This window comes from Flavobacterium degerlachei (assembly GCF_900106645.1).
GTDB classification, from domain to species: Bacteria; Bacteroidota; Bacteroidia; order Flavobacteriales; family Flavobacteriaceae; genus Flavobacterium; species Flavobacterium degerlachei.
Window position 1 is genome coordinate 1 of sequence record NZ_FNMV01000001.1, and the last position, 115,343, is coordinate 115,343.

The 115,343-nt window shown below is 34.8% G+C and carries 92 protein-coding genes and 3 tRNA genes (1 of these 95 running past the window's edge); 48 read left to right on the top strand and 47 right to left on the bottom strand.

The genetic code is table 11. From position 1 onward, the window contains the following. A partial coding sequence (locus tag BLV91_RS00005; RefSeq protein WP_139262240.1) for a transposase occupies positions 1 to 405 on the top strand: 405 nt, incomplete at its 5' end. Positions 406 to 660: 255 nt separating this feature from the next. Here BLV91_RS00005 and BLV91_RS00010 read toward each other — a convergent pair. The 6 genes from BLV91_RS00010 to dnaE all read right to left on the bottom strand — a co-directional run bounded on the left by BLV91_RS00010 (position 661) and on the right by dnaE (position 10,761). After that, positions 661 to 734: transfer RNA gene (locus tag BLV91_RS00010), tRNA-Asp, on the bottom strand. A gap of 86 nt (positions 735 to 820) precedes the next feature. Continuing rightward, positions 821 to 1,747 (bottom strand): DUF58 domain-containing protein, encoded by a 927-nt coding sequence (locus BLV91_RS00015; protein ID WP_091428296.1) that lies wholly within the window; start codon positions 1,745 to 1,747, stop codon positions 821 to 823. Next, a complete protein-coding gene (locus BLV91_RS00020) occupies positions 1,747 to 4,308 on the bottom strand; it encodes a M1 family metallopeptidase (protein WP_091428298.1) in 2,562 nt (853 codons plus the stop codon). The genes BLV91_RS00015 and BLV91_RS00020 overlap by 1 nt, the downstream gene beginning before the upstream one ends. Positions 4,309 to 4,414: 106 nt before the next feature. Continuing rightward, positions 4,415 to 4,732, bottom strand: coding sequence for a thioredoxin (gene trxA / locus BLV91_RS00025; protein ID WP_007137141.1), 318 nt, complete (start codon positions 4,730 to 4,732; stop codon positions 4,415 to 4,417). A 320-nt stretch (positions 4,733 to 5,052) separates the two neighbouring features. Continuing rightward, positions 5,053 to 5,976 (bottom strand): outer membrane beta-barrel protein, encoded by a 924-nt coding sequence (locus BLV91_RS00030; RefSeq protein WP_091428301.1) that lies wholly within the window; start codon positions 5,974 to 5,976, stop codon positions 5,053 to 5,055. Between the two features lie 249 nt (positions 5,977 to 6,225). Beyond that, a complete protein-coding gene (gene dnaE / locus BLV91_RS00035) occupies positions 6,226 to 10,761 on the bottom strand; it encodes a DNA polymerase III subunit alpha (RefSeq protein WP_091428303.1) in 4,536 nt (1,511 codons plus the stop codon). A 301-nt stretch (positions 10,762 to 11,062) separates the two neighbouring features. Here dnaE and BLV91_RS00040 point away from each other — a divergent pair, with 301 nt between their 5' ends. Together BLV91_RS00040 and BLV91_RS00045 are read left to right on the top strand one after the other, a co-directional pair. Continuing rightward, positions 11,063 to 11,848: a GLPGLI family protein gene (locus tag BLV91_RS00040; protein ID WP_091429077.1), complete on the top strand. Its 786-nt coding sequence runs from the start codon at positions 11,063 to 11,065 to the stop codon at positions 11,846 to 11,848. Between the two features lies 1 nt (position 11,849). Then, positions 11,850 to 14,471 carry a carboxypeptidase-like regulatory domain-containing protein gene (locus BLV91_RS00045; protein WP_091428305.1) on the top strand — a complete coding sequence of 874 codons (2,622 nt, stop codon included), beginning with the start codon at positions 11,850 to 11,852 and terminating at the stop codon, positions 14,469 to 14,471. A gap of 328 nt (positions 14,472 to 14,799) precedes the next feature. Here the strand turns inward: BLV91_RS00045 and BLV91_RS00050 are convergent, their stop codons facing one another. The 4 genes from BLV91_RS00050 to BLV91_RS00065 form a co-directional block, all read right to left on the bottom strand. Beyond that, positions 14,800 to 15,633 carry an outer membrane beta-barrel protein gene (locus BLV91_RS00050; RefSeq protein ID WP_175513918.1) on the bottom strand — a complete coding sequence of 278 codons (834 nt, stop codon included), beginning with the start codon at positions 15,631 to 15,633 and terminating at the stop codon, positions 14,800 to 14,802. Positions 15,634 to 15,709: 76 nt separating this feature from the next. Beyond that, on the bottom strand, positions 15,710 to 21,763 hold the full coding sequence (locus BLV91_RS00055) for an MBG domain-containing protein (RefSeq protein WP_091428310.1): 6,054 nt from the start codon (positions 21,761 to 21,763) through the stop codon (positions 15,710 to 15,712). 4 nt (positions 21,764 to 21,767) lie between these two features. Further along, entirely contained in the window at positions 21,768 to 22,199 is a 432-nt protein-coding gene (locus BLV91_RS00060) for a hypothetical protein (RefSeq protein WP_091428312.1), read from the bottom strand. An 887-nt stretch (positions 22,200 to 23,086) separates the two neighbouring features. Further along, positions 23,087 to 24,163, bottom strand: coding sequence for a helix-turn-helix domain-containing protein (locus BLV91_RS00065; RefSeq protein WP_091428315.1), 1,077 nt, complete (start codon positions 24,161 to 24,163; stop codon positions 23,087 to 23,089). An 817-nt stretch (positions 24,164 to 24,980) separates the two neighbouring features. Between BLV91_RS00065 and leuC the strand changes: the two genes are divergently transcribed. The 4 genes from leuC to leuB all read left to right on the top strand — a co-directional run bounded on the left by leuC (position 24,981) and on the right by leuB (position 29,857). Further along, positions 24,981 to 26,375: a 3-isopropylmalate dehydratase large subunit gene (gene leuC / locus BLV91_RS00070; RefSeq protein ID WP_091428317.1), complete on the top strand. Its 1,395-nt coding sequence runs from the start codon at positions 24,981 to 24,983 to the stop codon at positions 26,373 to 26,375. A 48-nt stretch (positions 26,376 to 26,423) separates the two neighbouring features. Next, positions 26,424 to 27,020, top strand: a complete 597-nt coding sequence (leuD, locus tag BLV91_RS00075) for a 3-isopropylmalate dehydratase small subunit (protein WP_091428320.1) — start codon at positions 26,424 to 26,426, stop codon at positions 27,018 to 27,020. A gap of 138 nt (positions 27,021 to 27,158) precedes the next feature. Further along, a complete protein-coding gene (locus BLV91_RS00080) occupies positions 27,159 to 28,676 on the top strand; it encodes an alpha-isopropylmalate synthase regulatory domain-containing protein (protein WP_091428322.1) in 1,518 nt (505 codons plus the stop codon). 119 nt (positions 28,677 to 28,795) lie between these two features. Next, positions 28,796 to 29,857, top strand: a complete 1,062-nt coding sequence (leuB, locus tag BLV91_RS00085; protein ID WP_091428324.1) for a 3-isopropylmalate dehydrogenase — start codon at positions 28,796 to 28,798, stop codon at positions 29,855 to 29,857. A gap of 269 nt (positions 29,858 to 30,126) precedes the next feature. On the opposite strand, the gene BLV91_RS00090 is transcribed toward leuB, so the two are convergent. Together BLV91_RS00090 and BLV91_RS00095 are read right to left on the bottom strand one after the other, a co-directional pair. After that, the gene (locus tag BLV91_RS00090) at positions 30,127 to 30,489 is read right to left on the bottom strand and encodes an RNA recognition motif domain-containing protein (protein WP_007137132.1); all 363 of its coding nucleotides are present in this window, start codon (positions 30,487 to 30,489) and stop codon (positions 30,127 to 30,129) included. A gap of 152 nt (positions 30,490 to 30,641) precedes the next feature. Further along, positions 30,642 to 31,127: a DUF6252 domain-containing protein gene (locus tag BLV91_RS00095; RefSeq protein WP_091428327.1), complete on the bottom strand. Its 486-nt coding sequence runs from the start codon at positions 31,125 to 31,127 to the stop codon at positions 30,642 to 30,644. A 199-nt stretch (positions 31,128 to 31,326) separates the two neighbouring features. Between BLV91_RS00095 and BLV91_RS00100 the strand changes: the two genes are divergently transcribed. The 6 genes from BLV91_RS00100 to BLV91_RS00125 all read left to right on the top strand — a co-directional run bounded on the left by BLV91_RS00100 (position 31,327) and on the right by BLV91_RS00125 (position 36,359). Continuing rightward, a complete protein-coding gene (locus BLV91_RS00100) occupies positions 31,327 to 31,887 on the top strand; it encodes a 30S ribosomal protein S16 (protein WP_091428329.1) in 561 nt (186 codons plus the stop codon). Positions 31,888 to 31,901: 14 nt separating this feature from the next. Next, complete coding sequence (rimM, locus tag BLV91_RS00105) at positions 31,902 to 32,426, top strand: ribosome maturation factor RimM (protein ID WP_091428332.1); 525 nt, start codon at positions 31,902 to 31,904, stop codon at positions 32,424 to 32,426. Positions 32,427 to 32,491: 65 nt separating this feature from the next. After that, positions 32,492 to 33,205: a tRNA1(Val) (adenine(37)-N6)-methyltransferase gene (locus BLV91_RS00110; RefSeq protein ID WP_091428333.1), complete on the top strand. Its 714-nt coding sequence runs from the start codon at positions 32,492 to 32,494 to the stop codon at positions 33,203 to 33,205. A gap of 276 nt (positions 33,206 to 33,481) precedes the next feature. Next, positions 33,482 to 34,660, top strand: coding sequence for an acyl-CoA dehydrogenase family protein (locus BLV91_RS00115; RefSeq protein ID WP_091428336.1), 1,179 nt, complete (start codon positions 33,482 to 33,484; stop codon positions 34,658 to 34,660). 89 nt (positions 34,661 to 34,749) lie between these two features. Further along, positions 34,750 to 35,532, top strand: a complete 783-nt coding sequence (locus BLV91_RS00120; RefSeq protein WP_091428338.1) for a DUF3050 domain-containing protein — start codon at positions 34,750 to 34,752, stop codon at positions 35,530 to 35,532. A gap of 62 nt (positions 35,533 to 35,594) precedes the next feature. Then, positions 35,595 to 36,359, top strand: a complete 765-nt coding sequence (locus tag BLV91_RS00125; protein ID WP_091428340.1) for an SGNH/GDSL hydrolase family protein — start codon at positions 35,595 to 35,597, stop codon at positions 36,357 to 36,359. Positions 36,360 to 36,386: 27 nt separating this feature from the next. On the opposite strand, the gene BLV91_RS00130 is transcribed toward BLV91_RS00125, so the two are convergent. From BLV91_RS00130 to BLV91_RS00165, 8 genes are all read right to left on the bottom strand, one after another. Then, complete coding sequence (locus BLV91_RS00130) at positions 36,387 to 36,704, bottom strand: 2Fe-2S iron-sulfur cluster-binding family protein (RefSeq protein ID WP_007137124.1); 318 nt, start codon at positions 36,702 to 36,704, stop codon at positions 36,387 to 36,389. Between the two features lie 169 nt (positions 36,705 to 36,873). Continuing rightward, positions 36,874 to 37,113 carry a NifU family protein gene (locus BLV91_RS00135; protein WP_091428341.1) on the bottom strand — a complete coding sequence of 80 codons (240 nt, stop codon included), beginning with the start codon at positions 37,111 to 37,113 and terminating at the stop codon, positions 36,874 to 36,876. A 55-nt stretch (positions 37,114 to 37,168) separates the two neighbouring features. Next, on the bottom strand, positions 37,169 to 38,296 hold the full coding sequence (locus tag BLV91_RS00140) for an Mrp/NBP35 family ATP-binding protein (protein WP_175513919.1): 1,128 nt from the start codon (positions 38,294 to 38,296) through the stop codon (positions 37,169 to 37,171). A gap of 227 nt (positions 38,297 to 38,523) precedes the next feature. After that, on the bottom strand, positions 38,524 to 38,853 hold the full coding sequence (locus BLV91_RS00145) for an MGMT family protein (RefSeq protein WP_091428344.1): 330 nt from the start codon (positions 38,851 to 38,853) through the stop codon (positions 38,524 to 38,526). A 40-nt stretch (positions 38,854 to 38,893) separates the two neighbouring features. Further along, positions 38,894 to 39,532, bottom strand: a complete 639-nt coding sequence (locus BLV91_RS00150) for a LysE family transporter (protein WP_091428346.1) — start codon at positions 39,530 to 39,532, stop codon at positions 38,894 to 38,896. 55 nt (positions 39,533 to 39,587) lie between these two features. Beyond that, complete coding sequence (gene trmB, locus BLV91_RS00155) at positions 39,588 to 40,265, bottom strand: tRNA (guanosine(46)-N7)-methyltransferase TrmB (protein ID WP_091428347.1); 678 nt, start codon at positions 40,263 to 40,265, stop codon at positions 39,588 to 39,590. Between the two features lie 293 nt (positions 40,266 to 40,558). Next, positions 40,559 to 41,923 carry an ammonium transporter gene (locus BLV91_RS00160; RefSeq protein ID WP_091428349.1) on the bottom strand — a complete coding sequence of 455 codons (1,365 nt, stop codon included), beginning with the start codon at positions 41,921 to 41,923 and terminating at the stop codon, positions 40,559 to 40,561. Positions 41,924 to 42,140: 217 nt separating this feature from the next. Then, positions 42,141 to 42,656 (bottom strand): nuclear transport factor 2 family protein, encoded by a 516-nt coding sequence (locus BLV91_RS00165; RefSeq protein WP_091428351.1) that lies wholly within the window; start codon positions 42,654 to 42,656, stop codon positions 42,141 to 42,143. A 269-nt stretch (positions 42,657 to 42,925) separates the two neighbouring features. Here BLV91_RS00165 and BLV91_RS00170 point away from each other — a divergent pair, with 269 nt between their 5' ends. Then, the gene (locus BLV91_RS00170; RefSeq protein ID WP_091428353.1) at positions 42,926 to 44,491 is read left to right on the top strand and encodes a L,D-transpeptidase family protein; all 1,566 of its coding nucleotides are present in this window, start codon (positions 42,926 to 42,928) and stop codon (positions 44,489 to 44,491) included. 121 nt (positions 44,492 to 44,612) lie between these two features. Here BLV91_RS00170 and BLV91_RS00175 read toward each other — a convergent pair whose 3' ends face one another. After that, on the bottom strand, positions 44,613 to 44,927 hold the full coding sequence (locus tag BLV91_RS00175; protein WP_091428354.1) for an HPF/RaiA family ribosome-associated protein: 315 nt from the start codon (positions 44,925 to 44,927) through the stop codon (positions 44,613 to 44,615). Between the two features lie 338 nt (positions 44,928 to 45,265). On the opposite strand from BLV91_RS00175, the gene BLV91_RS00180 reads away from it, so the two are divergent. Further along, the gene (locus tag BLV91_RS00180; RefSeq protein ID WP_245709570.1) at positions 45,266 to 46,879 is read left to right on the top strand and encodes a L,D-transpeptidase family protein; all 1,614 of its coding nucleotides are present in this window, start codon (positions 45,266 to 45,268) and stop codon (positions 46,877 to 46,879) included. Positions 46,880 to 47,147: 268 nt separating this feature from the next. After that, positions 47,148 to 48,662 (top strand): L,D-transpeptidase family protein, encoded by a 1,515-nt coding sequence (locus tag BLV91_RS00185; RefSeq protein WP_245709571.1) that lies wholly within the window; start codon positions 47,148 to 47,150, stop codon positions 48,660 to 48,662. 158 nt (positions 48,663 to 48,820) lie between these two features. On the opposite strand, the gene BLV91_RS00190 is transcribed toward BLV91_RS00185, so the two are convergent. The 12 genes from BLV91_RS00190 to BLV91_RS00245 form a co-directional block, all read right to left on the bottom strand. Then, complete coding sequence (locus BLV91_RS00190; RefSeq protein ID WP_091428358.1) at positions 48,821 to 51,286, bottom strand: AsmA-like C-terminal region-containing protein; 2,466 nt, start codon at positions 51,284 to 51,286, stop codon at positions 48,821 to 48,823. 334 nt (positions 51,287 to 51,620) lie between these two features. Further along, a complete protein-coding gene (locus BLV91_RS00195) occupies positions 51,621 to 53,711 on the bottom strand; it encodes a prolyl oligopeptidase family serine peptidase (RefSeq protein WP_245709588.1) in 2,091 nt (696 codons plus the stop codon). A 498-nt stretch (positions 53,712 to 54,209) separates the two neighbouring features. Then, entirely contained in the window at positions 54,210 to 55,499 is a 1,290-nt protein-coding gene (locus tag BLV91_RS00200) for a DASH family cryptochrome (protein ID WP_175513920.1), read from the bottom strand. Continuing rightward, positions 55,499 to 57,034, bottom strand: coding sequence for a cryptochrome/photolyase family protein (locus BLV91_RS00205; RefSeq protein ID WP_091428364.1), 1,536 nt, complete (start codon positions 57,032 to 57,034; stop codon positions 55,499 to 55,501). The genes BLV91_RS00200 and BLV91_RS00205 overlap by 1 nt, the downstream gene beginning before the upstream one ends. Position 57,035: 1 nt before the next feature. Further along, the gene (locus BLV91_RS00210; RefSeq protein ID WP_091428366.1) at positions 57,036 to 57,173 is read right to left on the bottom strand and encodes a DUF2256 domain-containing protein; all 138 of its coding nucleotides are present in this window, start codon (positions 57,171 to 57,173) and stop codon (positions 57,036 to 57,038) included. Then, entirely contained in the window at positions 57,160 to 57,894 is a 735-nt protein-coding gene (locus tag BLV91_RS00215; protein WP_091428367.1) for a YqjF family protein, read from the bottom strand. The genes BLV91_RS00210 and BLV91_RS00215 overlap by 14 nt, the downstream gene beginning before the upstream one ends. Beyond that, complete coding sequence (locus BLV91_RS00220) at positions 57,894 to 59,384, bottom strand: cryptochrome/deoxyribodipyrimidine photo-lyase family protein (protein ID WP_091428369.1); 1,491 nt, start codon at positions 59,382 to 59,384, stop codon at positions 57,894 to 57,896. Before BLV91_RS00220 ends, BLV91_RS00215 begins: the two co-directional genes overlap by 1 nt. Positions 59,385 to 59,611: 227 nt before the next feature. Further along, on the bottom strand, positions 59,612 to 61,822 hold the full coding sequence (locus BLV91_RS00225; RefSeq protein ID WP_091428371.1) for a TonB-dependent receptor: 2,211 nt from the start codon (positions 61,820 to 61,822) through the stop codon (positions 59,612 to 59,614). Between the two features lie 100 nt (positions 61,823 to 61,922). Further along, positions 61,923 to 62,276: a hypothetical protein gene (locus BLV91_RS00230; RefSeq protein WP_091428373.1), complete on the bottom strand. Its 354-nt coding sequence runs from the start codon at positions 62,274 to 62,276 to the stop codon at positions 61,923 to 61,925. 91 nt (positions 62,277 to 62,367) lie between these two features. Continuing rightward, positions 62,368 to 63,357 (bottom strand): aspartate-semialdehyde dehydrogenase, encoded by a 990-nt coding sequence (locus tag BLV91_RS00235; protein ID WP_091428375.1) that lies wholly within the window; start codon positions 63,355 to 63,357, stop codon positions 62,368 to 62,370. Positions 63,358 to 63,600: 243 nt separating this feature from the next. Next, positions 63,601 to 64,017 carry a large conductance mechanosensitive channel protein MscL gene (gene mscL, locus BLV91_RS00240; protein ID WP_091428377.1) on the bottom strand — a complete coding sequence of 139 codons (417 nt, stop codon included), beginning with the start codon at positions 64,015 to 64,017 and terminating at the stop codon, positions 63,601 to 63,603. A 95-nt stretch (positions 64,018 to 64,112) separates the two neighbouring features. Then, a complete protein-coding gene (locus tag BLV91_RS00245) occupies positions 64,113 to 66,557 on the bottom strand; it encodes a bifunctional UDP-N-acetylmuramoyl-tripeptide:D-alanyl-D-alanine ligase/alanine racemase (RefSeq protein WP_091428379.1) in 2,445 nt (814 codons plus the stop codon). 539 nt (positions 66,558 to 67,096) lie between these two features. Here BLV91_RS00245 and BLV91_RS17155 point away from each other — a divergent pair. Then, on the top strand, positions 67,097 to 67,444 hold the full coding sequence (locus BLV91_RS17155) for a hypothetical protein (RefSeq protein ID WP_245709572.1): 348 nt from the start codon (positions 67,097 to 67,099) through the stop codon (positions 67,442 to 67,444). On the opposite strand, the gene BLV91_RS00255 is transcribed toward BLV91_RS17155, so the two are convergent. From BLV91_RS00255 to BLV91_RS00275, 5 genes are all read right to left on the bottom strand, one after another. Continuing rightward, positions 67,439 to 68,170, bottom strand: a complete 732-nt coding sequence (locus BLV91_RS00255) for a porin family protein (RefSeq protein ID WP_091428382.1) — start codon at positions 68,168 to 68,170, stop codon at positions 67,439 to 67,441. The two genes, BLV91_RS17155 and BLV91_RS00255, sit on opposite strands and share 6 nt — an antisense overlap. 185 nt (positions 68,171 to 68,355) lie before the next feature. After that, a tRNA-Ser gene (locus tag BLV91_RS00260) sits at positions 68,356 to 68,440 on the bottom strand. A gap of 55 nt (positions 68,441 to 68,495) precedes the next feature. Continuing rightward, positions 68,496 to 69,524, bottom strand: coding sequence for an asparaginase (locus BLV91_RS00265; RefSeq protein ID WP_091428384.1), 1,029 nt, complete (start codon positions 69,522 to 69,524; stop codon positions 68,496 to 68,498). Then, complete coding sequence (locus BLV91_RS00270; RefSeq protein WP_091428386.1) at positions 69,508 to 70,650, bottom strand: 1-acyl-sn-glycerol-3-phosphate acyltransferase; 1,143 nt, start codon at positions 70,648 to 70,650, stop codon at positions 69,508 to 69,510. The genes BLV91_RS00265 and BLV91_RS00270 overlap by 17 nt, the downstream gene beginning before the upstream one ends. 61 nt (positions 70,651 to 70,711) lie before the next feature. Then, on the bottom strand, positions 70,712 to 71,479 hold the full coding sequence (locus BLV91_RS00275; protein WP_175513932.1) for a TatD family hydrolase: 768 nt from the start codon (positions 71,477 to 71,479) through the stop codon (positions 70,712 to 70,714). 93 nt (positions 71,480 to 71,572) lie between these two features. Between BLV91_RS00275 and BLV91_RS00280 the strand changes: the two genes are divergently transcribed. Continuing rightward, a complete protein-coding gene (locus tag BLV91_RS00280; protein ID WP_091428389.1) occupies positions 71,573 to 72,010 on the top strand; it encodes a retropepsin-like aspartic protease in 438 nt (145 codons plus the stop codon). A gap of 26 nt (positions 72,011 to 72,036) precedes the next feature. After that, positions 72,037 to 72,777 (top strand): hypothetical protein, encoded by a 741-nt coding sequence (locus BLV91_RS00285; RefSeq protein WP_245709573.1) that lies wholly within the window; start codon positions 72,037 to 72,039, stop codon positions 72,775 to 72,777. Positions 72,778 to 72,830: 53 nt separating this feature from the next. On the opposite strand, the gene odhB is transcribed toward BLV91_RS00285, so the two are convergent. Continuing rightward, the gene (gene odhB, locus BLV91_RS00290; protein WP_091428391.1) at positions 72,831 to 74,042 is read right to left on the bottom strand and encodes a 2-oxoglutarate dehydrogenase complex dihydrolipoyllysine-residue succinyltransferase; all 1,212 of its coding nucleotides are present in this window, start codon (positions 74,040 to 74,042) and stop codon (positions 72,831 to 72,833) included. Positions 74,043 to 74,204: 162 nt separating this feature from the next. Beyond that, positions 74,205 to 76,982, bottom strand: a complete 2,778-nt coding sequence (locus BLV91_RS00295; RefSeq protein WP_091428392.1) for a 2-oxoglutarate dehydrogenase E1 component — start codon at positions 76,980 to 76,982, stop codon at positions 74,205 to 74,207. Between the two features lie 110 nt (positions 76,983 to 77,092). On the opposite strand from BLV91_RS00295, the gene BLV91_RS00300 reads away from it, so the two are divergent. Continuing rightward, positions 77,093 to 77,644, top strand: a complete 552-nt coding sequence (locus tag BLV91_RS00300) for a hypothetical protein (RefSeq protein WP_091429084.1) — start codon at positions 77,093 to 77,095, stop codon at positions 77,642 to 77,644. 8 nt (positions 77,645 to 77,652) lie between these two features. Here BLV91_RS00300 and BLV91_RS00305 read toward each other — a convergent pair whose 3' ends face one another. Continuing rightward, positions 77,653 to 78,006: a hypothetical protein gene (locus BLV91_RS00305; RefSeq protein ID WP_091428393.1), complete on the bottom strand. Its 354-nt coding sequence runs from the start codon at positions 78,004 to 78,006 to the stop codon at positions 77,653 to 77,655. Positions 78,007 to 78,050: 44 nt separating this feature from the next. Then, positions 78,051 to 79,025 (bottom strand): polyprenyl synthetase family protein, encoded by a 975-nt coding sequence (locus tag BLV91_RS00310; RefSeq protein WP_091428394.1) that lies wholly within the window; start codon positions 79,023 to 79,025, stop codon positions 78,051 to 78,053. A gap of 158 nt (positions 79,026 to 79,183) precedes the next feature. Between BLV91_RS00310 and BLV91_RS00315 the strand changes: the two genes are divergently transcribed. The 5 genes from BLV91_RS00315 to BLV91_RS00335 are packed head-to-tail and all read left to right on the top strand — an operon-like array spanning position 79,184 to position 85,980. Continuing rightward, positions 79,184 to 79,726 (top strand): YceI family protein, encoded by a 543-nt coding sequence (locus BLV91_RS00315; protein ID WP_091428396.1) that lies wholly within the window; start codon positions 79,184 to 79,186, stop codon positions 79,724 to 79,726. A gap of 13 nt (positions 79,727 to 79,739) precedes the next feature. After that, complete coding sequence (locus BLV91_RS00320) at positions 79,740 to 80,339, top strand: TetR/AcrR family transcriptional regulator (protein WP_091428397.1); 600 nt, start codon at positions 79,740 to 79,742, stop codon at positions 80,337 to 80,339. Next, entirely contained in the window at positions 80,339 to 81,682 is a 1,344-nt protein-coding gene (locus tag BLV91_RS00325) for a TolC family protein (RefSeq protein WP_091428399.1), read from the top strand. Before BLV91_RS00320 ends, BLV91_RS00325 begins: the two co-directional genes overlap by 1 nt. A gap of 4 nt (positions 81,683 to 81,686) precedes the next feature. Further along, the gene (locus BLV91_RS00330) at positions 81,687 to 82,751 is read left to right on the top strand and encodes an efflux RND transporter periplasmic adaptor subunit (RefSeq protein WP_091428400.1); all 1,065 of its coding nucleotides are present in this window, start codon (positions 81,687 to 81,689) and stop codon (positions 82,749 to 82,751) included. A 55-nt stretch (positions 82,752 to 82,806) separates the two neighbouring features. Beyond that, positions 82,807 to 85,980 carry an efflux RND transporter permease subunit gene (locus BLV91_RS00335; protein WP_091428402.1) on the top strand — a complete coding sequence of 1,058 codons (3,174 nt, stop codon included), beginning with the start codon at positions 82,807 to 82,809 and terminating at the stop codon, positions 85,978 to 85,980. A gap of 148 nt (positions 85,981 to 86,128) precedes the next feature. Here the strand turns inward: BLV91_RS00335 and BLV91_RS00340 are convergent, their stop codons facing one another. Then, positions 86,129 to 86,482 carry a toxin-antitoxin system YwqK family antitoxin gene (locus tag BLV91_RS00340; protein ID WP_091428403.1) on the bottom strand — a complete coding sequence of 118 codons (354 nt, stop codon included), beginning with the start codon at positions 86,480 to 86,482 and terminating at the stop codon, positions 86,129 to 86,131. A gap of 353 nt (positions 86,483 to 86,835) precedes the next feature. After that, a complete protein-coding gene (locus tag BLV91_RS00345; protein ID WP_091428405.1) occupies positions 86,836 to 87,840 on the bottom strand; it encodes a TlpA family protein disulfide reductase in 1,005 nt (334 codons plus the stop codon). A gap of 250 nt (positions 87,841 to 88,090) precedes the next feature. Here BLV91_RS00345 and aspS point away from each other — a divergent pair, with 250 nt between their 5' ends. The 17 genes from aspS (at position 88,091) to BLV91_RS00430 (ending at position 104,720) form a co-directional block, all read left to right on the top strand. Further along, positions 88,091 to 89,836, top strand: coding sequence for an aspartate--tRNA ligase (gene aspS, locus BLV91_RS00350; RefSeq protein WP_091428406.1), 1,746 nt, complete (start codon positions 88,091 to 88,093; stop codon positions 89,834 to 89,836). 130 nt (positions 89,837 to 89,966) lie between these two features. Continuing rightward, positions 89,967 to 90,161, top strand: coding sequence for a cold-shock protein (locus BLV91_RS00355; protein WP_007137066.1), 195 nt, complete (start codon positions 89,967 to 89,969; stop codon positions 90,159 to 90,161). Positions 90,162 to 90,400: 239 nt separating this feature from the next. After that, the gene (locus tag BLV91_RS00360) at positions 90,401 to 90,766 is read left to right on the top strand and encodes an NADH-quinone oxidoreductase subunit A (RefSeq protein ID WP_091429086.1); all 366 of its coding nucleotides are present in this window, start codon (positions 90,401 to 90,403) and stop codon (positions 90,764 to 90,766) included. Between the two features lie 78 nt (positions 90,767 to 90,844). Continuing rightward, positions 90,845 to 91,393, top strand: a complete 549-nt coding sequence (locus tag BLV91_RS00365) for an NADH-quinone oxidoreductase subunit B (RefSeq protein WP_007137064.1) — start codon at positions 90,845 to 90,847, stop codon at positions 91,391 to 91,393. A gap of 4 nt (positions 91,394 to 91,397) precedes the next feature. Continuing rightward, positions 91,398 to 91,919 (top strand): NADH-quinone oxidoreductase subunit C, encoded by a 522-nt coding sequence (locus tag BLV91_RS00370; RefSeq protein WP_091428408.1) that lies wholly within the window; start codon positions 91,398 to 91,400, stop codon positions 91,917 to 91,919. A 32-nt stretch (positions 91,920 to 91,951) separates the two neighbouring features. Further along, a complete protein-coding gene (locus tag BLV91_RS00375) occupies positions 91,952 to 93,190 on the top strand; it encodes an NADH-quinone oxidoreductase subunit D (RefSeq protein WP_091428409.1) in 1,239 nt (412 codons plus the stop codon). 83 nt (positions 93,191 to 93,273) lie between these two features. Next, positions 93,274 to 93,804, top strand: a complete 531-nt coding sequence (locus tag BLV91_RS00380) for an NADH-quinone oxidoreductase subunit NuoE family protein (protein WP_091428411.1) — start codon at positions 93,274 to 93,276, stop codon at positions 93,802 to 93,804. A 1-nt stretch (position 93,805) separates the two neighbouring features. Next, positions 93,806 to 95,173: an NADH-quinone oxidoreductase subunit NuoF gene (gene nuoF / locus BLV91_RS00385; protein ID WP_091428413.1), complete on the top strand. Its 1,368-nt coding sequence runs from the start codon at positions 93,806 to 93,808 to the stop codon at positions 95,171 to 95,173. Between the two features lie 92 nt (positions 95,174 to 95,265). Beyond that, the gene (locus BLV91_RS00390) at positions 95,266 to 96,315 is read left to right on the top strand and encodes an NADH-quinone oxidoreductase subunit G (protein WP_091428414.1); all 1,050 of its coding nucleotides are present in this window, start codon (positions 95,266 to 95,268) and stop codon (positions 96,313 to 96,315) included. Between the two features lie 3 nt (positions 96,316 to 96,318). After that, positions 96,319 to 97,371 (top strand): NADH-quinone oxidoreductase subunit NuoH, encoded by a 1,053-nt coding sequence (gene nuoH / locus BLV91_RS00395; RefSeq protein WP_091428416.1) that lies wholly within the window; start codon positions 96,319 to 96,321, stop codon positions 97,369 to 97,371. Between the two features lie 155 nt (positions 97,372 to 97,526). Next, positions 97,527 to 98,072: a NuoI/complex I 23 kDa subunit family protein gene (locus BLV91_RS00400; RefSeq protein WP_091428417.1), complete on the top strand. Its 546-nt coding sequence runs from the start codon at positions 97,527 to 97,529 to the stop codon at positions 98,070 to 98,072. Beyond that, complete coding sequence (locus BLV91_RS00405; protein WP_091428419.1) at positions 98,072 to 98,584, top strand: NADH-quinone oxidoreductase subunit J family protein; 513 nt, start codon at positions 98,072 to 98,074, stop codon at positions 98,582 to 98,584. The genes BLV91_RS00400 and BLV91_RS00405 overlap by 1 nt, the downstream gene beginning before the upstream one ends. 1 nt (position 98,585) lies before the next feature. Continuing rightward, the gene (gene nuoK, locus BLV91_RS00410) at positions 98,586 to 98,906 is read left to right on the top strand and encodes an NADH-quinone oxidoreductase subunit NuoK (protein ID WP_091428421.1); all 321 of its coding nucleotides are present in this window, start codon (positions 98,586 to 98,588) and stop codon (positions 98,904 to 98,906) included. A gap of 6 nt (positions 98,907 to 98,912) precedes the next feature. Further along, positions 98,913 to 100,796 (top strand): NADH-quinone oxidoreductase subunit L, encoded by a 1,884-nt coding sequence (gene nuoL / locus BLV91_RS00415; RefSeq protein WP_091428424.1) that lies wholly within the window; start codon positions 98,913 to 98,915, stop codon positions 100,794 to 100,796. Positions 100,797 to 100,805: 9 nt separating this feature from the next. Beyond that, positions 100,806 to 102,245 carry a complex I subunit 4 family protein gene (locus BLV91_RS00420; RefSeq protein WP_091428426.1) on the top strand — a complete coding sequence of 480 codons (1,440 nt, stop codon included), beginning with the start codon at positions 100,806 to 100,808 and terminating at the stop codon, positions 102,243 to 102,245. Positions 102,246 to 102,447: 202 nt separating this feature from the next. Next, complete coding sequence (locus BLV91_RS00425; protein WP_091428429.1) at positions 102,448 to 103,818, top strand: NADH-quinone oxidoreductase subunit N; 1,371 nt, start codon at positions 102,448 to 102,450, stop codon at positions 103,816 to 103,818. Positions 103,819 to 104,003: 185 nt separating this feature from the next. Beyond that, positions 104,004 to 104,720 carry a DsbA family oxidoreductase gene (locus BLV91_RS00430; protein ID WP_091428431.1) on the top strand — a complete coding sequence of 239 codons (717 nt, stop codon included), beginning with the start codon at positions 104,004 to 104,006 and terminating at the stop codon, positions 104,718 to 104,720. 70 nt (positions 104,721 to 104,790) lie between these two features. Here the strand turns inward: BLV91_RS00430 and BLV91_RS00435 are convergent, their stop codons facing one another. After that, positions 104,791 to 105,438: a hypothetical protein gene (locus tag BLV91_RS00435; protein WP_139262244.1), complete on the bottom strand. Its 648-nt coding sequence runs from the start codon at positions 105,436 to 105,438 to the stop codon at positions 104,791 to 104,793. 741 nt (positions 105,439 to 106,179) lie between these two features. Here BLV91_RS00435 and BLV91_RS16925 point away from each other — a divergent pair. The 3 genes from BLV91_RS16925 to BLV91_RS00450 all read left to right on the top strand — a co-directional run bounded on the left by BLV91_RS16925 (position 106,180) and on the right by BLV91_RS00450 (position 110,180). After that, a complete protein-coding gene (locus tag BLV91_RS16925) occupies positions 106,180 to 106,434 on the top strand; it encodes a hypothetical protein (protein WP_175513921.1) in 255 nt (84 codons plus the stop codon). A 266-nt stretch (positions 106,435 to 106,700) separates the two neighbouring features. Next, positions 106,701 to 107,720: a virulence RhuM family protein gene (locus BLV91_RS00445; protein ID WP_245709574.1), complete on the top strand. Its 1,020-nt coding sequence runs from the start codon at positions 106,701 to 106,703 to the stop codon at positions 107,718 to 107,720. Positions 107,721 to 107,879: 159 nt separating this feature from the next. Beyond that, positions 107,880 to 110,180 (top strand): AAA family ATPase, encoded by a 2,301-nt coding sequence (locus BLV91_RS00450; RefSeq protein WP_091428435.1) that lies wholly within the window; start codon positions 107,880 to 107,882, stop codon positions 110,178 to 110,180. Between the two features lie 69 nt (positions 110,181 to 110,249). On the opposite strand, the gene BLV91_RS00455 is transcribed toward BLV91_RS00450, so the two are convergent. Continuing rightward, positions 110,250 to 110,329, bottom strand: a tRNA-Leu gene (locus BLV91_RS00455). A gap of 287 nt (positions 110,330 to 110,616) precedes the next feature. On the opposite strand from BLV91_RS00455, the gene BLV91_RS00460 reads away from it, so the two are divergent. From BLV91_RS00460 to pth, 3 genes are all read left to right on the top strand, one after another. Continuing rightward, the gene (locus BLV91_RS00460) at positions 110,617 to 111,558 is read left to right on the top strand and encodes a ribose-phosphate pyrophosphokinase (RefSeq protein ID WP_091428438.1); all 942 of its coding nucleotides are present in this window, start codon (positions 110,617 to 110,619) and stop codon (positions 111,556 to 111,558) included. Positions 111,559 to 111,634: 76 nt separating this feature from the next. Beyond that, a complete protein-coding gene (locus BLV91_RS00465) occupies positions 111,635 to 112,249 on the top strand; it encodes a 50S ribosomal protein L25/general stress protein Ctc (RefSeq protein WP_091428441.1) in 615 nt (204 codons plus the stop codon). Positions 112,250 to 112,527: 278 nt separating this feature from the next. Further along, positions 112,528 to 113,202 (top strand): aminoacyl-tRNA hydrolase, encoded by a 675-nt coding sequence (pth, locus tag BLV91_RS00470; RefSeq protein WP_091428444.1) that lies wholly within the window; start codon positions 112,528 to 112,530, stop codon positions 113,200 to 113,202. A gap of 52 nt (positions 113,203 to 113,254) precedes the next feature. On the opposite strand, the gene BLV91_RS00475 is transcribed toward pth, so the two are convergent. After that, positions 113,255 to 115,343, bottom strand: partial view of a zinc-dependent metalloprotease gene (locus BLV91_RS00475; protein WP_091428447.1) — the 3' portion only. 569 nt of this gene lie beyond the right edge of the window; 2,089 of the gene's 2,658 nt are visible here — the last part of the coding sequence; the start codon falls outside the window, past its right edge — the gene reads right to left on this strand; it ends in the stop codon at positions 113,255 to 113,257.

Here is a 115,343-nt window from a genome sequence, read left to right on the forward strand (position 1 = left end):
CTCGCCAGAAGTCGCTATTTCCTATACAAAAACAAATCAAAGTGGTCTAAAAACCAAACAGAACGAGCCGTAGTATTATTTGAATTGTATCCTGACATTCAAAAAGCCTATGATTTAGCGCAGGATTTGAGAAACATCTTTGAAAAAACAACCGATAAAATTATAGCACTTGGAAGATTGGCTAGATGGCATGAAAAAGTAAATCAATCAGGATTTAAGTCTTTCAATACAATCTCAAGATCGATAATGAATCATTATCAAACCATATTAAACTATTTTGACAATAGGAGCACAAACGCTTCAGCTGAATCTTTCAATGCTAAAATAAAAGCATTTAGATCTCAGTTTAGAGGCGTTAGAAATGTGGAATTCTTTCTTTTTAGACTAACTAATATTTATGCGTGATTTTTATCGCTCCACAGGTTTTGGACATGATCCATTTTAACTTCAACTCAGACATCACAAAAGATTGGCGATAGCCTAAAATCAAAAAAGCCATCCAAATCCTGAATAAATTCAGAAAAAATGGAAAGCTTTTCATTGGTCTAACTACTAAACCCGGTCTCATTGCTACCAACTCGACCAAACAACACAACTAACTTTAGATACTTTATGGGGGCAAAAAAGCCTTTCCGTTAAGAAAGGCTCTCCCCAATATTGCGGTCTGGACGGGACTCGAACCCGCGACCCCCTGCGTGACAGGCAGGTATTCTAACCAACTGAACTACCAGACCCACTCATTATTGCGGTTGCAAAGATACAATAGATTTCGAGTTACACAAACGTTTTTACTTAAAATAATTACTTTTTTTTACAACTATTATACAAAGTTTTGTTTCTCAGCTAAATATGTCAACAATATTTTTTCAAAATTTTCACCCACATCAACCGGAACATACTTAATTCTATTTTGAACACAGCTTAATGCCAACTTTTTGAAATATAATTGGGCGTTCTTTTCATATTCCTGCTTTACATTATCAGCAAAAACAGAAACTTCCTCACCCGTTTCCACGTCAATGAATTTTCTTGGCGTGTTATCGAAATCAAAATTCAACTCCGTTTTAGTATCAACCACATGAAACAAAACCACCTTATGCTTATTATGCTTCAAGTGTTGCAGCGCATTCAGAAGCGCCTCTTCTTCTCCTGACTGAAACATATCCGTAAAAAGGATAATCATCGAGCGGCGATGTATCTTTTCTGCTATTTGGTGCAAAAAGGTAACGGTATCCGTACTTTTCTTGGTAACTGACCCTTGCAATAATCCTTCAAGTGCATTCAACACCATTCTATGATGGCGATCACTACCTTTTTCGGGAGCATAAAACTCATAACTGTCCGAAAACACACTCAAACCCACTGCATCCCTTTGTTTTTTTAACAAGTTCATCAAAACTGCTGAAGCCAAAACGGAAAAGCCAATTTTATTCTCATAAAAGAGCTGATCACCCTTTAATTTAGGATAATGCATCGATGACGAGTTATCAATAATGATATGACAACGTAGATTAGTCTCTTCCTCGAAGCGTTTAGTGTACAATCGATCCGTCTTAGCAAATAGCTTCCAGTCAATATGCTTAGTACTTTCCCCAACATTATATACCTTATGCTCGGCAAATTCAGCCGAGAATCCATGAAAAGGACTTTTGTGCATCCCTGAGATAAATCCTTCCACCACCTGATTAGCCAGCAACTCAAGATGCTGAAACCTGGAAATTTTCTCTATTTGCGATTCAATCTTCATTAATTATCCTTCTTTATTAATTGAGCTCTTGATAAATCATCTGTAGCCTGCAGTAGCTTCCTCTTCAAGATAGGACTAAATTCCGGATTCTCCTTTAAAAATTTATTGACTATATCTAATGCTTCAGCAGAAGAGTACTTTTCAATACTATTACTAAGCCAGCCTTTCGGAAAAAAGATGTCTCCTGTGAGCTGAATCTCTTCTGTCAACTCTAAACATTGTTTTAAATACTTCTTTGCACTTTCTTGACGCAGCGGATGATTAATATTTGCTAAAGCAGACTGAACCCAAGACTCTTTCTCTCTATTTTCATCTTCTTTCAACGATTCCATAAAACCATCTCTTACCATCTCATCATTAGACAATGAAGGTAGTAAAAAATCAAATCTTTTTAGTTTATCAGGATTACTAATTGACACCCTTGCCTTTACAAGTATTTCATCTGAATTATGTTGATTAAAAAGCACTAAACTCATCGCCATACTCGTGAAATCCTCCTCATTAAGTTTTAAACTAGCAATCACAACTTCTTTATTCCACACTTTAAAAAGTTTTTCACTAGCTATTTCTGAATAAGCCATGTTTTGAAACAAGACAAATAAAGTTTTTTTGATATTCGAAGGTAAATCCTCTTGCATTCTATTGTAAACTACAGCCTCTAAGCGACTTTGACTAAGTAATTGTTGCTTCTTAGTAAGAAAATTCCAAAATAATGAATTCAATTGCTCTGTCAACAACTTAGCGATTAATTCATTTTTTTCGACATTAATCCCTTTTAAACAAACATCAAAAGCCAATTGCGGAGCAATAGTCCCTGTTAGCGTATTCTCATAAAGATTGATATAACTATAAGCACGCGCAACATCATCTTTAACTAATGCTATCGAATCTAATAAACTGCGATCAATAGGAAATACACCATAGCCGTAACCATTATAATTATAAATCACCGCAAGTGGTTTTCCTAAACCTACCACTTCTTTCAAGTCTGTTGTTTGCCCTACTACTGCTACATTAAATACTTTAGTTGTATCTGGATAAACAAATCCAACTTCAAATAGCTGTGGCCAGACATTAGACGATCCGTCTTCTGCCTGTTGTTGAATTTCAAATTTCTTTATTTTCCCATTCTCATCATAAATGATTTTATCTTTAAATAGCGCTCTACCGGATTGATTCACCCATACAGCACTCCATTTTTTAAGATCCATAGACGTCTCTGCATCCAGAATTTCAACAAGGTTTTCCCAAGTTGCATTATCATTAGCATATTTACGAATATACTTTTGAATGCCTTTTTGAAATGCTTCTTTACCCATTGTAGTCTCTAACTGTCGCATCATAATAGGCGCTTTATAATAAATAATACCTCCATAAAGAGAGCCTGCGTTTTTAAGATTGGCTAACTCTTGACGAATTGGATGCGTTCCTTTAGTGCGATCTTCACTATAAGCAGCTGGGTAATGAGCTGTAAGAAATTGCAAATTATGATTGGTATTTGGAAACGCTGGATTCATTATTTTATCCGCCATGAAATTAGCAAACACCTCTTTCATCCATACATCATCAAACCATTTCATAGTTACTAAATCGCCAAACCACATATGAGAAGTCTCATGAGCTATTAATTTTCCTCTAGTTAATTTCTCACTATCTGTAGCACTATTGTCTAAAAATAACGAGCTTTCTTTATATTGTATCGCCCCAACATGTTCCATTCCTCCATATTGAAAAACAGGAATCGCAGCAAAATCCATTTTCTTGAATGGAAACGGAAAATTAGTGTATTGCTCTAAATATGAAATTGCTTGACGGTGTAAATCAAAAATAGTAGCAGTACTTGCTTTGACTTTTTCGTCATTATTTTCTCTAAACAACATTTTCATAGGAAAACCTGCTGCTTGTGAACTACTTTTAAATTCACCCGCTACAAAAGAAAACAAATAAGTACTCATCTTATCTGATTGCTCAAATTGATATCTTATAAAGTCACCCTCTTGAGTTTCTTTACTTACGGCACTTGACGTTAAAACAGCCCAATCTTTTGGTGCTTTAATCTCTAGTGTGTAATTCGCTTTAATGTCAGGCTGATCAAAACAAGGAAACAAAGTACTCGCTCTGTCTGGAACTAATAAAGTGTATAAAAAATCATCATTCCTATTAAGTGATAAGTTTCCGGCAATAAAATTTACTTCAATTTTATTCGCACCTAGTAAAAGGTTTTCTTTAGGAATAATCAAATGTTGCTTTTCATGTAAAACAATAATCTCCTTGCCGTTAACAACAACCTTTTTTAGATTTTCTTTCTTTTCATTAAAATCCAAATACAAAGGTTCTTTGTTATTATTGATTTTAAGATCTACTTTAAGAGTAGACACAATTGGCTCTTCTTTCTTTTTAGGTATATCAAATGAAAGCGTATAAAAAACATCTGATATTTGACTTTTACGGAAAATAGCTAACTCCTTAGAAATTCCAGTTTCTAGCAAAACTGGTTTCTTAACAGATTGACAAGACAACACTAAAGAAAAAACACACAACAATAAGACACTTTTTTTCATCCAACAATTGGTTTTATTTTGGATAAAAATAAAAAAAAGGTTTGACTTACGTCAAACCTTTTCAACCTGAATTTCTTCAGATTTTATATAAATTGCAATCTACTGATTACAACAACGCGTCTAAACTGTCTGCGTAAGTTTGCTTAGGAGCTACTCCTACTTGCTTCCCTACTACTTCACCGTTATGAAACACCAAAACTGTAGGGATGTTTCTCACTCCGTATTTCGCAGCAAATTCTTGGTTTGCATCTACATCCACTTTCCCAATTACCACTTTTCCGTCGTATTCAGTACTCAATTCGTCAATGATTGGACCTACCATTCTACAAGGTCCGCACCATGCTGCCCAAAAATCTACCATTACTGGTTTTGTTGATTTCAAAACTACTTCTTCAAAAGTAGCGTCTGTTATTGCTAATGCCATAATATGTTTGTTTAAAGTTTAAAGTTTTAATCTTATTTAAAACTAGAATACAAATTTATAAATTTAAAACCGATGAAGCACCATTCTCAAATTAGTTTTGGTTATGAAAGCATTGACAATTGCTATTTATCTGATTTTGCTTGTATTTTATATTTATTAGGAGCCATTTCCTGCTGTTCGCTGTATCTTTAATTGCCTAAAGGAGGCAATCAAAGGATGCCGCTTTCATCAGGGCTATGATAGTTGGCAATCCCAAGAAAATTATTCCAAAAAAAAGACCCGCTTTTCAGCAGGTCTCCTTTGAATATATTGTATTTGAATTACAGACTGTATTTTAACCCTAAAGTCAAACCTAAACCACTAATTCCAACATAAGAACTTAATTCATCCATTGGTTTTGTTGAATCAACTCCATTTGGATTAGTCATAGAATTGTTAGAATTTACATCTAAACGATCTACATAGTTTGTATTGATTTGAGCATTCGACCTTGTTGACAAAGCATCTTGACCATTTTGAGTAAACTCAGTAGTCTCTTTTGTTTTACCGTGTACAGTAAAATTACGATACTCTAATTCAGCAAATGCTGAAATATTTTTCCCTAATTTATATGAAGTACCTAAAGTTGCCATAAAACCTAATGTAGGGTTTGGCTTAACTTGATCCACACTACGAACAGCTACTGTGGCAGGACTTGCAACTCCCGTAGGAGCAATTGCATCAGTTGTAATCTCTAAATCTCCATGAACAGGAACAATAACTCCTACTTTTGAATATGGTTCAAAACCATTATGCTCGCCTAAAAATAAAACCAAAGCTGGCGCCACATCAAATGCTGTTATTTTCCCAACTGATTTAAAGTTATAAACTGGCTTACCATTAGAAACAAAAATTTGATCAGTAGTAGTTTGGGCCATAGTTTTGTCACTACTTGAATAATAATTAACCCCCATTTCAACACCTACGCGTGTATTAAATCTATAACCAGCGGTTACTCCTGTTCTAAAACCTTCACCAAAAGATCCAGTAACACTTTCTTCCGAAACTAATTTCCCTCCAACATATGTTCTACTTAAAGGCAAATTCCCACCAACAGTAGGAAACTCAGTCGCTGCAGTTTGACCAAAATACGACCCTCCAAGTTTGAAATACCAGCTTTCTTGTTTCTTTTCATTTTTATCAATTTGTCCTAACATAGTCATTGAACAAGCCATAAGCCCTATCATAAACAGCTTCTTTTTCATAATTATCTTTTTTGTTTACAACAAAAATAAAAAATTTAAATTGACGCCTTTCCCAATTTTCTAAAGATATTTGGCTACAAAAAGACAATTATATGCACGCATATAGAAACCAGCCGTTTAGGCCAAAAACATTAACATTTTAAAATTTAAATACATTCTCAAACTATGTCAAAAGCCATAAAAAAAGCAGATAAATCGTCATACTATAACGATTTATCTGCTTTACTTTTATACAAAAATGCGTCTAAACTAATTCAATTTAAAATTAATCTGCATTTTTTCTAGCTCCACTAATAATTCATTGGATATTTTGATCTTTAATCTTCTGCTTGGCATGGTCAACTTGGTCACTACTTTAATTTCTTCTATTTCAGTAACCTCAGCAGCTTCCTTTTCTTCAGATTCAGAAGCTTCAACATCATCATTCGCTTCCACAAAATCATCGCTATCATTTTCTAACTGAAGCGGTGCAGTTTCAATTATTTTCTTGATCTTTTCCAATTCCATAATTTCAAATGACACCTGATTATCTCCTTTGTTTTCTTGAAAAAGATGACTTAATTTATGAATGAATTCGGCCTGTAGATCGGTAATATTCAAGAGTACAATTAATTTTTTGGCAAAGGTATCCAACACATCCTGTAAGTACTGAACTAACGTAAACTGAATCCTAGGATCACTTTTCTTCCCAGTATCCTGATTTGTCCAGCCCTCTTTGACCAACACTTTCATATAAGTAAAGTTATTCTGAATCAAGAAATGACGAAACTTCAAATATTCTTCACCAAAGATCTTAAACTCATAACTTTCATCATATCCCTCTAATGTAAATATCGCCCAACCTTTTCCGTTTTTGGCTACTCTGTGTTGCACATCATTTATGATCCCACCAAAAGTCAAACTTTTCCCCACGTGGAGCTCCATACTTCTGAGCGCTTCCAGCTTGGCGTTACAAAAATATTTCATCTCAAACTTATAATCATCCAGTGGGTGTCCCGAGATATAAATCCCAACCACTTCTTTTTCTTTGGCTAGCTTTTCCATTGTACTCCAGTCCTCACAAGGTGGCACAATAGGTTCTGCGATTTGCACATCACTACTTTCTCCAAACAAACTTACCTGTGATGAATTCTCATTCTCTTGGAATTTTGCACCATAACGAATCGCTTTTTCGTAAAAGGTGATTCCGTCTCCATCATCATGAAAATATTGCGCGCGAGTCGTTCCTAAAAAGGAGTCAAAGCCACCAGCCAATGCTAAATTTTCCAATGCTTTTTTATTGGCAGCACGCAAATCAATTCGTTTGGTCAAGTCAAAAATCGACTTGTATTTTCCATCTTTTCTTTTTTCAACTAGAGTTGCAACAGCACCGGCACCCACACCTTTAACAGCTCCCATTCCAAAACGAACCGCATAATTATCATTTACCGTAAATTTATAAAACGATTCATTAACGTCTGGACCCAAAACTTCCAGTCCCATTCGCTTGCATTCCTCCATAAAAAAAGATACTTGCTTGATGTCACTCATATTATTAGATAACACCGCTGCCATATATTCGGCAGGGTAATTGGCTTTTAAATAGGCTGTTTGATACGCAATCCAAGCATAACAGGTAGAGTGCGATTTATTAAAGGCGTACTCTGCAAATGCTTCCCAGTCTTTCCAAATCTTTTCTAATTTATCAACAGCATGCCCTTTGGCTGCAGCCTGATTGATAAATTTAGGCTTCATTTTATCTAGAACATCTTTTTGTTTTTTTCCCATTGCTTTACGCAAAACATCGGCATCACCTTTTGAGAAATCAGCTAGTTTTTGGGACAAAAGCATTACCTGCTCTTGGTAAACGGTAATTCCGTAAGTATCTTTCAACAATTCTTCACAAGCATCAAGATCATAAATAATCTCTTCTTCCCCATTTTTTCTTTTTACGAAACTTGGAATATAGGCAATTGGACCTGGACGATACAAAGCATTCATGGCAATTAAATCAGGAAAAACCGTTGGCTTCAATTCCTTCATATATTTTTGCATCCCAGGAGATTCATATTGAAATATCCCTACCGTTTCTCCTCGCTGGAAAAGCTCGTATGTTTTTAAATCATCAATTGGAAATTCATCCGGATTTAGATCTATATTACTTCTATATTTTACAAGTTTAACTGTGTCTTTTATTAAGGTTAGGGTTTTCAAACCCAAGAAGTCCATCTTTAACAAACCAGCTGTTTCTACAACGGAGTTATCAAATTGGGTTACATACAAATCAGAATCTTTGGCCGTAGCCACGGGAACAAAATCAGTAATATCACTTGGAGTAATAATCACCCCACAGGCATGAATTCCTGTATTTCTAAGATTCCCTTCTAAAATTGTCGCTTGTTGAATGGTTTCCCCACTCAAATCATCCTCACCCGCAAGACCTATTAACTCCTTTATTTTATCCCATTCTTCAGGGCGAACCACTTTTTTAATAACAGCTTCCTCTTCATTCAGGAATCGAGATAAATTCCACTTAGACGGCATCATCCCAGGAATCAATTTGGCTATTTTATCAGCCTCAAACAAAGGTAAATCTAGTACACGAGCTGTATCACGAATAGCGGATTTCGTCGCCATTTTACCATAAGTAATAATCTGAGCCACTTGCTTTGAACCATATTTGCGTATCACATAATCCATGACACTGCTTCGTCCTTCATCATCAAAATCGATATCAATATCGGGCAGGGACACACGATCGGGATTCAGGAAACGCTCAAAAAGCAAATTGTACATCAACGGATCAATGTTCGTAATCTTCAAACAGTAGGCTACAACTGATCCAGCTGCAGATCCACGTCCTGGACCTACCGAAACACCCATTCTTCTTGCTTCGGCAATTAAATCTTGTACAATCAAGAAATATCCCGGATAACCAGAATTAGAAATAGTCAATAATTCAAAATCAAGACGTTCACGCACCTCATCAGTGATTTCAGCATATCTTCTATTTGCACCTTCATAAGTAAGATGTCTCAAATAAGCATTTTCCCCACGTACTCCACCGTCAACTGCATCTTCAGGAACATTGAACTCCTCTGGGATTTCAAATTTAGGTAACAAAACTTCACGTGCCAGATTGTAGATTTCAATTTTATCCACAATTTCACTTAGATTCGAAATCGATTCTGGCAAATCAGTGAAAAGTTTTTTCATTTCCTCCCCTGTCTTGAAATAATATTCTTGGTTGGGTAGACCAAAACGATAGCCACGACCACGACCTATAGGCGTTGTCTGCTTTTCTCCATCACGCACACAAAGTAAAATATCGTGCGCATTGGCATTCTCTTTATCTATATAAAAGGTATTGTTAGTAGCAACAATTTTAACGTCATGTTTTCTAGCCAAAGAAATCAAAGTGGTATTTACCCTATTTTCATCTTCTTGATTGTGACGCATCACCTCAATATAAAAATCTTCTTTGAATTCTTCTTTCCACCAGATTAAAGCTTCTTCGGCTTGGTTTTCACCAAGGTTTAAAACCTTGCTTGGAATCTCACCATAGAGATTTCCTGATAAGACAATAATGTCTTCCTTGTATTTTTGGATAACCTTTCGGTCAATTCTAGGCACATAATAAAAACCTTCCGTGTACGCAATCGAAGACATTTTAGCCAGATTATGGTATCCTTTTTTGGTCTTCGCCAAAAGCACTATTTGGTATCCATTGTCCTTACGGGATTTGTCCTTGTGGTCTTCACAGACAAAAAATTCACAACCCACGATTGGTTTCATCGGAACCTCGGTAGGCTCCTCGCCATTTTCAACGGAGGCTTTATTCTTGGCTTCAGCAGCTTTATTATGATTTAAAACATCTCTAACAAAGTGAAAAGCCCCCATTAAGTTGGCGTGATCCGTCATAGCAACGGCAGGCATCTTTTGTTGTGAAGCTGCTTTTACCAATGCCGGAATACTAATCGTAGACTGTAAAACCGAAAATTGAGTATGATTATGCAAATGCACAAAATCAGTATCAACAAGGACTTTTTTATTCTCTGTAAGTTCTTGTTTAGAAATTGTTGCACCCTGTTTTTCTCCAAACTGCTGGCGAATTTTATCAGAAGCTTGCTTTAAATTGATATGCTTTAAGCCAATGAGTTTAATCTCAGTCGGGTTTTTACTTTGAAAATCCCTAAAATAGCTAGCAGGAACATCTAGCTTTTCTGCAGTATAATTCTCTCTACGTATTAATTCAAGGAAACAACGCGTGGTTGCCTCCACATCGGCAGTGGCATTATGCGCTTCTGAGAATGGTTTATTAAATAAATACTGATGTAATTCAGTAAGTGTTGGTAACTTGAATCGACCTCCACGACCTCCAGGCAATTCCAATAACTTAGCAGTCACTTCTGTACAGGTATCCAAAACAGGCATGGAAGCCATTGGACTTTCAACAGCTAACCTATGAAACTCACAGCCCATAATATTGACGTCAAACCCTAGATTTTGACCCACAATAAATTTGGCTTTACTTAAGGCAATATTAAATTTCTCTAATACTTCTGCCAAAGAAACCCCTTCGGCTTCAGCCAATTCAGTAGAAATACCGTGAATTCGTTCCGCATCATACGGAATATTAAAGCCTTCTGGTTTTACCAAATAATCCTGATGCTCGATGAGCTTCCCCATATCGTCATGCAGCTGCCAGGCAATTTGTATACAGCGCGGCCAGTTAGCCGTATCGGTTATGGGCGCATCCCAACGCTTTGGTAATCCTGTGGTTTCAGTATCGAATATTAAATACATATCTGTAAATGAGGTGATTACATTTTATGTAAATTACAAAAAATGAATTTCAAAATTAGGTTTTTTTCAAGTAAGAACGAAGCCAAGTTATCAACAAATAGCAATGCTTATTTTAATCTTAAAAAAAGTACTATTGGTTTCTACTAATTATAAATAAAAAGAATTAATAGCAAAACAAACCGACAAGTAATCTCTTTTAAATATCACTAAAAGTGGGTATTGTATAGTGCAGTTATTTTTACAAAATTTACGAGGCTATACAATGATTAAAATACAATCATCATTTAACCATCAAAAAAAAATGAAATCCAAATTTTTAGTTTTTACACTCCTTTTTAATCTGTTTATCTATGCACAACAAAAAGGAATTATATATTACGGCCAAATAAATGCTTTAGATATCGGAAATGCAAAAGGCCCAGACAGTAATGCTTATATGGTTTTTAACAAAGAGCAATCATACTATGTTACCGCAAAGGATAGTTTAGAAAAAGTTGAAAAATTAAACCAAGAATCAACATTCGAAAACGAAGAAGGAAATACTAGAAGTATTCACTTAGGAATAAAAGTCAGTAAACAAGGAGACCAGGTAGTTTATAATATTGCAAAGAAAACGATGTGGTCTAACTTATTATACCGCACACAAGTATACATAAAAGAAGTAGTACCTGAAATGAATTGGAAAATTGAAAAAGTAACTAAAAAAATAGGACAATTTAATTGCCAGAAAGCTACCACTTTTTTTAGAGGAAGAAATTATACCGCTTGGTTTTGTCCGGAAATTTCTGTCCCTTTCGGACCATGGAAACTACATGGCTTACCTGGATTAATTTTAGAAGCTTACGATACTAATAAATTTATAAGCTGGTATTTTAAAAGCGTAGAGTATCCTACTAAAAATTTAGAAAATGTGAAATACATGTCTATTCCACATGGCATAAGTATTAAAAATTACAATGAATTTCTGAATTTTCAAAAAGAACAACAAATTAAAACAATTGAGAAGAATAGAATGGCACAGAAGCAATTTCCCAATGCTACTTTTAATGACCCAATAGCAGCAAATATGTTTTTAGAATTTCAGTAGTATGTTAAAAACCATATATATCTTACTCCTCTTACCTATTACAATTCTTTCACAAGAAATCAAATTGTCAGGAACAGCCAAAGACATAACTAACAGAAGCATCGAAAGTGCTTCTGTTATGGTTTTAGATAATACTTCAAGCACATTATCCTATACATATACTGATCAAAACGGGAATTACAATTTACTCTTTGAGAAACCTATCAATAATGCAATAACGATTACAATTTCTTGTTTAGGGTATTCAAAAAAAGAGGTACAACTGGATTTAAACTCAGAAAAAAATATTTCCCAATCTTTTATTTTAGAAGAAAAATTAGAACACTTAAAAGAAGTAGTAATTGCATCCAATCAGAAAATAAAAATAGATCGAGATACCACAACAATAAAAGTAGCATCCTTTGGAAACAAAACGGAACAAACGGTTGAGGATATTCTTAAAAAACTACCCGGAATTGAGGTTCTTAAAGACGGCTCAATTAAAGCCCATGGAAAATATATTGACAAGTTATTAATACAAGGAAAGGATTTATTTGATAAAAACTACAAATTATTATCAAAAAATCTGGATGCCAAATTACTAGATGCTGTACAAATTATAGATGGTTTTGAAGACAATCCCATTCTTAAAAAAATGAACAATTCAGATAAAACTGCTCTGAATTTGAAGTTAAAAAAAGACAAACAAAATGTTTGGTTTGGGAACATATTGATTGGAGCTGGAATTGTTTCAGAAAACCGCTGGAAAGAAAGCCTTAATTTAGGATTACTTAAAAAGAAAATTAAACTGTTTTATCTGGCAGATTATAATAATTCAGGAGACAAAGCAACTGATCAAGTAAGTAATGCAGTTATAGAAAACAGCATCTTCGGTCAAGACAGACTGGAGAAAACAGCACACAATCATTACAACATTAGCAGTAACGAAAACAATTCCTTCAGTAAATCACAAAGTGTTTTTAATAAAGCTTTGTTCAATTCCCTGAGTTTTACAAAAAAATTAAAACCAAATATCACTTTACGCGGTGTTGGCTATTTTGCTAATGACAATCAAACTCAAAACTCATTTTCTGAGACAATTTATAATATTGGTGCAAATCCAATTTCAAATACGGAAACAAATTTATATCAAAGTAAAAAAACATTATCAGCGGGAGAGCTAGAACTGAAATATTTCGCGAATCAAGATAACTATATTACAAATTTATTGATTTATAAAAACAATCCAAACCGTATTAATGCAGATTTAATTTTCAATACTAGTCAGATTGAGCAAGCATCAATAGGCAAAAATCAAACTTTTTACAACCATCTAAATCATACTTATAGAATCTCTGACACCAAAATATTAAACAATTATATTTATTTTGGAAATGATCTCATTAATCAAGAAAGTAAAATAACTTCTCCATTTTTAAATCAGTTTTTAAATGCTAGTTCCGATGCTTCAGCTTCACAAATTGCTGATAATTCTATTTTATATTTTGGCATAAAAAGCAAACTAATTTCCCAGTATAGAAAACTCGAACATACTATTGCTTTGCAATATGAGAATAGCAACGAAATCCTGAACAATAACTTCATTATAGAAAACAACCGAAATACTGATTATGAAAATCATTCCAAATTAAAACAGAACCTTTTTTCTGTTGAAAATGCAATCAGATACAACTTTTCTAGAAAAATTGATTTTACAGCAAGTTTAAACTACACCCAAAATCATTTTGACACTAATTCCATGATAAACAACGTTTCTCTATTTAATTCAAAAGCTTTTTTGAACATTAAAAAAACTAGTCTTGGAAATTTCACTTTTAGTTATTCCGAAAACAACAATTTACCGGAAATAAATTATTTAACAACTAACCCTCAATTAATTGATTATAGAAGTTTTAGAAAAGGCACAAGCTATGACGGACTGATTAGAAATAAAGCATTCTCCTTTTTTCACACTTTATTTAATGATGAAAAAAGATTCTCAATAAGCTCGAGCTTTTTCTATTTACAATCTAAAAGAATAGTAAACAGTGAAAGTACCATTACAAATAATTTTAATTTTGAAAATTACATTCTCAGTAAAGGAGGTGATAGTTACAATGGGAATTTCAATATTGTAAATTATTTTAGATCCATAAAATTAGCGACAAAACTTGAAACTTCTCAAAATTGGAGTTCAAACCCAACAAAAGCAAATAGTACAGAATATAACGCTCTAAAAAGTTACAATAGCACGTATAAATTTTCTGGCACTACCTACCTTAAACTTCCTATAAATTTTGACTTTGGTGTAAATTACAATTATTTTCAATCGAAATTCAATGGAATTACCACGAAAAACGAAACTGCCGATTTTTTTATAAATAGTAATTATAAAATATCAAAAACCTGGCTAGCAGAAGTTAATAGTACTTTTTATAAAATGAATAGTAATAATTATTCATTTGTTAATGCTGTGATTAACTACAATCCTATGGAAAGCAGGTTTTCTTACCGATTTATGCTGAATAATTTGACTAATGAACAGGAATTTACTTTAGTTTCTTTAGATAATTACACTTCCTATACATCAACAATTAACTTAGTCCCACGATATTTATTAGTAACTGCAAAATATAGATTTTAACTTCCTGAGACTTGATTCAAAAATAAATCCTAAAAATTATTTTATCTTCTTGCATAAGTAATTGCTCTAATGATTCCTCTTTAAAAAGGAAAATAAGCTTGCTATGTGTTTTTTGGATGTCGTACTATTTTATCAAAAAAATAGTGGCCCAGTTTCCGCCAAAAAGTAGTTTTATGAAGTAAAGCGGAGAACAAATAACTTCGTTTTTTACGCGCTATTAACGCCAATTAAGAAACAGTGAAAAACCACAAAGCCTACATGTCAGAAAAAAGGCAACAAAAAAGGCCTTGATTTTTCATCAAGACCTTTTATAAAAAAATAAATGAATCTATTTAAAATTCCATCCTAATGTTAGACCAAATGCTACAGGTTGAATTTTTGCGTCTTTATCAGTACTGTACAATCCATTCGCTTTTCTATTCTCTGCAGAAGTTGGATTATAACCAATATAAGATTCATCTTGATTTTGATCAAGAATCGAACCGTATCCTTTTTCAAGGAACATTGCTGCATATAGCGCGTTCTTTTTACCCATATCAAATGTAAAACCCAACTCAAACATACTCATTATAATTCCCTTAGTTTGATACTCCCCAGAAGCTGAATAGTTACTTTGACCTCCAAAACCATATTCTGGCAAATCAGTAATAGTCAAATTAACATCTGGATAATAAGCACTTCCATTTACTGAATTTGCTGTTGCTTCGATTTTATAATTTACAGGCAAAAAGTATTTAGCCCCTGCTCTAAAATTAAAATCGATGCCTTTATTAATATTTGTGCTATACTGTACAAAAAGAGGAATCTGAACGGCATGCAAGGTTTGTTCTTCCTTATAATTACTTGTTGTTACATTATATACAAAAGCAGAAGTGGAAGGATCAACTTCAAAATTACATAGGGTTACTGACGAACTACTCAAAGAAACCTGTTGTTTATATTGAGAAAATTCTAAGCCCGCTCCAATTCCGATATGATTAGTTAAAGGATAAATATAACCCGCTTTTACCGCTCCTCCAAGTCTATTCCCTGCAGTTGTTCCTTTCACATCACTTTGAATATTCCCTATTCCTGATTGCGCACCTATATAAAATTGAGCAATCATTCCCTGAGAAATTAAAAAGGCCGTAATTCCTATTATGTTTTTAATATTAAATTTCATACTTGTACGTGTTTTTTTTGCATTAGAATAATCCATCCTCATTACCATTTAATGAGGATTTCATACTCTAAATTATTTAATTTTTTACTAGAAGATTTTTTGTGAAATACTTTCCATTTGCTAAGGTCATTTTTACAATATAAATACCTTCGACAGTGGGAGCTACTAAATTCACTGTATTCTCACTAATAATTTTATTCGCTAATAACAATCCACCAACACTAAATACTTCAACATGAGCATTCTTTAATCTTGAAGATTCCACATTAGTTACAAGTTCATAACTCGCATTCGCTTTAACTGGATTCGGGACAATTTTAATATATTCCTCTTCTAATGTTGGCGACAAATCTAATGAACAAGTAGTAATTACAGTCCCGTCTAGTTTTGTAGCAACAGCATAATAAGTCCCATTTAAAGCTCCGTTTTCTTTGAAATACTGAGCCGTTTGACTTGGAACTTGAGCACCATTTTTATACCAACTATAAGAACTAAAACTTCTAGAACTGTTGTCAAAGAAAATAACATTTTCAAATTGTTGCTTAATCAAGTTAGGCTGACTGTTTACAACCGGCAACAGTACTGCTACGGCTTGATTATAATTTATGTTACCCGCTTGTGAAGCAGTAATAGTTGTAGAACCATAATCACTGAATACTAATGAACCATTCGAAATTTTCGCGATATTACTATTAGATGATGCGTAACTTACAGCTAAACCACTATTAGAAGTCGCGGTTAAAACAACATTAGTCTGTCCATCGCATCCAAATCCTAAAGTTTGATTCCATGTAATTACCTGATCAGCTTTAGTAATACTAAAATTAGTACCAAGGTAGCTAATTGTATAATTTGAACCAGCACTCAAACTTCCTTGCCCAATTCCATAAGAACCAACATTCTCTCCAGCAACTCTTGTTAAAGCTCCTGTAAATACATTACTTCCCACTAAACTTGGAGAAACTGAATACCCAAAAACAGGATCAGCCATACCATACACTTTTGTTTGTAGAGCAGTAGCAGTTACCGTAATTGGTTTTGCGGTAATTCTAAAATCATTACTTACATAACTAATAGTATAATTTGAACCAGCACTTAAATTCCCTTGTCCAATTCCATAAGAACCAACGTTCTCACCAACAACTCTTGTCAAAGCTCCTGTAAATGAATCTCCACTTACTAAACTTGTAGAAGCTGAATAGGCAAAAATAGGGTCAACAGTGCCATATACTTTTTCTTGTGAAGCGTTAGCAGTTACCGTAATTGGTTTTGCTGTAATTCCAAAGTCTTTACTTACATAATTAATAGTATAATTTGAACCAGCACTTAAATTTCCTTGTCCAATTGCATAAACACCTACATTCTCACCAGCAACTCTGGTTAAAGTTCCTGTAAATGAATCTCCATTTACTAAACTTGTAGAAGCTGAATAGGCAAAAACAGGATCAACAGTACCATAAACTTTTTCTTGTGCAGCGCTAGCAGTTACCGTAATTGGTTTTGCGGTAATTCCAAAGTCTTTACTAACATAACTAATAGTATAATTTGAACCAGCACTTAAATTCCCTTGTCCAATAGAATAAGTACCTACATTCTCACCTGCAACTCTTGTTAAAGCTCCTATAAATGAATCTCCACTTACTAAACTTGGCGTCGTTGAATATGCAAGAATAGGATCTGCTGCTCCATACACTTTTGTTTGTGCTGCATTAGGAGTTACCATTATTGGTTTTGTTGTAATTCTAAAATCATTACTAACATAAGTCATTAAATATTTAGAACCAGCTGAAAGTGTCCCTACGTTTATAGCATAGACACCTACACTCTCTCCAGCAACTCTAGTTAATGCTCCTGTAAATGAATCTCCACTTAATAAATTTGGTGTCACAGTATATGTTAAAACAGAATCGTTCTGTCCATACACTTTTGTTTGAGATGCTGTAGCTGTTACGGTAATTAGTATTTGATTTATTTTTAGCACATAAGTATATGTAGCAGTACAACCATTAAGATCAGTAACCGTAACTGTAAAATTACTATCAGCCACTTGTGTTGAAACTCCTGATATCACACCAGTTGACGATAAAGTAAATCCTGAAGGCAAATTTCCTGCAGTAACAGCGTACGATTTTATTCCTGTACCTCCACTTACCTCAATTGTTTGAGAATAGGCAGTATTATAATCATAACCTGATAAAGTAGTGACTGTAAAGCTCAATGCTGTTGGCTCAGTAATTGTAACAGAAGTAGCACTTGTACATCCATTTGCATCGGTAGCAGTAACATTGTATGTTCCAGCAATTACTCCAGTAATTGAAGCAGTTGTAGCTCCATTACTCCAAAGATAAGTATAAGGCGCTGTTCCACCAGTTACAGAAACTATAGAAGATCCCGTAGCATCTCCATTACATGAAATATTTGTTTGTGAAGCGATTGAAGCCGATAAAGCTGTCGGCTCAGTAATTGTAACAGAAGTAACACTTGTACATCCATTAGCATCAGTAGCAGTAACATTGTATGTTCCAGCAATTACTCCAGTAATTGAAGCAGTAGTAGCTCCATTACTCCAAAGATAAGTATAAGGTGCTGTTCCGCCAGTTACAGTAACTGTAGAAGATCCCGTAGCAACTCCATTACAAGAAATATTTGTTTGTGAAGCGATAGATGCCGATAAAACTGTTGGCTGAGTAATTTTAACAGAAGTAGCACTTGTACATCCATTAGCATCGGTAACAGTAACATTGTATGTTCCAGCAATTACTCCAGTAATTGAAGCAGTAGTAGCTCCATTACTCCAAAGATAAGTATAAGGTGCTGTTCCACCAGTTACAGTAACTGTAGAAGATCCATTAGCACCACCATTACAAGAAACATTTGTTTGTGATGCGATTGAAGCCGATAAAGCTGTTGGTTCAGTAATTGTAACAGAAGAAGCACTAGTACATCCATTAGCATCAGTAGCGGTTACATTGTATGTTCCAGAAGCTACCCCACTAATTCTGGCTGTAGTTGCTGCGTTACTCCAAAGATAAGTATAAGGAGCTGTACCACCTGTTGCGGCTGCCGTAGCTTCTCCGTCAAAAAGACCATTACACGTTACATTTACATTTACTACAGCAGTAGCAACTAGCAATGCAGGCTCTGTAATAGTTACCGAAGAGGTAGAGACACATCCATTAGCATCAGTTACTGTTAATCCATAGGTTCCTGCTGTAAGTCCCGTAACAGAATCAGTACCATCTCCTGTTGGAGAACCTGCCCACTGATATGTATAAGGAGCAGTACCTCCGCTTACATTTGCTTTAACAGCACCGTCATTGCCGTTCTTACAGCTAACATTTGTTATCTCGCCTCCAAACTTTAATTTCATAGTTTGAGTTGGAGCACTACAAGTCACTCCTCCTAAACCTCCCCAGTTTTGATTTCCAATTTGGGGACGTAATGATCCACCTGGTCCACAAGAACATGAACCACCATTATCTACACTTAATTCTACAACACTCGCATCACTGCAACTACCACTAGTGCAGCCTATTCCTACATTCCAAGTATGACCTTCAGATGTTACTATAACCGAAGTCCCGTTTTGAAGCGCTGCAGCAATCTGATTAATAGCTATAGGGTCATTAAGTGTAATTCCATCAGGCATAGCAGAACTTGAAAAAGTTAAACTAGAATAATTAGAACTTAGGTTTAATTTTGAACGAAATAAAATCCAATTATCAAAATTAGAAGTCCCTCCACAATAACTTTGTCCATTAACAAAAGTTTCTTCATATACAACAGGAGTACCCATAGCGATTTGCATACTTGAAGGCTGCGTTATAGTTGCATTAGCTACAGCTGTACATCCGTTCGCATCCGTAATCGTTACTGCATACACTCCTGCAGCAAGCCCTGTTGCAGTTGCAGCTGTTCCTCCTGATGGTGACCATGCGTAGGTATAACCTGCTGTTCCACCGTTAGCAATTACAGTAGCTGAGCCGTTTGAGCCTCCATTACAACTTACATTTGTTTGAGCAATTGTAGTTGCTACTAAAACTGTTGGCTCAGTAATTGTAACAGAAGTAACACTTGTACATCCATTAGCATCGGTAGCAGTAACATTGTATGTTCCAGCAGTCACTCCAGTAATTGTAGCAGTAGTAGCTCCATTACTCCAAAGATAAGTGTAAGGAGTTGTTCCACCAGTTACAGTAACTGTAGAAGATCCCGTAGCACCTCCATTACAAGCAATATTTGTTTGTGAAGCGATTGATGCCGATAAAACTGTTGGCTGAGTTATTGTAACAGAAGTAGCACTTGTACATCCATTAGCATCGGTAGCAGTAACATTGTATGTTCCAGCAATTACTCCAGTAATTGTAGCTGTAGTTGCTGCGTTACTCCAAAGATAAGTATAAGGAGCTGTTCCGCCAGTTACAGTAACTGTAGAAGATCCCGTAGCACCTCCACTACAAGCAATATTTGTTTGTGAAGCGATTGAAGCCGACAAAACAGCTGGTTGAGTAAGAGTAAAGCTTTTCGTAGCAGTACATCCGTTAGCATCCGTAATAGTTGCTGTATAATTCCCCGCAGAAAGTCCTGTTGCAGTTGCTGAAGTTCCTCCTGATGGTGACCATGCGTAGGTATAACCTGCTGTTCCACCACTTGCCCCGACAGATGCTGATCCATTTGAACCTCCATTGCAACTTACATTCGTTTGAGATGTAGTTGCTACTAAAGCAGTTGACTGTGTGATTGTAAAGCTTTGAGAAGTAGTACAACCGTTAGCATCCGTTACAGTACACATCCAAGTTCCAGCCGTTAAACCAGTAACAGCAGTTGTTCCATCACCAATAGGGTTTCCAGGTGTCCAATTATAAGTATAACCACCAGAACCACCAGTTGCAGTATTCACAGTAGCAGCACCAGTTGCTCCACCATTACAAGCTATATTAGTTTGCGAAGCAGGAGTTAAAGCAATTGCACTTGGTTGCGTGATTGTAAAGCTTTGAGAAGTCGTACAACTGTTAGCATCCGTTACAGTACACGTCCAAGTTCCAGCCGTTAAACCAGTAACAGAAGTTGTTCCATCACCAGCAGGGTTTCCAGGTGTCCAATTATAAGTATAACCACCGGCACCACCAGTTGCAGTATTCACAGCAGCACCACCAGTTGCTCCACCATTACAAGCTATATTAGTTTGCGAAGCAGGAGTCAAAGCAATTGCACCTGGTTGCGTGATTGTAAAGCTTTTCGTAGCAGTACATCCGATAGCATCCGTAATAGTTGCTGTATAATTCCCCGCAGAAAGTCCTGTTGCAGTTGCTGAAGTTCCTCCTGATGGTGACCATGCGTAGGTATAACCTGCTGTTCCACCACTTGCCCCGACAGATGCTGATCCGTTAGAACCACCATTACAACTTACATTGGTTTGTGCAATAGCAGTTGCTACTAAAGCAGTTGGTTGGGTAATTACAAAGCTTTTTGTAGCTGTACATCCGTTTGCATCAGTAATAGTTACTGTATATGCTCCTGAAGTAAGTCCAGTTGCAGTTGCTGCAGTTCCACCTGATGGAGACCATGAGTAGGTATAACCAGCTGTCCCACCACTAGCAGCTACAGTAGCTGATCCGTTAGAACCACCATTACAACTTACATTAGTTTGTGCAATAGCAGTAGCAGTAATACTAGTTACATTAAGCGTCCCCGAGTTTGAATTAGTAAAACATGTTGAAGTACCACTACTAGCAACGCAACGGTACAAATAACCGTTCATCCCAGCAGTCGCTCCCGTAATGGCTAAGCTGCTTGTAGTTGCATTTGAATAAACACCTCCATTTGAAATATTTGCAAAACCACTACCAGTATTTACTTGCCATTGATAAGATGTCGCTCCTGTTGCAGCAATACTAAAAGTAGTATTGTTACCTGAACAAACACTTCTATTTGTTGGGTTTGATGTTATTGTAGGAACCGTACAAGTACTAATTGCCGGTCCAACCTTTATATCATCTATAGCATAGTATATTATGGCCGGGAAAGAAATATTAACCGACGTAACATTAACTCCACCGGCACCACTTGAGATTGGAATAGAACTATAAGTATAATTTGATGGTTCTGTCCCCGGACTCATAGGCGTCATATCTTTATAAGTAAAAACTATTCCCTGAGACACTTAAATTATACCAAGGAGGTAGTGTAACAGGAGGATTCACATAAGCTGGATTACTATAGAAATTCATACTTTGGTGCGATACCCAAATACCATAAAACTGAAAAGCTTGCCCATCGACACGTTTCAAGCTAAAACTATCTCCTCCAGAACCATCTTTTTTAAGACATTTCCCATTAGAAACACCTCCAGAAGCACTATTTGTAAAAGAACCATTTCCTCCTGAAGTTAAAATGTAATCAACCCCATCAATAGTAATATTGGCCTGTGTATTCCAAACACCAAAACCGCCAGTACCATAGGACAAGGTTGCATTTGTCGAAAAGTCATATGTTGTCTGCGAGTGAACATTTATCACAAATAAGCACAGACATACTAGTAGCATCCCTATTTTTTTTCTAAACATAATTAATAAATTAGATATTATTCAATTGATTTAACTCTAAATCAAAGATTTTCACATCTATTCCTATCGGAAAACAAACGCAAAAAGCACTTATTACCAAAAAAGAATATCTGTAAAACAAAAAGATTTTTAAAATTTATGTAGACCATGGTGACCTACTTTAATTTACATAATTAAAAAATTTGTAAATTTTTAGAAGAGTAGTTATTTAATCATATGCTGTCCTTTTTAAATTATTTAATAGTTATAAAATTTGGATTGAAATCCTTTTAATTATAAAAAAATACTTAAGCAAAAATAAAATTTAAGCTCTTTTTAAAAAAAAATCTAAGCTCACTAACAAAACACAAATTGTTAATTATTCATTCCATTCTCAAACACAAAATCACCCTTTCTCCTATTTTGAATATCGTACTATCTAATCAAAAAAGAACGATACCTTAGTTCTGGAACAATTCATTTCTTTATTGTAAATCTGCCAACAAGAAAAATCTTTTTTAACGCGCTATGATCTATAAATAAGTAACAGAATAAAACCTACATGCGAAAAAACGATCTACAAAAAACAAAAAAAAAGAATCTATTTAAAATTCCATCTTATGCTACAAACCTGCTCTTAACATTCTAATTTCTATCACAAGCATTAATCAACAATAGCATTGGACGAGTACTCAGATGCAACAAAATTACTATAATAATAAAAAAAAGAGTAACCCATTCGGACAAATCGATAGCCCATTCGGACATTTCAACAGCTTTTTTGAACAATTAATCGATTATTTTATATTTATTCGAGAATAACCTTACTTTTTTTTATAAATACTTAAAAGTGAGATTTAGTAAGACATCGACGAATTTTGGAGTGTAGTACTTTTTTTGAAAAAAAATTAATCCAACATACTATTCGAACGAAATTCTGAAGGGAGTTTGTCATGCTTTTTCTTGAATGCAGCACTAAATTTACTGGGATTGTCATACCCTACTTCGAGCGCAATTTGTTTGATTTGCATACTCGTATTCTGAAGTAACTGTAAGGCCAGTTCCATCTTCTTATCTATATTATATCGCAGAATCGAACTTCCGTAAACTGATTTGAAGTCGGTTTTTAATTTTGAAGTCGAGGTATTGAGTTTCTCGGCAAGTGCATCTATTCCAATAAAAGGTTTGGATAAATTTGTCGTGATTAACAATTCACATTTTGCTATTTTTTTATAATCAACAGAGCCTTTCTCTTGATAGTCATCTGCGCGATTATCAGCAAAAACATTTTTAAAAAAAGAAGTTAACAAACTCAAAGATTGCGCTTTCAAAATTGTTTTATTTAAAATATCCGTATTAAATGTCTTAAAAGTATCTAAGATTTCTTGGGATAATTCTACCGCATTGGGCACAATATCTTGATAGGACACAAAACCTTTATCTGAATCCAAAAACTTTTTAAAAGGAAGCTTAGAATCCAATTGATCTAGGGGAATATGATCTTGAATCCAACTTGGACTTACATAATAAATATAAAACAAACATTTAGAGCCTTTGTAAAAACAAGCACCTACATCGACCCCTGGTTTTTTAAAAGCCCAGAATTTATTTTGAAAAGGCATTTTATCAATAAACACATTATTCAATTGTACTTCGCTTTCAAAAACGGAAAATGTAATAGAATAATGCTCACTAGGAATATCAGGAGCATAGACTGATTTAATTACACTATCGTGCTTAAATTGCACATCAGTTATAGTAAGCCATAAGCCGTCATCAATTTTTCGATAACGCATAGACCCTTTGATAAATGGATTATTCCTTAGCACTAACTGCTCTTTAGCGATATGCTTGCTCCCAGGAGTTTTTATAGTTGACTCTATGAATAATTCGGGGGTATTTGCCACAAAAGGAAATTCAAAAAAACCTTCCTGATAGAATTTAAAATTAGGTGTAATAAATTGGAACCACTTTGACAAACTCATGCTAAAAACTTAAAAAAACATCCTTTAATACAATATTAACTCTTGCTCAGTTGCGGCATAAACCTCAAAAAGTGAGACATTAAACACTTCATTTTAAACAATTAAATAGGAAACAAATTAACAAAAAATATTTATACAAAAAAACACCTATCCTTCTTCAAGACGTAATTTCTATATTTTATACCACTTAAAGTTAAACAAAAAACTAGCTCAAAACAGGATACTTCGAATCCTAACTATTTAGTAATCACTAAATTACAAACAAACTTTAATATAGTACACTATGATAAAAGTTTAACACTACTTATTTGAAACTTAACCGTCAAAAAATAACATAATAACAATAAAAATGAACCGATAATATTTATTTGAACGTCGTAATATTTGTGTAAAAAAAAATCATTAGAAAACGACTTCAAAACACAATTAAAGCGATTATAAACAACAAACAAAGAAATAAAAAAATTACACCAAACCACAAGTTGTTATTAAATTCACAATAAAAACTCAACAAAACCATAAATACATCAAAAACAACCCCGAATAAAAAGCTTAAAACTACATTATTCTTAAAAATTACTAAAAAACTAAACTAAACAATCTTCCTAGTACTAAAAGTCAAATTAAACCAACCCTATTCAAGTTGGAAAACAAACCTTCAAAAAATCCAACTAGTTAACGGAACAAATAAATTTTGGGTATCGTATAAAACCGAATATCGCAATTGACCAATTAGAACTGTTTTTTAATTTTGTACATCTATTATAATTCACCACAATTACTGGCATTATAAAAATACACTTAAAAAATATTTAAAATGAGTACTACATTATTTGACAAAGTATGGGATTCGCACGTGGTGCGTAAAATTGAGGATGGACCAGACGTGTTTTTTATTGACCGTCATTTCATTCATGAAGTGACTAGTCCTGTTGCTTTTTTAGGTTTAAAAGAAAGAGGAATTTCTGTTCTATACCCAGAGCGTACTTTTGCTACTGCAGATCACAATACACCAACAATAAACCAACATTTACCAGTTGAAGATGCTTTATCAGCAAATCAATTGAAAGCATTGGAAGAAAACTCAAAAGAATACGGAATTAGCCACTGGGGTTTAGGAAACGTGAAAAACGGAATTGTACACGTTGTAGGCCCTGAAAACGGAATTACCTTACCTGGTGCAACAATTGTTTGTGGAGATTCACATACTTCTACACACGGTGCTTTTGGAGCAATTGCTTTTGGAATTGGTACTTCAGAAGTAGAGATGGTACTTTCTACACAATGTATCATGCAACCAAAACCTAAAAAAATGCGTATTAACGTAGTGGGAGATCTTCAGTTTGGAGTTACACCTAAAGACGTTGCATTATATATCATTTCAAAATTATCAACTTCAGGTGCTACAGGATATTTTGTAGAATATGCTGGTGAAGTTTTTGAAAACATGACTATGGAAGGTCGTATGACTGTTTGTAATCTAAGTATCGAAATGGGTGCTCGTGGAGGAATGATTGCTCCAGATCAAACAACTTTCGATTATTTAGAAGGTCGTTTATTTACTCCAAAAGGAGAATCTTGGGATTCATCTGTTGCTTATTGGAAAACATTAAAAACAGATGCTGACGCTATTTTTGACGAAGAGATCACTTTTCAAGCATCAGATATTGAACCAATGATTACCTACGGAACAAATCCTGGAATGGGATTAGGAATTACTAAAAGTATTCCAAGTTCAAAAGAGGTTGCTGAAGGAGAAGAAACCTATGTAAAATCATTAGGGTATATGGGATTCAATCAAGGTGATGCCATGATTGGAAAACAAATTGACTACGTATTCTTAGGTAGCTGTACTAATGGTCGTATTGAAGATTTTAGAGCCTTTGCTTCTATTGTAAAAGGAAGACAAAAAGCTGATAATGTTACCGCTTGGTTGGTTCCTGGATCACATGTTGTGGAAGCACAAATTAAAGAAGAAGGAATTCTTGATATTTTGACTGAATCTGGATTTGTATTGCGTCAACCTGGATGTTCTGCTTGTTTAGCAATGAATGATGACAAAGTACCTGCTGGAAAATATGCAGTAAGTACTTCAAATAGAAACTTTGAAGGACGTCAAGGTCCTGGATCAAGAACACTATTGGCGAGTCCGTTTATGGCTGCTGCAGCTGCCGTAACAGGAGTGCTAACAGATCCAAGAGATTTAATCTAAAATAAAAAATAACAGATGAATTTATTCATCTTATAAAATATACAGACAATGGCTTACGATAAATTTAATATCCTTACTAGTACAGCAGTTCCGCTTTCTATTGAAAATGTAGATACGGATCAAATTATCCCTGCTCGTTTCTTAAAAGCGACGGAACGTGTAGGTTTTGGAGACAACCTTTTCCGCGACTGGAGATACAATAATGATGGTTCTCCAAAATCAGACTTCGTATTAAACAATCCTACTTATAGTGGTAAAATCCTTGTAGGTGGTAAAAACTTTGGTTCTGGATCATCAAGAGAACATGCTGCTTGGGCAGTTTACGATTACGGATTTAGAGTAGTTGTATCTAGTTTCTTTGCAGATATTTTCAGAAACAACTGTTTAAACATAGGTGTATTACCTGTTCAAGTGAGTGCTAAATTTGCTGATAAAGTTTTCAAAGCTATTGAAGCAGATCCAAAAACAGAATTAGAAGTAAACCTTCCAGAACAAACAATTACGCTTAAAGCAACTGGAGATAAAGAATCTTTTGATATTTCAGGATATAAGAAAGACAATATGATCAATGGCTTTGATGATATTGACTATTTACAAAACATCAAAACTGAGGTAATCGCATTCGCTGACAAACTTCCTTACTAAAAAACAATTCTTATAATGCAGTTACTACGACTTCATCATAATTGATGATGAAAGTAACTGCTTTTATAATTTTATAAAATACAATTACACGACTTTCTATCGCATTTAGAAATCATCGTTTTAGCATCAAATTTAAAAATGGAAAAAAGAAAAGTTGAAATAATGGATACGACACTCCGTGATGGTGAACAAACCTCAGGAGTATCATTTTCTGCCGCAGAAAAACTAACCATTGCCCAATTATTACTGGAAGAATTAAATATTGATCGAATAGAAATTGCTTCAGCTCGAGTGAGTGAAGGGGAGTTTCAAGGAGTAAAAGGTATTATGGCTTGGGCCAAAGAAAAAGGATATGAAGACCGAATCGAAGTTTTAACTTTTGTAGATGGAGGTCTCTCTATCGAATGGATGAAAAAAGCGGGTGCTAAAGTTCAAAATTTATTGACCAAAGGGTCAATGAATCATTTGAAACACCAATTAAAAAAAACGCCTGAACAGCATTTTTCAGAAATTGCTGCTACAATTACCTTGGCAAATGAAAATAATATTGCTACTAATATCTATCTAGAAGATTGGAGTAATGGAATGCGCAATTCACCAGAATATGTTTTTCAGTTTTTAGATTTTCTAAGCACACAAGGAGTCAAAAGAATATTATTGCCTGATACATTAGGAGTCTTAATTCCTTCTGACACTTTTAAATTTATTGCACAAATAACTGCAAAATACCCAAACACACATTTTGATTTCCATGCACATAACGATTACGATTTAAGTATCGCTAATGTTATGGAAGCTTTGAAAGCAGGAATAAAAGGACTACATGTTACCGTAAACGGTATGGGAGAACGTGCTGGAAATGCACCTCTTGAAAGTACAGTTGCCGTAATAAATGACTTCATGCCGGAGATAGAAATCAACGTAAAAGAATCTTCCTTATTCTCAGTGAGTAAATTGGTAGAAACCTTTACAGGATATAGAATTCCCGCTAACAAACCTATTGTAGGAGACAATGTCTTTACCCAAACTGCAGGAATTCATGCAGATGGCGACAATAAAAACAACCTATATTTTAATGATTTACTTCCCGAGCGTTTTGGAAGAAAAAGACAATATGCATTAGGAAAAACTTCTGGTAAAGCCAATATTGAAAAAAACCTTCAAGAATTAGGATTAAAACTAAACCAAGAAGATTTAAAGTTGGTTACCCAAAGAATCATTGAATTAGGAGACAAAAAAGAAACAGTCACTAAAGAAGACCTACCTTATATTATCTCTGATGTTTTAGATAGTCAATCTTATCAAGAAAAAATCATAGTGGAGTCTTATGTATTGTCACACGCAAAAGGATTACGCCCTTCAACAACTCTTTGCTTGAAAATTGATGGAGAAATTATTGAAGAACACGCACAAGGAGATGGTCAATTTGACGCTTTCATGAATGCATTAGCAAAAATATATACCAGTAAGCAATTAACTTTACCAAAATTAATTGACTACGCAGTACGAATTCCACCAGGAAGTAGTTCTGACGCTTTATGCGAAACGATTATCACCTGGACAAACAATGGAAAAGAGTTCAAAACTAGAGGACTTGACTCTGATCAAACCGTTGCGGCAATTATTGCAACTCAGAAGATGTTAAACGTAACATAATCTATAGCCCTTTCGCGGAAGCGCTATGGGAAGCCAAGAATAAATAAATTAATAAACACAATCCATCAACAGCCACCCACCCACTTAAGGACGGCTGGCGGAGGAAAAAATCAATTAGTATGAAATATACAATCGCACTTTTAGCCGGAGACGGAATAGGACCAGAAGTAATCAATGAAGCCGTAAAAGTTTCTAATGCCATTGCAAAAAAATTCAACCATGAAATCACTTGGACGCCTGCACTTACAGGAGCTTGTGCCATTGACGCCGTTGGAGTTCCTTATCCTGATGAAACGCATGAAATTTGTATGGCTGCTGATGCTGTTTTATTCGGAGCCATTGGACACCCAAAATATGATAACGACCCAAGTGCGCCTGTAAGACCAGAACAAGGATTATTGTTGATGCGTAAAAAATTAGGCTTATTCGCTAACGTTCGGCCTACATTTACTTTCCCTTCTTTAATTGACAATTCTCCTTTAAAAAGAGAACGTATTGAAGGAACAGATTTAGTTTTCTTGAGAGAATTGACAGGCGGAATCTATTTTGGAGAAAAAGGAAGAAGAGACGGTGGAGAAACGGCTTTTGACAACTGTGTTTACACTAGAGCAGAAGTACAACGTTTAGCTAAAAAAGGTTTTGAATTAGCGATGACACGTACTAAAAAATTATGTTGTGTAGATAAAGCTAATGTATTAGAGACTTCTCGTTTATGGAGAGAAACGGTACAAGCAATGGAAAAAGACTATCCTGAAGTAACTGTAAGTTATGAATTCGTTGATGCAGTTGCTATGCGATTAGTACAATGGCCAAACACTTATGACGTATTGATAACAGAGAACTTATTTGGAGACATCCTAACAGATGAAGCTTCTGTAATTTCGGGATCTATGGGATTGATGCCTTCAGCATCAGTTGGAGAACACACTTCATTATATGAGCCAATTCATGGTTCTTATCCACAAGCAACAGGATTAAACATTGCAAATCCATTAGCAACTGTATTATCTGCAGCGATGATGTTTGAAGATGCTTTTGGTTTAAAAGAAGAAGCTGAAGCGATTAGAGCAGTAGTTAACAAATCATTAGAACAAGGAATTGTTACTGAAGATTTAGCAGCAAAAGGAGCTACAGTTTACAAAACAAGCGATGTAGGAGACTGGTTAGTTGCTAATTTGTAACAAACTGAAAATTCAAATTCTATAAATAACAAACAACTACCAAACTAACAATTACCAACTAAAAAAGCTGTCAATTTACATTGACAGCTTTTTGAATTTACAAACCTAGGAGAAAAACCCCCTACTTTAACAGCTCAGGGCAACTATCGCTAAGTAAAAAAAGATTTGACATTTTATTTACTTTTGAAAAAAGAAAATAAATCTATCTGAAAAACAAAAAAGGGGACAATTTACATTGTCCCCTTTTTTTATAGTTGTAGAAAAAAATATTAATATCCTCCTCTGTTTCCACCACCACGGTTTTCTCCACCACGGCTGTTTCCACCACCATAACCACCGCGTGAATCTCCACCACGACTGTTATTGTTAAAACTTCTTCTTTCTCCTTCTGGTTTTGGCTCAGATTTGTTAACCACAATTGCACGTCCTTGAACAGTTGCACCGTTCAATTCATCAATCGCTTTTTGAGCTTCATCATCATTCGTCATTTCAACAAAACCGAATCCTTTACTTCTTCCAGTAAATTTATCAGTAATAATTTTTACAGAATCAACTGCACCATAAGCCTCGAAAGACTCTCTTAAATCTGCTTCCTCAATACTGAATGGAAGGCTTCCAACAAAAATATTCATATGTACTTATTTATAATAATTGCAACAAATGTAATGCTATTTTTTTATAACACACTATATATTAGCTTATTTATGATTTTATTTTAATTTAGAAAATGGAAAAAACACACAAAAAGCCTAAATCCAAGTACATTTTAATTTTCACTTCCATCCTAATTGGTTAGCAACTGCTCTTTTATGGGAACTTTATAAAATATCCCTTGCTGAAAATTCAAAACAGCACCTGCCAATGGATTATTGTAAATGTTTTCAGCATTAAACTTAAAAGAGCCTGATACTGTATTCTCTATTGCATCATAATCCGTAATGATTATTTGACCATCGCCAATCCCAGTTCCTGTTGTAAAAGTAGTTGTCCCATTACTATCCGTAAGAACATAACTAGCTGTTTTACTAGTGCTTGTTCCTAAAGGATAGAGTTGTTCAACCATTGAAGTCGTCTTTAATGTAATCACTTCGTTACCAGAGTATGCCTCAATAACTAAAGATCCATTAGAATTTAATGTTGCTTTTGACTCTATAGCCCTCCAAAAGACATTGTCTTTTACCCCTTGAAAAGAAGGATTATTAAACCTTACATCTTCTGTACAGGAGATTAAGGAAAATAGCACGATAACAAAAAGGATTGATTTTTTCATAAAATGCGTCTTTATACAAACAAAAGTATGGTATTATCGTTAAATAAAAAGGATTCCCGACAAAAAACTGCATTCAAAAAAAGCGTAAAACATTCTTATTCATAACAATAATAACCTATTGTCAAATTAGAAAAAATAGTATATCTTTGCAGCCTTAATTAACAGAGGTCGAGTACCTCAAAATTTAATCATTTAGATTATGTCAGTAAAAATTAGATTACAAAGACACGGTAAAAAAGGAAAACCTTTTTACTGGGTTGTAGCAGCAGATGCTCGCTCAAAAAGAGACGGTAAATACTTAGAGAAAATCGGTACTTACAATCCAAACACAAACCCAGCAACTATCGACTTAAACCTTGATAGTGCAGTTAAATGGTTGCACAATGGTGCACAACCAACTGAAACTGCTAAAGCAATTCTTTCTTACAAAGGAGCTTTATTGAAGCATCACCTTGATGGTGGTATTCGTAAAGGTGCCTTAACTCAAGAACAAGCTGATGCAAAATTAGCTACTTGGTTAGAAGCTAAAACTGGAACAGTTGACGCTAAAAAAGAAGGTTTGACTAAAACTCAAGCTGATGCTAAAGCTAAAGCTTTCAAAGCAGAACAAGATGTAAATGCAAAACGTTTAGCTGCAGCTGCAAAAGCTGAAGCAGACGCTATCGCTGCTGCCGCTCCTGCTGTTGAAGAAGTTGCTGAAGTTGAATCAACTGAAGAAACTCCTGCTGCAGAAGAAAACAACGAAGAAACTCAAGCATAAATTTAGAAGCGAAGATGCGTAAAGAAGATTGTTTCTATTTAGGCAAAATCGCCAAAAAATTTAGTTTTAAAGGGGAAGTTCTTGCCTATTTAGACACGGACGAACCAGAGCTATACGAAAACTTGGAATCAGTGTTTGTTGAATGCAACAAACACTTGGTTCCTTTTTTTATTGAAAGTAGCTCACTGCACAAAAACGACTTCCTTCGCATTCGCTTTGAAGACGTTAGTAATGAAGAAGAAGCCGATGCCATCATAGGTAACGATCTTTATCTTCCAATAAAAATGTTACCCAAACTTAGCGGTAACAAATTCTATTTTCACGAAGTAATTGGCTTTGAAGTTGAAGACAAACGTCTTGGTTATGTTGGAGAAATCCAATCAATCAATGACACTACTGCTCAACCATTATTCGAAGTATTAAAAGGTGATATAGAAATCCTTATACCGATGATCGACCATTTTCTTGTCAAAATTGACCGTGAAAACAAAAAAGTTATCATGGATTTGCCAGAAGGTTTAATCGAAATGTATCTTTAGAAAAGCTTAATCGGTTATTTGTTTATTCGGTTATTGTTAAAAATCCAAATAAACACTCTTATACCATGTCAAAATTTCAATTCAAACAATTCTCAACAGAACAAGACCGTTGTGCCATGAAAATAGGCACCGATGGTGTTTTGCTTGGCGCTTGGACACCAATTGAAAATAATCCGTTTAGTATATTGGATATAGGAACTGGAACAGGAATAATTGCCTTAATGTTAGCGCAACGAAGTCATGCCGAACAAATTGACGCACTGGAAATTGACGAAGAAGCTTACGAGCAATCAGTCGATAATTTTGAAAACTCTCCTTGGAGCGACCGTTTATTCTGTTTTCATGCTGGCCTAGACGAATTTATCGAAGACCCAGAAGACGAATATGACCTAATTGTTTCCAACCCTCCATTTTACAGTGAAGATTACAAAACCGACAGCAGTCAAAGAGATATGGCACGTTTTCAAGACGCCATGCCTTTTGAAGATCTAATTGAAGCAGCCGCTTTGTTGCTTTCAGAAAATGGTGTTTTTTCAGTGATAATCCCTTTTAAAGAGGAGGATGCTTTTTTGGCTCTTGCCAAAGAATATGAGCTGTACCCACTAAAAATCACCCGCGTTAAAGGAACTCCCACAACCGAAATCAAACGCAGTTTATTAGCATTTGGCAGACAGGAAAATCCTGCAATTAATATTAATGAACTAATCATTGAAACTGCAAGACACCTTTACACAAAAGAATACATAGAACTAACAAAAGAGTTCTATTTGAAAATGTAATTGCATAAAAAGCACCTTCCAACACCCATTCCCTCTTTTTCATTTGCAGTCCTACCATATATAAGTCGCTAAGCTGCTATTTAATAGCAACTGTACTGCGTTGTTTCTAATGAAATAGTCATTCTATATTATTTATTTAAAAATATAACATTTCGTATTGGTTTTGTTATATTTCTTTATGTAAATTTGTCTCATAAAAACAACCAATCTTGCAATTAGCTGTGATTTTATAATAAATTTACCTAGCAACTGCCTTACCTCTATAAAAAACTCAATATGAAACCAGATTTATTTCAATCACCAGATTATTACTTATTAGATGATTTATTATCTGAAGAACACAAATTAGTACGTGATTCTGCACGTGCATGGGTAAAGCGTGAAGTTTCCCCAATAATTGAAGAATATGCTCAAAAAGCAGAATTCCCAAAACAAATTATAAAAGGTTTAGGTGAAATTGGAGGTTTTGGTCCTTATATCCCCGTGGAATATGGCGGAGCAGGATTAGACCAAATATCATACGGATTAATCATGCAGGAAATCGAACGTGGTGATTCAGGCGTTCGTTCTACTTCATCAGTACAATCTTCTTTAGTTATGTATCCAATTTGGAAATACGGTAACGAAGAGCAACGCATGAAATATTTACCAAAATTAGCCACTGGAGAATTCATTGGTTGTTTTGGTTTAACAGAACCAAATTACGGTTCAGATCCAGGAAGCATGATCACTAATTTTAAAGACATGGGAGACCATTATCTTTTGAATGGTGCTAAAATGTGGATTTCAAACGCTCCATTTGCTGATATTGCAGTTGTTTGGGCAAAAGATGAATCAGGAAGAATTCACGGTCTTATCGTAGAGCGTGGCATGGAAGGTTTTACAACTCCAGAAACACACAACAAATGGTCACTTAGAGCTTCTTCAACAGGAGAATTGATTTTTGACAACGTAAAAATACCTAAAGAAAATTTGTTACCTAACAAATCTGGACTAGGAGCGCCACTAGGCTGTTTAGATTCTGCTCGTTATGGAATTGCTTGGGGTGCAATTGGTGCTGCAATGGATTGTTATGACACAGCTTTGCGTTATGCAAAAGAAAGAATTCAGTTTGACAAACCTATTGCTGGAACACAGCTACAACAAAAGAAACTAGCTGAAATGATTACTGAAATAACAAAAGCACAATTACTAACATGGAGACTAGGTGTTTTGAGAAATGAAGGAAAAGCAACTACAGCTCAAATCTCTATGGCCAAGAGAAATAATGTCGATATGGCAATCCATATTGCTCGCGAAGCAAGACAAATGCTTGGTGCCATGGGAATCACAGGAGAATACTCTATCATGCGACACATGATGAATTTAGAATCCGTGATAACATACGAAGGAACCCATGACATCCATTTATTGATAACAGGAATGGATATAACAGGAATTCCTGCTTTTAAATAGCAACAAAACTATCACAGTATTTATAAATTCGATCGTAAAAGCTTCTTGGAAACAAGAAGCTTTTTTATATTTACACCAAAATACCAGCTATGACAATTCAGCATATCAACAACACTATAGAGTCGCAAAAAAATATTTTGTTGCAACACCCACTTTACAAAAAAGTCAAAACCATTGACGATTTAAAATGTTTTCTTGAAAATCACGTATTTGCGGTATGGGATTTCATGTCCCTATTAAAGGCTTTACAGTCAAAATTAACCTGTACCACAACACCATGGTTTGCTACAGCTAATCCGGAAACAAGATATTTAATCAACGAAATTGTACTTGCTGAGGAATCTGACATAACAATTGATGGTCGTCGTCAAAGCCATTACGAAATGTATATTGAAGCAATGAAAGATTGTGGGGCAGACACTTCGGAAATCGATGGCTTTTTGACAGAAGTACATTCGTTGCAAAATATATTTGTTGCGATAAAAGTAAGCGCGCTACACCCAAATGTTAAAGCGTTTCTCGACTTCACTTTCAGAGTCATTGAAGAAGGAAAGCCACATGAAATAGCAGCAGCTTTCACTTTTGGACGAGAAGATTTGATTCCCGATATGTTCACGGCAATCTTAAAAAACTTTCAGGAAAATTTCCCAGATACCGACTTAAGTAAATTGATTTATTATTTTGAAAGACATATCGAACTGGATGCTGATGAACACGGTCCTATGGCAATGAAAATGATAACCGAACTTTGCGAAGATGATGCGCAAAAATGGACAGAAGTTGAAGAAATAGCCAAAATGGCTTTAGAAAAACGAATTGGATTATGGGATGCTATTGAAGAAAGCATTACATCAAAAGTAGCCATGGCATAAAACCAATGTTACCTTATTAGCGTAACTGGTATTAGAATTCATTACACATTAATTTAAAACTAATGAAAAACACAATCCTAGTACTAGTTACGGTTTTATCAGCACTGCTTTTAGTCAATTGCAGTACAGAAAACCCCGTTTTTGACCCGAGACCTACAGCGCCTAGCTCACAACAAGCTACAGCTGAAAGCATCCCTATAGTAAAGACCCTAAATCACACTATCAATTACTTAGCATTAGGAGACAGTTACACCATAGGCCAAAGCGTATGCAGCGAATGCAAGTTTCCAGAACAACTGCAACAAAGCTTAAAAAACACCAATACTGCCAATACGTACTCACTAAAAGTAATCGCACAAACAGGCTGGACTACTACCAATTTAATTTCGGGAATCAACAAACAAAATTTGACGCCAAATTACGACTTGGTCACTCTATTAATTGGGGTAAACAATCAGTATCAGCACAAATCCTTTTCGATTTACGAGAAAGAATTCCCTGAATTGGTAAATAAAAGTATCGCTTTTGCGAATGGAGACAAAAGCAAAGTGATAGTAGTATCTATTCCTGACTACGCATACACGCCTTATGGCCAAGGTTCAGGAAACTCAGTAAAAATTTCAGCTGAAATCGATAATTATAATGCTTTTGCCAAAAAATACTGTGAAGAATATAACATTGCATTTATCAATATAACCGACATAACAAGAAAAGGATTAGCAAACACTGATCTAGTAGCGCAGGATGGTCTACACCCGTCAGCAAAAGCCTATTCGTTGTTTGTAGAACGAATAGCACCAATAGCTGCTAGAATATTAAACAAATAAAAAAGTCCCGAAATTCGGGACTTTATATTAATTCTCTGGAGCCAACTCCAGTTCTAAACCTTCTAAACTTTCTGTGATTGGAATTTGACAACCCAAACGACTGTTAGGCTTTACGTAGAATGCCTCTGAGAGCATCGCTTCTTCATCATCTCCCATTTCAGGTAACGCAACATCATTAAGAACATAACATTGACAGGAAGCACACATAGCCATCCCGCCACAAGTTCCTTCAACAGGAAGTTCGTAGGCTTTACACAGCTCCATGATGTTCATTGCCATATCTGTTGGCGCTTGCAATTCATGAACTACTCCTTCTCTATCTTTAATCTTTATTAAAACGTCCATTTTTTAAATATTGGAATTGGTTTGTTAATCGAATGTATGGTTTTGCGTTAGGGATAGAAGCATGCTACCGAAGTAGTGCGGATAGCCCGACCGCTTTTAGATAAAAAGGCGTATCACCGCAATGCTAGAAAGCCTTTTTATCTAAAAGTGGAAACGCCCTTATTAAAATTTAAAGAATATTCACAACAGTTTCAATTTGTGGAGCAAACTTCTTGATAGTCGTTTCTACCCCGGCTCTTAGTGTCATTTGGTTCACGCTACAGCTGGTGCAGGCTCCTTCAAGTCGCACTTTGACATGCTTGTCTTCCTCAATAGAAATAAGCGTAATATCACCGCCGTCAGAATTCAAAAAAGGTCTGATTTCTTGCAGGGCTTTTTGAACTTCAATTGTTAATTCTTCTGTTGTCATTATTATTCTATTTGAAAGATTTAAAACCTAAAAAGTATAAAGTTTTAATCTAAAATTATTTTTTTACCGCCGAACAACCTGCCATTGTTGTAATTTTTACAGCTTCGGTAGCGGGTAAATTTTCGTTTCTGTTTACTACTTCTTGTACCACGTTCCTAGTCACCTCATCAAAAATATGCTCGATAGGCGATGCACTTTGCATTGCTGCAGGACGCCCATAATCTCCAGCCTCACGGATAGATTGTACAATAGGAATTTCTCCTAAGAAAGGAACGCCTAAATCTTCAGCAAGATCTTTAGCACCTTCTTTTCCGAAGATATAATATTTGTTTTCTGGCAATTCTTCAGGTGTGAAATAAGCCATATTTTCAATAATTCCAAGAACAGGAACATTGATTGCCTCAGACATAAACATGGAAACCCCTTTTTTAGCATCAGCTAACGCTACCGCTTGAGGTGTACTTACTATTACGACTCCAGTAATTGGTAAAGATTGTACTATCGACAGGTGAACGTCTCCAGTTCCTGGAGGCAAATCGACAAGCATAAAGTCTAGTTCTCCCCAATCAGCGTCAAATATCATTTGGTTCAAGGCTTTAGAAGCCATTGGTCCTCTCCAGATCACAGCTTGACTAGGCGCTGTGAAAAACCCAATAGAAAGAATTTTCACTTCATAACTTTCAACTGGTTTCATTTTTGACTTACCGTCAACGATAACTGAAACAGGCTTCTCGCCTTCAACGTCAAACATGATTGGCATTGATGGTCCGTAAATATCAGCATCAAGGATTCCTACTGAAAATCCCATCTTAGCCAAAGTTACCGCAAGGTTTGCAGTTACTGTAGATTTCCCTACACCACCTTTACCAGAAGCAACTCCAATAATATTTTTTATTCCTGGAATAGATTTCCCTTTAATTTCAGGCTTATCTGCAACTTCTACTTTACTGTTGATTTTTATTTTTGCATCAGCAGATACTTTCTCAAGAATAGCTTTTCTGATGTCATCTTCTGCACGTTTTTTTATATGCATGGCTGGTGTGTGCAATACTAAATCAACCACAACCTCATCTCCAAAAGTGACTACGTTTGCTATCGCTCCACTTTCTACCATGTTCTTTCCTTCTCCAGCTATAGTAATTGTCTCTAAAGCTTTAAGAATGTCTTTTCTATCTAATTTCATTATAAGTTTACTATTTTCAATTTATTTTTATAGTTGAAACGTTATGTTTATTTAAACTGATTTCAGATTGTAAAGATAACAGTTTAAGTTCTTATAACGGTCGTTTTTGCATTGCATTTATTGATGTTAAAATTAGCAGGAATTATCACAATTTATTAAGCCGAAGATTATATATGCTAAACAAATCATACCTTCACTTCAATTTCGAAAATACATACTAAGTTTGCTTATTCTTCCATCACATCAGGAGTCCAAAAGTGTTTCTCAAAATCGACAATCTGATTATCAACTACCTCAACCCCTTCACTTTCTAATAATTGCTGCATCAGATCTGTTCCCTCAAAATGAAATTTTCCCGTAAGCAAGCCTTTCCTATTCACTACTCGATGAGCGGGAACGTCATCTTTACCATGAGCAGCATTCATTGCCCAGCCTACCATCCTTGCAGAACGAGCGGCCCCTAAAGCTTTAGCAATAGCGCCATAAGAGGTCACTTTGCCGTAAGGAATCTGTTTAGCGATACAATATACTCTTTCGAAAAAATTGTCGTTTGACATGGTTTAACTGATTTAAGGAACAATCCGTTTATTGTTACTCCTACTTCTCTAAATAATATCGTACGATATTGAATAAAGTAATAATTGAGATCACGCCAGTAATACTACCAATAATCGTATTCATGTTTTTCAACATATAATCAGCTTTGTTTTCGATTTTCTGAAAGAATCTAATATAAAAATAAAAGACAAGGCAAGACCCTAATACTACACCACTTACAAAAATAAAAATGGAAGTTATATCAAATGAAAAGAGATCATAGGACGACAAAGTAATACTGACGAAAACATAATAAGGAATTGGAAAAAAATTAAGTGCTGAGAGCAGCATACCCAGAAAAAAACGTTTCTTCTTACTGTTCTTTTTAATTTTTGCCTTTTTAATTTTTGGCTTTTTAGCTATCCATAAAAAATAAACAGTTAGCGCACCAAATATGCCAAATCCAACTTCGCGTAACAGGATAATTATATCAGGGCGAATATTGATGACTTGAGCAAATAAAATAGCCAAATAGGCTTGAAAAAAAATAATGATAACAGCCCCCAGAACAAACCAAAAAGCATTCCTCCCTCCTTCTTTGAGATTCACTTTGGCTGCCGTCATATTGATTAATCCCGGAGGAATGATCCCTATAACTGCAGTAATGAAGCCTAAAAAGTAAGGTATAATTAAATTCATTTATTTTGATTCAAACATGTAATATTGGATAATTATTTCAATTGCAAGCGTACTATTATTCTTTTATTTTAAATCGAATATACGTAATTGCCTTGTTAACTTCCAAATATTGTTTTTCGTAAAAGGTCTGAAAAGCAGTAACTTCCTCAGGACTTCCTTCGTTTACGTATACATTATGATTCGCATACAAAACTTCATGTCCTTCACCGTGAAGCAAGCCTAAAGTATACCCATGCATAAACTCGCTATCGGTTTTCAGGTTAACAACACCGTCTTTCTTTAGTACTTTTTTATACAATTGCAAGAACTCTGAATTAGTCATTCTGTGTTTTGTTCTCTTGTATTTTATTTGTGGATCTGGGAAAGTAATCCATATTTCATCGACTTCATTTTCATCAAAAACATGATTGATTAATTCGATTTGTGTTCGAATAAAAGCCACATTATGCAATCCTTCATCAACTGCAGTTTTAGCTCCACGCCAAAAACGAGCACCTTTGATGTCGATTCCTACAAAATTTTTATTGGGATATTTTTGAGCTAATCCTACAGAATATTCGCCTTTTCCACAGCCTAATTCCAATACTAATGGATTATCGTTTTTAAAGAAGTCGGAATTCCACTTGCCTTTTAAAGGAAACAAATCTCCTACTACTTCTTCTCTTGTTGGTTGAAAAACGTTACTGAACGTTTCGTTTTCCATGAATCTTTTTAACTTATTTTTACTTCCCACGATTTTTAAAATATTTCGGCAAAATTAAGGAAATATATAAGACTGAAGGGTATGGTAGTGAATTATTTAATATTGAAAGCAATTTTAGGAATAAAAACTTCTCGATCCCTTTTCTACCTCTGCTGTTTTTATTTGTAAAACTCGCAATTTTCAGTAAAAAAATCAATGTGACAGTTGTTAACTACAATAACAACCTCAGTTAGTTGCTCAATTTATTCAAAGGTAATATGACAAAAACCTTATGAAGCATCGAGAAGTTCAACTTATTCCATAAAAATATTTAGTTACACATCTTATTCGGCACACTCAATAGGAAAAAGGGTTTCGTCATGTTGTGACAAATCCAATCCCATTACCTCTGATTCCTCAGAAACACGCATCGGAATAATTTTATCCGTAATTTTAAATAAAATATAAGCTCCAAAGAAAGTATAAATTGACACCAGCAATAATGCTAGCATGTGATGACCAAATACTCCCCAGCCTCCATGAAGTAGACTCGCATCAACACCATGGGCAAAAATTGCGGTAAGAATCATTCCTGTAATTCCGCCTACACCATGACAAGCAAAAACATCTAAAGTGTCATCTATTCCTTTTAAGAATCTGGCATTTACAACCATATTTGAAACTAAGGCAGCGATGAATCCAAAAAACATACTTTCAGGAACTGAAACATATCCTGCCGCCGGTGTAATAGAAACTAAACCCACTACAGCACCAATACAGGCACCTAACGCCGAAACTTTTCTACCGTTAATGCGATCAAAGAAAATCCAAGTTAACATTGCTGCAGCAGAAGCCGTTGTGGTCGTCGCAAAAGCCATAGCCGCAACTCCATTAGCTTCCAACGATGAACCGGCATTAAATCCAATCCAACCGAACCAAAGCATTCCTGTTCCCAATAAAACAAAAGGGATATTCGTAGGTACGTGCTTACTATTCTTTCTTTTTCCTAAAACAATAACACCTGCCAAAGCCGCAAATCCTGCGCTCATATGCACCACAGTTCCTCCAGCAAAATCCTTAACTCCAAAGAAAGAACCTAAAATTCCGGTAGGATACCAAACTGCATGACATAAAGGAGAATATATAAACAAGGTAAATAAACAGATAAATAGCAAATAAGAAATAAATCGAACACGCTCCGCAAAAGAACCTGTAATAATTGCAGGCGCGATAACAGCAAATTTCATTTGAAACAAAGCATATAGCATAAAGGGAACGGTAGTTGCCATTTTATTATGAGGCAAAACGCCCACATAATCCATAAATGCAAAACTGGTGGGATCACCCACAAAGCTATAAAAACCATCTCCAATATTAATTCCTAAAGGCTCACCAAAAGCCAAACTAAAGCCCACGACAACCCACAATAAGGTTACTACCCCTAAACAGATAAAACTTTGTAGCATGGTAGAAATTACATTTTTCTTCCCAACCATTCCTCCATAGAAAAAGGACAAACCGGGAGTCATGATTAAAACCAAACAACAAGAGGTAAGCATCCAAGCAACATCAGCAGGGACAATTTGATCTAAAGTGCCAAACTGAGAAAGAGTGGCATTGTTTTCTGTTACTGCAGGCCAGAAAACCCCAGTGATACAGACCATACTTATAATTACAAAGGAAATTACCCAGCGTTTTTCAGTTTTCATTTTAATTTATTTAACCCTAATTTTTCAGGGGACAAAGTTAAAAAAATAATGATTTTAAAGTTTGCGAAGAAACAAAACAAGGGGTATTCAAAGAATTTTCACGAAATCTATAATTCAAAAGCCTATACACTAACAGAAAATCATTTAAGCCCGATAATTTTAGTCGTTTATTGAGAAATAAATGATTGTGATTTCATCATAGCAAGTAAAATCTTAACTACCTCCCGCTTTTTTGTAAGTTAATTAGCAGTACGTCTTCTATAGGAGCTTTAATCTTAATCACTTCATTCACATTGTCATTAGGAACAGTCATTGACAATACATAATGTTTGATTTTCCACTCCTCACCAATTTTAACTAACACACCAGAACCTCTACATATTTTCATTTGGGTATTTAACATTTCATCAAACCAAGCCGTTTTACCAGTCTTATCAAAATAAACATGGCGTTCTACTGCAGTGAAGTTCCATGCCTTTCCTTTGTCGAAGTACGGCTTTGCAAAGGCTTGGAATTCTGTTTTGTTCCAATTCTCAGTTGCATCAGTACCAATGAAAATCGCATCTTCAGTCATGAAATTAAAATAAGTATCATACTTTACTTCGGCTGCAGCTTTATGCCAGGCATCAAGCACCGTATTAATTTTTTCCTTTTCCTTGGTTTCGTCAAACTTAATAGTTGTAAAAGCAGCGCATAAAAAAATGCCTAAAGAGACAATAAATATATTTTTCATAGTTATTTTTTTATTTTTAAATCGAATTATTATTATTATTATTATTATTGTAAAAGTTAAAATAAAATTCACATTACTCTAAACTGGAATCACTTACGCTCAATAAAAGAGAAAATATTTTCCAAAAATCTAAATTTAAGCTTAAAATCAGAAAAGTAAATATAGCTTTTTAAGTAATATATCCTTGCCTCAATTACAAACCTTATTATCGAATCCTATTTTAATGTATTTTTGCACTGCTTTTAAACATAAAGCATAAAACCCCAAGTATGAGAAAGTTAATTGTACCTACTGCAATAATGGTTTCCCTGTTTTTACTTACAATGGTTTCCTGTAAGAAAGACGGAACTGCAGCTGCTATTCAAGCAGACATCGCAACTCCTTTTGACAGTACCTTAGTGAAAACTTTTTTCACGGAACACCCATTGTTAAAAGACTATCAGGCCGATGTCGAGCAATTGTATCGCAAACACCAATACCATTATGTTTGGTATGACAAAAACGGAATCAATGAATTTGGTAGCGTACTTTACAGCAAGGTCAATTCCCTAAAAGAGGAAGGAATCCAGAATGTTGTTCCCTACCTGGACCAGCTTGACCGGGTTTATGATGACATGGACGACAACCACAAACCAAACGTTGACACCGAGCTTCTAAATTCAGCACTGTATTTCTATTATACCAAAACCGTCTACCACGGTATAGATGCTGCGAAATCAAAAGAAATGGAATGGTACCTTCCGCGAAAAAAACAATCCTACGTCAATTATCTCGACGCTCTTTTAGAGGACGCTTCCTTGATCAACAAGGACGAAAAAGGCGTATTGAGCCAATATTTCCTGCTTAAAGATTTCTTGTTAAAGTACCGCCAAATGGAAAAAAAGGGAGGCTGGAAAACCATAACTCCAGATCCAAAATTCAAGTCTTATAAAGTTGGCGACAGTTCCGCAACGATTGCTCAAATAAGACAACGTTTATTCATCTCGGAAGACATTGCCACGGACTCCAAAAGCGCCATCTATGACAAAACATTGGCCACAGGGATTTTAAAATACAACAAACGAATCGGCAATGCCGCCAGTGCAGTCATTTCGCCGGAACTCATCAAAGATTTGAATGTGCCCGTTGCACAACGCATAAAAACCATTATAGTAAACATGGAACGCTGCCGATGGATTTCAAATGATGTTACCAAAACTAAAGAATTAATCGCCATCAATATACCGGCTTATGAATTAACCTATTTTAGAGACGGGAAACCTGAACTGCGATCTGATGTCGTGGTAGGAAAGGTCATGCACAAAACAGTGGTGTTTAGCGCCCCAATGAAATACATCGTGTTCAGTCCTTATTGGAATATTCCGGAAAGCATCTTAAAAAAAGAGATTCTTCCGGGGATAGAAAAAAACCCAAACTATCTGGAGGAACATGACATGGAGTGGAATAAAGAATATGTGAGACAAAAACCGGGACCAAAAAACTCCTTGGGTTTAATCAAGTTCTTGTTCCCCAATTCAAATGACATCTATTTACACGACACCCCTGCCAAAACCCTGTTCAACAAAGAAGACAGAGCTTTTAGCCATGGCTGTATCAGAGTTGCCAAACCAACTGAACTGGCAATGTCTATCCTGCAAAAAGACAAAAAATGGAATAAGCAAACGATCCAAGAAGCCATGAACAGCGGAGAAGAAACCTGGCACACCCTAAAAAATAAAATTCCGGTTTATATCGCTTATTTTACAGCATGGGTAGATACTGAAGGTACCATCCATTTCTACGAAGACGTTTATGACAGAGACGAGACATTGGCGGAAATGCTGTTTATAAAATAGTGCACAGAGGCTTGAAATAAAACTCGGACAACATTCTATAATAAGCTTAAAAAAAATGACCCTTTCTTATTTAAGAAAGGGTCATTTTTTTATTTATTTGCAACTACCAAAAGAGTGGTAATTAATGTTCCTTTTGTTTTTCAAAAGAAGTTGACAGTATTTTTTTCATCTTGTCTAATGCACCGTGAAAAGCTTTCTCTGTTGAATCAGCATAATCCGTTACTACTAGAGGCTGCATTTTTGTAGGACGTGCTTCTATAACACATTTTTTGTCTTTAGTTCCTGACTTGTCGCCATTCTCATCGGCAAAATAAACTTCAATGCGGGTAATTTTATCATCAAAACGTGAAAGTGATTTTTCTAATTCTCCAGAAAAATACGATTCTTGTCTTTCGTTTCCTTCTACATTTTTGTCGGTGTTAATTTGTATCTTCATATTGTTATCAATTTATAATTGTCTTCCAAATCTAACCTTAATATCACAAAAAAACGAGGCCATTAGTAAAACATTATGAAAGTAAGGAAAATCACATAGCTATTAACATGTTATCGTTATGATTAGCTTAGCTCTGAATTTATTTAATTTCGATTTTCTTCTGAGTTCTGGCATATAAATGCTGCAAATCACTTTTGATTCCGGTATTCCGAATACTTTTTAGTTGTTCTTTGGATACCGTTAGCTTAAATTAAAAAGCAAAAGACTTTTGAGCATTAATTCAATTGCAATTCATTTTTAAACAATGGGAATTTTGTTTAACTTTAGGAAAAGCTTTTATGATGAAAAACTTTGTGTTTTCTATTACATTGCTACTACTTGGCTTTTTTAACGCCTCAGCTGACCGAGATAGAACTAAAACTATTACGGACAAGGCATCGCATTGGCCAGCGACGACCATGAATGTTTCCTCTAAGGAATCCATAGTTGAAATTAACATCTCCAACATCAATCTCTTTTTTCAAAAATACCCCAAATTAAATAACTACAAATTAGAGGTGATTGCCTTATATGAAAACCGGAATTACAATCCCATCTGGTATGACAGTAAAGGACTAATTGAATTTGCCAATTTGTTGTACTTCAAAGTAGGTCAACTCGAAAATGAGGGACTGAAATTCAACTTAGCCTATCGAGATAAGATTGCTGCCATTTTTAATAAAGGATCTACTGCTGATCTATCGCCTATTGACACTGAGATCATGTTGTCTACCATGTATATCTTTTATGCAAAAAAAGTCTTTCATGGAATAGATACCGAGAAGTTTAAGGAAACGGATTGGTTTTTACCTAGGAAAAACATTTCATATGTAAGCCTATTAGATTCCTTACTAGCCGTTCCTAAACTCTTGGACAAAAATGAGAAACAACTCTTTGGCCAATATTACAAATTACGAAATGCGTTGCGAAAATACCGTGAGATAGAGAAGAGCGGTGACTGGCCTCTTATCGAAACCAATCCTATGGTACCCATCCATCATTTAGGAGACAGTTCAAAAATCATCGGTCAGGTAAGGCATCGCTTATTTATATTGGAGGATTTACAGCAGGATTCTAAAAGCAATATCTTCGATCAGGAACTAATGGAAGGAGTTCTAAAATTCAATAGAAGGAATGGCTATAATGCAAACCATTATATTGGTCCTAGACAAATCAATAGAATGAATACTCCTATTGCCAAGTACATCAAAACCATCATAGTCAACATGGAACGATGTAGGTGGATTCCTCCAGCATTGGCGAAAGACGATGAGTTTATCATAGTAAACGTGCCTTCATTTAAACTCATTTATTTTAAAAATGGTGAGAGAGTACTAGAGTCTAAGGTATTTGTAGGAATCAACATGATGGAAACAGTCATTTTTAGTTCTAATATCAGTCGGATTGTATTCAGTCCCTACTGGAATGTCCCGCGTAGTATAATTGAAAATGAAATTAAACCAGCAATGAAAAGAGATCCAGACTATCTGGAGAAAAAAAACATGGAATGGAATAACGGTCATGTCCGACAAAAACCGGGAGAACAGAATGCTTTAGGATTGGTGAAATTTGTTTTCCCCAATACTTATGACATCTATTTGCATGATACGCCTTTCAAAACAAATTTTGAGGTTGAGATCCCTATGTTCAGTCACGGTTGCATCAATATGCAAAAAGCAAAAGAATTGGCCCTTATGATCTTAAAGGACAATCCTAATTGGCCACCAGAAAAGATAATTGAAACCATGAATGGCGGTAAAGAAACTACTTATGTGTTGAATAATAAAATACCCATTCACATTGGCTACTTTACGGCTTGGGTAAACGACGCTGATGAAATCAATTTTTACTTTGACATCTATCATAAAGACAACAGCCTCTCTGAACTTCTTTTTAATGATGATTCTAAATAAAGAAACCCTTTACAATGTTATTAAATTAATAGCAAAACCCCCAATGTAAGCTTGGCGCTTTTTTATTCGAAAATAACGGTGTTTATACCGTTTTAATTGGCGTTTTTCAGCATGACAGCTCTAATCTCTATTCCGTTTTTTGTATCTTTATAGCTGACTATCAAATAGTAACAACATGAGACGCCCCCTTATCCCCTTCTTTTTTACTATATCCTGCTTTTTGTTATTGCTTTTCCCGGTAACAGCAAAAGCCGGTAATGAAAAAACCATGGAATTAATTGTAGTGATATCCTATCAAAGAGTTCCTAGCTTCCCTCCCCTTCCATTTGACAGCCTTCAGATTGATCCCTTTTTTAAAAAATATCCCCGATTAAAATACTTAAAACCAGAAGTTGAGGCACTTTATCAAAAACACGGATATCATTTCCTGTGGTATGACAGCAATGGTAGGAATGAGTTTGCCGATTTACTATACGACAAAATCAACAACTTGGATCAGGAAGGCCTAAAAATCAAGGTTCCGTACCAAGAAAAAATACATACCATCCTACTAGATTCAGGTAACAATGAGAACCCCAAAGTAGAAGAGGAACTGTTGATGTCCTCTCTTTATTTCTTTTATGCAGATAGAGTATTCAAGGGAATTGACCCCAAGAAATCAAAAGAATTAGGGTGGTATTTGCCACGAAAAAAACAATCTTATGTCAATCGTTTGGATTCCTTACTTCAAGACCCAAGCCTCATCAACAAACCAGACAAAGAGCTGCTGGGACAGTATTACAAATTAAAAGAAGCCTTGCAAAACTACCGCAATATTGAGAAAAACGGTGGCTGGAACCCTATTGTTTTTCCCTCAAAAATTAAATCCCTCAAACCAGGCGATACTGCAGCTGCAATCCTGCAAATCAGAAACCGCCTTTATATAAGCGGCGATTTAAAAATTGACACTAAGAAAAATGAATACGATGACGAACTGCTTGCAGGAATTTTAAAATACAAAGAACGAAATGCCTTTACACCAGATGCGGAGTTGGAACCCAAACACATCAAAGACCTGAATATTTCCGTAAACGAGCGCATCAAAACCCTAATGGTCAATATGGAGCGCTGCCGCTGGCTTTCACCAAGTCTAACTCAAAACGAACAATATATTGTAGTAAATATCCCCTCGTTTACGCTCACTTTTTTTAAGAAAGGCCAGGCTGCTTTGATTTCTAAAGTAGTTGTGGGTAAGTCCATGAATAAGACGGTCGTTTTTAGCGGTCAGATGAGTCAGATTATTTTTAGTCCCTATTGGAATATCCCACCAAATATATTGCGAAGAGAGATTCTGCCTGCCATTGCTAAAAACCGCAACTATCTCGCGAGACATGATATGGAATGGGTAGGAAACCGCGTGCGCCAACGTCCTGGGCCACAAAACGCCTTGGGTAAAGTAAAATTTGTCTTCCCCAATTCCCATATTATTTATATGCATGATACCCCATCTAAGAGTTTGTTTGACAAAGAACAAAGGGCTTTTAGCCATGGATGCATACGTGTGGAGAAACCGCGGGATTTAGCCATTATGGCACTAGAAGATGACAAGAACTGGACTATAGAAAAAATAGATGCTGCTATGAATCGAAGGGTTGAAAAAAGCTATTCCCTAAAAACCAAAATTCCAGTTTACATTGGCTATTTTACATCTTGGGTAGACCCCGAAGGGGAAGTGCATTTTTATGATGATGTTTATGGACATGACGCCAGATTGCTCGAAATGCTACTTACTGATTCAATTTAATGATATTGTAGAACTTCTTGCATAACCTCTCTACCGAAGGCTCGCGAGTGCGATTACGACGGGAGCGCTCTTCTTATTAATCGCAAAAAACGCCACTCTCTCGAATGGCGTTTAAAAAACAGAGCCGTCTAAAGCCTCTCTATTCAAATCTAAATATTTTATTTATCTGGGTTGCCCACCAGCTTCACTTTGACCTTTCCATCATTGCCATCTGTCGCTAACAAATGCAGAACAATTCCTCTGTACCTCTTATCTTCTCGCTCTGATTTACTCTTTATATCATTGTCATTTTTAGGATTTCTGATTGGAACAGTAATATTTAAATTAGTGCCTTTTCCAAACGAATATATTCCATCAACATCAAAATTCATCACACTTGAACTAATTTTTAATTCATTAATAGTTACTTTTTCGCCTTTGATATTAAAGTCTCCTAACAAGTCACTAAAAGTTATGTTGTTTAAATCTCTAAATGGAAACAGAAGCTTCCAGCCTGTTTTTATGGGTTCAAAATCGACTAAGGCTCCCTTATTAACATTGAATTTCACATCTCCGTTTATCGTTTGTTTCATCAGTTCTCCTTCAGGATTCAAAACTCCACTTACTGCAGCTTGTGCTGTAAGTTTACCTTTAAGACTTTCTGAAGAAAAGGATCGAACGCCAAAATTATCAAACGAGTACAGAAACTGCGAAATATCAACTCCGTTAACTTTTGCATTGGCATTAAAAGAATAAGACTCTTTTACTGGTGTCATACTTCCATCAAAAGAAATGCTCCCACCTGAGCTTTTCACCCAACCGTTTTCAAGCGTCAATTTGTTGTTTATGATCTTAATTCTGGCTTTTGCATCTGCGGCAACTAACTTTGCGTATCCTATTTTATCTACTTTGAGGTCTAATACTACCTGACTTTTATCAAAAGCATTATGAAGATTGTCAGAAAAACTATTTTTTGCAGCGCCTTTTTTTGTTTTTGCTTTTTGATTAGTAGTTAAAATTCCCAAAAACTCTTTGGCATTCAAATAGGGAGAATAAATCTTCCAATTAACAATCATTTTCTCTGGGTCATCATAATAAAGATTAAGGAAATTCTCTATTTTAAATTCCATAAAAATAGAATTCAAACGGTTTTTAAACTGTATCTTTTGTACTAAAAGTGATTCTTCGGTAAAATAAAGTTCAATAGCAGTATCCTCTAAAGTAACGTTTTTAGGAACATACTTTAAAGAAGCATTTTTTACAGCAACATTGCCTATAAAGTGTGGTTTTAGAAACTTATAGTTCTCAATGTCAACTACAAAATCCAGATTTGCTTTAGCATTCCCTTTTATAAAATGCATGAATTCTTCATTTATAATTTCATTTAATCTGGTAACTTCAAAATCTGATTGTAATTTACCCGTTGCTATTGGTTTCTCAAAATTAATAATCTTAGCTACAGGAACTGTAAAAGGAATCGTAGCATAAGCACCTGAGAAATGGGATAAAACAATAGCCGAATTAGCATCATTAAATCCTTTTCCTTTTATATAATTATTAGTAAATCTACCGTCAAAATTACAATTGGTTATGGTTCCGTCCGGAATTTGTAATTTGTTGTCCCGAACCTCAGCAGTAACCATAATTTCAGGATCGCCTTCGGAATTTAAATCGCCTTTCAGTGTACAATGTGCACTAAGCGGTTCATTGATATTATACAAATCCAGTTTTGAACTAATATTGTTAGCCAATAGTTTTGAGGCACTGCGCCATAAAATGGTGGTTTTTATATCGATATCAAAAGGCGACTGGTTTTTCTTTCCTAAATCAAAATGTCCCGAAATATCAAAAGCATCATCTCCTATTTTTAATTGATCCAAAAATACATCTATGGTTTTTTGATTTTTAGAATAGTCTGCCACTGCTATTCCTTTGACCTTTTTGCCTTTAATGAAGCTTCCTCTATTTACATTAAAAGCCATACTTTTAGCCAAAACATCTAGTTCAATTACTGCTTTTATATGATCACCCTTTAACTTTACTTTGCTTTTTAAGAATGCGACTTCAAAATGAAAGAGCTTATTCCCATGCAAGTTTTCAGAAATAAAGCTCACTTCATTTAGTATCAACTCATCGATAATTGTCTTGCCTGATTCTTTTGATTCTTCTTCTTTTGATTTGGATTTGAAAATATTGGAATTTGTTTTTCCGTTTTTGTCTTTAAACAAATAAACACTGGCTTTATTAACCACTACTTTCTGAATATGAACTTCACTTTTGAATAATTTAAGCACATTGAGTTGCAGTTCTATTTCCTCAGCATCTAAAAAAGTGCGCTTATGTACTTCCCATAAACTATCTTTTAACACTACATTTTCAAGTGATAAAGTAGCATTAGGAAATCCTGTAAAAAACTTATAGTTGACATCTCCTATTTCTACAGTTCCATTTATATTTTCGCTTACTACATCACTTATTTGAGCCAGAATTTTGGCTTTATTTGCTTTTACATAAAAAGCTAAACCAACTGATATAACTAATGTTAACGCAAAAAACAGCAATAAGAAATACCCTATTTTTTTAATTTTTTTATTAAAGGGTTTTCTTTTTGCCACACTTTTTATCTTATCTAAAGACCTACGCATACTTGTTATTTGTATTATGAAAGACTAAAGTAGGAATAATTGTCTGATTTTTTAAAACAATTCATCGTTAAACAATGGTTTACCATATTAAAAGTAGCATTTACACGATTTCGAAATGACGACAAAAGGGTAATAAGTACTCATAAAAAAAACGCCACTCTTTTGAATGGCGTTTTGAATGTTATAAATCTTGCTTTCCCTACTGCCTAGCCCTGATGGCAGCGGCATCTTCTTGTGGCGGGGTTCGCCACAAGAAATACAGCGAACAGCAGGAATAGCTACTGAAATGAATTCAGCATAAATCCTGAAATAAATTCAGATTAAATCTCTAAACCTATTTTGGTAAGGCTTTGAATCCCATATTGTACAAGGTGAATGCTTGGATATCCACATTTTCCTGAATAGTTGCCGATACCGATTTTCCTGCTCCGTGACCCGCTTTGACATCGATGCGAATCAAGGTAGGGTTGTTTCCTGTTTGTTTTTCCTGTAACTCAGCCGCAAACTTGAAACTGTGTGCTGGCACTACTCTGTCATCGTGATCACCTGTCGTGACCATAGTGGCTGGATAATGAGTTCCCGCTTTTACGTTGTGTACCGGAGAATAGCCTTTGATGTATTCAAACATTTCTTTGCTGTCTTGTGCTGTTCCATAATCGTAAGCCCAACCTGCACCTGCTGTAAATGTATGGTAACGTAACATATCCATCACGCCCACGGCTGGCAAAGCGACTTTCATCAAGTCCGGACGTTGCGTCATCGTTGCTCCTATCAGTAAACCTCCGTTTGAGCCACCGCGAATGGCTAGAAAATCAGAAGACGTATATTTCTGAGCAATCAGATACTCCGCCGCAGCGATGAAATCGTCAAACACATTTTGTTTTTGCATTTTAGTTCCTGCATCATGCCATTTTTTACCGTATTCTCCACCGCCACGTAAATTAGGTACGGCAAAAACACCACCATTTTCCATCCAAACGGCATTGGCTATGCTGAAACTTGGCGTCAAATTCACATTGAATCCCCCGTAGCCATAAAGCATTGTAGGGTTCTTACCATTTAGTTTCAATCCTTTTTTGTAAGTGATAATCATAGGAACTTTGGTTCCGTCTTTTGAAGTGTAAAACACTTGTTTTGATTCGTATTGATCGCTATTGAAATCTACTTTTGGTTTTGCATACACTGCTGATTTACCTGATTTTGGTTCCAACGAATAAATCGTTCCAGGTGTCGTATAATTAGTAAAGGAATAATACACCGTTTTGTCTTTTTTCTTTCCGCCAAAACCGCCCGCTGTTCCTATTCCGGGCAATTGAATGTCGCGAATCAGTTTACCCGAGTAGTCGTATTGCTTTACTGCCGAAACAGCATCAATCATATAATTAGCAAAAATAAAACCGCTGCTGGTTGATGGAAACAAGACATTCTCTGTTTCAGGAATGAAATCTTTCCAGTTTTCTGCTTTTGGATTACTGACGTCAACTGTCACGATGCGTTTGTTGGGCGCATTTAAGTCGGTTACAATAAACAGCTTGCTTCCCTCATTATCCATCACATAATTATCACTATTGAAGTTATCCACAACGGTAACTATAGGACTGTTAGGTTTACTCAGGTCTTTTATATATAACTCGTTCCCGTAAGTCGAAGTCGCAGCGGTGATAACTAAATAACGATCATCCTCCGTAACATTTCCGCCAACATATCTTCTTTTTTGGTCTGCGCCAAAGATAACTTGATCCTCTTTCTGAGAAGTTCCCAGTTTATGGAAATACAATTTGTGTTGGTCCGTTTTGGCCGACAATTCACTTCCTTTTGGCTTATCATAACTCGAGTAATAAAAACCTTCGTTTCCTCTCCAAGACAAACCGCTAAATTTTACATCGATGATAGTGTCTTCCAAAACTTTGTTTGTCAATGCATCCATCAGAATCACTTTTCTCCAGTCGCTTCCACCTTCGGATATGGCGTAAGCTACTTTAGAACCGTCTTTGGAGAAATCCATGCCACCAAGTGAAGTAGTTCCGTCTTTTGAAAAAGTATTGGGATCTAAGAACACTTCTTCTTTTCCTGCAGCGTCTTTTCTATATACGACAGACTGATTTTGGAGCCCGTCATTTTTAGAATAATACGTGTACTTTCCTTCTTGTGATGGCGCGCCTATTTTTTCATAATTCCACAGTTTTTCCATACGATTCTTCATTTCATCTCTAAAAGGAATCTGCTCTAAATAACCATAAGTGACTTTATTCTCCGCTTTTACCCAAGCCGCTGTTTCAGCTGACCTATCGTCTTCCAACCATCGGTATGGGTCGTTAACGTTTGTGCCAAAATACACATCAACCGTTTCCCCTTTTTTGGTTTCAGGGTACTTCAGTGGATTTTTATTTTGTCCAAAAGAAGCTATTGTAGGGATTACTGCCATTATTAGAATTAGTTTTTTCATTAGTATCATTTTATTGGTTAACAAAAATAAGGAAATTGAATGTCTTGCTCATGAAAGAAGACTCTTAAAGATAATGAGTCTCGAAAAGTTGTTTTTTGTTACGTTTTTTTTAAACATATAAGTCACATAAGTTTTTAGCTGTTTGTGTAAAAGTGTCACACAAAGGATTACAAAGATCCGCAGAGAGACACGGAGAAATTAATGAATATTTTGCACTGAAATTTTAAAACATATAAGTCATATAAGTTTTTAGCTGTTTGTGTAAAAGTGTCACACAAAGGATCTCAAAGGTCCGCAGAGAGACACGGAGAATATTAAATCTATTTGTGAAGCTTTGTGTCTCTTTGTTTAAGTTTTTCTCGCGAAGAATCGAAATACACCATTTAAAAAAACCATTAAGAAATTAAGCTTAAAACTTAACTACCCTAAATATTTTAATGGTTTAAAAAAGTAACTAAACTTATATGGTTCAAAAAACTACTGCAACCACAAATCCCGAAAAGTCCTATCCTTGTCATAATCATTGGCTTGTTTTTCTATATTAAAATACCTATTCTTTCTTGGATCATTACCTACTCCTGCTAAGTAAGCCCAGTTTCCCCAATTACTGCACACATCATAATCTACTAGTTGTGATTCAAAATAGGAAGCGCCAATACGCCAGTCCATATTGAGCTCGTTACAAAAATAACTGGCTACGTTTTGCCTTCCTCTGTTGCTCATAAAACCCGTTTTTTTCAATTCAATCATGTTAGCATTAATAAAGTCGGACTCGGTTGCACCTTTTATCCATTGTGATAAAAACTTCTTATTCAATGACTTTGAATTAACGATGTCGGTTTTTATTCCTGAATACAAGAAAAACTTAGTTTGGTGCTTTTTAAACATAAACCGAAAAAAATCACGCCACAACAGTTCAAAAACCAACCAATAGGTAGAGTCATTAGCACCATTTTCATTTTCGTATTTTTTAATTTCCTGATAAATCGTTCTTGGCGAAATGCAACCCAACGCCAACCAAGCAGAAAATTTTGACGAATAATCCTCACCTAGCATTCCATTTCTGGTTTCCTTATAAATGGAAAGACTTTTTGTTTCAAAAAAATAATGCTTTAATCGTTTTATTGCCTCCGTTTCCCCTCCTTTAAATTGAATTGCCGCCCGTGAATCCATTTTAGAAGTGGTCAGGCCCAACTCTTTTAAAGTGGGTAAATTCATTTCAGGAATGCTTAGTGATTTTATCTTTGATGCTTTTGCAAAAACAGCTCTAACTGACGCATCTTGTTCTGTTTTTTTTCTAAAAACGGTGAAAACGTCAGGAATATCTTTTTTCGTAAACGGCAAATCTTCTGCGTGATATAGTGTACTTGTACTGAAAGTTTCTAGCTCGCAACGCAGTTTGAAAAGTTCAGTTTGAACTAATTTTTCTGTTTGTTTTTCTTCAAATGCTACTTCGCGTTCAGCAAAAACTTTATGGACTTTGAATTCAGCCACAATTTTGGGAATTTCAACTTCGGGCTTTCCTTTTAAGATTAATAAACCCGAACCTATTTTACGCAAATTTTCATCTAAATTTTTTAATGACTCTATTAAAAACTGCGCTCGATAGCTGCCCGTCTTTTTAAAACCATAAGGGGTGGTTTCAAAATGCGCATCATCAAAACAATAGATCGGCAAAATTTGATCGCTTTGCGCTATTGCTTTAATGAGTGTTTCGTTATCATGTAATCGTAAATCCGTTTTAAACCAAACTATAGCCGTTTTCATTATAAATTATTTATGTTTTTTAAATAGTAATCTGCTTGTTCTAATAGCGCGACTTGTACTTCAGGCTGCATCTTTCGCCAAACGTTGTACATCATGCCAATACGAGGGTTTTTGCCTAATTTCTCTTCGTTTTTGTCATAAAAATTCCAATACAAACTATTAAACGGACAGGCTTTTTCACCCGTTTTAATTGCTTTTTTGTAATAACAAGATCCACAATAATGACTCATTTTATCAATATAACTAGCCGAACTCACATACGGTTTTGTGCCTACAATTCCACCATCTGCAAATTGACTCATGCCACGAGTATTTGTAATTTCAACCCATTCAATCGCGTCAATATAGATTCCGAGATACCAAGCATCTAATTCATCAGGATGAATTCCGGCTAAAAGCGCAAAGTTCCCAGTTATCATTAATCGCTGAATGTGATGGGCATATGCATAATTTAAAGATTGATTTATAGTATCTTTTAAACAATTCATTTTAGTGTTGCCTGTCCAGAACCAATCTGGCAACTTTTCTTGATTATTAAAAAAATTCATGCTAGCATATTCGGGCATCTTCAGCCAATAAATCCCTCGCATGTATTCGCGCCAACCTATTATTTGTCGCACAAACCCCTCTAATTGATTGTATTCAATTTCATTGGGTCTACTTTCCCACTCTTTTATGGCTTTATCAATCACTTCTTTTGGTGAAATCATCTTTAAATTCATAGAAAATGAAAGTCGAGAATGATATAAAGACCACTCGTTTGGGAACATAGCATCTTGATAACTTCCGAATAAAGGCAAACATTCTACTAGAAAAAAGTCTAATAACTGCAACGATTGCTCTCGATTAATTGGCCAAACAAAATTTACAGCATCAATATTTCCGATGGTTTTAATATCTGTTTTACTGATTTCATCAAGAACCTCTGAAACATTATTATTAAAAACTAATGGCGGTGTCGGTTTATGATTTTTGGGTAACTTTTTTCGGTTGTCGCTATCATAATTCCACTTGCCAGTTAATGGCTGATTGCCTTCCATTAAAACAGTATGCTTTTTTCTAAGCATCCGATAAAAATTTTCCATCACAAAGGTTTTCTTACCTTCAAAAAAGTGCTCTAATTCATTTCGTGTTGTAAAAAAGTGCTCCGAATCAGCGATCGAACTTGAAATTGTGATTACTTTACTCAGATTTTTTAATGCTTCATCAACACGAAATTCATCTGGCAATTGGTATTCAAAATGAGTAAAATTATGTTTTAAAATCAGGTTTTTAATGTTGTTTTCAAATGATTGTAAGTTGTTTTCATCAACTAGATTGATATAAATGATGTTATGCTTATTTAACTCTAATTCCTTGCTAAAACTTCTCATTGCAGAAAAAATACCTACCACTTTTTGAATGTGATGAGATGCATAATCGGTCTCCGTTCGAATTTCCATCATAACATAAGTCACTGAATCATCTACAGTTTTAAACCAGGAATGATTGCTGTTTAGTTGATCGCCAAGAATTAATCGTACCGTTTTTTTCATTTTACTTATTCATTCTGCATTTATCACTACAATATTTTACCTCATCCCAAACCTTTTCCCATTTTTTACGCCAAGTAAAAGGCCTATTACAAACAACACAGATTTTAGTAGGTAAGTTTTGTTTTTTAATGCCTTTCATTACCGATATTTAATCTGTTTCTTTTCCACTCTATACCCACTGATGAACCTTCGGCTATAAAAACCGCTTCTGGCTTTGTCGTATTTAAAACCGAAAAAGAATCACCATACATCGCTGTAAAATCACATTCAATTTTATAATCTAACACTTGATTGACTAACCAACTCGGATGCTGTAATTTGTATTCTTCACTGTTGTGTTCATCAATTTTAGTATACCCATAATAATGTTCGTAGATGAATTTCTCTAAAGTTTGCTTTTCCATCACCTTAGCTTCTGTTGTTGCTTCTACATAAATACTATTCCATTTTTTGCTTAAAAGCCATTCAAACTGTACTTTTTTACTTTTTCTTTCTGTTGTGATTTCGTGTTTCGTAGGAACCACGGTATAATGCTCTTTATATAATTTATTAGCCATCCAAGCCACAATAGGATACGGAATGGTTTCATTGATAAAGACCACACCGCGTTTTACGGTGTCTCCTTCTTTTCGAACCACATAAAAACGTAAATTGATTTCTTCGAAAGTGCCAAAATAAGGAATTGGAACATTGAAAAGTTTGGTTTTCTTGAACATAAACCCAACTAGACTTACGTAGGCTTTTCCATCATACAAGTCAAGCTCGACACCTTTGGGCAAGAATGGAAATAGGATTTTAGGATCGATTTCATAATTTGCCATTATAATATTTTCCCAATTTGCTTTTAAAAAAATAGTCATTATGTTTTTGTCTTTTTAGTTTTTCGATTCGGATTAGAAACGTGCTTTTTCAAAATCCGTTTTCCTTCCTCTTTCACTTCGTCTTTCTTCCTGAAACTCCAGACTATATCACTAGCCCGTTTTCTAGTTTCTTCAATATTTACAATTGGTTCAGGATAATCTTTCCCTATTTCACAGCTATAAAATTGTTGTTCAATTGGATTTAACTTCCACGGTTCATGAATTAAACTAACTGGAATTTCTGCTAATTCAGGCAGCCACTGTTTAATAAAAACACCGTCAGGATCATGATCTTCGGAGTTTTTTATGGGGCTATAAATCCGAATCGTATTTATTCCCGTTGTTCCTGATTGCATTTGAATTTGTGGATAGTGAATTCCAGGTTCGTAATCCAGAAACTGTCTCGCCAAAAAATGCAAGTCCCGCCAATCTTGCCAAAGATTAAATGTAAAAAAAGAAACTACCATTGCGCGCATCCTGAAATTGATATAGCCCGTTGCAACCAAACATCGCATGCAGGCATCTACTATTGGAACACCTGTTTTTCCTTCTTGCCAAGCTTTGATATATGTTTCGTTTTTTGGTTTAACCAAAGTGTCATACGCTCTATTTACATTTTCAAATTCCATGCGGCATTCGTCTTCGAATTTTTGCATAAAATGACAGTGCCAATGGAGTCTAGAAACAAAATTAAGAATGGCTCGTTTATTTTTAGAATTCTCATAATGCTGATTCGTATATTGGTAGATCATTCGCATACTAATATTGCCATAAGCCAGATAAGGAGACAGCCGACTGCAGCCTTTTCTGCTCAAAGCAGGCTTAGAAATGTGTTTGCTGTAATTGACGTAGCGTTCTTTCACGAAGCTGTCCAGATATCGCCAAGCCAAGTTTTCCCCACCTTGCTGAAAATTTTTGTTTCTGGACGTAATCGTTTCTGAAAGTTCTTTCCCTTTTAACAGTCCCACTATATCTTCATCCAATTTTATTAAATTCAAATGGGTCACATCGATTATTTTTGGCTCTGCACGCATGACATCCTCCCAGCGCTTATCCCAATGTTGCCTCGATTTTAATTTTCGAATTACACCATGCATTTGTGATTCTTTCCAACTGATATTATTTTTTTGAAAAAAATCCTCCATGGCTACATCTCTGTCAAAAGTGATTTTATTACCAATTTCCTGATGTGAAAAAACAGTTTTTATCTCGTACTTTTTTGACAACTCTGAAAAAACGTTTTGCACTTCATTGTGAAAATAATAGAAAGTTCCGTTTATGGGATTGAGCTTGCTTTGTAAATCCTGGATGGATTCATAAATAAATCGCCAGTGACGCACATCTGAATCTGGATAACTCATAACTGTGGGCTCAAAACAATAAATCAACACTAGTGGCAACCCTGAATTGTGGGCGTTATCTAATGCTACGTTATCTATAAAACGCAAGTCACGCTTGAACCAAACAATATTTACAGCAGCTTTACTCACGATAATTGAATTTTATTGTCACTATTTAGCCTTTATACGCTATACATCTGCTAAAACAAAGTTGTTTAACTTTTATTAATTTTAGTTAAACAAATATACGGAACTTAGATTCAAAAAAGCAGTAATTGTAATTATTATAAACACTAAAGGCACAAAACCAATTGTTATTTTGATTTTGTGCCTTGTAGAAAACAATTAAGAAGTTGCTTCTTATATTAACCCTTCAATTAAATACTAAAGTTCACACCTAGAACAATGTTTCTGCCTATGTTAGGAATCCCATCTGTCTTTAATCTTGACAAATGAGCAATGTATCTTTTGTCGAAAAGGTTGTTTCCGTTTAAATTCACATCAAAAACAGTTTTACCAAGTTTTACTGTTCCACCCAAGCCTAAATTAATTAATGTATATCCATTTGATTCCGTTTCAAATCCGCTCACGTTATTTTGATTCAAAGTAGTGTTTACGTTAAAAGTCGCGAAACCGTCCTCTAACCAATTCTTGATTTTAAACTCTCCTTTAATGGTATTACTCCAATTGTTAGCAGGAATCAAAGGTAGGTAATCGCCATTTTGTTTCTTCCCTGTAACGGTTTCAAAACTGGTTTCATAGTGCAACCAATCTAAAGGATGTGGATGAAAATGCAAGCCCACTTCACCTCCGTATAATTTGGCATTGCTTTGAATGTAATTAAACACATCATTATTCTCTAGCATCGTTCCTGTAGGTGAAGTATAAATATAATTGTTGATGTGGTTGTAAAAACCGTTGACAAAAAACTCAAAATGATCATTCTTGTATTCTAGGTTCAAATCCGTTTGTACGTTCTGTTCTGTTTTTAAATCAGAATTCCCTATTTCATATCGGTTGGTTCCCTCATGTACTCCATTAGATGTTAATTCAGCTAAATTAGGCGATCTAAATCCTGAAGCTAGGTTTAATCGCAAAGTCAAATCATCAGCTAAGTTTGTCTTGTAACCTAAAGAAGCATTAAAACTATCAAATGATTTGTCAATAGCTTTAAAATAGCCTTCTTCTCCCAGTGTCCCATTTTCTACACTGGTTATTTTTCTATTATCAAAACGCAAACCGGCTTGTACTGCGCTACTATTTCCCCATTCGTAATTAGCTGTTCCAAAAACACCAAAATCATTTGTAGTCGCATCTGGAATCAGGTATTCGTCACCAAAATTTGTATTTGTTTGGTGCATTCCTTGAATTCCGAAAATTGATTCTAGTTTACCAAATGTAGGCAAGTGGTACTTCGCATCGTAATTAAAGGTTTTCAACTTCATACGCAATCCTGCAACATCACTATCTTCAAACTCAGAACGGTCATTGGCAATATATCCCAAATCAACATCTAATTTCGAATTTTTCAAATAGATAATAGAGTTCAAACTCAACAAATGGCTGAAAACCCCTTGTCTTGGAAAACCGGTTTTTTTGCTTGTACTTTGCTCCGCTATTCCATCCTCAGGAATTCCTAAATCAAGATTATTGTAGTTGTAGCGTAAGACAGACGAGAATTTAGAATCACTATAACCAATTCCCGTTTTGAAATCGGTTTCATTGTAACGGGTATTTGTTACACGGTCCCCTCCAGAAATTCTATAATCAGAATGCGTATTGTAACTTCCTCTTGCTAAGAATTTCCAGTTGTCCGTAGATGTTTTTAATCCAAGTGAAGAATTGCTCCCTAAGGTATTTGAAAATAATTTCTGGCTAAAATTAGCTTTAAACGTATTCGCATCGGCAAATTTCTCTGGATTGAAATACAAAACTCCACCAAGCGCATCAGAACCATACAATAACGAAGCTGGTCCTTTGATAACCTCAACACTTTCTACTCCGGCATCGTTTAATCCCAGACCATGCTCGTCTCCAAACTGCTGATTTTCCATGCGAACTCCTTGTGAATATACCAACACGCGGTTTCCACTCAAACCACGAATAACCGGTTTCCCTATTGAAGTTCCAGTAGAAACTTGAGAAACTCCGGGAATTGTTGCTAATCCTTCGATCAATGTGGCTGTTCCTTTTTGTTGTAATTCTTTAATCGTTTCGTGCTCCACCTTCATCACGTTTTGTGATTGTATTTTATTGAAAGCCGTAGAAACTATTACCTCATCCATTTCGAATATAGTTTCTTCAAGGATTATATTTAGTGTATTTTCTTTCTGCAGGTTTTGGATGGTTTTATTCTGGTTCGAAAAACCTACAAACACGAAGCTTAGTTTTAAACTTCTATTGGGAAGATTAGCCAAAATATAATTTCCATTGTCATCAGTTGTAGTTCCTTGATGTAATTCTGGCGCATAAACTGAAACGCCTTTTATAGGTTGGTTCAACATATTTGTTACTTTTCCCGACACTGTGTTTTGTGCCTGAAGCATCGCTGAAAACCCCAAGATTAGGGTTATTATAATTTTTTTCATTGAAAATGATTGTATCGTTCCTCACTCTAGCTTCCCAAAGAAAATGGCGCTAGGAAGGGAACTATTTAGTAAATAAAAAGAAATGATAGTGGCTAAGAAATTAGCCCAAATTATTTACAGGAGGACCACGATGGGAATACAAACTTCCAGAAAATACAATAATAGCATCTGCTGTTTCATGAAAATAAGTAAATGTTTTGAAATTTGAATTCAGTTTATAAGCGAATTCAACTGGGGAAATATAGGACCCAAATGTGAAATGACATACTTTACAGTCATCAAACTTGTGATGCTGGTGTGTTATTTCTGGACCGTTACCATTGTATTTGTGGTGACATTCTGTTTGAGAAAATTGCTTTACAAAATGCTCATACGTATGAAAAGACTGCGACAGTATTGTGAACAATACCGTTACTGCCAAAGAAAGACTAATTATGAGTTGCTTCTTTTTCATCAGCTGCAAAGGTAGGAAAACCTAAAAAAGAAAACCATCTCTTTTAACAATTTGTTAAAAGAGATGGCTCAAAGTATATAATTCGTATGGATTAAACCAATTTTGACGCAACAAGATATTCAGCAATTTGAATTGTATTTGTAGCAGCACCTTTTCTTAAATTGTCAGCTACTATCCACATATTCAAAGTATTTGCTTGGCTTTCGTCACGACGAATTCTGCCTACAAAAACGTCATCTTTCCCTTGTGCATACATGGGCATTGGGTAAGTATAAGTATCATTATTATCCTGTACAACCACACCATCAGTATGATGTAATATATTTTGAATGTCTGAAACCTCAAATTCATTCGTAAATTCCACATTTACCGCTTCGCTATGTCCACCTACGATAGGCACACGAACAGCAGTTGCAGTAACCGCAATCGTTCTGTCACCAAGAATTTTTTGAGTCTCACGAACTAGTTTCATTTCCTCTTTAGTGTATCCATTTTCTTCAAAAGAATCACATTGTGGAATTGCATTTCTGTGAATTGGGTATTTGTAAGCCATTTCACCTTGAACGCCTGCATATTCATTTTCTAACTGTTGTACCGCCTTAACACCAGTTCCAGTGATGGATTGGTAAGTAGAAACAATAACACGTTTGATGTTGTATTTTTTATGTAATGGGGCCAAAACTAATACCATTTGAATGGTAGAACAGTTTGGGTTTGCAATGATTTTATCTGCTGCAGTCAACCCAGAAGCATTAATTTCAGGCACAACTAATTTCTTAGTAGGATCCATTCTCCAAGCAGATGAATTATCGATAACGGTAGTTCCAGCTGCAGCAAATTTTGGAGCCCACTCAAGAGAAGTTTCTCCACCAGCAGAAAACAAAGCAATGTCAGCTTTCATGTCTACAGCCGTTTGCATACCTACAACCTTATATTTTTTACCTTTAAATTCTATTTCCTTACCCACTGATCGCTCAGAAGCAACTGGTATTAATTCCGTTACAGGAAAATTTCTTTCGGCCAATACTTTTAACATTACCTCGCCAACCATTCCGGTAGCACCTACAACTGCTATTCTCATACTATATTTTTAATATTGAAAACTTATTTCGAAATACAAAAGTAAGTAATATAAAAATCAAAACAAGAGCGTTCACAAAAAACAACAAAATGTTACAAATAAAACATTTAGTGAGTTGCAATTCATTGCAAACTACTAAATCCTTTATTTTCAGTCTATAAAAAAAGAAAAACCGCCTCAATTAAGAAGCGGTTTAGTCCTGATATTAATTCAGGATAAATTAAAATATATAGTCTAGCGGCATTATTTCTTCAATAAATCTCTAATTTGAATAAGCAATTCTTCCTGAGTAGGTCCAGCAGGAGCTGCAACAGCAACTTCTTCTTTCTTTTTTGTTTTTTCAGCTGCCCTTAATACAACAAAGACAAATAATGCAATAATCACAAAATTAATTGTAGCCTGTACTAGGTTACCATAAGTGATAACGGCTGCACCCGCCTCTTTTGCCGCATCTAAATCAGCATAACTATTTCCGTCTAATGCTATAAATTTTTGTGTAAAATCAATTCCACCTGTTACTAAACCTACAATAGGCATAATAACATCATCTACTGCCGAACCAACTATTTTACCAAATGCTCCACCAATTACGACTGCAGTTGCCAAACTTAATACATCACCCTTCATCAAAGAGGCCTTAAAATCGCTAAAAAATCCCATAGTTTCTATTTTTTTAAGATTAAAAATATTTTCTCGGGTCCCAAAATACAAAAAAAATTAACATATTTTAACATTTTATCGATATTCGTAAGAAATTAACGATAAAACACACGTTTTACACGTTGCGAAATGCTTGTCAGAATTTCATAGGGTATAGTATTCAGCTTTTTGGCGATATAGGAAACCGTTGGGCTTTCGCCAAAAATGATTACTGAATCGCCTTCAGTACAATCAATTTCAGTGACATCAACCATTAGCATATCCATACAAATACTACCCAGGATTTTTGCTTTTTTATCTTTGATACTAACGAATCCAGCGCCATTTCCCCATGCTCTAGAAATTCCATCGGCATAGCCTATAGGGATTGTCCCAATTCTCATTGTTTTTTCCGCCATGAATTTCCTTCCATAACCTACACTGTCTCCGGCAGAAATAGTTCTGATTTGAGAAATAACCGACTTTAACGTACCTACATTCTCTAAATATTTTTGTTCTGAAGGATCATTTGAAACTCCGTATAATCCTATTCCCAAACGAACCATATTAAATTGCGCATCAGGGAAATTACTAATTCCAGATGTATTCAAGATATGGCGGATAGGATTTATCCCCAATTCAGTTATTATTTTTGATGATAATTTGTCGAATAAATTAATCTGCGACTCGGTGAAATCACGGTGTTTTACATCATCACTTGTGGCCAGATGAGATAAAATGCTTTTTATCTCGACCGTATCATTCCCTCTTAATGTGTTTATAAGCTCTTCAATTGTATCCTCTTCAAAACCCAAACGATGCATCCCCGTATCTAATTTGACATGAATGGGAAAGCGTTTCAGGTTTTTGTGTTTGGCAATTTTCAAGAAAGCATGTAAACTTTTTAAACAATAGATTTCTGGTTCTAATTGATGTTGAATAATAGCCGAAAAACTGGTGTTCTCTGGATTAAGAACCATTATAGGCAATTGGATTCCACCGTTTTTTAGAGAAATTCCCTCATCGGCGAAAGCCACACCTAGATAATCTACCTTATGGTGCTCCAGTAATTTGGCAATTTCAAGTCCGCCATTCCCGTAGCCAAATGCTTTTACCATTAACATGATTTTGACATTAGGTTTCAATTTTGATTTAAAGAAATTCAAATTGTAGCTAATCGCGTTCAGGTTTATTTCAAGTACAGTTTCATGTGTCTTCTCTTCCAATAGTTGAACAATTTCCTCAAATTGAAAAGAACGAGCTCCTTTTATCAAAATGGTCTCATTGGAGAAATCCAGATTTTCAAAATTCGAAACAAATTCAGCCGTGTTTTTAAATGTAATGCAGTTGGCAAATTTATCTTTAAACTCGGCTATGGTTTCTCCTATCCCGATTACGCGGCTAATATTATTGGATACAATCAATTGCGCAACCTTCGAATACAACTCTTCATTTGATAATCCACTTTGAAAAATATCTGACAGGATTACCGTTTTCTTTTGGAATTGCTTTTGACTTTCCAAAAAATCTAAAGCTATTTTTAAAGACTGAAAATCAGAACTATAACTATCATCAATAAGACTGCAATTATTGATTCCGGTTTTAACTTTCAAACGCATCTCAACGGGGAACAGCAATAACATTCTGGACTGAATAGTAGCACTATCATAGTCAAAATATAGTAACAGCATTAAACAGGAAACAGCATTTTCAACCGACGCTTTATCCTGAAATGGTATATTTAACTCATAAGAATCACCCTTGTATTTATAGTGAAGCGTTGTGCTTTGGTTTACTGTCTCTTTTTTAAACACGAACACATCAGCGTCTTCCTGATCAAAACTCCAGCTAAATGTTTTTGTATCTGGTAATATACATTTATCAACAAGTTTGTTTTTTTGATAAATCACTACTTCTGAATCCTTAAAAAGAACTAGTTTTTCTTTTATTTTTTGTTCCAAATTCTTGAAGCCTTCATCATGTGAAGATCCAATGTTTGTCAGGATACCAATTGTGGGTTTAATGACTGCCTCCAGCTTTTGCATTTCAGTAACCGTAGAAATTCCTGCTTCAAAAATCCCAAGGTTGTGTTTTTCATTAATAGCGATGACTGACAATGGAACACCTACTTGTGAATTGTAACTTTTTGGACTTCTTATGACGTTAAAATCGGGGCTTAGCAAGAAGTTTAGCCATTCCTTAACGATTGTTTTGCCGTTACTTCCAGTCAAACCAATTATGGGAAATTTGAAAAGGCTGCGATAATAGGCTGCAAATTGCTGTAATGCATCTCGCGTATTTTTAACCACTAGAAAATTTGCTTTGCCTTTGCAATCTTCGGGCACATAAGTCACCACAAAATTCTGTACGCCAATATCAATCAACTCTTTGATAAAAAAATGAGCATCATTATTGGGGCCAACCAAGGCAAAAAACAAGGTATGTGAACTATTTTGTAATGAACGGCTGTCGATAGATATAGTTTCCACCTCTGCTTCGGGAGTATTCCCGATCCATTCGGCATTAAGAACTGGGATGATATTTTTAAGTGATATACTCATTTATTTGGAATGCGATAAACGCTAATTTGTTATAAGAATTAAAGAAAATCCTTGTGTATTTACTATTTTCAAGAAAAAATATCTTTTATGAAACTTTCTCAAAAATAACACTTCTTTTTAAAATGCTGCTACTACCAAGACAGAATTTAAATATGGCTGTATGTTAAAAGCTTCTCACAAATGGCCAGTTCTTTTACTTATAACTTAAAATCAAGAAAAAAATTAGCTCACTTTTTTTTCCATATTCCTTATATTTGTATTGCTAACCAACTACAGAAGTCTTGAAAAAAATACTCCCATTATTCTCCTATATTTTTCATCCCGTATTTATTCCTTTGTACGCGACAATATATTACCTCATTTTGAATTTTTCTAATTTTGAAAGTCAGGAAATATATTTTGTCTTATCACAAATCTTTATTATTACAGTACTAATTCCAATACTATTTTTTTTCATTTTGCGTTATTCAGGGAGAATTGGATCTATTATGGTCCCCAAAATATCTGAGCGAAAGTTGCCTTTACTCATTCAATGTTTTTTGCTAATAATTTTAGTTCGCAATAGCATCACGGTAGATCGCTATATTGAGCTCCATTTTTTCCTATTGGGAGCGTTATTCAGCACGTTGATTGCGATGCTTCTACTACTTGCTAAAACAAAGGCAAGTTTACATATGATTGGAATAAGTGCGCTGACACTATTTGCTTTTGGACTCACAATACATCATCAAACCCAAAACGTAGCTTTAATAGTCTTCTTGATACTCATGAATGGTTTTGTAGCTTCATCTCGATTAGTAATGAAAGCTCATAGCAGTAAGGAATTAATCATAGGGATACTATTAGGTTGCATACCTCAAATACCATTGATGTTCCTTTGGTTATAGAATATAGAAAATAACGCCAATATTAAGCGACTTCATATCTATACTTTCGCCTTCAATATTTGCTGATTTAAAAAGGGAGTTTAATCCGTAATGGGCATACACATTTATGGTATTATAACCCGCTGAAACATAGAGCCCGTAAAGGAGCTTATTAAAATCCTTGTTATTCAAAACAACTATTTTGCTATCGCTATCACTATAAACCGATTTGTTGTATAGCAAATAACTAAATTTAAGACCACCGTAAATTCTCCAAAACTTGTGACTTTCATAAGTTGATGTTCTCCACCTGAATTCGATAGGGACATCGACTAGAAGTTGTGCGAATTTATTTTTGCTATAATCCGTTTCAGAGTCAATAATCGAATACACTGGCATTTCTCCAGATTCCGATATAAATAAATTTTGATTGTAGTTGTTATAGGTAAAACCAACACCCGAAGCTATGGCAATAGTCCTGTCGTCATTTATAGGCATATCCCTTAGAAAACCCGCAGAGAGACCTATAGAAAACTTATCCTGTGACAAACCCGCAGGTTTCTGTTGCAATGCATTATAAGTAAATCCAAAGTAAAACTGGTCTTCTCGATACAAAGAATCGATTTTCACCTTTTCACCCTCTTCTATTGTTTCCGTTTCCTGCGAAAATCCATTAAAAACTGACATTAAAAGAAAACAACTTAGGAATAAGCGCATGATGTTATTTTTGTTTAATGATTGCTTCATTTTAGTATCGAATACATTTTTAGATCTTCTTATTACAAACCGGTGTACAAATATAGGATTTTGACGGCTTCTTGTTACTACTGTGTGCAAAAAACATCAACAACATCTAAAGCCATGCTTGAAGCAAAATTCCATTAAAAAAACCCCAATCACTTTTACAAATGATTGGGGTTTTTAATTTGAAGTAGAGAGAAAGGGATTCGAACCCTCGATATGTTGCCATATACACGCTTTCCAAGCGTGCGCCTTCAGCCACTCGGCCACCTCTCTATTAAGGATTGCAAATAACACGAAAAAAAGTGACTTTCAAAAGTAAAAATCAATATTATATTATTTCACCTCGTAAAGAAGTTTCAAAAACATCTTTAAAATCCTGCTGCGCTATATTTTGCCCTAGCAAATACATTAATTTAGTAATTGCAGCTTCAGTAGTGATATCCTTGCCTGAAATAACTCCAATTTCTTTCATAGCAGTGCTCGTTTCGTATTGCCCCATATTCACACTACCTCCAGAACACTGTGTTACATTAACAATATATACTCCTTTACTTATCGCTTTTATCAATAAAGAAACAAACCAATCTTCAGTAGGTGCATTCCCGGAACCATAGGTTTCAAGTACAACTCCTTCTAAAGTTGGGATATCTAAAATGGCTGCCAAAACCGCTTCGCTCATTCCAGGAAACATTTTGACGATAACCACATTGTTGTCCAATTTTTTATGAACTAGTAATTCCGTAGATTGTTGTCTAGGCAATAACAACTCCCTTCTTATCTTCAGGTTAACACCTGATTCAACTAATTCAGGATAATTAGGAGAAGTGAACGCTTTAAAATGCTCGGCATTTATTTTAGTCGTTCTGTTTCCTCTATATAACTTATATTCAAAGTACAGACAAACTTCGCTTATGACCGCTTGTCCGTTTTCTTGCAAAGAGGCAATTTGAATAGCAGTAATCAAGTTTTCTTTAGCATCAGTTCGCAAATCTCCTATTGGTAATTGTGAACCAGTAAAAACAACTGGTTTGGCTAAATTTTCCAACATAAAACTCAATGCTGATGCCGAATAAGACATCGTATCTGATCCATGAAGTACTACAAATCCATCAAAACTTAAATAATTTTCTTCAATAATTGAAGCTATTCTAGCCCATTCTTTCGGGTTCATGTTAGACGAATCAATTGGCTCTTCAAATGAAATGGTTTCAATCTCACAGTCCAATTGCTTCAACTCAGGAATCCGATTCAACAATTTACTAAAATTAAATGCTTTTAGCGCCCCAGTGTCAAAATCTTTACGCATACCAATGGTACCACCAGTATATAATAAAAGTATTTTAGCTTTTGAGTTCATCATGATATTTTAATTTATTTACAACCGGATTAGCATACATTGCCAATAACCCCTGCAATGCAATAGGATTTTCAGCGTCTATACGCATTTCTAATCTTCGCTCAAAAAGCGATTTTTCGTCCTCTGTATATAAATGAGAATAACCGTTGCTACTATTCAATATATCATAGGCGATATAATTAGTAGGCCATAACTTATAATTACTCAAAATAGAATCATCAATTACTTGAGCCAAGGCCAAGATTTGCTTGTTAGGCTTATCAAATTCTTCTTTGATTTTATCTGTTTCAGTATTTAACACATCTCCTATGTGCATGTGTATTCTTTTCTTCTGTCCCATAACTCCACTAAGTAGGGTCATGAAATCTTCGTTCTTTTCTTTGATGTAAATCTCATTATTAGCCTCAGCCAGTAATTGCGGGATTTTCAAAACATCTGTAGGGTCATATTCATACGAAATTGAAACTGGAACTACTTTTATTTTTTTGAAATAATCCATAAGATCCATTCCATTAGCTCCCATTCCCACCATTTTCAAAACTCCTGGATTTGTAGCGTCATCTCCGTCTTTAGTTCTTCCCTCGCGTTGCGCAATCCAAACAGAACGGCTTTCTTCTAACAATAAATGACCAATATATTCTGACAGCACTTTTGAACTTTCTAACATTTCTCTAGGCGTCAATCCTCTTTGAACCAAAAAGTTTCGATTCATTTTTGCCAATACGTTAAGAAAATCTTTTTTAACCAAATTATCACCAATTGCTGATGCAGTCATCACCAATCCATGTTCAAATAAAGCTGTATTCAACAAGGTAGTATCTAAAAGAATATCTCTATGATTTGAAACAAATAAGTAGGACTCTCCCTTTTCTAACTTTTCGAAACCAGAAGTTGTCAATCCATCAGAGCTTTTCTCAATAATTTTTCGAATAGAATGATATATAAAATTACATTGAAAATCACGTATAGAGTGTGTTTTTCTAAGTTGCTCTTTCCAAATGGAATCTTCTACCTCTGGAAAAGTAAAATTCATCAATGCCTTCATCATAGGATGATTAATCACTTTCAATATGGCATCGTTTATTTCGGAATCATAAAATGGCCGAATAGCGTCAAATTTTTGCATTTTTAGTAATTTAAGGTGCGCAAATGAACAAAAAAAATATTAAATTATAATGAATTATACTTTAAATACCGAAAATTACCTTAGAATTTTCAGTTGTTGCACTGGCAATATCTTTTACAGAAAGCTCATAGATCTGAGCCAACTTATCTAGTACATTAACTAAGTAACTACTTTCATTTCTTTTCCCTCGAAATGGAACTGGAGCAAGATAAGGTGAATCTGTTTCTAAAACGATGTGTTTTAAATCAATTTGGCTCAAAAACTGGTCGATTTTACCATTTTTGAAAGTAACTACTCCACCAATTCCTAATTTCATATTGTAAGATATCGCCTGTAACGCTTGTTCGTACGTTCCTGTAAAACAATGAAACACCCCAAACAAATCAGCCGATTTCTCCTCTTCTAAAATCTCAAATATTTCATCAAAAGCTTCGCGACAATGAATCACGATAGGCAATTTATATTGTTTAGCTAATTGAATCTGTTTTCTAAATGCAATTTGCTGCTCCTTCAAATGTGTTTTATCCCAATACAAATCGATACCAATCTCCCCAATGGCATAGAATTTTCTCATGGCCAGCTCCTCCTCTACATGTTGCAATTCTTCCAAATAATTTTCCTTTACATAGGTAGGATGCAATCCCATCATTAGAAAGACATTGTCTGGATAGTCCTTTTCTAAATCATACATGGACTGGGTACAAGAGGAGTCTATTGCCGGAATAAAAAACCGGGAAACACCTTCCTTAATTGCCCTTTGTATCATTTCGTCGCGGTCCTGATCGAATTCCTCTGAATATAAATGGGTGTGTGTATCTGTAATTATCATTGTTTTCATTTAAAGAAGCAAAGTTAGCATTTTGAATTGTTGTTTTTTAGATTCTTAGTAATTTAGATTACTTTTGGTTATCAGCTTTGAACTATGAAAAACCTCCACGATATCCTGAAAAAGGAAAAATACAAAAAAATAAAATTTAAAATTACCAAGACCCAGCACCTTTTGATAAAAGCAAAAATCAATGGAATCGTCGGCAACTTTATATTAGACACAGGAGCATCAAATAGCTGTGTCGGTTTTGAAAGCGTGGACTTATTCCAACTTCAAGCAGAAGACTCCAAAACTAAAGCGTCTGGAGCAGGAGGCACAGGAATGCAAACGCAAACAGCCTCTAACAATATCCTTCAACTAGGTTTATGGAAGGATATTGAGTTCAATTTAGTAATCTTCGATTTATCCCATGTCAACGAAGCATTAATGCAACACAAATCAAAGCCAGTGCATGGCATAATTGGAGCTGATGTATTAATGAAAGGAAAAGCGATTGTGGATTACTTTAATTGTTTCGTATATTTACTATAGAAGCAAATGTAAAAACAGTCATAGAGATGAAACCTAGTACTAAAATTATAGCTCTGTTTATGGGACTGTTTTTATTTTCTTGTTCCCCCGACACCACTGAAGAGGGCGTTGATGCAACAAGGGCTTCTGAATCCTCTTTATCGATTAACAAAATCGACACTTCCATAGTTTGGAATTTTGATGATTTAACGGGATGGGAAGATGCAACGCAGATCGGACTTCCAAACTACTGGTTAAAAGACGGCAACCTTACTTTTTTCACTAATGCAAACACTTGGGAAAGAACCAAAATCAAAACCCTTTCCACTTTTACAACCGGCATTTATACTTGGAGAGTCTATATTCCCGAAATGGGAATTGGAGACATGGCGAGTGTAGGTGCATTTTTATATATTAATGATACTCATGAGCTTGATTTTGAAGTAGGCTACGGAAAACAAGTTATCCGCAATCAATTAAAAGCAGCATCTGACGACTTAATTGTGTACATGACTTCACAGGCAAATCCATTCCGATCTTATCAAACAAAAATAAAAAGGAGGCAATGGCACACTTTTTCAATGGAACTGACATTAAATTCAAGGCGTAATTACAAGCTGAGCTGGATCATCAATGGCGTAAAAGCAGCAACAACGGAGCTTAATTACGGAATCAATAATAAGTTTAAAATCTATTGCAGTTTAGAAAACCTGACTTTCATAGGAGATAATATTCCAAAATCTCAGAATTATGCGATTTTTGATTTTGTCGAATATAGTAGCAAATAAAAAATCCCGTTTGATTACTCAAACGGGATTTTTAGATATTTTAAACAGAGTTCTTACAATTCAAAAGCTCTCTTAGGATTGTTGTCTAGCAATAACTCCATTGGATTCTCTAACGCTTCTTTAACAGCAACCAAGAAACCTACAGACTCACGACCATCAATAATTCTGTGATCATAAGATAATGCTACATACATCATAGGGTGAATTTCCACTTTTCCGTTTACGGCAATAGGACGTTCGATAATGTTGTGCATTCCAAGAATTCCTGACTGAGGAGGATTGATAATAGGAGTAGATAACATAGATCCAAATACACCACCATTAGTAATTGTAAAAGTACCACCAGTCATATCGTCAACAGTAATTTGTCCATCACGGGCTTTTATAGCTAATCTCTTGATGTCAGCTTCAACACCACGGAAAGTCAAGTTTTCAGCATTACGAACTACAGGAACCATCAATCCTTTTGGTCCAGAAACTGCGATTGAAATATCACAGAAATCGTAAGCTATTTTATAATCACCATCCATCATAGAATTTACGTCTGGATATAATTTTAAAGCTCTTGTAACTGCTTTTGTAAAAAATGACATATATCCAAGACCTACACCTGCATGTTTCGCTTTGAATTCCTCTTTATATTGATTACGAATCAAGTTGATAGGCGTCATGTTTACTTCGTTAAAAGTAGTTAACATTGCCGTTTCGTTTTTAGCGGCAACCAATCTTTCTGCTACTTTACGACGCAACATTGAAAGTTTTGAACGCTCTTGACCACGGCTTCCTCCTGTAGGAGTTCCCATAGATGGCACTGCGTTTACAGCATCGTCTTTAGTAATTCTTCCGTCTTTACCAGTTCCTGTTACAGCTGCTGGAGCGATATTTTTTTCGTCTAATATTTTTCTTGCTGCTGGAGATGGAGTCCCTGAAGCATAAGTTGCTGCTGGAGCTGCCGCCACTGGAGTTGGAGCTGCTTTTGCCGCTTCAGCAACGGGAGCTACTGCTGGAGCCGAACCTTCTGGTTTAGCTGCTGCCGTATCGATTAAACAAACTACTGCACCTACTGCTACTGCATCACCTTCTTCAGCTTTTAATGTGATAATCCCACTAGCTTCAGCTGGTAATTCCAGTGTTGCTTTATCAGAATCAACTTCAGCAATTGCTTGGTCTTTCTCTACGTAATCTCCGTCTTGTACTAACCAAGTTGCAATTTCAACTTCCTTAATAGATTCCCCTGGTGATGGGACTTTCATTTCTAAAATCATCTTATATAATTTTTAAATTATGAATTTTATTGTTTGAGTCGTTTTAAAAACAACTACTGTTTATTGTTTGTTTTATTTTTAGCCCTGATTGTAGCGGCATCCTTTTTCTTTTTTCTTTAAAAAGAAAAAGATATAGCGAAAAGCAGGAAATAGCTCCTAATTTTATACAAATAAGTTTTTATCAAAAACCATTTTGATTGCATCTGCATGACGACGTTTTGCTCTTGTAGAACTTCCCGATGCTGATGCAGAATATGCTTTTAGAGAGGCAAGTCTGAATTTTACTAAATTAAAATTCATTAACATAAAGCTATATGCCCCCATGTTTTTAGGCTCTTCTTGTGCCCATACATAATCATCAGCGTTTGGATATTGTGCAATTATTTCTTTCAACTGCTCTACTGGCAATGGGAATAATTGTTCAATTCTAACAACTGCAACATCTGTACGACCATTGTTTTCTCTTTCGGCTGTGATATCATAATAGAATTTACCAGTACAGAAAACTAGTGTTTTCACATCAGCTTTATTAACTGCTGTATCATCAATAGTTTCTTGGAAACTACCATTTTCTAATTCTTCGATTGTAGACACACATCTTGGATCACGCAATAAACTCTTAGGTGAAAACACGATTAATGGTTTACGGAATTTTGTTTTCATTTGCCTTCTCAACAAGTGAAAGAAGTTAGCTGGCGTAGTACAATCAGCAACAAACATATTGTGTCTTGCACAAAGTTGTAAGTAACGTTCCATTCTAGCTGAAGAGTGTTCTGCTCCTTGTCCTTCATATCCGTGAGGCAATAACAAAACAATACCGTTTTGATTATTCCACTTATCTTCTCCACAAGAGATGTATTGGTCAATCATAATTTGGGCTCCATTAGAGAAATCTCCAAATTGTGCTTCCCAAATGGTTAGTGTATTAGGGTTTGCCAATGCATAACCATAATCAAAACCTAAAACTCCGTACTCAGATAAAAGTGAATTGTAGATATTAAAGTTTCCTTTTTTACCTTCTAAGTTATTGATTAAAACAACTTCTTCTTCAGAGTCTTCTACCTTTACAACAGCATGACGGTGAGAGAACGTTCCTCTTTCTACGTCTTGCCCAGAAATACGAACATCATATCCTTCTTGTAATAAAGATCCGTAAGCTAAATGCTCAGCCATTCCCCAATCTAACTTATTTGTATCAAAAAACATTGTTTTTCGATCGTTGATTAGTTTTTGGATTTTATTAATAAATTTTTTATCTGATGGCAAGTTACAAACAGCATTTGCTACTTCAGTCAATCCTTCTCTAGAATAAGAAGTATCTACTTTTTGCAACATTTGTTTATCAGTAACCTGTTCAAATCCTAACCATTCATTTTTCATAAATGGGGTAATAATGGTCAAATCTTTCTTACGAGAAGCTTCTAAATTCACCTCCATATCAGATTTGTATTCTTTCTCAAGACTGTTTACATAGGTAGCGTCAATGACACCATCTGACAATAATTTCTCAGCATAAAGGTCTCTAGGGTTTTTATGTTTTGCTATTATTTTATATAAAACTGGTTGTGTAAAACGAGGCTCATCACCTTCATTATGGCCATATTTTCTATATCCTAATAAATCAATAAATACGTCACGACCAAACTCCATTCTGAAATCTAGTGCAAAATTCATTGCATGAACTACTGCTTCAGCATCATCTGCATTAACATGTAAAACTGGTGACAAAGTAACTTTAGCAACATCAGTACAGTATGTAGATGAACGTGCATCAAGATAGTTAGTTGTAAAACCTACTTGATTATTAATTACAATATGAATGGTTCCTCCTGTTTTGTATCCATCGAGCTGTGCCATCTGGATAATTTCATAAAGAATACCTTGTCCTGCAATTGCAGCATCACCGTGAACAGCGATAGGTAAAACTTTAGAGAAATCATTCGGGAAATATTTATCTTGTTTTGCTCTTGTAATACCTTCGATTACTGCACCTACAGTTTCCAGGTGAGAAGGATTAGGAGCAAGATTTATATTAATTTTTTTACCTGTACTTGTTATTTTGTCAGCGGTTAAACCAAGGTGATACTTAACATCACCATCAAAATATTCTTTGTCATAATCTTTACCATCAAACTCTCCGAAGATATCTTGAGTTGATTTACCAAAGATATTAGCCAAAATATTCAAACGACCACGATGCGCCATTCCCATTACAAATTGCTCTACTCCCATTTGAGCAGCTCTCTCGATTAAAGTATCAAGAGCAGGAATAATTGATTCCCCACCTTCTAATGAAAAACGTTTTTGACCTACATATTTAGTATGTAAGAAATTCTCAAATGAAACCGCTTGATTTAATTTATTTAAAATCGCTTTCTTCTCATCAATAGAAAAATTAGGTTTATTGTCGTTTACCCCAACTTTCTCTTGAATCCAGTTTACAATTTCTGGCTTACGGATATACATATACTCGACACCTATGTGCTGACAATATATAGTATCAAGGTGTTTTATGATTTCAGTTAAAGTACAAGGAGCTTGCCCAATAATTTTAGCTGCATCAAAAACAGTGTTTAAATCTGCTGATGAAAGACCAAAATTAGTAATATCAAGATTAGGCTCAAATATCCTTCTATCTCTTACTGGGTTTGTTTTTGTAAATAAATGTCCTCGAGAGCGGTAGCCTTCGACTAATTTCAATACATTAAACTCCTTTTGAAGTTTTTCAGAAATTTTAGAGTAGTCAACTGAGCCTGAAGCTACTTCGTTAACTATATGTTGTACAGGATTTTCACCATTATAAGTTTCCATCCCAAAGTCAAAACCTTGAAAGAAACTTCTCCAACTTGGCTCTACGCTATCTGGGTTTTCTAAGTACTGATCGTATAATTGTGCAAAAAATTCTGTGTGTGCTGCGTTTAAAAATGAGAACCTATCCATAATATTAGTGAATATACTTTTTGTTAAAATAGTTTGGCAAAAGTACAATAATCCACTAAATTTACATTTACTTTTAATTACTTTTATATGTTAAAATGTTAAAAAACGAAATGTTTATGAGAAAAAATCAAATTAAGTGTGTTTCAAAAGCAGTTTTGGTTGTTATCACCTTATTATTTTCGAATAAATTATTAGCTCAAGATCAAAGAGTCAACTCAAGATCAAATGCTGATTTCTGGGATAACGTGCAATTTGGTGGTGGGATTGGTTTGGGTTTTGGCTCTGGTTATACCGATATATCATTAACGCCTAGTGCTATTTATAATTTTAATGAATATGTAGCCCTAGGACTTGGCGCCCAATATTCTTATGTAAGCCAAAAAAATTATTACAACTCCCATTTATATGGCGGCAGCATCATCGCTTTATTTAATCCAATAAGAGAAATACAACTTTCGGCGGAGCTTGAAGAATTGCGTGTTAATATAAATCCAAACGATTCAAGCTTGAGTTCAGAACAATTTTGGAATACGGGATTATTTTTAGGCGCTGGCTACAGAACGGCAAATGTAACCATGGGAGTACGTTATAATGTATTACAAGACGACAGTAAAAATGTTTATAGTGATGCTTTTATGCCTTTTGTAAGAGTCTATTTCTAGATATATTACTAACGGTATTTATTTCTGAACCAGACTTTTTGCCATTCTCTTTTTAAAATTAAAAAAGAAACCTGTTCCGCTAAAATGACCAAATCAGAACCGTCCATTTTTTTAACCTCATCTTCTGAAACATCAATTATATAGAGAAGATTCAGATATTCAGCAAATTTATATTGAATTAGTCTATAGATTTTTTCGTGCAATTGAATTTTCAATTCACTAGGAGAAATACTCATTGGAAAATCAATACCTTCATTAGCCAAATTAAAATCCTTATTAATTTGCTCGATTAACTTGAGGTATAAAGCTTCATTTTCAGCTTCTAAAAGCAACAAATCTGTATTTATTGGAGCTATAAACATTCGTTTTTTATTTTTAGTTAAATGACATCAGAGTTTTATAAAATCTAAACATTCCGACTCATTAAGTTTTCTCCGAAAGTTCTTAGCATTGCTTTTTTATCTTCTTCAATATGCATTTTTTCCAATGTCACAAATGCTTTAGAAGTGTATTCTTGTATTTCTTGCTGCGTTGCTTTTGAAGCTCCTGAAGTATTAAAAATATCTTTTACCCACATGATTTTATCTGTATTATCATCAAGACGACTAGAAAAGACATTTGCTAATTGCGAAGCTTGCTCTTTACTCGAAAAAGCCATTGCCTTTAAATATAAATAAGTCTTTTTGTTTTCAATAATATCACCACCTACTTGTTTCCCAAAAGTCTCTGGGTCACCAAAGGCGTCTAGATAATCATCCTGCAATTGAAAAGCCAAACCTAAATTTAATCCAAATTCATAAATCAAATTAGCATTTTCCACTGAAGTTTCGGCAATTATCGCTCCCATTTTCATGGCTGCAGCAACAAGAACTGCTGTTTTGTATTCAATCATTTTGAGGTATTCAGCTATCGTAACATTATCCCGTGTTTCAAAGTCAACATCCCATTGCTGTCCTTCACATACTTCAAGCGCTGTTTTACTAAATAACTTCGCTAACTGCATAAAAATAGCTGGTTCGTATTGTTCAAAATACTGATATGCTAAAATAAGCATAGCATCACCTGACAAAATTCCAGAATTAACATCCCATTTCTCATGCACGGTTTGGTGTCCGCGACGTAAAGGCGCATCATCCATAATATCATCATGCACCAACGAAAAATTATGAAAAACCTCAACAGCCATAGCAGCTGCTAGCGCTTTTTTATAATCTACATTAAATACTTCGGCTGTCATCAACGTCAAAACCGGACGCATTCTTTTACCTCCTAAATCTAAAATATAAGAAATAGGCTCGTATAGGTTTTTAGGTTCTTTAGTTATGAGTTGACTTTCTAGGTAGCTAATAAAGAATTCTTGATACTGATAAATGGCATGCATGGAAGTAAATTTTCGGCTAATTTACGGCATTCCCATTGGATAACAAATACCGTTTACTAAGGAAATGTTAAATTACCGTAAATACATTGGAAACTATTTTGGTATTCAAAGTTTCCATATTACATTTGCACACGAAATTAACCTTTGGAATTTAAGCGATGAATACTACTCTACCAATAGCAGCAACAAAATGGACAATTGATTCTAATCAATCTGACGTTCTTATTAAAGCAAGACATTCTATAATTGCATATATAGCGGGATCCATTAATAAATTTAAAGGACACATAGACATTCACGAAGATGAAATTGAAGACGCATCCATTGAATTTTGCCTAGATGTAAATAATACAGATAATAAACTAGAGCAAATGGATACTCATTTAAGGCTAAATGATTTTTTAGACATTAACGAGTTTCCATTCATCAATTTTAAATCGACTGCATTCCAAAAAATAAATAACAATATTAACTTTCTAAAAGGGGAGTTAACCATTCATAACATAACAAAAGTAGTAGAGCTGGATGCTGAATTCATTGGGATAAGAACTTACGAAGGAGTTGAAAAGGCAGTATTTGAAGTGGTTGGAAATATAAACCGAAAAGATTTTGGATTAACCTCAATTTCTAACAATCAAACTGGAGGATTATCTCTAGGTCAAGATATTAAACTGATTGCCAATTTAGAGTTTTCAGTATAACAAGTAAAAGAAAATGAAAGAGAAAATAATACAAAAAGCAAGTGAACTATTTTTAAAGCTAGGTTTTAAAAGTATCACCATGGACGATATTGCAAGTGAAATGTGTATTTCAAAAAAAACTATTTACAAATATTTCTGCAATAAAGAATTGCTTGTCGAAGAAAGCACTGCTTTGCTTCATAAAGAAGTTCATGAAACAATCGATTCAATTTTACAACTAAATCACAATGCAATTGAGGAGAATTTTGAAATACGAAAAATGTTTAGTGAGATGTTTAAATCATCAGCTGACAGTTCCACAATCTATCAGTTAAAGAAACATTATCCTGAGATTTATGAAAAAGTAATGTTGGCCGAAATAAATGAATGCTCGATGTGGTTTCGACAAAACATTATAAAAGGAATAGAAAATGGACTATACAGAAAAGATCTAGATATAGATAGTTATGTAAAATTTTATTACACCTTAATATTTAACATCAATGAAAATACAAGCTCTGAAAAAGAAGCTCAAAAATTAGAGCTTCACGCATTAGAATACCACACAAGAGCCATGGCAACTCAAGCAGGAATTACAGAACTAGAAAAACAATTACAAAACCCTAATACATAATGAAAAAACTAATTTTATTAACATTCTTAACTTTTGCAATTACTGCAAAAGCACAAGAAATTAAATCGCTTACCTTAAAAGATGCGATTTCCTATGCTTTAGAAAACAAAGCAGATGCCAAAAAAGCAAAATTAAAAGTAGAAAATAGCGAGTACCAAATTCAGGAAGTGCGCTCTAGAGCATTACCGCAAATCTCTGCTAATGGGAGTCTAACTTACAATCCAGTTCTACAGACTACATTTCTTGATTCAGGTTCATTTGGCGGAGAGCCAGGAACTACTATTCAAGCTAATTTCGGACAAAAATGGAGTTCAGTTGCAGGAGTTTCTTTAACACAAACCATTTTTGATCAATCCGTCTTCACTGGTTTAAAAGCGGCAAGAACAACAAGAGAGTTTTACCAAATTAACCAACAATTGACCGAAGAGCAAGTAATTGAAAGAGTAGCAAACAATTATTATCAGGTTTATGTTCAACGTCAAAATTTGACTGTTTTAGACAGTACTTACATCAATACTACCAAAGTAAAAAACATTATCAAAGGACAATATGATAATGGACTGGCCAAAAAAATTGACTTGGACCGAACTTTAGTAAAACTTTCGAACATTGATACACAGCGCCAACAGGTTTTGAATGCGGTACAAATTCAAGAAAACGCTTTAAAGTTTTATATGGGAATGCCTATTGAAACTAAAATTGAAATTCCACAGGCAGCATTTGAGGTTAGCCCACAATCTTTTTCAGAAGCTCCTAATACTGAAACAAGAACAGAGTTTTTGCTTATGAAAAAACAAGAGCAACTATTAGAATTTCAAAAAAAATCAGTGATGGCGGCATACTATCCTACATTATCCCTTTCGGCCGGATACAATTATATAGGTCAAGGGCCACAAATGCCATGGGGAGCCAAACCATCAGACGGCGTTTACTGGTCTGATTTCTCTTCAATAGGATTGAATTTGAGAGTGCCCATTTTCTCAGGATTTGAAACAAGATCAAAAGTTAGAAAAGCCGACGTTGAATTGCGATCTATGAAAGAAGATTTAATAGACACTAAATTGTCACTTGATTTGGCTTTCGCCAATGCTAAAACGCAAATTGACAATAGTTTGATTACTATTCAAAATCAAAAAGGCAATGCCCAATTAGCAAAAGATGTTTTAAGCAACACTAAAAACAATTACATACAAGGTTTAGCTTCTCTAACTGACTTATTAGATGCAGAAAATGCACATACTGAAGCGCAAAACAACTATACAGCTGCAATATTAAATTACAAACTAGCAGAAATTCAATTAATTAAATCAAAAGGCGAACTAAGAACACTTATAAACAACTAACAAAATGAAAAAAAATATAATAATAGCAGTAGTAATATTAGGTTCTTTAGCGCTTATTGCAATCACTTTAATCAATAACAAAAAAGAGAATGAAGCAAAAACAGCTATCGTAGCAGAAAAAAATGCCGCAGTATCTGTTAAAACAGCACAAGTAAAAACAGAAGAAGTTTCTCTCGATTTTGTAGTCAATGGAAATTTTGAACCAATACAAGAATTGACTTTTTCAGCTGAAAAATCCGGAAAAGTAATTAGCGTCTTAGTAAAAGAAGGTGATTATGTAAATGTAGGTCAAACCTTAGTCATTGTTAGAAGTGACGTTATAAATGTAAATGCTAGCACAGCTAAAGCAATTTATAATAATGCTCAAGCAGATTATGCTAGATATGAAAACGCCTATAAATCAGGAGGAGTTACGAAACAACAATTAGACCAAGCTAAGTTAGCTATGACTAATGCTGGATCTAACTTAAAACAAGCCAACATTAATGTAGGTGACACTAGAATAAAAGCACCAATAAAAGGGTTTATTAACAAAAAATATATTGAACCGGGTTCTATACTAACTGGTATGCCAGCAACTCCACTGTTTGATATCGTAAACGTTTCTAAACTAAAATTAAATGTTACCGTTAACGAAAGCCAAGTAGCAAGTTTAAAAGTAGGAAACCCAGTAACTGTTACAGCAAGTGTTTTTCCTGACAAAGTTTTCTCTGGAAAAATTTCTTTTATTGCTGCCAAAGCTGACGAGAGTTTGAACTTTGTTGTTGAAATTGAAATTGCTAACAACACGGATAACAATCTAAAAGCAGGGATGTACGGAACAGCTAATTTTGCTTCAAAACAAAAACAAGAGTTAAAAGTAGTTCCTAGAAATGCCTTTGTAGGAAGTGTGAGTAGTAATCAAGTATTTGTTGTAGAAAATGGACTTGCAAAGTTGAAAAAAGTAGTTGCAGGAAGAATCTTAGGAGAGCAAGTAGAAATTGTTGATGGACTGTCTGATGGAGATAATGTAATTATTACAGGACAAATCAATTTACAAGATGGTAAGCCAGTAGAAATTATAAAATAATTTTAAATGATGAGTTTTAAATTCTAAATTCATTTCACGACATACAAATAAAAATATGAAATTAGCAGAAATATCCATAAAACGTCCCTCGTTAGTGATTGTATTATTTACAATCCTAACACTTGGAGGACTCTTTAGCTATAGCCAACTAGGCTACGAATTGATTCCAAAATTCGAACAGAATGTAATTACCATTTCTACTATTTACCCTGGAGCTTCTCCGAGTGAGATAGAAAATACAGTTACTAAAAAAATTGAAGATGGAATAGCCTCGTTAGAAAACATCAAGAAAATTGATTCCAAATCATACGAAAGCTTATCGATCGTGTCGATTACATTGACTTCAAATGCGAAAATTGATGTTTCGATGAATGATGCACAACGAAAAATCAACCAACTGATAAGTGATTTGCCGGATGATGCTGAAACGCCATCGCTTACTAAATTCTCCTTGAGTGATTTACCGATTATGACTATCGGTGCCAATGGAAAAATGGATGAAGCCGCTTTTTATGATTTGATCGATAAAAAAATCACTCCTGTATTATCTCGTGTCGAAGGGGTAGCACAAGTAAATATTATTGGTGGACAAGAACGTGAAATTCAAGTAAATCTTGACGCAGTAAAAATGCAAGGATACAACCTTTCAGTTCCTGCTGTACAACAAGTTATTTTGACTTCAAACCTAGATTTCCCTACAGGAAACGTTCAAACTCGTGAACAAAAGATATTAATTAGACTTGCAGGTAAATACAAAAGTGTTGAAGAATTAAGAAACTTAATTGTATCGTCTAAAAATGGGATTGAAATTCGTTTAAGAGACATCGCTGACGTACAAGATGCGCAAAAAATCGCCGAAAAAATCTCAAGGGTAGATCAAAAAAGTGCGATTATTTTACAAATCATAAAGCAATCAGATGCTAATGCCGTTGCAGTAAGTGAGAAATTACTTGAAAGCATTAAAGCACTTGAAAGTGATTATAAAAGCAATAGCTTACAATTAGAAATTGCTAAAGATAGTACGGTTTATACCTTAGAAGCTGCTGACTCAGTACTTCATGATTTATTGATTGCCGTAGTCTTAGTAGCTTTCGTAATGTTGTTTTTCTTACACAGTATCAGAAACTCGTTAATTGTAATGATTTCTATTCCGGCATCATTAATTGCTACTTTTATCGGAATTTATCTTTTAGGATATACCTTAAACTTAATGAGTTTATTAGGACTATCGCTGGTGGTAGGTATTCTGGTCGATGATGCCATTGTAGTTCTTGAAAACATTTACCGACACATGGAAATGGGTAAGAACAGAGTGCGTGCAGCCTACGAAGGAACTGCCGAAATTGGCGGAACAGTTACTTCTATTACCTTAGTTATTGTGGTAGTATTTTTACCAATTGCAATGAGTTCTGGATTAGTTTCAAACATCATTACACAGTTTTGTGTTACCGTAATTATTTCGACCTTATTCTCTTTATTAGCATCGTTTACGATAATTCCTTGGTTGTCTTCTCGTTTTGGAAAATTAGAACACATTGAAGGAAAAAACCTTTTTGGAAGAATCATTCTTGGTTTCGAAAGCTATTTAACACGTTTTATCAACTGGATTTCTGGTTTATTAACATGGTCTTTAGATCATTATAAAACTACATTGGCAATTGTCCTTGTACTCTTTTTTAGTTCAATTGCACTTATTCCAGCAGGATTTATTGGTGGAGAGTTTTTTGCAGCATCAGATAGTGGGGAATTTTTAGTTCAAATAGAAATGCCTAAAGACGCTTCATTAGAACAAACCAACTTTATGACTCAAAGAGCGGAAGCTTTTTTAGCAACACAAGAATATGTTCTTAGTCAAATTACAACTGTAGGACAAACTAGTGAAGGGATGGGTGGTTCACAAGCGACTGCGTATAAAGCAGAGATCGATGTGAAAATGATTGAACAAAAAGACCGTACCGACGGAGCTTCTGTTTATGCTGCGAAAATCAAACGCAAACTAGAAAAAGTTTTAGTAGGTGCCAAAGTAAAAACAATGCCAGTAGGTATTTTGGGAACAGCAGAAAATGCGACTCTAGGATTAATTGTAACAGGACCTTCGGTAGAAAGTGCTATGAAATTTGCCAAATTAGCAGAAGCTGAATTGCGTACGATTCCTGGAACTACTGAAATTAAATTGACAGTTGAAGACGGAAACCCTGAAATCAATGTTCAAGTTGACCGTGATAAAATGGCAGCATTAGGTTTAAACCTACAAACAGTAGGTATGACTATGCAAACAGCTTATAGCGGTAACACTGACGGAAAATTTAGAGCTGGTGAATACGAATATGACATCAACATTAAATACAATGCTTTTGACAGAAAAAGTATTACTGACGTTAATAACCTAATTTTCATTAACAACTTAGGACAGCAAATTAAGTTGTCTCAGTTTGCAGCAATTACTGAAGGTTCTGGCCCTAGCCAATTAGAACGTAGAGATAAAACGGCTTCGGTAACAGTCCAAGGACAAAACGTAGGAGTTGCTTCTGGAACAATTGTTACACAATGGCAAGAAAAATTAGACAAATTGGAAAAACCTGTAGGTGTAAATTATATCTGGGGTGGAGATCAAGAGAATCAAAGTGAAGGTTTCGGAACATTAGGAATCGCTTTATTAGCTGCTATCATTCTTGTTTACTTAATTATGGTTGGACTGTATGATAGTTTTGCACACCCATTCGTAGTATTGTTTGCAATTCCATTATCGTTCATTGGAGCATTATTAGCCTTGGCTTTGACTAACAACACCTTGAATATATTTACCATTCTTGGTATCATTATGTTAATTGGATTAGTTTGTAAAAATGCGATTATGCTGGTCGATTACACCAATCAGCGAAGAGCAGCGGGTGAATCAATAAGAACAGCATTAATTCAAGCAAATCACGCTCGTCTTCGTCCTATTTTGATGACGACCATAGCAATGGTATTTGGTATGTTCCCAATTGCATTAGCTTCTGGTGCAGGTGCTGAATGGAAAAACGGTCTGGCTTGGGTAATTATTGGAGGATTGATCAGTTCACTTTTCCTTACTCTTATTGTGGTTCCGGTAATTTATGAAATTATGGAAAAACTAATTGCTAAATTAAGTAAAGGTAAAAAAGTAGATTATGAAGCAGAAATGGTTGCTGACTACGATCACAAAGAATTAAGCGAAGATGGATTTAATCCTGAACACACACTTTAATTATATATTTTAAATACAAAAAGCTGCCTATCCTTTATTTGGATAGGCAGCTTTTTATTTTAAAAGTATAGCAATTGACATATTATTAGTGCAAAAAAAAAAGGCTTCCGTAAATTGCGGAAGCCTTTCTCTTTATATTAAAAGCTCTTTAATCAGCGATAACCAAAGCTTCTTGTTTCCATTTTTTTACAGAGGCAACTCTGTTATCTGAATAATCCACTTCGCTTAAAACCGAATCATTCCAGAAAAACCACTTACCTACTTTTTCTCCTTTATTATATTCTGCAACAGCAGTTTTATTTCCGTTTACATCATAAGAAACCCATTTCCCTTGTAGTTTCCCATTTTCATAAAAACCTTCTTGTTTCACTTGGCCATTATCATATACATAAGTAGCCTTAACTAAATTCCCAACTGCTTCTAATTTAGGTTTTACAGCGGTATTTTGTGCAAAAATCATTCCTGAGATTAGCATTGCTCCGATAACTATATATTTTTTCATCTTGTAAATTTTTAATGGTTTGTCTAACAAATATATAAAGATATTTACATTTAAAATACAATTTGGTAACAATTTAGTAACATTGGACGAAAGCTTAACATTGGAAAACACAAAGCAACCCACTCTAATTACAAAAAACCTTCCTTTATTGGATTATTTTTCACGAAAGTAATTACATCAAATATTGGGAAATTAAATTTGAACATCAAATCACACTAACACAGCTAGAAACAACTCTAAAAAAAATGAGCCCGATACAATATCGAGCTCATTATGATCAAATTAATTATAAGTCTATTTAAACTATTGCGTTCAATCTATGTACAACACTTTTCTCCAACCAATAAAAACCCTTAATTTAATAGCACATCTAGTTCTTTCTCAAGATCAGGAGATGACGGTCTTGCAGCATCGGCTTTCACGATTTTCCCATTGGGATCTATAAGGATAAATCTTGGAATCCCTTTAATATTCAAATCTTTAACAAACTGGGAATTCCAGTCATTATCAGCGAAAACCTGAACACCACCCAGTTCTTTGCTCTTTATCATCGATTTCCATTTTTCGATATCCTTTAATTTATCAATGGAGATACTCACAAAAGCAATGTTTTTACCAGAGTATTTTTCTTCTACCTTTTTTAAAGACGGAATTTCACCAAGACAAGGCCCACACCAGGTGGCCCAAACATCGATATAAACATATTTCCCCTTAAAATCTTCGAGCTTAGTTTTCCCTCCAGCATAGTTTTCATAATTAAAAGACGGAGCGATTGAACCATTTAACTTCTTCGTTTCTATTACTTGCTTGTAATATTCCGTCCCTCTTTCCAAAACTATTTCTATGTTTTTCTTTTGCAGCGCTACAAAAACAGGATCTAATTTCTCATTATCCAATTTCAAAAAATCAGCTGTCCTTTTCTCTCTAACCATCTTAGTAAAGACTTCTTCGCTAGAAGCCATAAGAGTATTATAATCGTATTTTGATTCCTCAACTGTATACTGTGCCAAAAAGTTATTCTCGACAGCTCCAATTCCTGAATATACTATGGACTCGTCAAAATCTTGAGCATTCATTTTAAGATTCAAATCGTATCCGTTTTTTAGAAAAAGTTCGGTATATTCCTTTCCGTCAAACAGCATATAGAAACCTTCTTCCACAGCAAAAGAACCCTTGAAAATTCCATCTGCACCAACGAACATCTTTCTAATTTCCTTTCCATCATTCCTATTTCGAAAAATAATCGAATCCGTATTTCTGTTCGCAATCTCGCCTTTAAAGGAAACTGTTGCTCTCTTCTGCCCAATAACGTTAAAAGAGCAAACTAGTGCCAACGTAATAAAAATTAATTTTCTCATAAAATGTAGTTTTTTTACTATTAATCAAATCTAATTTATTTTTTTGAGGCCAAAATATAAATTAACAAAAAATTAATTTCTTGAAGTTTCGCCGTTTTCGGCATTAATTTAATTTTTGTGGTTACTTTTGTATCCTAAAATTTTGATAGTGTATCGAAGTCATAATTGTGGCATTTGAAATTAAAAGGAGGAAGCCCAGCGGGCTTCAGGTATTTTGCATTAGTAAAAACAGCATATAAAAATAAATAAAATGTATAGAAGTCATAATTGTGGCGAACTCAACGCCTCACATATAAATACTGAAGTAACCCTTGCTGGTTGGGTTCAAAAGTCTCGCGATAAAGGATTTATGAATTGGGTCGATTTAAGAGACCGTTACGGAATTACACAATTGATTTTCGACGAAGGCCGTACAGAAAAAACAGTATTTGAATTAGCTAAGACTTTAGGACGTGAATTTGTAATTCAAGTTAAAGGAACTGTTATTGAGCGCGAAGCCAAAAACAAAAACATAGCTACAGGAGAAATTGAAATTTTAGTTACAGAACTAACTATACTTAATGCTGCTTTGACTCCCCCTTTCACTATTGAAGATGAAACAGATGGAGGTGAAGACATCAGAATGAAATACCGTTACTTAGACATTAGAAGAAATCCTGTAAAAAACAGCTTACTTTTTCGTCACAAAGTAGCAATGGAAGTACGCAAGTATCTTTCTGACTTGGATTTCTGTGAAGTAGAAACACCATACTTAATCAAATCAACTCCTGAGGGAGCGAGAGATTTTGTTGTTCCTTCTCGAATGAATGAAGGACAGTTTTATGCTTTACCACAATCACCACAAACCTTCAAGCAATTACTGATGGTAGGTGGAATGGATAAATACTTCCAAATCGTGAAATGTTTCCGTGATGAGGATTTGCGTGCAGACAGACAACCAGAATTTACACAAATAGATTGCGAAATGGCATTTGTAGAACAAGAAGACATTTTGAATGTTTTTGAAGGACTTACACGTCATTTGCTAAAAGAAATAAAAGGAATCGAAGTAGACAAGTTTCCGCGTATGACTTACGAGCATGCGATGAAAACCTACGGAAATGACAAACCGGACATCCGTTTCGGAATGGAGTTTGGTGAATTAAATGAATTTGCAAAACATAAAGAATTTCCAGTTTTCAATGCAGCTGAACTAGTAGTAGCTATCGCCGTTCCTGGCGGAGGAAACTATACAAGGAAAGAAATAGATGCATTAATCGAATGGGTAAAGCGTCCTCAGGTTGGAGCTTCTGGAATGGTTTACGCAAAATGCAATGAAGACGGAACGTTCAAATCATCAGTAGATAAATTTTACGATCAAGCTGATTTATCTAACTGGGCAAAAGCAACTGGCGCAAAAGCAGGAGATATGATCTATGTTTTGTCTGGGCCAGCCAATAAAACTAGAGCACAATTAAGCGCTTTGCGAATGGAATTAGCCACTCGTTTAGGATTAAGAAACGCAGCTGAGTTTGCTCCTCTATGGGTCGTTGATTTTCCTTTATTGGAATTTGATGAGGAATCTGGTCGTTACCATGCGATGCATCACCCATTTACTTCTCCTAAACCAGAAGACATGCATTTATTAGAAACTGATCCAGGTAAAGTTCGCGCTAATGCATATGACATGGTATTGAATGGAAATGAAATTGGAGGAGGATCTATTCGTATTCACGATAAGGCAACACAACAATTAATGTTTAAATACTTAGGCTTCACCGAAGACGAAGCAAAAGCACAATTTGGATTCTTGATGGATGCCTTCCAGTTTGGAGCACCACCACACGGAGGATTAGCTTTTGGTCTCGATAGACTTGTAGCTATCTTGGGTGGTCAAGAAACTATTCGTGACTTCATTGCTTTCCCTAAAAACAATTCTGGAAGAGATGTAATGATCGATGCTCCATCGCTGATTGATGAAACTCAATTAAAAGAGTTACATATAAAATTACGCTAAGGTAGTTAATCGGAGATATTGACCGGAAAACGTTGAATATCAATTATTTTAATAAAAAAATTGACATTGATAGGATTCGTATTAGATTATATATTATATTTGCCCATTATAAATTATTATTACTATTACAATGCGTACAGGTACAGTTAAATTTTTCAATGAGTCAAAAGGTTACGGATTCATTACAGACGAAGAAACAGGAAAAGACATTTTTGTTCACGCTTCAGGAATCAACGCGGAAGAATTACGCGAAGGTGACAGAGTTAGCTATGAAGAAGAAGAAGGAAGAAAAGGAAAAGTTGCTGCGAAAGTAGCAGTTATCTAAGCAAAAATTTATTTTTTTGCCTACGAATGTTTAAAACGTTTCGATTTATTTCGAAACGTTTTTTTTGGTTATAGCCGAAATTACTGATAAAAAAAGTTAATTCAGATTCCTTATCTATAATCATTAAAAATTAGGAGTTAATTTTATTTCCGCATTCACTATATTTCAATTTACACTTGTGTTTTAATTCCTTGAAACCTATCTTTGTTGCTTATTTTAGCACGAAAAACACTTTAATTATGCAATCTGATCAATTAAGTTACATTCCTATTTTAATACAGTTTTTATTAGCTGTGGGATTTGTTGTCGGAACTATTATCGTTTCAGGAAAATTAGGCCCAAAAAGAACCTCAGAAATTAAGGACAAAAACTTTGAGTGTGGTATTGAATCTGTAGGAAATGCACGTATTCCCTTCTCAGTAAAATACTTTCTTGTTGCAATCTTGTTTGTATTGTTTGATGTCGAAGTGATCTTTCTGTATCCTTGGGCAGTCAACTTCAGAGAATTAGGAATAGAAGGAATGGTTAAAATGGTCATATTCATGCTTTTACTTTTGGTAGGATTTTTCTACATCATAAAAAAGAAAGCCTTAGTGTGGGAATAAAAAATAGTTTTAAATATTGAATTTTAATGATATTCATTCTAATTCAAAGTTTATAATTTATAATTCAAAATAAAAAAAATGAGCAATTCAAGTATAAAAATGGTTGAGCCACCAGAAGGTGTTGTAGGAGAAGGTTTCTTCGCTACAAAACTGAATGATGTAGTAGGTATGGCTCGTGCAAATTCACTTTGGCCATTGCCTTTTGCAACATCATGTTGCGGAATTGAATTTATGGCAACCATGGCATCGCATTATGATTTAGCACGTTTTGGCTCAGAGAGAGTAAGTTTCTCTCCGCGTCAGGCAGATATGTTAATGGTAATGGGAACTATTTCTAAAAAAATGGCCCCTATTTTACGTCAGGTATACGAACAAATGGCTGAACCTAGATGGGTAATAGCTGTTGGAGCTTGTGCTTCTTCGGGAGGTATTTTTGACACCTATTCTGTTTTACAAGGAATAGACAAAGTGATCCCTGTTGATGTATACGTTCCTGGATGTCCTCCAAGACCAGAACAAATCGTAGACGGTGTAATGAAATTACAAGAATTAGTTAGAACGGAATCCGTAAGAAGAAGAAGTTCTCCAGAATACCAAGAATTATTGGCTTCTTATAATATCAAATAACGAAATGGCTTTAGAAACAATAGAAATTCAGGACAAATTGACGGAAACGTTTGGCGAAAATGTTTTTCATTTTAACCAAGAAAAAGACGTGTTTTCATTTGAAGTGGCTGCTGATAAAATAACGGCAGTGATTCTTTTCCTGAAAAATGACCCCATATTGCGTTTTCACTTTTTAACTGATTTGTGTGGGGTACATTATCCAGACAGTGAAGTTGACAGACAATTTGCAATCGTTTATCACTTGCATAATTGGTACGAAAACAAACGTATAAAAATCAAGGCTTTCATTAGTGGTGAAAAACCAGAAATCAAGTCAATATCAAACATTTTCTTAAGCTCCAATTGGATGGAAAGAGAAACTTACGATTTTTATGGTGTTGATTTTATTGGTCATCCGCAATTGAAGCGTATCTTGAATATGGATGAAATGATTTCTTTTCCAATGCGTAAAGAATTCCCATTAGAAGACGGCGGAAGAACCGATAAAGACGACCGTTTTTTCGGTAGAACAATAGACAATTGCTAAAAACAGAATATATAATTTTTCACATTCTATAAATGTCAGAACTATTATTACCACCAGAGCATCGATATGCTAGAATAATAAAAGAGAAGCTAAATGAAGATGGAAGCGAGCTTTCAATCCTAAATTTAGGTCCTACTCACCCAGCTACACACGGAATTTTTCAAAATATTTTGTTGATGGATGGGGAGCGAATTTTAGAAGCAGAACCAACCATTGGTTACATACACCGTGCTTTTGAAAAAATTGCTGAAAACCGTCCTTTTTACCAAATTACACCACTTACAGACCGAATGAATTATTGCTCCTCCCCTATTAATAATATGGGATGGTGGATGACATTGGAAAAACTGTTGGATATTGAAGTACCTAAGCGTGCGCAATATTTGAGAGTTATTGTAATGGAGTTAGCAAGAATTACGGATCATATTATTTGTAACTCTATTTTAGGGGTTGATACAGGTGCTTATACAGGTTTCCTCTATGTTTTCCAATTTAGAGAAAAAGTATACGAAATCTACGAAGAAATTTGTGGTGCACGTTTGACAACTAATATGGGAAGAATTGGTGGTTTCGAAAGAGACTGGTCAGCAGAAGCTTTCAGAAAATTAGATGTGTTTTTAGAGGAATTTCCAGCAGCTTGGAAAGAATTTGAAAACCTATTCGAAAGAAACAGAATTTTCATTGACAGAACAGTTAATGTAGGAGCAATTTCTGCGGAACAAGCTATGGCTTACGGTTTCACAGGACCTAACTTACGTGCAGCAGGTGTAGATTATGACGTACGTGTATCTCAACCTTATAGTTCATACGAAGATTTTGACTTTATAGTTCCCGTTGGAAAATCTGGAGATACTTACGATCGTTTTTGCGTTCGTAATGCCGAGGTTTGGGAAAGTTTGAGCATCATTCGTCAAGCATTGGAAAAAATGCCAGAGGGTAATGATTTTCATGCAGATGTTCCAGACTATTACCTTCCGCCAAAAGAAGACGTATACACCAATATGGAATCATTAATCTACCACTTCAAAATTGTAATGGGAGAAGTTCCTATTCCAGTTGCAGAAATATACCATCCTGTTGAAGGTGGAAACGGAGAATTAGGATTTTATTTAGTAACAGACGGAAGTCGTACTCCTTACAGATTGCATTTCAGAAGACCTTGTTTTATTTATTACCAAGCCTATCCTGAAATGATTAAAGGAGCATTACTATCTGATGCGATTGTTATTTTATCAAGTTTAAATGTAATCGCTGGGGAATTAGATGCTTAAATAAAATTATAAATGATGAATTTTAAATTACGAATGTCCAAAAACATTTAAAATTTAAAATCCAAAATTTGAAATAATAAAAAATGGAACGTACACATTACAAACAAGAAATAAACATCACTGAACCATTGATGAACCGCATCAATGAATTAATCAGTCATTATCCCGCAGATAAAAGAAAATCAGCTTTGTTACCTGTTTTACATGAAGTTCAAGATGCTCATGAAAATTGGCTAAGTCCTGAATTAATGGATAAAGTAGCTGAAATACTTCAAATTTTACCAATTGAAGTTTACGAAGTGGTTTCATTTTATTCCATGTACAATCAAAGACCTATTGGAAAATACATGTTTGAATTCTGTCATACTTCTCCTTGTTGTTTGAAAGGAACTGAAGATTTGATGGATTACACTTGTGAAAAGCTAGGAGTCAAAGTGGGGGAAATTACTCCAGACGGACTATTTGAGGTAAAAGGAGTTGAATGTTTAGGAGCATGCGGGTACGCACCGATGATGCAATTAGGCGATTTTTACAAAGAGAACCTTACCGAAGACAAAATTGATCAGTTAATCGCTGATTGTAGAGATGATAAAATAATATTACACGATAAATAAGATGTCAAAAAAAATATTATTAGATAAAATAAACGTTCCAGGTATCAAAACCTATGAAGTATATCGCCAAAATGGTGGTTATGCTTCTGTAGTGAAAGCAATGAAAGCAATGACTCCTGACGAAGTTGTTGAAGAAGTGAAAAAATCAGGACTTCGCGGTCGTGGTGGAGCTGGTTTCCCTGCTGGATTGAAATGGAGTTTTATTGATAAAAAATCAGGAAAACCAAGACATTTAGTTTGCAACGCTGATGAATCAGAACCAGGAACATTCAAAGACCGTTATTTGATGGAATTTATTCCTCATTTATTGATCGAAGGAATGATTACTTCAAGTTTTGCATTGGGTGCAAACCTATCGTATATCTACATTCGTGGAGAATATATGTGGGTTTATAAAATCCTAGAAAGAGCCATTGCCGAAGCGAAAGCAGCTGGTTGGTTAGGAAAAAATATACTAGGAACTGGATACGACTTAGAACTACACGTTCATTGTGGTGCTGGTGCTTACATCTGTGGTGAAGAAACCGCTTTGATTGAATCATTGGAAGGAAAAAGAGGCAATCCTCGTATCAAGCCACCATTTCCAGCAGTTTCTGGATTGTGGGCTAACCCAACAGTGGTAAATAATGTAGAAACAATTGCTTCAGTGCCATGGATTGTAAACAATTCGGGTGATGATTATGCAAAAATAGGAATTGGAAGATCAACAGGAACCAAATTAATTTCGGCTTCAGGACATGTGAAAAATCCTGGTGTTTATGAAATCGAATTGGGATTAAGTGTTTATGAATTCATGAATTCTGACGAGTATCTTGGCGGAATGAGTTCTGACAGACCTTTGAAAGCTTTAGTACCTGGAGGTTCATCTGTGCCAATTTTACCTGCAGATTTGATTTATAAAACTGCAAATGGTGAAGATCGTTTGATGACTTATGAGTCTTTGAGTGATGGTGGATTTGCAACTGGATCAATGTTAGGTTCAGGTGGATTCATTGTATATGACGATACTTCATGTATTGTACGTAACACTTGGAACTTCGCTCGTTTTTATCATCATGAAAGCTGTGGACAATGTTCACCTTGTCGTGAAGGAACAGGCTGGTTAGAAAAAGTATTGTGGCGTATCGAAAACGGTCAAGGACGTGAAGAGGATATCGATTTACTTTGGAGCATTCAAAGTAAAATTGAAGGAAACACGATTTGCCCATTAGGAGATGCAGCTTCATGGCCAGTAGCAGCAGCTATTCGTCATTTTAGAGATGAATTTGAATATCATGTTCGTTTTCCAGAAAAAATAAAAAACAGAAACCATTTTGTTGCAGAACCTTTTGCTCAAGTAAAGCACTTAGTAACAAAACAAACAGTTTAAATTAGTTTCAAGTTTTTAGTTTTTTAGTTTCAATACCGATACTTATCGTCACTGAAACTTTAAACTTTAAACTAAAAAAACAAAAGTAAGAAATGAAAGTAACAATAGACGGTCAAGAAATTGAAGTTGAAGCAGGGACAACCATCTTGCAAGCGGCACGTATGATTGGTGGAGAATCAGTTCCCCCAGCCATGTGCTATTATTCTAAACTAAAGGGAAGCGGTGGAAAATGCCGTTGTTGTTTAGTAGAAGTAGCTAAAGGAAGTGAAGCAGATCCAAGACCTATGCCAAAACTAATGGCTTCTTGTGTAACAGGATGCATGGACGGGATGGAAGTGAACAGCAAATCTTCTGACAGAGTAAAAGAAGCAAGAGAATCTGTAACTGAATTTTTATTGATCAATCACCCATTAGATTGTCCAGTTTGTGATCAAGCAGGAGAATGTGATTTACAAGATTTAAGTTTTGAACACGGAAAAGCAAAAAGCCGTTTTATTGAAGAGAAAAGAACATTTGAACCAGAAGATATAGGTCCGAATATTCAATTACACATGAATCGTTGTATTCTTTGCTATCGTTGTGTAATGGTTGCTGATCAATTGACTGACAACCGAGTACATGGTGTAATGGATAGAGGAGATCATTCTAATATTTCGACTTGCATCTCAAAAGCAATCGACAATGAGTTCTCTGGAAATATGATTGATGTATGTCCAGTAGGTGCATTAACTGATAAAACTTTCCGTTTCAAATCAAGAGTTTGGTTCAACAAACCGTACAACGCTCATAGAGAATGTACAACACCAGGGTGTTGCGGAAAAACAACTGTTTGGATGTTTGGTGACGAAATTCAGAGAGTTACAGGCCGTAAGGACATCTACCATGAAGTAGAAGAATTCATTTGTAACGAATGTCGTTTTGACCATAAAGATCCAGCTGACTGGGTTATTGAAGGACCAAGAGAATTTGATAAAGATTCGGTTATCAATCAAAACAATTATACACAAAAACTAGATACGGTTCACATCGCTACAGAAGAAGGAATTCTTAAAGGTAGAGAACAAGACCGTAAAAAAATAAGCATGCCCGCTATCCCATTGGATAAAGAAGAAGAAGAAAATTTCAAACACGGTAATCTTTAGCAGATGGATAGTAGTATAATTATAGAAAAGAGTGTCATTATTCTGGTTGTATTTGCAATCACAATGCTAATGGCGATGTACTCAACACTTGCAGAACGTAAGGTTGCAGCATGGCTTCAAGACAGAATAGGACCTAACAGAGCGGGAAAAGGTGGGCTTTTACAACCTCTTGCCGATGGTTTAAAATTATTTTCGAAAGAAGAATTTGAGCCTAATACTCCAAATAGATTTTTGTTTTTCGTAGGACCAGCCATTGCCATGAGTACGGCATTGATGACTAGCGCCGTAATTCCTTGGGGAGATAGATTTCACTTTTTTGGAAGAGATATTATTTTACAAGCGACTGATATTGATGTTGCTTTATTATATGTTATTGGTGTTATGTCAGTAGGTGTTTACGGAATCATGATAGGTGGATGGGCGTCAAACAACAAATTCTCTCTTATGGGTGCGGTTCGTGCTGCATCACAAATGATTTCTTATGAAGTAGCGATGGGATTATCCATTATTGCTTTATTGATGATGACGGGAACGTTGAGTTTGAGAGAAATCTCAGCGCAACAACCCGGAATGCACTGGAATGTATTTTACCAACCGCTTTCTTTTTTCATCTTCTTAATTTGTGCTTTTGCTGAAACCAACAGAACGCCTTTTGATTTAGCGGAATGTGAAACAGAACTTATTGGTGGATACCACACTGAATATTCATCGATGAAAATGGGATTCTACTTATTTGCTGAATATGCAAATATGTTTATTTCATCTACCATCTTAGCTGTTTTATTCTTCGGAGGTTATAATTATCCAGGAATGAGTTGGGCAGTAGAAAACTGGGGAGTTAATATTGCTAACGTAATAGGAATTGCTGTTTTATTTGCTAAAATATGCGGATTCATTTTCCTTTATATGTGGGTAAGATGGACTATTCCAAGATTTAGATACGATCAATTGATGCATTTAGGTTGGAGAGTATTAATTCCATTATCTATCATCAATATCATCATCACTGGAATTGTGATTTTGAGAGCAGAAATAGCAATTTATTTAGGATTTTAAGTCCCCTAACCCCCAAAGGGGAATAAATTAGGAATAAATATTATCTATAAAAAAAAACCTAGCCCTGATAGCAGTGAAAATCCTTTACTTTTTTTCTTTAAAAAAGTAAAGATTGAAACGAATAACAGGAATAAGCTTTAAATAAAAATTAAAAAATGTCAATAGAAGCCATCTCCTTATCGGGAAGAAAAAAGCTAGTCTCTAACAAAGAGATGACCTTTTGGGAAAGAATGTATATTGTTGCAATTGTCAAAGGTTTGATGATTACAATTAAGCATTTATTCACTAGAAAAGTTACGATTCAGTATCCAGAGGAAGTTCGTGAAATGAGCCCAGTTTACCGTGGACAACATATGTTGAAACGCGATGAGCAAGGTAGAGAGAACTGTACTGCTTGTGGATTATGTGCTTTGTCATGTCCTGCGGAAGCGATTACCATGAAAGCCGAAGAACGCAAACCAGACGAAAAACATTTGTACCGTGAGGAAAAATACGCTTCGATATATGAAATCAATATGTTGCGTTGTATTTTTTGTGGATTGTGCGAGGAAGCTTGTCCAAAAGACGCTATTTATTTGACGACTTCAAAAGTATTGGTTCCTTCAAGTTACGACAGAGAAGATTTTATTTTTGGAAAAGATAAATTAGTCATGCCTTTAGATATCGCAATGAAAAATGCACAACTTAAAAACGCCAACTAATGTCAACTATACTTATTATTTTTTGTGTTTTAGCTGCCGTTACTGTGTTAACCGCTTTTTTGACCATCTTTAGCAGAAACCCAATTCACAGCGCACTTTATCTTGTTATTTGTTTTTTCTCAATTGCAGGACATTATTTATTACTGAACTCACAGTTTTTAGCCGTAGTTCATATTATTGTATACTCGGGAGCGATTATGATTTTGTTCTTATTCACCATCATGTTAATGAATTTGAATAAAGAAAATGAAGTGCACAAACCAAGAATCACACGTTTAGGAGCAATTGTTTCCTTTTGCTTGATTTGTCTCGTATTACTTGCCGTTTTCATCAACTCTAAACCTATTGTTGGAGAATACATCAGTACTGGTGAAGATTATCAATCTATAAAAGTTTTAGGAAAAGTGTTACTGAATGAGTACATGGTTCCTTTCGAATTTGCATCAATATTGCTTTTAGTAGCAATGATTGGAACTGTTCTATTGTCTAAAAAAGAAAAAACAGAGAAATAACATGAACAATATTTTAAATGAAATAGGCATCGAAAACTATATCTTCCTTTCTGTAATACTTTTTTGTATTGGAGTTTTTGGAGTTTTATACAGACGAAATGCTATCATCGTATTTATGTCTATCGAAATCATGCTTAATGCAGTGAATCTTCTGTTTGTTGCTTTTTCAACCTATCACCAAGATGCACAAGGACAAATTTTCGTCTTTTTCTCAATGGCCGTAGCTGCTGCAGAAGTTGCCGTAGGATTAGCCATTCTAGTTTCGATATTTAGAAATTTAGGTTCGATTGACATCAATAATTTAAAAAACTTAAAAGGATAAACTATAATGAATACAAATTTAGCTTTACTCTTATTATTAGCTCCTTTTATCGGGTTTCTATTTAATATTTTCTTTGGCAAAAGTATCGGAAAAACAGCTTCAGGAGTTATCGGTACTCTTATGATTGTCGTATCTTTTATTGTGACTTTATATTTCTTTGGAGCAATCACAGCAAAACCTGAAGGAATTCATATTTCTCTTTTTGATTGGATTCAAATTAGTAATTTCAAAGTAGATTTTGGATTTCAATTTGACCAACTATCAGTACTTTGGTTGCTTTTTGTAACAGGAATTGGATCATTAATTCACATGTACTCTATCAGCTATATGCATGATGACGAGAATATGCATAAGTATTTTGCTTATTTGAACCTGTTTATATTCTTCATGATTACTTTGGTAATTGGAAGTAACTTATTAGTATTATTCATTGGTTGGGAAGGTGTTGGACTCTGTTCTTATCTCCTTATCGGATTCTGGCATAAAAACCAAGAGTTCAATGATGCTGCTAAGAAAGCATTCATCATGAATAGAATAGGAGATCTTGGATTATTAATCGGGATATTCATAATTGGTTCATTGTTTTCTACTCTAGATTACGCTACCTTAAAAACAGCTATCGCTGGCGCAACAGATCTTAATATGTATTGGATTTCTGCTGCCGCTTTTGCTTTGTTTATTGGAGCTTGTGGAAAATCAGCACAAATACCTTTGTATACTTGGTTACCAGATGCGATGGCAGGACCTACTCCAGTTTCGGCATTAATACATGCTGCAACTATGGTAACTGCAGGTATCTTTATGATTACAAGATTAAATTATTTATTTGATTTAGCTCCAGACGTTCAAAATATCATTGCCATTGTAGGAGCCGTTACCTCTCTTGTAGCTGCAACTATTGCTTTGGTTCAAACGGATATCAAAAAAGTACTAGCCTACTCTACCGTTTCTCAATTAGGATTAATGTTCTTGGCATTAGGTTTAGGAGCTTACGAAGTAGCCGTTTTTCACGTTATCACGCACGCTTTCTTTAAAGCTTGTTTGTTCTTAGGATCTGGTTCAGTAATTCATGCTTTGCATGGAGAACAAGACATGAGAAAAATGGGTGGATTGAAAAAAGTGATGACTATCACCTTTGTAACTTTCTTAATCTCTTCATTAGCGATTTCAGGAATCCCTCCTTTTTCAGGTTTCTTCTCTAAAGATGAAATCCTAATGGTTGCTTTTGAGCACAACAAAATACTTTGGTTCATTGCTTCATTAGCATCACTAATGACTGCATTCTATATGTTCCGTTTATTATATCTTACTTTCTTCAAAGAATTCAGAGGTACAGCAGAGCAAAAAAGTCATTTACATGAAAGTCCAACACTAATCACTTTCCCATTAATTGTTTTGGCAATATTGGCAACATTAGGTGGATTGATCAGTCTACCAACAAATAGCTGGTTAAATGAATACTTGGCGCCTTTATTTACAAAAGTAGCTACAGAGGAGCACCACTTTGGAACTTCAGAATATATGTTGATGTTAGTTGCCGTAATTGGTGGATTAGTAGGAATTGGAATTGCATACTCTAAATACATCAAACAAAACCTAGTTCCTGAAGAGGATGAAAAAATCACTGGTTTTGCCAAAGTTCTTTACAACAAATACTATGTTGACGAAATTTATGATTCCTTATTTGTGAAATCAATAAATGGATTGTCAAAATTCTTTAGAGATAATGTAGAAACTACTTTATCATCTTTAGTTTTCGGATTAGGAAAAGTAACCAATGAAATAGGTTTTCAAGGTAAAAAATTACAAAGCGGAAGTATTGGTTTTTATCTTTTTGCTTTTGTTTTAGGCATTTGTGCCATCATAACCTATTTATTTTTAGCTCAATAATTTTATACTATGAATGTATCTCTAATATTAATTCTACTTTTAGTTGGCGCATTTGCAACTTATATTTCTGGCGATAAAGTGGCTTCAAAAGTGGCTTTGTTCTTTGGCTTATCTGCTCTAGGATGCTCGCTTGTATTGTTAAACCACTTTAATTCGGGTGAAAACATTAGCTTTTTATGCCAATGGATAAACCAACCCAATGTTTCTTTTGCCTTAAAGGCAGACGGATTATCAATTGCCATGCTTTTATTAACAACGGCATTGACACCAATTATTATTTATACATCATTTGGAACTGAATATAAAAACGCGAAAGCTTTTTATTCATTAATCCTATTTATGTCTTTTGCAATGGTTGGAACCTTCCTTGCAGCAGACGGACTTTTATATTACATCTTCTGGGAATTAGCCTTAATTCCTATTTACTTTATTGCTTTAATTTGGGGTAACGGTGATGCTGAAGAACGTAAAAAAGCAGTAGTAAAATTCTTTATCTACACTTTAGCAGGTTCGTTATTTATGCTAATTGCATTTATCTACTTATACCAACAAGCAGGAAGTTTTTTAATTGAAGACTTATACAAATTGAACTTATCAGCAACAGAACAATTATGGATATTCCTGGCATTCTTCTTAGCTTATGCAATTAAAATTCCAATTATTCCTTTCCATACTTGGCAAGCAAATGTGTACCAAAAAGCACCAGCTGTAGGTACAATGCTTCTTTCAGGAATTATGTTGAAAATGGGTCTTTACAGTATCATTCGTTGGCAATTGCCAATTACTCCGCTTGCAGCAAAAGAATACATGTATATCTTCGTCAGCCTTGGAGTTGCTGGAGTAATTTATGGTTCAATTGTAGCATTGAGACAAAAAGACTTAAAGAAACTATTAGCTTACTCTTCATTAGCCCACGTTGGACTAATCGCAGCAGGTACTTATACTTTAACTATTGACGGATTGCGAGGTGCAGTTTTACAAATGATTGCTCACGGATTTGTAGTAGTTGGATTGTTCTTTATCTCTGAAATTATTTTTAGAAGATATGAAACAAGAACTATTTCTGAAATGGGAGGTATTCGTACACAATCGCCAAAATTTGCTTCGATGTTCTTGCTTTTAGTTTTGGCATCAGTAGCATTACCTACTACTTTTAACTTTGTTGGTGAGTTTACCGTATTATATAGCCTTTCTCAAATCAATGTTTGGTTTGCCTTTTTAGGTGGAACAACAATTATCTTGGGTGCTTACTATATGTTAAAAATGTACCAACAAGTAATGTTAGGAGAAACAAATACAAAAGTGTTTGCTGATGTAACTTTCAAAGAAGGTTTTGCTTTGGTTCTTATCATCGGAGTATTATTCTTTTTCGGAATGTATCCAAAACCAATTACAGACTTAATCACACCAAGTCTTGAAGAGATTTTAAAAGTCATAAACAGGGTTTAGATTTTTAATTTCAGAATTAAGATTAACGATTTTTGATTTCAGATTTTATGTGATATAAAAAATGATTCATGCCAAAATACAGAATAGTAAAATAATATTAATAAAAACAAAATAGGTCTATAGTAGAAAGAAGATTGAAATTTAAAAGTCAAACATTTTAAATCCCAAATCTAAAATCTCAATTCCTAAATCTAAAATCACAATGAATACATTAATAGCTATAATAGGATTAGGTGTTTTATGCCTTTTATTTGAAATTTTCGAATTAAGGAAAGCCATTGTTCCTATAACAATTATTGGATTATTGGCCGTTCTTGGTCTGAACATATCTGAATTTAATTCTCCAGAAGCCTATTACAATAACATGATTATTGTAAGTAAGTTTTCAACTGCATTCTCTGGTTTGTTTATCATACTAACTATATTCTTGGTTGCCTTGAGTCATAAAGTGTATGAAAACCACCAAACAAAAATATCTGATTTCATTGCCATTAAAGTGTTTTTATTGGCAGGAACAGTTGCCATGGTTTCTTTTGGAAACTTAGCGATGTTCTTCTTAGGAATCGAAGTATTGTCAATCGCCTTATATATTTTGGCGGCAAGCAATAGATTGAGTGTCAAAAGTAACGAAGCAGGATTAAAATATTTCTTAATGGGTTCTTTCGCCTCAGGAATTATATTGTTCGGTATTTGTTTGATATACGGAGCTATGGGAACATTTGACGTTACTGAAATCAGCGAACTATCGAGATCAGCTGAATTACCAGTTTGGTTTCCAATTGGGATTGTTTTAGTAACAATTGGAATGTTTTTCAAAATTGCAGCTGTACCGTTTCATTTCTGGGCACCTGATGTTTACGAAGGTTCACCAGCATTAACAACTGCCTTAATGAGTACTTTGGCTAAAGTTGTAGCCATTGCTACCTTATTTAAGCTATTAACGGTTATGAATGCAGAAGTATCTTCTTCTTTCCAAATAGTTGTTGTGATCATTTCTATGGCATCGATGACCGTAGGAAATATTATGGCTTTGCGTCAGGTGAACGTAAAACGTATGTTAGCTTACTCTGGTATTTCACATGCTGGATTTATGTTAATGACTTTACTAAGCGTGACAAATGCTGCAGGAAGTTTATTGTATTACACTTCGGCTTATGCCCTAGCAGGAATCGCTGCTTTTAGCGTTATTCTGTATGTTTGTAAAAACACCGAAAATGAAGATATCACGAATTTCCACGGATTAGGAAAAACCAACCCATTATTGGCTGCTATTTTAACTGCGTCTTTATTGTCTATGGCTGGTATCCCGATTTTTGCAGGATTTTTTGCCAAAATGGTTTTGTTCAATCAAACGATTCAGGCTGGTTATATCGCTTTAGTTATAGTTGCTGTAGTGAATTCGATTATAAGCGTAGGATATTACTTTAAATTGATCTTAGCGATGTACACTAAAGAGCCTAATGAAGCTAGAACAGGAACTCCAGTTGTTATTTATGCCGTTGCCGTTATTGCAATCGTTTTGAATATTGCTTTAGGTTTGTTTCCATCATTAGTTTTGGACTTGCTAGCATAATAATTCAACACAAAAAGATACAAAACCCATCAAATTAATTTGATGGGTTTTTTGCTATTATAGCAATCCGTGACATTGCACCTACCCAGCCAATTCCCAATAAAAATATAAATCACATAGAGTTCCAAAGTAGATTTACTACATTTGTATATACAAGCAATAATACTGCAATAAATAAAATTATAATGGAAAATAAATTAAAAATACAGATTTGGTCAGATATTATGTGTCCTTATTGCTACATAGGAAAAAGAAGAATCGAAGGTGCACTAGAGCAATTTGAACATAAAGATGCCGTTGAAATAGAATGGAAAAGTTTCCAATTGGACTCCAACTTCATTGCTTCAGAAGATGATGATATGGCAGAACACTTGGCCACAAAATACCAAAAAGACAAACAATGGGCTCAGGAAATGATGGACAGCATGACTGAAAACGCAAAAAACTCAGGATTGGATTTCCATTTTGAAAAAGCAATTATGGCTAATTCATTTAATGCACATCGTCTGTTACATTTGGCTAAGAAATACAACTTATCAAATGAGTTAGAAGAACTATTGTTTAAAGCCTACCTAACTGATGGTAAAAACGTAAATGATCTAGCCACTTTAAGTGAATTAGGATTACAAGTAGGATTGGAAATTAAAGAGATTGAAGCCGTACTACAGTCGGATGCTTATGCAAAAGAAGTAAAAGAGGATATCCTTGAAGCCCAATCAATAGGAGTGCAAGGAGTTCCATTTTTTGTTTTGGATAACAAATATGCAGTATCAGGTGCACAACATGTGGAAACTTTCGTCAAAACTTTAGAAAAGGTATGGGAAGAAGGGAAATTTGACACAAAACCAACGCTGTTGAATACCACAGATGGTGACAGCTGCGGTATAGATGGTTGTGACTAGATTCCTTCTAAAACAAAAGCCCACTGACATTTTTGTCAGCGGGCTTTTTTAATCAATAATTTATAACAACCTAATTTCTTTTTACGATTCTAACATCTACAGTAGTTGCTACTCTATTATCACGTTGTAAAACTATAGGCTCATTAGATCTATAATCACGGTCGTTTGACTTTCTGTCACTTCCGTACTCATAGTCCTTATTTTGATTAGTTGCATATCCTCTACCGCCTTTTACAGACCCGTAAGTGTCTACCACTTGACCTCTACGGTTATAGATAATCTCTAAGCCACCTACTCGTTCCAAGGCAAAACGATTGTAAGACATTTGAACAGAACCTATACGTTTTATTCTATCATTTGAATCAAAATCAATTGAAACATTTCCAATTCGTGTCACATTGCCCCATCTATCGTATTGCACTTTTACACCGTAATTATCTTTGCGAAAAGAAGCGGATGAACCATAGTTTCTATTTCCATTCCCTCTTTTGTTTGGTTTAAAAGATTTATCTCTCGCTGAAGAACGCGCATTAAAATCAAATTCGCCATCGGCAAATACATAGAACTGAATTCCACCTTCTGTGAAAATAACAGGTTCCGCATTTCTAAAATCAACAGCTACTCGTCTCTCACTAGACAAGTTGTTTTTCTCTGTTGCATTTGCTACACCACCTCCCATTAAAAGGATACTAGCTACTAAAAAGGTAATTTTTTTCATGATAATTATATTTTGTGTTTTGCTTACTCTTGAGCTTTTCGGCTTACGCTTTTACTTATTTGATTAGGTATATTCAAGTAGCGTGCCAAAACTTTTTTTCTCGAATCCCGTGATAAGCATCTGTACTAATTTTAACAATTAAAAACACTTTAATTTAACAAATATTCAACCTAACAAATAATACTATATGTTTGCTACAATTGTAACAAAGTGGGAGTTACTTACACTTATAAGAACTTTCATAATTCAAAATCCTCATTGTTTTTTTGAAGTATACTTCTATAAACATTTACTAATTACAATTAGAAAAAGAGCTTTCTCTAAAAAGAATTTTAAGTAAAAACGATTGCACTCTGTTTTTGCCTTTGACTTCAAGTATTCAAACAACTCATTAATGACAGTAATGGAAATTATACTAAATACATTATTACGCCTACAAATTTAGTAGAAGCGCCTACAATTATAAAAACCCTACCAGTAAGCGAAGTATATATATTAGATCAAACAAATTATGAACTAAAACCCTAGCCCGCAGTATATCAAAATTTCGTAAAAGACATCTACGACGCACTCGTAAAAGGTAAATCAAGACTAAACAAATACAAAAAAATGATTATTATTTTCTAAACCTTTAGAGAACCATTAGGTATGAAGGAAGGCTTTATTAACTTTTGTACTGACAACTAAATTTTTTATGAGGTCATTACAGAATTTTCGAATAGAATAATCCAAACTGCCGAAGTGTATGTCATCCCAGGTGATCGTGATTTAGTTAGTGTTATTGAAACATCCAAGCATCAAAACTTACAACTAGATGTGGATTATGGAATAATTTTATACAATAACACACTACTTAAAAAATTAGTTAGAAACGGAATCATAACTATTTCAACCAATTTTGAAGCAATGGGGAAAATATTAGCCCAAATGATCTCTAAAGGAGAACGTAAACAAATTGAGAATAAATGCGCTTTAATTCTACACAATTCACTGTAGTATAAAATCAAAAAAGTCTTAATGACAAAAGACTTGAATGAGGAATGCAAGAATAATTCTTATTTGTTTATATTTAACGACAGTTCTAGTAAAATGATCCTTAGTTTTTTTTACTAATATAACATTGTGAAAATTTTATAACTGATTAAGAAATCATACCAATGTGAGGAGCTGCAAATCGACGTAGATACACAACTTTAAGTTGGTTCAAATATAAATTAATAAAAAAAAAAGACTAAAAATAATTATATAATAAATTTAATACCGTGAGTGAATTAATACCAAATAACAATGACTTTATCTTATATACCACACCAAATGGCAGTATTAAAATAGAAGCTTTTATTCAGGGAGAAACCATTTGGCTTACGCAGCAGAAAATATCCGATTTATTTGAAGTGGACAGAACGGTAGTGACCAAGCACTTGAAAAACATTTATCAAGAGAAAGAATTACTAAAAGAGGCAACAAGTGCAAAATTTGCACAAGTTCAAAAAGAAGGCCACAGAGAAGTAAAACGTAACATTGAATACTACAATTTAGACGCCATCATTTCCCTTGGTTACCGTGTAAATTCCAGCAAAGCTACCCAGTTTCGTATTTGGGCAACCAATACCCTTAAAGAGTACATTATCAAAGGTTTTGCCATGAATGACGAACGTTTAAAGCAAGGTACAACCACATTTGGTAAAGATTATTTCAAAGAATTACTAGATAGAGTTCGTTCTATTCGAACAAGCGAGCGTAGGATATACCAACAAATCACAGATATATTTGCAGAATGTAGTATTGATTACAACCCGAAAGCGGAAGTAACCAAAAACTTTTACGCTACAGTTCAAAACAAATTTCACTTTGCCATTTCAGGTAAAACAGCAGCCGAAATCATTTATTTAAATGCCGATAGTTCAAAACCACAAATGGGATTGACAACTTTCAAAAATGCACCAGACGGAAGAATTCTAAAGTTAGACATAGGAATAGCCAAAAACTATCTCGACGAAAAAGAAATCAAACAGCTAGAACGAACCGTTTCTGCCTATTTTGATTATATCGAAATTCTTATAGAACGTCAAAACACATTTACAATGGAAGCATTGGCAGAAAGCGTGAACAAGTTTCTAAACTTTAACGAATATAAAATATTAGAAGGCTTAGGAACAATTTCGCACCAACAAGCCATAAACAAAGCATCTAACGAATACGATAGTTTTAATAAAACACAAAAAATAAACTCGGACTTTGATAAACAGATAAGAGGTTTGGATAAAAAGAATAAGGAGTAGTCATATAACAATTCCTAAGATAAATTTAATGTGCTTAAATTATGAAAAAAGAAGAATGAACTATTTGTTAATTAATGGTAAGTACAGAACTGTTGAAGTTCAAAATCCAATATATAATGATATTAATACAGAACTTCGAAAAATAAACAAATCCCCCTTATGAAACTAAAGTACATAAAAGATCATATATCCATAAAAAAATTCGAAGATTTTGAAATTGAAGACTTTTCAGTTATAACAGGACTTAACGGATCTGGGAAATCTCATCTATTAAATGCAATAGACAATGGGGCTATAAAAATTGAAAACATTGACAGTGATGAAATAATTCTTTATAATTACGATGATTTTAATGTTTTTAACTTTGATCACAGTAACACTGAAACTAAATTACAGCAAAAGCAAACCGTTTTTGCAGACAAGAGTAATAGATTCACACAAAAAATAAATGAAAAGAAAAATATCATTTTAAATTCCTTTCATTTAAATCATAACATAGAAGGAATTACTATTGATGAACATCTATTAAATACTATTTTTTATTTAAAAATTACTGAATGGAGTGAAGAAGATTTTTTAAGTTACGAACAATTAACTAATGAAGAGTTAATTAATCATCAAAATTTATCACCTAAGCATCAATCATTACTGTCTCATTTCCCAATATTCACATACAATATAAGTGTTAGAAATTTTATTATTGCATTACAAGATCTTTACTATAAGAATTTATCCTTACAGCTAATTAGAAACCATGGTTATTCTATTGAATATTTAAAATTAGACAATGCTGAAATCAGTAAGATAAGTAAATTATTAGAACTAGATAATAATTTAAATTTATGGGATCAAACATTAAGAAATAAATACTCTGAACAGTCATTAAATTTTATCGAAAATATAAAGATGGCTATCCCTGACTTTAACATGAATCATATTAATGAAATAGTTATTAAAATCCCTATAGTATATAAAGAGATACTAGATTACTTTTCTGAAAACGCAGACAAAAAAACCCTAGATCAGTTTAAATCTGTTAATAGAGAAGAAAATTTATTTAAAAATATACAAGTTGGAAATGGATTTTTTAATTTAAAAGAATTAGAAAGTCAAGAAAAGCAATACCAAATAAGCAAAAAAACCAATGAATATAAAGAATTACTAAACATAAGAGACAGTAATGAATCTTTCTACACTCAGAAACAATTTATAGAAATTTATGGAGAGTCACCTGTTTCAATACTAAACCAAGTCCTAGAAGAATATGATTGTAATGGATATGAGTTTAGACAAAGTGAGTTAAATTATGTTTTTGGAACAGATATAAATCAACAAAACATACACATTTCATTATTTAACAAAGCTGGCAATTACACTACAAATTTAGAATCTCTTTCTTCTGGAGAAAAAACATTATTAGCATTAGCTTTTTCGATATATACCTTAAGAAAAAACAAGATTATCGCAAAAGTTTTTTTAATGGATGAATTGGACTCAGCTTTACATCCTTTAATGTCCAAAAGACTTATTGATGTGCTTTATTATTACTTTTATCAGAAATTGGGAATACATATAATTATATCGACACATTCTCCATCTACAGTTGCTTTTGCCCCTGAAGAAAGCTTACTGATTATGCGAAAAGAAGAACCTCGATTAATAAAAACCAACAAAGATAAAGCTTTAAAAGAGCTAACATTAGGAGTACCTTCTTTTAGTATAAATTATGAAAATAGAAGACAAATTTTTGTTGAAAGTCCATATGATGTGGAATATTACGAATCTTTGTATAATATTTTTAAAGATTACCTAAATAGCGAAATTTCATTAAATTTTATTGCCTGTGGGGACGTTCAAAAAGACAAGAACAGACAACCGAAAAATGGTTGCAAAATTGTCATCGAAATCACAACAATCCTAAGGAATTCAGGTAACAATTTAATTTTTGGAATAATCGATTGGGATTGGGAAAAAGCAATACCTAAGAACAATTATGTAAAAGTACTAGGTTATAATTATAGACACAGTATTGAAAACTTCATATTAGATCCACTGTTAATCGGTCTATTCTTAATAAGAGAAAAAATACTTAAAACTGAATATTTTGGATTAAATAAAAATTTATCACTAAGCGATTTACTTAATTTAAACGGAGAGCAATGCCAGAAAATAATTAACAAAGTTGAATCGGATTTTGTACAGAAAACAGATATAATTTTAACAACAAAGCATCAATACTCAACAATTAAAAATCTTAACCTTGAAATAGATGACTTTATTAAAATGACGCAAGGTCATAAATTAGAAACTCTTTATAAACAAGTATATCCTAAATTATGTGCATTCGCAAGTAAAGAAAACCAACTAAAGAATACTATCATTTCAAAAGTAATTGAAGATTTTATTGATTACACTCCAAAAGATCTCTTAGATGTTTTAAAAAGCACACAAGAAATCTAAATTTTGCGCTTTCAATCCACCATCTAAAAAGAAAAAACCTCGTAATCTAAAGATTACGAGGTTTTTATGTACCCGGAGCCGGAGTCGAACCGGCACGGTTTCCCACAGGTGTTTGAGACCAGCGCGTCTACCAATTCCGCCATCCGGGCTTAGCAGACAGAAGTAACAACAGTTACTTCACGCAATAAAGAGATATTTAGTGGTAGCCAAACATCTTTTTCCTTTAACACGGTGCAAATGTAAAAAATAATATTAAAAGTTCTACTAAAAAATCTTAATTTTTTCCTTTCACAGTTGAATAAATTTCATAAATTTGCAGCTCGTTAAAAACGAGACACACAACTAACTACACCCGAGGCAAATACAAACATAAGGCTTTACAGAAATAACAAAGCCGAACTGTATGGAGCGCAGCGGAATAAAAACAACAAATTAAATGTCACACCTAGAACCAGAAGCTAAAATTTTTGCTTGTTCACAAAGTGTTTATCTAGCGGAAAAGATTGCCGAGAAATACGGGATTCCATTAGGTAAGGTTACCATGTCAAAATACAGTGACGGTGAATTCCAACCTTCTTACGAAGAGTCTATCAGAGGGTTACGTGTATTTATTGTTTGTTCTACTTTTCCAAATTCAGACAATCTGATGGAATTGTTACTTATGATCGATGCTGCAAAACGTGCTTCAGCAAGACATATAACTGCAGTAATTCCTTACTTCGGTTGGGCAAGACAAGACAGAAAAGACAAGCCAAGAGTTCCGATAGGAGCTAAACTAACAGCAAAATTGTTAGAAACAGCTGGTGCAACAAGAGTAATGACCATGGATTTGCATGCAGATCAAATTCAAGGATTTTTTGAAAAACCAGTAGACCATCTTTTTGCTTCTACTATCTTTTTACCTTATGTAGAAAGCTTAGGACTAGACAATTTGACTATTGCTTCTCCAGATATGGGAGGTTCAAAAAGAGCTTATGCCTATTCTAAGTTTTTAGAATCAGACGTAGTTATTTGTTACAAACAAAGAAAAGCAGCTAATATTATTGGCACCATGGAATTAATTGGTGAAGTAAAAGGTAAAAATGTAATCTTAGTAGATGACATGATTGATACCGGTGGTACTTTGGCGAAAGCCGCAGATTTAATGATGGAAAAAGGAGCATTGAGCGTTAGAGCGATTTGTACACACGCCATCTTATCAGGAGATGCTTACGAGAAAATAGAAAAATCTCAATTATTAGAATTAATCGTTACCGATTCGATCCCATTAAAGAAAGAATCAAATAAAATTAGAGTGTTGAGTTGTGCACCTCTTTTCGCTGATGTAATGCACATGGTGCACCACAACAATTCCATAAGTGGAAAATTCATAATGTAGCAACCAGTTCGTGTGATTATTAAAATAATTACAAAAAACTGCTAAACAAGAATTATTAACAATTATATATATTACAATGAAATCGATTACAATTAAAGGATCAGAAAGAGAAAGCGTGGGAAAAGTTGCGACTAAAGCCTTACGTAATGCTGGAGCGGTTCCTTGCGTGTTATACGGAGGAGATCAACCAGTACATTTTTCAGCAGAAGAAAAAGCATTCAAAAGCTTGGTTTACACTCCAAACGCTCACACAGTTGTGATTGAATTGGCTAAAGGAAAATCATTCAATGCAATTCTACAAGACATTCAGGTTCACCCAGTGTCTGACAGAATATTGCATATTGACTTCTTTCAAATTTTTGATGAAAAAGAAATCACTATTGAAGTGCCAGTAAAAATCATCGGTAACTCTAAAGGAGTTATGGCAGGTGGAGATTTACGTTTAAACAACCGTAAACTTAAAGTAAGAGCTTTGCCTAAAAATCTTCCTGATTTTGTTGAAGCTGACATTACTCCACTTAACATGGGTAACAAATTATACGTTACTAAAGTTCCTACTCCAGACTTTAAAATCATGCACCCAGACAACACTGTTATCTGTCAAGTGAAGATTTCTCGTGCTGCTATGAAAGCGGCTCAAGAAGCTGCAAAAGCAGCAAAAGCAGGACCTGCAAAAGGAAAGAAAAAATAATATTTTCTCTACAAATACTAAAGCATCAGTTTCACAACTGGTGCTTTTTTTTTGACATCACTTTTTTTTAGGAGCACAAATACTTATTTCTACACACCATTTGTCCCGCTATTCACTTCAATCTTTCTGCCCGCCAAAAAAGGCGCACAAAAAGGATTTCCATTACTATCGGGGCTGTTTTACCGCTTTTTTACCTTTAGAAAACGCCTTCAACCTACAACACCAAATTATCTAGTTATCTAATTGACAATTTATCTAATTAAGAGTACTTTTGCAGCATGATAAAATGGATAAGAACTATATTTTCATCAAAACAAACAAAAGACAATACCGTTTCTATGAAACCGGAGGTTCACGAACACCAAAAAATCGACACAAAAAGCATGAGTAATAAATTTTTAATTGTTGGACTTGGCAACATTGGCGCTGAGTACGTGAACACCCGTCATAACATTGGATTCAAAATACTGGACTATTTTGCAAAAAAAGAGGCGCTTTCGTTCCAGACAGTAAAACTAGGCGCACTAGCCGAATACAAATTCAAGGGACGAACATTCTTTCTTCTGAAGCCCAATACCTACATGAATCTAAGCGGAAAAGCCGTGCAGTATTGGATGGAAAAAGAAAACATTCCGCTCGAAAATCTATTTGTTATTACGGATGATTTGAATTTATCATTTGGAACCATCCGCATTAAACCAAAAGGAAGTGACGGCGGCCACAATGGACTAAAAAACATCAACCTAATACTGAACACCAATCAATATACCCGTTTTCGTTTTGGAATCAGCGATGAATTCAAAAAAGGAAAACAAGTAGACTATGTACTTGGTGACTGGGATGATCAAGAAAAAGCTGCCCTTCCTGAAAGGCTAGAAATAGCATCTGAAATCATAAAATCTTTTGGAACTGCAGGACTAGAAAACACCATGACCGCATTTAACGGAAAATAAAAAAAGGGAAACATACTGATATGTTTCCCTTTTTTTTATTTTTATACATTGACTATAGAATAACTATCTTTTTAACTTCTTTTCTTTCCCCATCAATTACAGTCATCAAATAAAGTCCTGCCTGAACGTTTTGCAACTGGATACTTTCATTAAAATTACCATTATTTTCATATTCCTTTTCGAATACTTTCCTACCTAACAAATCGTGAACCATCACTTTTACTTCGGCTGTAGATTGACTGCTAAATTGAATATAAAAAACACCTTTACTCGGGTTAGGATACATTACGAAGTCATTAATTTCAAAATCAGCTGTAGCTAATGTAAATGTTTGTGTACAAATTGTCATGGAAGCCGCATTTAAAGTCCCCAAATCCCCTGAAAAAGCATCCCTAATTCTGAATGTCCAAGTTCCTTGTGGATTTTCTCCATTAAACGCCGCTAATGGCTGAAAAGGAGCTACAGTTTGAACAGTAGCGACTCCGCAAGCAAGCTCGTCTCCTAAATCATCATAGTTCACAATCAAACTACCATTTCTATTCCCGCAACTCTTGTCAAACAATTTTACGGTTGTACCTTGAGGACTTACTATCTCCATTTCAACATCAGCAAGATAAGCATGCTTAAAATCTACGTTAAAATTAACATCAGACACTGTAGCTGTTGTAGCCGAAAAAGCTATTGTCCTAGTGGTATAAGCTGCTTGTTCTGGAATAGGGAATGGTGCAGCAAAAGTAAAAGAAGCACAAGACGATTGAACTGAATACCCAATAGAAAAAGGTTTGCTATTAATTGCATAAAAAACATTAGCAGTTGGCTCTATTAAAATCCTACAGTTTTTAGCTTCAATATTAGGAACTGTAATTGCCTGCGAACCATCATTTGGCGTATTCGCTTGCAAAGTTGTAGGAAAAGTCAAACCACCATCAGTCGATAATTTAATATTCACATTTGTTGATCCTCCCATTACATCAGAACCATTAACACTCCAAGTTATTGTTTGACTTGTCCCTTGAACCCAACTTGTGTTTTCTACATTTTGCGATGTCACTGCAAATGGACCAGCTGTTCCACTTACGGTAATGATAGCTTCATCTGAATTTGTTTGTGCAGTCCCAGCTGCCGCATTATCCCTTGCGGTTAACACAAAACGAAGCGTTCTAGCAATAGTAGAAACCGACTCCCATTTACTTGTCAATTTATTAGACAACACATTGTTATAGGTCGGCATGTAGCGTATGGAACTAGCTTCTGGATACAAAGATCTAAATAACGGCCCGTCTGTTTTAGTTGAAACAGCCAAACTGTTTGCACCACTTGAACTAGTGGCAGCGTCATTTTGCTCCCAGGTATAGCTTAGAACGTCACCAGCAGAATCTGAGCCCGTTCCCTTTAACACAAAAGCAGTCCCTTTAGGAATCAAATAGTCAAAACCAGCATTTATAACTGGCGGAATATTGGTTAAAGCAGTATTAACTGGACATGTTTTTGTACTAAGATTATCTTGAATTTGTTTAATACTGGCATAAGCAAAATAATCATCTGAATTAGACTGAATATCATAATCTGTAGTTATTCCTGCATATCCCATAATAGTAGATCCACTACCAGGTTCAACATTCACACCAGTACCCTCAAGCTCATAGGAAAAGGTATGATTCGCACCTAGTTGATGCCCCATTTCATGAGCAACAAAATCAATGTCAAAAGTATCTCCTTCGGGCTTGTTATCTGAAGGTGAGGTATAGGCACTCCCTTTACCTGTACCACACACGCAACCAATGCAACCCGCATTCCCACCTCCTCCTGAAGCACCAAATAAATGACCAATATCATAATTAGCACTCCCTATTTTGCTAGTTAAATCAGCCTGTAATTCATTGGACCATTCTCCGCCAGCTCCAGCGGTTGCATCAGAAAATGGGTCTGTAGCAGCATTTGTATATGTTATCAAATTATTATTAGCTATAAGTACCAACTTTAACGCCAAATCCTTATTAAAAATACCATTGACACGTGTCATCGTCGCATTCATCCCTGCTAGTGCCTTAGCTTGAGTCCCCCCATGATAAACAGCATACTCTCCTGTACAGGCTAAGGCTAAACGCAACGTCTTAAAAACCTTATTATTAGCAGTAGTT

What these genes read in the sequence shown, in the direction of transcription:
- BLV91_RS00015 (WP_091428296.1), bottom strand. Translation starts at nt 1,747, where the DNA reads ATGAAGATTGAATCGCAAATAGAGAAAATTTCCAGGTTTCAGCATCTT.
- BLV91_RS00020 (WP_091428298.1), bottom strand. Translation starts at nt 4,308, where the DNA reads ATGAAAAAAAGTGTCTTATTGTTGTGTGTTTTTTCTTTAGTGTTGTCT.
- trxA (WP_007137141.1), bottom strand. Translation starts at nt 4,732, where the DNA reads ATGGCATTAGCAATAACAGACGCTACTTTTGAAGAAGTAGTTTTGAAA.
- BLV91_RS00030 (WP_091428301.1), bottom strand. Translation starts at nt 5,976, where the DNA reads ATGAAAAAGAAGCTGTTTATGATAGGGCTTATGGCTTGTTCAATGACT.
- dnaE (WP_091428303.1), bottom strand. Translation starts at nt 10,761, where the DNA reads ATGTATTTAATATTCGATACTGAAACCACAGGATTACCAAAGCGTTGG.
- BLV91_RS00040 (WP_091429077.1), top strand. Translation starts at nt 11,063, where the DNA reads ATGAAATCCAAATTTTTAGTTTTTACACTCCTTTTTAATCTGTTTATC.
- BLV91_RS00045 (WP_091428305.1), top strand. Translation starts at nt 11,850, where the DNA reads ATGTTAAAAACCATATATATCTTACTCCTCTTACCTATTACAATTCTT.
- BLV91_RS00050 (WP_175513918.1), bottom strand. Translation starts at nt 15,633, where the DNA reads ATGAAATTTAATATTAAAAACATAATAGGAATTACGGCCTTTTTAATT.
- BLV91_RS00055 (WP_091428310.1), bottom strand. Translation starts at nt 21,763, where the DNA reads ATGACGCCTATGAGTCCGGGGACAGAACCATCAAATTATACTTATAGT.
- BLV91_RS00060 (WP_091428312.1), bottom strand. Translation starts at nt 22,199, where the DNA reads ATGTTTAGAAAAAAAATAGGGATGCTACTAGTATGTCTGTGCTTATTT.
- BLV91_RS00065 (WP_091428315.1), bottom strand. Translation starts at nt 24,163, where the DNA reads ATGAGTTTGTCAAAGTGGTTCCAATTTATTACACCTAATTTTAAATTC.
- leuC (WP_091428317.1), top strand. Translation starts at nt 24,981, where the DNA reads ATGAGTACTACATTATTTGACAAAGTATGGGATTCGCACGTGGTGCGT.
- leuD (WP_091428320.1), top strand. Translation starts at nt 26,424, where the DNA reads ATGGCTTACGATAAATTTAATATCCTTACTAGTACAGCAGTTCCGCTT.
- BLV91_RS00080 (WP_091428322.1), top strand. Translation starts at nt 27,159, where the DNA reads ATGGAAAAAAGAAAAGTTGAAATAATGGATACGACACTCCGTGATGGT.
- leuB (WP_091428324.1), top strand. Translation starts at nt 28,796, where the DNA reads ATGAAATATACAATCGCACTTTTAGCCGGAGACGGAATAGGACCAGAA.
- BLV91_RS00090 (WP_007137132.1), bottom strand. Translation starts at nt 30,489, where the DNA reads ATGAATATTTTTGTTGGAAGCCTTCCATTCAGTATTGAGGAAGCAGAT.
- BLV91_RS00095 (WP_091428327.1), bottom strand. Translation starts at nt 31,127, where the DNA reads ATGAAAAAATCAATCCTTTTTGTTATCGTGCTATTTTCCTTAATCTCC.
- BLV91_RS00100 (WP_091428329.1), top strand. Translation starts at nt 31,327, where the DNA reads ATGTCAGTAAAAATTAGATTACAAAGACACGGTAAAAAAGGAAAACCT.
- rimM (WP_091428332.1), top strand. Translation starts at nt 31,902, where the DNA reads ATGCGTAAAGAAGATTGTTTCTATTTAGGCAAAATCGCCAAAAAATTT.
- BLV91_RS00110 (WP_091428333.1), top strand. Translation starts at nt 32,492, where the DNA reads ATGTCAAAATTTCAATTCAAACAATTCTCAACAGAACAAGACCGTTGT.
- BLV91_RS00115 (WP_091428336.1), top strand. Translation starts at nt 33,482, where the DNA reads ATGAAACCAGATTTATTTCAATCACCAGATTATTACTTATTAGATGAT.
- BLV91_RS00120 (WP_091428338.1), top strand. Translation starts at nt 34,750, where the DNA reads ATGACAATTCAGCATATCAACAACACTATAGAGTCGCAAAAAAATATT.
- BLV91_RS00125 (WP_091428340.1), top strand. Translation starts at nt 35,595, where the DNA reads ATGAAAAACACAATCCTAGTACTAGTTACGGTTTTATCAGCACTGCTT.
- BLV91_RS00130 (WP_007137124.1), bottom strand. Translation starts at nt 36,704, where the DNA reads ATGGACGTTTTAATAAAGATTAAAGATAGAGAAGGAGTAGTTCATGAA.
- BLV91_RS00135 (WP_091428341.1), bottom strand. Translation starts at nt 37,113, where the DNA reads ATGACAACAGAAGAATTAACAATTGAAGTTCAAAAAGCCCTGCAAGAA.
- BLV91_RS00140 (WP_175513919.1), bottom strand. Translation starts at nt 38,296, where the DNA reads ATGAAATTAGATAGAAAAGACATTCTTAAAGCTTTAGAGACAATTACT.
- BLV91_RS00145 (WP_091428344.1), bottom strand. Translation starts at nt 38,853, where the DNA reads ATGTCAAACGACAATTTTTTCGAAAGAGTATATTGTATCGCTAAACAG.
- BLV91_RS00150 (WP_091428346.1), bottom strand. Translation starts at nt 39,532, where the DNA reads ATGAATTTAATTATACCTTACTTTTTAGGCTTCATTACTGCAGTTATA.
- BLV91_RS00160 (WP_091428349.1), bottom strand. Translation starts at nt 41,923, where the DNA reads ATGAAAACTGAAAAACGCTGGGTAATTTCCTTTGTAATTATAAGTATG.
- BLV91_RS00165 (WP_091428351.1), bottom strand. Translation starts at nt 42,656, where the DNA reads ATGAAAAATATATTTATTGTCTCTTTAGGCATTTTTTTATGCGCTGCT.
- BLV91_RS00170 (WP_091428353.1), top strand. Translation starts at nt 42,926, where the DNA reads ATGAGAAAGTTAATTGTACCTACTGCAATAATGGTTTCCCTGTTTTTA.
- BLV91_RS00175 (WP_091428354.1), bottom strand. Translation starts at nt 44,927, where the DNA reads ATGAAGATACAAATTAACACCGACAAAAATGTAGAAGGAAACGAAAGA.
- BLV91_RS00180 (WP_245709570.1), top strand. Translation starts at nt 45,266, where the DNA reads ATGATGAAAAACTTTGTGTTTTCTATTACATTGCTACTACTTGGCTTT.
- BLV91_RS00185 (WP_245709571.1), top strand. Translation starts at nt 47,148, where the DNA reads ATGGAATTAATTGTAGTGATATCCTATCAAAGAGTTCCTAGCTTCCCT.
- BLV91_RS00190 (WP_091428358.1), bottom strand. Translation starts at nt 51,286, where the DNA reads ATGCGTAGGTCTTTAGATAAGATAAAAAGTGTGGCAAAAAGAAAACCC.
- BLV91_RS00195 (WP_245709588.1), bottom strand. Translation starts at nt 53,711, where the DNA reads ATGGCAGTAATCCCTACAATAGCTTCTTTTGGACAAAATAAAAATCCA.
- BLV91_RS00200 (WP_175513920.1), bottom strand. Translation starts at nt 55,499, where the DNA reads ATGAAAACGGCTATAGTTTGGTTTAAAACGGATTTACGATTACATGAT.
- BLV91_RS00205 (WP_091428364.1), bottom strand. Translation starts at nt 57,034, where the DNA reads ATGAAAAAAACGGTACGATTAATTCTTGGCGATCAACTAAACAGCAAT.
- BLV91_RS00210 (WP_091428366.1), bottom strand. Translation starts at nt 57,173, where the DNA reads ATGAAAGGCATTAAAAAACAAAACTTACCTACTAAAATCTGTGTTGTT.
- BLV91_RS00215 (WP_091428367.1), bottom strand. Translation starts at nt 57,894, where the DNA reads ATGACTATTTTTTTAAAAGCAAATTGGGAAAATATTATAATGGCAAAT.
- BLV91_RS00225 (WP_091428371.1), bottom strand. Translation starts at nt 61,822, where the DNA reads ATGAAAAAAATTATAATAACCCTAATCTTGGGGTTTTCAGCGATGCTT.
- BLV91_RS00230 (WP_091428373.1), bottom strand. Translation starts at nt 62,276, where the DNA reads ATGAAAAAGAAGCAACTCATAATTAGTCTTTCTTTGGCAGTAACGGTA.
- BLV91_RS00235 (WP_091428375.1), bottom strand. Translation starts at nt 63,357, where the DNA reads ATGAGAATAGCAGTTGTAGGTGCTACCGGAATGGTTGGCGAGGTAATG.
- mscL (WP_091428377.1), bottom strand. Translation starts at nt 64,017, where the DNA reads ATGGGATTTTTTAGCGATTTTAAGGCCTCTTTGATGAAGGGTGATGTA.
- BLV91_RS00245 (WP_091428379.1), bottom strand. Translation starts at nt 66,557, where the DNA reads ATGAGTATATCACTTAAAAATATCATCCCAGTTCTTAATGCCGAATGG.
- BLV91_RS00255 (WP_091428382.1), bottom strand. Translation starts at nt 68,170, where the DNA reads ATGAAGCAATCATTAAACAAAAATAACATCATGCGCTTATTCCTAAGT.
- BLV91_RS00265 (WP_091428384.1), bottom strand. Translation starts at nt 69,524, where the DNA reads ATGAACTCAAAAGCTAAAATACTTTTATTATATACTGGTGGTACCATT.
- BLV91_RS00270 (WP_091428386.1), bottom strand. Translation starts at nt 70,650, where the DNA reads ATGCAAAAATTTGACGCTATTCGGCCATTTTATGATTCCGAAATAAAC.
- BLV91_RS00275 (WP_175513932.1), bottom strand. Translation starts at nt 71,479, where the DNA reads ATGATAATTACAGATACACACACCCATTTATATTCAGAGGAATTCGAT.
- BLV91_RS00280 (WP_091428389.1), top strand. Translation starts at nt 71,573, where the DNA reads ATGAAAAACCTCCACGATATCCTGAAAAAGGAAAAATACAAAAAAATA.
- BLV91_RS00285 (WP_245709573.1), top strand. Translation starts at nt 72,037, where the DNA reads ATGAAACCTAGTACTAAAATTATAGCTCTGTTTATGGGACTGTTTTTA.
- odhB (WP_091428391.1), bottom strand. Translation starts at nt 74,042, where the DNA reads ATGATTTTAGAAATGAAAGTCCCATCACCAGGGGAATCTATTAAGGAA.
- BLV91_RS00295 (WP_091428392.1), bottom strand. Translation starts at nt 76,982, where the DNA reads ATGGATAGGTTCTCATTTTTAAACGCAGCACACACAGAATTTTTTGCA.
- BLV91_RS00300 (WP_091429084.1), top strand. Translation starts at nt 77,093, where the DNA reads ATGTTTATGAGAAAAAATCAAATTAAGTGTGTTTCAAAAGCAGTTTTG.
- BLV91_RS00305 (WP_091428393.1), bottom strand. Translation starts at nt 78,006, where the DNA reads ATGTTTATAGCTCCAATAAATACAGATTTGTTGCTTTTAGAAGCTGAA.
- BLV91_RS00310 (WP_091428394.1), bottom strand. Translation starts at nt 79,025, where the DNA reads ATGCATGCCATTTATCAGTATCAAGAATTCTTTATTAGCTACCTAGAA.
- BLV91_RS00315 (WP_091428396.1), top strand. Translation starts at nt 79,184, where the DNA reads ATGAATACTACTCTACCAATAGCAGCAACAAAATGGACAATTGATTCT.
- BLV91_RS00320 (WP_091428397.1), top strand. Translation starts at nt 79,740, where the DNA reads ATGAAAGAGAAAATAATACAAAAAGCAAGTGAACTATTTTTAAAGCTA.
- BLV91_RS00325 (WP_091428399.1), top strand. Translation starts at nt 80,339, where the DNA reads ATGAAAAAACTAATTTTATTAACATTCTTAACTTTTGCAATTACTGCA.
- BLV91_RS00330 (WP_091428400.1), top strand. Translation starts at nt 81,687, where the DNA reads ATGAAAAAAAATATAATAATAGCAGTAGTAATATTAGGTTCTTTAGCG.
- BLV91_RS00335 (WP_091428402.1), top strand. Translation starts at nt 82,807, where the DNA reads ATGAAATTAGCAGAAATATCCATAAAACGTCCCTCGTTAGTGATTGTA.
- BLV91_RS00340 (WP_091428403.1), bottom strand. Translation starts at nt 86,482, where the DNA reads ATGAAAAAATATATAGTTATCGGAGCAATGCTAATCTCAGGAATGATT.
- BLV91_RS00345 (WP_091428405.1), bottom strand. Translation starts at nt 87,840, where the DNA reads ATGAGAAAATTAATTTTTATTACGTTGGCACTAGTTTGCTCTTTTAAC.
- aspS (WP_091428406.1), top strand. Translation starts at nt 88,091, where the DNA reads ATGTATAGAAGTCATAATTGTGGCGAACTCAACGCCTCACATATAAAT.
- BLV91_RS00355 (WP_007137066.1), top strand. Translation starts at nt 89,967, where the DNA reads ATGCGTACAGGTACAGTTAAATTTTTCAATGAGTCAAAAGGTTACGGA.
- BLV91_RS00360 (WP_091429086.1), top strand. Translation starts at nt 90,401, where the DNA reads ATGCAATCTGATCAATTAAGTTACATTCCTATTTTAATACAGTTTTTA.
- BLV91_RS00365 (WP_007137064.1), top strand. Translation starts at nt 90,845, where the DNA reads ATGAGCAATTCAAGTATAAAAATGGTTGAGCCACCAGAAGGTGTTGTA.
- BLV91_RS00370 (WP_091428408.1), top strand. Translation starts at nt 91,398, where the DNA reads ATGGCTTTAGAAACAATAGAAATTCAGGACAAATTGACGGAAACGTTT.
- BLV91_RS00375 (WP_091428409.1), top strand. Translation starts at nt 91,952, where the DNA reads ATGTCAGAACTATTATTACCACCAGAGCATCGATATGCTAGAATAATA.
- BLV91_RS00380 (WP_091428411.1), top strand. Translation starts at nt 93,274, where the DNA reads ATGGAACGTACACATTACAAACAAGAAATAAACATCACTGAACCATTG.
- nuoF (WP_091428413.1), top strand. Translation starts at nt 93,806, where the DNA reads ATGTCAAAAAAAATATTATTAGATAAAATAAACGTTCCAGGTATCAAA.
- BLV91_RS00390 (WP_091428414.1), top strand. Translation starts at nt 95,266, where the DNA reads ATGAAAGTAACAATAGACGGTCAAGAAATTGAAGTTGAAGCAGGGACA.
- nuoH (WP_091428416.1), top strand. Translation starts at nt 96,319, where the DNA reads ATGGATAGTAGTATAATTATAGAAAAGAGTGTCATTATTCTGGTTGTA.
- BLV91_RS00400 (WP_091428417.1), top strand. Translation starts at nt 97,527, where the DNA reads ATGTCAATAGAAGCCATCTCCTTATCGGGAAGAAAAAAGCTAGTCTCT.
- BLV91_RS00405 (WP_091428419.1), top strand. Translation starts at nt 98,072, where the DNA reads ATGTCAACTATACTTATTATTTTTTGTGTTTTAGCTGCCGTTACTGTG.
- nuoK (WP_091428421.1), top strand. Translation starts at nt 98,586, where the DNA reads ATGAACAATATTTTAAATGAAATAGGCATCGAAAACTATATCTTCCTT.
- nuoL (WP_091428424.1), top strand. Translation starts at nt 98,913, where the DNA reads ATGAATACAAATTTAGCTTTACTCTTATTATTAGCTCCTTTTATCGGG.
- BLV91_RS00420 (WP_091428426.1), top strand. Translation starts at nt 100,806, where the DNA reads ATGAATGTATCTCTAATATTAATTCTACTTTTAGTTGGCGCATTTGCA.
- BLV91_RS00425 (WP_091428429.1), top strand. Translation starts at nt 102,448, where the DNA reads ATGAATACATTAATAGCTATAATAGGATTAGGTGTTTTATGCCTTTTA.
- BLV91_RS00430 (WP_091428431.1), top strand. Translation starts at nt 104,004, where the DNA reads ATGGAAAATAAATTAAAAATACAGATTTGGTCAGATATTATGTGTCCT.
- BLV91_RS00435 (WP_139262244.1), bottom strand. Translation starts at nt 105,438, where the DNA reads ATGAAAAAAATTACCTTTTTAGTAGCTAGTATCCTTTTAATGGGAGGT.
- BLV91_RS00450 (WP_091428435.1), top strand. Translation starts at nt 107,880, where the DNA reads ATGAAACTAAAGTACATAAAAGATCATATATCCATAAAAAAATTCGAA.
- BLV91_RS00460 (WP_091428438.1), top strand. Translation starts at nt 110,617, where the DNA reads ATGTCACACCTAGAACCAGAAGCTAAAATTTTTGCTTGTTCACAAAGT.
- BLV91_RS00465 (WP_091428441.1), top strand. Translation starts at nt 111,635, where the DNA reads ATGAAATCGATTACAATTAAAGGATCAGAAAGAGAAAGCGTGGGAAAA.
- pth (WP_091428444.1), top strand. Translation starts at nt 112,528, where the DNA reads ATGATAAAATGGATAAGAACTATATTTTCATCAAAACAAACAAAAGAC.